Genomic DNA, 85254 nt, shown 5'->3' with positions numbered 1-85254 from the left:
CCTGCTCGCTCAGCTGTCGGTAGGTCTTGCTCATGAAGTGTCTTCAGTCCGGTTGGATTCAGGTGTTGCACTTCACTATAGAAACCGCCGTGACTTTCTTTCGGCGAGACGAAAGAAAGTTACTCGCCAGCCGGGGCGAAATCCCGGCCCCGGGAAGCAAAGGCCCAGCACCCGCCAGCACCGCCCCAGCAACACGCCAACAGCGCCAACAGCACGCCCAGGCTTCGACCAGGCCTCGACCAGCTCACCCCGATCAGCCAAAGATCAACAAGAAACCCTACCCAAGCCAGCCAGCAGCTCTACCCCACCCCACCCAACCGATCAATCAACACCGCACTCGCCGCCCCCAACCCCACCACCTCCACCCCACACCCATGCCCCTTGAGCCGCTGCACCACCTCTTCCAGCGCCCCCACCGCCGTCACATCCCAAAAATGCGCCGCTGACACATCGATCCGCACCGGCTGCCCCTCGACCGACAGTACATCGAAGGCCTCGATGAACGCATCGGCCGACGCGAAGAACACCTGCCCGCGCACCCGCCAGGTGTGCAGCCCCGTGGCGGCGTCCACCCCGGCCTGCACGTCCAGCATGCGCGAGACCTTGAAGGCGAAGAACACGCCGCTCAGCAGCACGCCCACCGCCACGCCGGCGGCCAGGTTGTGCGTGGCAATGGTGACCGCCACCGTCGCCAGCATCACCGTGCTGGACAGGCGCGGGTGCCGCACCAGCTGGCCGAGCGACTTCCAGTCGAAGGTGGAGGCCGACACCATCACCATGATGGCCACCAGCGCGATCACCGGCACGCGCGAGACCCAGTCCTTGAGCGCCACCATCAGCACCAGCAGGAACACGCCCGCGAACAGCGTGGACAGGCGCCCGCGCCCGCCGTACTTCACGTTGCTGACCGCCTGGCCGATCATTCCGCAGCCGGCGATGCCGCCAAAGCAGCTGGCCGCGATGTTGGCCAGCCCCAGGCCCGTGCATTCGCGGTTCTTGTCGCTGGGCGTGCCGGTCATCTCGTCTACCACGGCCGCCGTCAGCACCGACTCCAGCAGGCCGACCATGGCGATGGCCAGCGCCGGCAGCACGATGATGCGCAGCGTGTCCAGCGACGCCGGCACGGCCGGCAGGCCGAAGAAGGGCAGGCTCTCGGGCAGGCGGCCCAGGTCGGCCACGGTGGGCACCGGCAGTCCCAGGGCCGAGGCGACCAGCGTGAGCGCCACCACGCAGATCAGCGGCGACGGAATGGCCGTGAGCGCGCGCAGCCCCAGCCGGCGGCCCAGCCCGGGCAGGCCGTAGATGATGGCCAGGCCCAGCGCCAGCAGCGCCCAGGTGGCGGGGCCCGCCCCCTTCAGGTGGGGCAGCTGGGCCGCGAAGATCAGCACCGCCAGCGCGTTGACGAAACCGGTGCGCACCGAACTGGAGACGAAGCGCATCAGCACGCCCAGCTTCAGCAGCCCGAACACCACCTGCACGGCCCCCGCCAGCAGGCCCGCCGCCAGCAGATAGCCCACGCCGTGCGACGCCACCAGCGGCGCGGCCACCAGCGCCACCGAGCCCGCCGCCGCCGACACCATGGCCGGCCGCCCGCCCGCGAAGGCGATGACGATGCTGATGACAAAAGAAGCGAACAGCCCCACCGACGGATCGACCCCAGCCACGAAGCTGAAGGCGATCACTTCGGGAATCAGCGCGAAGGTGGCCACGGCGCCGGCCAGCAGCTCACGCGGAACGCTGGGCGCCCATTCGGCGCGCAGGCGCGAAAGGAAAGAAGCGGCGGTCATACGTCGAGGGAGTGGATGCGGGCGGCGGCACTGGGCGACCACAGGAACAGCCGAGGGGGCCGATACCCGCAGGTGATTCTTGAAAGAAAGTGGCTCCAGCGCCCGACCTACCAGCGCATGCAGCTATCAATTCAGGAGCAGCACGGTCGAACCGGCTTCCGACCGGCCCGGGGCGGCAGCTCCGGGGCGCGCAGCGCCTCAGGCAGTGGCCATCAGGCCCCGTGGCACTTCTTGAACTTCTTGCCGCTGCCGCAGTGGCAGGGGTCGTTGCGGCCCGGCGTGTCGGCGCGGCGCACGGCTTCGACGCGCGGGCCCATGCTCTTCCAGAGGCGGCGCAGGTCGTACACGGCCCAGATGGCTTCGCCGAAGGCTTCCACGCGCGCCTGGCTGGTGCTGGGCGGGCCGTCTTCCGAGTACATGCAGACCTCGGGCTTGCCGGTGTCGTCTTCGGTCAGCGCGACGATGCCGTCCAGCGCCTCGTTGAGCCACTCGGCCGCTTCGCGGTCGCGCGGCGCCGCCCATTCCTCGGGCCAGTTCTCCACCGCGAACATGAAGCCCAGCGCCCACACCTGGCCGAAGGACGGGATCTCCTGTCCTTCCATGTCGGCGCGTTCTTCCTCGGGCAGGCTGGCGATGGCGCCGCGCATGTCCATGGCCTCGGGCTGGAAGGCGTCGTCTTCGTCCAGCGACTGCACGTCGGCATCCAGCTGCGCCACCACCTCGTTCCAGCGCAGGCTCCACAGCTCCAGGAAGCGGGCCTGCTGCGCGGCGTCGGTGAAGGCGGGCAGCACGGGCAGCGTGCCGTCCTCGGCCGGTTCCAGCTCGGCGCCGTCGCCCAGCAGCATCGACAGCCATTCGGCGGTGGGCACCTCGCGGCGGGTGCAGGCCAGCGCGGTCAGAAAGCCGTCGCAGAACTCCCACTGCGGGATTTCCTCGGCGCGGGTGCGCAGGTCATCCAGCAGGGTGTCGAGTTCGTCGAGCTGGTCCGCGCCCAGGGCGGCGGAAGGTTCTTGGGAAGGCGTGTCGGCGGCGTTGGACATGGCAGGTGGTTGCGGTTTCAGGAGCAGGTGAAGGGCTTTTATGATGCGCGGGCCGGCGGGGCCGTCTGCGATGGCAGCGCGATGTGGATGCGAAGCGCCGCGGGCGCTTCCACGCGGCCCGTGAAAAGCCGGCCAGTTTATCCGCCCCCTGCGAAAGCCGCTCGCCAGCCCGCCCGCCTCCCGCACTACCCTCCCGCCCCGTCCGTCCGCCCGCCCCGCCATGCTCCAGCCACCCGCCGCCGCCGCGACCGCACCCGAAGCCGCATCCGCACCGGCGCCTGACTACGCCGCCTTTCTCAACCAGCAGCTGCCGCTGCAGGCGCCGCCCATCGCCAGCTACCAGCTGGGCGGCGAGCAGGTCTGGATCAAGCGGGCCGGCCCCGGCATCGGCCCCTGGCGCTACCGCGGCTTGGCCCTGCTGGCCGGGCTGCTGCGGCTGCCGGCCCTGCGCCCCGTGCCCAACCGGGGCGGCGCCCAGGCCGTGGCCACCGAAGTGCGCCGGCTGCGCGACTTCGAGGCGCGCGGCCTGCGCGCACCGGAGGTGCTGGCGGCACGCGGCGAGGGCTTCCTGATGCGCCATCTGGGCCAGCCAGGGCAGGACATGCCTTCGCTCGGCAACGAGATCCACCGCGCCGTGCCGCAGGGCGCCGCACCCGTGCTGGCGCTGTGGCGCCTGGGGCTGGACGCCATCGCCCGCGTGCATGCCCAGGGCACGTGCCTCAGCCAGGCCTTCGCCCGCAACCTGGTGCGCGACGACCGGGGGGTGGTGGCGTATGTCGATTTCGAGGACGACCCGGCCGCCGCGCTGCCGCTGGCGACCTGCCAGGTGCGCGACGCGCTCTGCTATGCGCATTCCACCGCCATCTACCTGGCCGAATCCGGCGCGCTGGCAGAGGCGCGTGCGCTGTGGACCGACTGGCTGCAGCAGCCGGGCCGCGCCGAGGGTTTCAGCGCCGAGCTGGCCACCACGGTGCGGCGGCTGGACTGGCTGCGCCGCCTGCCGCAGGACCGCCGCTGGGGCCGGGACGCGCAGCGCCTGCGCGCGGCCTACGACCTGATGGCGCCGCAGCCGCCGTCGGGCAGCGGGGCCGCAGGGCCGAGGGGCTGAGGAGCTGAGGAGAAGCCGCAGGGCGGGCGGCGGCGCTCAGTCTTCGCTGGTCCATTCCACCTGCACGCCCAGGCTGCGCAGGTTTTCCACGAAGCGCGGATGCGCGCGGCGGATGGGCGCCGCATGGCGGATCTCCGAGCGGCCCGGAATGCTGGCCGCCACCATGAAGAGCGCGATCGCCACGCGGATGATGTAGGGGCTCTCCACCACGGCCGGCGTGAGCGGCCCGCCGCCGAAGGTGACGATGCGGTGCGGGTCGGACGAGAACACGTGGGCGCCGAACTTCGACAGCTCGCCCGTCCAGCCCAGGGCGCCGTCGTACACCTTGTTCCAGAAGAGCGCGTTGCCCTCGGCCCGCACGCCCAGGGCGATGAAGATCGGCAGCAGATCGACCGGGAAGTACGGCCAGGGCGCCGCCTCCACCTTGGTCAGCACGTTGCTGGTGAAGGGCGTCTGCACCTTCAGCGGGCCGCCCGGCACCGCGCGCGACCAGCCGCCCTCGTGCACGATGCGCACGCCGAACTTGGCGAAGGTGCGGTCGATGAGCGGGAAGTTCTCCGGCGCGCTGTTCTTGACGATCACCTCGCCGCCGGTGATGGCGCCGAGCGCCAGGAAGGTGGTGATCTCGTGGAAGTCTTCGTCGAACCGGAACTCGCCACCGCCCAGCGCCGCGCCGCCATGCACCGTCAGGCGCGAGGTGCCGATGCCGTCGATGCGCACGCCCAGCAGGGCCATGAAGCGGCAGAACTCCTGCACGTGCGGTTCGCAGGCCGCGTTGGTGAGGGTGGACACCCCCTGGGCGCCCGCCGCGCACAGCACGAAGTTTTCGGTGGTGGTGACGGAGGCGTAGTCCAGCCAGTGGTTGGTGGGCCGCAGCGCCGCAGGTGCGGCAGCCGGGCCGCGCACCAGCAGCGAGCCTTCGGCCCGCTCCACGCTGGCGCCGAAGCTGCGGAACACCTCCACGTGCGGGTCGATCTCGCGCACACCCAGCGTGCAGCCCTTGACGTTGTCTTCCAGCCGCGCCACGCCGAAGCGCGCCAGGAGCGGCGGCACTAGCATGATCGACGAGCGCATCTCTTCCGGCAGGCGGTGCGCGGCGGCGTCGAAGCAGGTGGCGTCGTGGTGCAGCTCCAGCGTGCCTTCCGCGTGGTCCCACTGCACATGGCTGCCCAGGGTGCGGAAGATGTCCAGGATCTTGCGCACGTCGGTGATGTCGGGCACGCCCAGCAGGCGCAGCGGTTCGCGGGTGAGCAGTGTGGCGCAGAGCACCGGCAGCACGGCGTTCTTGTTGGCGGACGGGGTGATGCGGCCGCGAAGCGGCGTGCCGCCGTGCACGATGAGGTTGGACATGGGTGGCGAAAGGTGCGAGAGGGGTGCGGAACGGGAGCGGAACGGGAGCAAAAAGGACGAAGCGCCAGGACCGCGCGGAACGGTCCTGGCGCCGGAACGCCGCCCAGGCGGGCGCACGTCACGAACCGCGCACTTTACCCCTGCCGGACCACGCCCGCCGGCGCAGTGGCTTCGGACTGCGCCAGCGCCTCGCTGCGCAGGCGGTGGTATTCCTGGGCCGGCACGGGCACGGCGTTCGGGTCACCCAGATCCCGCATCGGCACCCGGAAGGTCTCGCGCGCCGAGAACGCGGCCACGGCCGAGATCACCGTGATGCCGAAGGCGATCGCGCCCACCGTGAACCAGATGTTGGTGGCACCGGGAGGCGCCACCGCCGTGAACAGCGCGGGCAGCATGGCGGTGATGGCGGTGCCCACGTTCTGCGAGATGGCCATGGCCGACACCCGGGTGCGGGTGGGGAACAGCTCGGGGTAGAACGAGGGGAACACGGCGTTGTAGCCCTGGTAGACCACGCCCCACATCAAGAGCGACATGCAGATGGCCAGCGGCACGTTCTTGATGCTGATGGCGTAGAGGTAGCCGAACGCCAGCAGACCCGAGAGCAGTGCGCCGACGATGATGGGCGGGCGGCGGCCGATCTTGTCGGACAGGTTGCCGACGAACGGGATCACCAGCACGGCCAGGATGTTGCCCAGCACCGGGATCCACAGGTAGATGTCCTTGGCGAAGCCGATGCCGTAGGCCGGCTGCACCGCGTAGGCGGCGCCGAAGATGGTGGCGACCACCGGGATCACGTTCATCAGCGCCATGCACACCACGCGCAGCATGTCGGGCAGGCTGTACTTGAAAGCGTCGACGATGGGCGAGCGCGCGCGCTGCTTCTGCTCGGCCTTGTCGGTGAAGGCGGGCGTCTCGGCCACCTCGCGGCGGATGATCCAGCCGGCGATGATGACGATGAAGCTCAGCAGGAACGGGATGCGCCAGCCCCAGCTGTTGAACTGCTCGGTGGGCATGTAGTGCGCCAGCGGCAGGAACACCGCGGCCGCCAGGATCTGGCCCGCCTGCACGCCCTGCAGCGTGAAGCTGGCGAAGAAGCCGCGCCGCCCGAAGGGCGCGTGTTCCAGGATCATCGAACTGGCGCCGGAGATCTCCCCGGCCACGGCGAAGCCCTGGATCAGGCGCATCAGCACCAGCAGCGCGGGCGCCCACAGGCCGATCTGGTCATAGGTGGGCAGCAGGCCCACGGCGATGGTCGAGAACCCCATCAGGAACATGCACCACACCAGCACCTGCTTGCGGCCGTGCGTGTCGCCGATATGGCCGAGCACGAAGGCGCCGATGGGGCGCGCCACGTAGCCGACGCCGTAGGTCGCGAGCGACGCGATGATGGCGATCGCCGGATCGCCCTTGGGAAAGAAGATCTGCGGAAAGATCAGCGCCGCCGCAGTGGCGTAGATGAAGAAGTCGTAGTACTCCAGTGCCGAGCCGATCCAGCCGCTGGCTGCGGCTTTCTTCGACTGGTGCCTGCCTTGCGGCTCGGCGGCGGTGGGATGGGCCATGGTGCTTGTCTCCATTGTTGGACGAAAGAATCTTGAAATGAACGGCGGCGTCAATGCGCAGCCGGCCGGGCGTTCTGCGCCTCGGACACGAACCGGGCCGCCGCATTCGCGGCACCCCAGCCGTCGTAGCGGCCCGTGCGCTGGGCGACCTCGAAGAACAGGCCGCCGGCCACGCTCTCGGTGTAGGCATGCAGGTAGTCGCCAGCGGCGGAGCGGTCGAGCAGCACGCCGGCGGAGCGCAGGCGGTCCAGCAGGTCGGGCGCCAGGTCGAGCCGGCTGGCCAGATCGTCGTAGTAGTTGCCCGACACCGGCACGAAGCGCACGCCCTGCGCACGCAGGGCGGCGACCGAGCCGAAGATGTCGTCGCTCTCGAAGGTGATGTGGTGCACCGCGCCGCCGCCCGTGCGGCCCAGCTGCCGCGCCGTGGCGGTGCGCTGGCTGAGGGGCACGTTGAGCACCAGGCGCAGGCTGCGGTCGGCATTGGCCGCGCCCTGGCTGCGCACCAGGCCGAACGGGTCGGTCAGGTTCTGGCCCTCCAGCACGTCCAGCCCCAGCACGGCCCGGGTGAACAGCGCCCAGGTGTCGCGTTGGTCCTGCGCCAGCCCGAGGGTGACATGGTCGATGCGGCGCAGGCCGGCGCCGGCGGCTTCGCCCGGCTCGCCGCTTTCTCCGTCCAGGATGAAGTCCGCCTGGAACAGCCCCTGCGCGCCCAGCGAGGCCGGCACGAAGTGCAGCAGGTTGCCGCCCGGCGCCACGATGGCGGGCACGCGCTGCTCGTTGGGGCCGAGCGGGCTGTCGTAGGGCTGCGAGCGCATCGCCTTGGCGCGGCCCAGGGCAGCGACCGGGTCGGCGCAGCACAGGCCCAGCGCGCAGACCGACAAACCGTGCGCCTCGAAACGGCGGCGCGCGAAGGAGTCGGGCTGGGCATTGACGATGAGGTGGATGTCGCCCTGCCGGTAGAGCGTGACGGCCTTGGAGCGGTGGCGGCCGGCGCGGGTGAAGCCCAGCTGCCGCAGCACGGCGTCCAGCGCCGCGGCGCCGGGCTCGTCCGCCGCCCATTCGATGAACGACACGCCGGACCACTGCGGCACGGCAGGCGGATCGAACAGATCCACCCGCAGCGGCTGCGCAGCGGGGGGCGCCGCAGGGGCGGCGGAGGCGCCGGGGGCCGCGGGCGGCACCAGCCGCTGGCGGGCCTCGCTTTCCAGGTACAGCAGCGAGCGCATGGCGTCCACCGCCGTGCGGCGGTTGGGTGTCTCGCGGAACAGGTCGTTGAAGATCTCCAGCGACAGCGCCCCCGTGTAGCCGGCGCGCAGCACCTGCTCGAAGAAGCCGATCACGTCGAGGTCGCCCTGGCCCGGAAACACCCGGTGATGGCGCGCCCAGTGCAGCACGTCCAGCGACATCAGCGGCGCGTCGGCCATCTGCACGAAGAAGATGCGGTCGCCCGGAATGCCGGCGAGGGCAGCGGGGTCGTCCTGCAGCGACAGCGTGTGGAAGCTGTCGAGGATCAGGCCCAGGTGCGGATGGTCGGCGCGGCGCACGATGTCCCACGCCTGGCCGAAGCGCGAGGTGTGGCGGCCCCAGGCCAGCGCCTCGTAGCCCACGCGCAGATTGCGCCGCGCTGCGCGCTCGGCCACGGTGTGCAGCTGGGCCGCCGCCAGCTCCGGGTCGTCGATGGCCTGCGGCAGCGCGTTGGAGCAGCACAGCACCAGCGGCGCGCCCAGCTCCTGCATCAGGTCGAACTTGGCCTCGGCGCGCTCCAGCGCCCGGGCGAAGGCGGCATCGGTCAGGCCCTCCATGTCGCGCAGCGGCTGGTAGAGATCGATGGAGAGGCCCAGGTCGGCGGCCATGCGGCGCAGGTCGGCCGCCGAGCCGTTGAAATGCAGGAAGTCGGCCTCGAACAGCTCCACGCCATCGAATCCGGCGGCGGCGATGGCTTCGAGCTTCTGGCGCAGGGTGCCGCTGAGCGAGACGGTGGCGATGGAGCGGTGCATGGGCAAGGAAGGCGGACAGTGCCGCTCAGACGGCAAGGCAGACGGCGCCGCCTGCGGGGTGCATGCAACAGGCGCGGCAGGCGCGGGAGGCGCAATGGGTGCGGTGAGTGCCAGGCCGGGCGCACCAGCGGTCGGCGGGGCGGGTGGAAACGGTGCCGGCAGGGGCCGGGAGCGGGCGGGCGGAAACCATGGCTGCAATGTAGGAGCCAGGCCGGGCCCCAGCAATCCACGCGCCGCTGGGCGCGTTCGATGATCGGTCAAGGACGTTCGACATTCGCACGTATTGCGGGATTGACCTAGGTCAGGCGGCTTCCAGCAGCGCACGCAGCGACTGCACCTGCGTGCGCGCCAGCACCCCGGCCGCTTCGGCCAGCGCCGGGTCGAACCATTCGTCGGCAGCGGCCCGCTCCAGCGTGTCGCGCACCCGGTCGATGTTCTGCCGCATGCGGGGGGCGTCGACGCGCAGCCCCGGCAGCGCCGTGGCCAGCGCCCGGGCGCTGCCGTGCGTGCTCATCAGCAGCTGCGGCCATTCGGCGATCTCGGCCTGCAGCGGCCCCAGGGCCCGTTCCTGCTGCTGCACCATCGCCGCCAGCAGCGCCGCGACCCGCTGCGGCGCACGCTGCGCCGCCGCCAGCGCCACCATCGACGCGACCGGGTTGCGCTTGTGCGGCATGGTGGTCGCCTCGCCACGGCCCGGCTCGTCGGGTTCGCGGACCTCGCCCACCTCCGCCTGCCCCAGCAGCGCCAGGTCGCCCGCGAGCTTGCCCAGGCTGCCGGTGACCACGCCCAGCTCGCAGCCCAGCGCCACCCATTCGTCGCGCTGCGTGTGCCAGCTGCCGCCGGGGTCCGCCAGGCCCAGCTCCTGCGCCATGCGGCGGCGCACGGCGGCGCCCTGGCCGCGCATGTGCGCCAGCGTGCCCACCGGGCCGCCCAGCTGCAGCTGCAGCGCGCGGCCCGCCGCGGCGTGCAGGCGCAGGCGCCCGCGCACCAGCGGGGCGGCCCAGTCCACGCACTTCAGGCCCAGGCTGGTGACCGAGGCCGGCTGCATCAGCGTGCGGGCCAGCATGGGCCGGGCGGCATGCGCCTCGGCCAGCGCCAGCAGGGCCCGGATGGCCCGCACCAGGTCGCCGTCGATCCAGGCCAGGGCGTCGCGGGTGGCCAGCACCAGCGCCGTGTCCACCACGTCCTGGCTGCTGCTGCCGCAATGCACATGGCGGGCCGCATCCGGATTGAAGAGGCCCACGGCCTCGGTCAGCGCGCGCACCAGCGGAATGGCGATGCTGCCGGCACGGGCGCTGTCGCGCACGATCTTGGCGACGTCGAACAGATCGACCTTGCAGCTGGCGGCGATGGACTGCGCCGCATCCGCCGGAATCAGCCCTTCGGCCGCCTGGGCCCGGGCCAGCGCGGCCTCGAACCGGAGCATGCCCGCCACGATGCCGCGCCCGCCGAAGGCGTCCAGCGTCTCGGGGGTCGAGAGAAAGCCTTCGAAGATGCTCACGGCGGGCGTTGCGGCGTTGCGGACGGAACGGCTCAGTACTGCAGGCGTGCCACCGCGCGCAGCTCCTCGGGGGAAGCCGATCCGAAGCCGAAGAATTCCAGGTAGGCGGGAATCATCTCGAACAGCATGTCGGTGCCCACCTGCACGGCGCAGCCCTTGGCCCGCGCGGCCTGCAGCAGCGGGGTGTATTCGGCCTTCATCACCACTTCGCCCACGAAGGTGGAGGGAGCGATGCGGTCGATGTCGAAGGGCAGCGGGTCGCCCTCGCGCATGCCGAGCGGCGTGGCGTTGACCACCACGTCGAAGCCCGCCGGATCGTTGGAGCCGGTGCGCACGACGAGCCGCGGGTAGTGCGTTTGCAGCCGCGTGGCCAGCGCCTCGGCCGAGGGGGCGTGCATGTCGAACAGCATCAGCTCGGCCGCGCCCGCTGCCGCGGCCGACGCCGCGATGGCCGAGCCGACGCCGCCCGAGCCCGACACCAGCACCCGCGCCCCGGCGAACGGCCGGCCCTTGCGCTCCACGCCGCGCACGAAGCCGGCGCCGTCGAACTGGTCGCCCAGCAGCGTGCCGTCAGGGCGCAGCAGCACGGCGTTGCAGGCCCCGGCGATGCGCGCCGTGGGCGTCGCTTCGTCCACCAGCGACAGGGTCACCACCTTGTGCGGCATGGTGATGAGCGCGCCGCGCAGGTTGGTGAAGCGGAAGATCTGGCGCAGCGAGGCGGCGAAGTCCTCGGGCTTGACGCCCATGGGAATGACCGCTGCATCGATGCCCCGGCTGTCGAACCAGGGGTTGTAGATCATCGGCGCCTTGAAGGTTTCAGTGGGAAAGCCGATGTGGGCGATGAGCGTGGTTTTGCCGGAGATCATGGACGTTGCGCGGAAATTGAAGAGTAGCGGGAGGACGCCGGCCACGGCACGGCGCGGGCGGGCAGCGGATGGGGGTGGACGAGGCGGCGATCAGCAGGTGGGACTGTTGCATCCGGCGCGCCCGAGCGGGTCGCGCCCAGGCGCCCCATCACGGCGCGAGGCGCAGCCAGGGCGCGGGCCTTGGCCAGCATGGGCGACGCAGCGGCGGTGTGGTTTTGCGGTGCGGTGCGGGCGGGCATGGCGGTTTCGTTCATGCCTTCTCAGGCCACGTTGGCCGAGCGGTAGCGGATCGGCTGCGCGATCTCGGCCTGCATGGCGGGCGGGTAGATGGCCTCGCGCAGGAAGCTGAGGTCGGCGGCGAGGGCGTCGGCCACTGCCGGATGACCGAAGTAGCGCAGGTAGTGCGGCATCTGCTGGATCAGCATCTCGAAGCCGGCCTGGGCATGCAGGCCGCGCGCCCGCGCGGCGCGCACCAGCGGCGTGGGCTGGTTGCGCAGCAGGATGTCGAAGAGCGCGGCATGGCTGTCCATGCGCTGCACGTCCACCGGGCTGGCGTCGCCGTCCGCCAGGCCCAGCGGCGTGGCGTTGATGACCAGATCGAAGCCTTCGGGCGCATTGCTGTCCACCGCCACGGTGGTGGCGTCGAAAAAGGCGTCCAGCTGCGCGGCCACGCCAGCCGCCTTGCCCGACACCGTGTCGTGGAAGGCGATGTATTCGGCGCCGTTGACGGTGCCGCCTTCGGCCAGCGCCAGGCCGATGGCGGCAGCGCTCACGCCCGCGCCCAGGATCAGCACCCGCTTGCCCCGGAACGGAATGCCGTAGTGGTCCAGCGCGTCCAGCAGGCCGTCGCCGTCGAACAGGTCGCCTTCCAGCTGGTCGTCCTCGGTGCGGCGCACCACGTTCACCGACTCGGCCACGCGCGCGCAGAGGCCGCAGCTGTCCAGCAGGTCGACCACGCGGGGCTTTGTGCGGCGGCGCGATGACCATGCCGCGCACGTTGCGGGCCAGGAAGGCGGCGCGGAAATGCACGGCGAAGTCGCGCACCGGCACCTGCACCGGCACCATGACCGCATTGATGCCGAAGCGCTCGAACACCGCGTTGAACATGCGCGGCAGGCGCACGTTGCGCACCGGGTCGCCTGGCAGCAGGTAGAGGTCGGTGTCTCCAGCAATGGGTTGGCTCATGGGCTTGGCACTCCGGTGTCCGTGGACGGCAAGCCCACCCGGGCGACCGCTGATGGGCCGGTTTATAGCCGTGCCGGCAGGCCCTGCAGCGCCCCCGCCCTGCCGAACGAACGCTGATCGATCAACAATGTGCGTTCATCGAACGAACTACGGGTTTCTACGTAAACCGACGGGACGGTTCCGCCTGGCGGCAAGCGGCAAACTCGCCGCATGCAAGAAGAAGAGGAAACGACCGCGCCAGGGGGGCTGGACAAGCGCGACTGGATCGCCGGGCTGGAGCGCGGTGTGAGCATCATCGAAGCCTTCGACGATGCCCACCCGCGCATGACCGCCAGCCAGGCGGGCCAGCGCACCGGCATGACGCGCACGGCGGCCCGGCGCTACCTGCTGACGCTGCAGCACATGGGCTACGTGGCCAGCGACGGCAAGCTGTTCTGGCTCACGCCGCGCGTGCTGCGCCTCGGGCGTTCCTACCTCGAATCGGCCCGGCTGCCGCGCATCGTGCAGCCCTTCCTGCAGCGCGTGGCGGCCGGCACCAGCGAGATCGCCTATCTGAGCGTGATGGACGGCGACGAGGTGGTGTACGTGGCCCGCAACGGACCGAACCGCAGCATGAGCACCGGCTACGTGCTGGGCGCGCGCGTGCCGGCCCAGGTCACTGCCGCCGGCCTGCTGATGCTGGCGCTGCGCAGCGACGAGGCGCTGGCGCAGTGGCTGGCGAGCCGGCCGCTGCAGGTGTTCACGCCGCACACCATCGCCAGCACGGAACGCATGCAGCTGGAGATCGCCCGCATCCGCGCGCAGGGATGGTCGCTGTCGGAGCAGCAGCTGGACCTCAACTCGCGCGGCATCGCGGTGCCGCTGCGCGACCGCCATGGCGTGCTGGTCGGTGCGCTCAACATCACCATGCCGATGGGCCACGAAAGCTCGGAAGACGCGGTCGCCCGCGTGCTGCCGGTGCTGCGCGAGACGGCCCAGGCGATGCGCAACCTGATCTGACGCCGCCTGGCTGGCGACGCGGTAGGCCACCCCTCCGGGCGCCGGTCGTGCGGAGGGCATGCCGAAAACGCGAGTGCGTCCTTAGCGGCGCGTGGGCGGCGTCCGACAGGGCGGCCCGGGGCCGCCGAATATCGTCCGACCCAAGCGCTCCAGCTTGTTCCGATTGCTTCGCATGCCTTCCACTGCTACCGCCGCGGCCCCCATGCCCGTGGCCGCCGACAACACCTCCGGCTCCCCCGATACGTCCCGGCATGCCCCGTCGCTTTCCATGGCCGCCTGGCGCCAGTTCATGAACGTGGCCAAGCCGTACTGGCAGGGCGACAAGAAGTTCGCCGCGTGGTCCCTAATGGGCCTGCTGGTGCTGCTGATGCTGCTGGAGACGCACCTGGCGGTGCTGCTCATCGACCGCAGCGGGGAGATGACCTCCGCCCTCGCCGCGCAGGACCGGGACCGCTTCTGGGATGCCGTGCGCACCTGCCTGATCGTGCTGGCCTTCGCGGTGCCGGTCTACGCCTTCTACTACTACATGCGCGACGCCTTCGCCAACCACTGGCGGCGCTGGCTCACCCACCGGTTCCTCGACGGCTACCTGGGCAGCCGCCGCTACTACGACCTGACCGCGCAGGGCACCATCGACAACCCCGACCAGCGCATCAGCGAAGACATCAACAGCTTCACCGGGCGCTCCACGCACTTCCTGCTGATCTTCATCGGCGCGGGCATGCAGCTGGTGGCCTTCAGCGCCGTGCTGTGGTCGATCTCGCAGGTGCTGGTGGCGTTTCTCGCGGTGTACGCGCTGCTGGGCACGGTAGTGGCCCTCTACGTGTTCGGCGCGCCGCTGATCCGGCTCAACTTCTGGCAGCTGCGGCGCGAGGCCGACTTCCGCTTCGGCCTGATGCGGCTGCGCGAGAACGCCGAGTCCATCGCCTTCTACCGCGGCGAGGCGCAGGAGCGTGCGCAGCTGGACCACAGCTTCCAGGCCGTGTTCAACAACTATGCGCGGCTGATCAAGCGCCAACGCTCGCTCAACCTGTTCCAGCGCGCCTTCAGCCAGCTGACGGTGGTGATTCCCAGCATCATCCTGGCCGACGCCGTGCTGTCGGGCGACATGGAAGTGGGCCGGGCGATCCAGGCTGCGGGCGCCTTCGCGGCGGTCCTGGCCTCGGTGTCGCTGATCGTGGACAACTTCGAGAGCCTGAGCCGTTTCGTTGCCGGCATCGGCCGGCTGGACACCCTGCGCCAGGCGCTGATGGGCGAGACCGACCAGCCCGAGCCACCGGACCAGGAGGCCATCATCGCCGCCCGCCGCGCGCACCGCCAGGAGCGCCGCGAGCAGCGGCGTGCACGCCGGCAGGATGGCGGCGCGGACACCCCCGATGCCGCGGACACGGCCACCGCGGCGAAGACGGCGGCTGGCGTGGCCGCTGCGGCCAGCGGCGCGGTCGCGCACCGCACGGCGGCCGAGCCTGCGGTTCCCGCCGCACCGCAGCCCTTTCCTACCACCACCGGCCCCGCAGCAGCGGGCCCTGGCGTCGATCCCGATCCCCATCCCGTGCCCGCCCCCGCGCCTGTCGCTTCGCTGTCGGCGCCCTCGGCCGCCGTGCGCCGCAGCGAGATCGAAGCCCGCCCCGGCGAGCGCTTCGCCATCGAAGGCATGACGCTCTACACCCCCGGCTATGCCCGCCTGCTGGTGCGCAACCTGACGCTGGAGCTGCAGTCGGGCGACGCACTGCTGATCACCGGCGCCAGCGGCTGCGGCAAGAGCTCGCTGCTGCGGGCCATCGCAGGGCTCTGGCGCACCGGCGAAGGCGTGGTGCACCACCCGCCGCTGGAGGACGTGTTCTTCCTGCCGCAGCGGCCCTACATGCAGCCCGGCACGCTGCGCAGCCAGATGATCTATCCGGCGCAGAGCACGGACCTGAGCGACGCCGAGCTGCTGCAGCTGCTGCGCGACGTGCAGCTGCCCGACCTGGCAGAGCGCGTGGGCGGCCTGGAAGCGCGGCGCGACTGGGAAAAGCAGCTGTCGATGGGCGAGCAGCAGCGCCTGGCCTTCGCCCGGGTGCTGGTGCGCCAGCCGCGCGTGGTCATCCTGGACGAGGCCACCAGCGCCCTGGACGGCGCCAACGAAGCGCTGCTCTACTCCCGCCTGCGGGACAGCGGCGCCTCGCTCATCAGCATCGCCCACCGGGCGGCCGTGCTGGCGCACCACACGCACGTGCTGCAGCTGACGGGCGACGGCAACTGGTCGCTCCACCCGGCCGAGGGATTCCAGTTCGAGAGGGAATGAACGCAACGCAGTGCGCGCTGGCAGGCGGTTCGCAGGAGCCGACTGCCGGCGCGCCTGCAGCCGCGCCTACAGCCGCGCTCGCGGCCACACGGCTTCGCTTCGGTCAGGCCGCCGCCGCGGGCTCCGTCCCCCGCACCGGCTGGGGCATGCGGTCCAGCACCGGTTCCAGCACCGGTTCCAGCACCAGGGCAGTAGCCACCTGCGTGTCCAGCGTCATCAGCCGCTTGCGCATGCAGAGCACGGCCTTGTCCTTGCTGAGCAGGATGGCGCGGTGCTGCGCGGCCAGGTCGATGAACTTCTGGTCATCGGCGTCCTTGCACACGTAGGCCACCTTGGGCGCGACGGGCACCAGCCGTGCCCCGGCGTCGAACGCGGCCAGCACCCGGGGCGCGTCCACCCGGTAGAAATCCATGCGTTCGGCGATGTGCGGATAGGCCAGCACGCGCTCCAGCTCGTCGCGCATGACCTGCGTGGCGATCCAGGCGAGGCGCCCCTCGGCCAGCAGCTGGCGCAGCGGCGCAGTGCGCGGGTCGCCGAAGATCAGCAGGTCGAGCGCGACGTTGGTGTCCACCACCACCGGCCGCACGGGCTCGCCCGGGGCTGCCACCGCGGGCAGCGCCAGCTCAACCGGCATGGGCGCCGCCGTCCGGCGGGTCGGCCTGCGCGGCCCGGGGCGCACGGTCGCGGGCCGTGCCCTTGATCATGTCGAAGCGGAACAGGCGGCATTCGATGGGGCCGTTCCACATCGGCACGCGGCGCGATTCCTTCAGCCGCATCTGGCTGGGCAGCTTCAGGTCGGGCGTCAGCATCCAGGCGGTCCAGCCGCTGTAGTGCTTCTTCCAGTGCGAGGCGAGCTGGCTGAAGAACTCACCGCCGTCCTCGGTCTGCGCGGTCTCTCGGCCGGCGCGGTCCAGATGGGCCATGCGCTCGGCGGCGTTGCGCCCGGCCGAGCCGGCGGCGGCGATGCGCTCGCCATACGGCGGGTTCAGCAGCAGCACGCCGGGCTGCTCGGTCGGCGGCATGCGCTGCAGGGCGTCGCCGCCGCGCAGCTGCACGGCCCGGGCCACGCCGGCGCGCTCGGCATTGCGCTGGGCGAAGTCCACCATGCGGTGCGACACGTCACTGCCGAAAATCGGCGCGGCGCTGGTCGTCACGGCGGCCTCCGCTTCGTTCCGGATCGCCGACCAGACATGGGCCTGGAACGGCAGCAGCTTCTCGAAAGCGAAGCGCCGCTGCAGGCCGGCCGGAATGTTGCAGGCCATCTGCGCGGCTTCGATGGCGATGGTGCCGCTGCCGCAGCAGGGGTCGTAGAGCGGCAGGGGCGTGTCGCCCAGCGGGTCCCAGCCGCTGGCGGCGATCATCGCGGCGGCCAGCGTTTCCTTCAGCGGCGCGTCGCCCTTGTCCTCGCGCCAGCCGCGCTTGAAGAGCGCTTCGCCCGAGGTGTCGATGTAGATCGTCGCCTCGTCGGTGGTCAGGTGCAGGTGGATGCGCACGTCGGGCCACTGGGTGTTCACGTCCGGGCGCGCACCGCTCTTGTGGCGGAAGCGGTCGGCCACGGCGTCCTTCACCTTCAGCGCCGCGAAGTTCAGGCTGGTTAGCGGGCTGTGCTGGGCGGTGACGTCGATCTTGAAGCTCTGGCGCGTGGTGAACCATATCTCCCAGGCCACGTCGCTGGCCAGGCCGTAGAGGTCGTTCTCGTTGCGGTAGTTGCGGTGGGCCAGTTGCACCAGCACGCGCTGCGCGAGGCGGCTGTGCAGGTTCAGGCGCATGGCGTCGCGCCAGGCGGCGCGCACCAGCACGCCGCCGCGGCCCACCAGCAGATCCTGGCCGGTCAGGCCGGTGATGGCGTGGACCTCGTCGGCCAGGTAGCCCTCGACGCCGGCGGCGCAGGGCAGGAAAAGTTGCAGTTGATTCATAAGGAAGGTGCCAAGGATAAGCGCTGGCTGCTTCTGCCTGGCTGGCGATGGTTTTCCCTAGCCCCGATCCGGGCCGCGAGCGGCCCTGCAGGCTGGCGCGATACCTGCTTGCCCGCTTTCTGGCCGAGCGGTCTTGCCCTGGATCAAGCAACGGTCAGAATGCGTCTCCATTTGTATCTTTCCGCAAGGCCTCCCCATGTTCCAAAGCCTGCGCGCACGCTTGATCGGTATCTGCGTCGCCATTACCGTGTTTTCGCTGCTGGCCCTGGCGCTGGCGACCTTCTTCGTGGTGCGCCGGGACACCATGGCCGACCTGGACAGCCGGATCGGCCAGCTGACCCGCGACCGCGCCGGCGAGGTGGCCGAATGGGTCAAGGACAAGCAGCGCATCACCGGCTCGCTGAAAGTGGCGGTGGGCCAGGCCGACCCGATGCCCTTCCTGAAAGCGGCCGAGCAGGCCGGCGCCTTCGACGCGGCCTACTTCACCTATGCGGACAAGCGCAGCATCTCGCTGACGCCCCTGCCGGACGGCTACGACGGCACGGCGCGCCCGTGGTACCGGCAGGCCGTGCAGGTGGGCGGCCCGGCGGTGACGCCCGCGTATGTGGACGTCTCCGGCAAGCTCACCATCAGCTTCGTGGAGCCCGTCACCGCAGCCGGCCAGGTCACGGCGGTGGTGGCCAGCGACATGTTCCTCGACTCGGTGAACCGCATCGTCAGCGCGATCAAGCCCTTTCCCAAGAGCTTCGCGGTGCTGCTGGACGGTGAAGGCAAGATCCTCGCCTACGCCAGGCCGGAACTGGCGCTCAAGCCCGTCTCGGCCATCGCGACCACGCTGGACGCCCCGGTGATCCAGCGCTTGGCCGAGTCGGGCGGCCGCGCCGACGTGCAGGTGGACGGCGCCGACCAGATGCTCTATGCCGCCAAGGTGCAGGGCACGCCGTGGACGCTGGCCATCTCGATCGACCGCGCCGAGGCCACGCAGTCGGTGACCGCGCTGCTGAAGGTGGCCGTCCTCATCACGCTGCTGAGCGTGCTGGCCGCCGTGGTGCTGGTCACGGCTGCCGTCAGCCACCAGCTGCGGCGCCTGGGGCTGGTGCGCGACGCCCTGGAAGACATCGCCTCGGGCGACGGTGACCTGACGCGCCGCCTGTCCACCCACGGCAGCGACGAACTGACGCAGATCGCCAGCGCCTTCAACCGCTTCGTGGACAAGATCGCGGCGGTGCTGGTGCAGATCCGCGCCTCGTCCGAATCGGTGCGCCTGTCGACCAGCGAGATCGCCAGCGGCAACCAGGACCTGTCGGCACGCACCGAGCAGCAGGCCAGCTCGCTGGAAGAGACGGCGGCGGCGATGGAGCAGCTCACCGCCACCGTGCAGCAGAACGCCGAGAACGCGCGCCAGGCGAACCAGCTGGCGACGGGCGCCTCCGACGTGGCCACGCACGGCGGCGCCGTGGTGGGCCAGGTGGTGCAGACCATGGGCGGCATCGAGGCGTCCTCGCGCAAGATCGCCGACATCATCGGCGTGATCGACGGCAGAGCAGGGCCGGGGCTTCGCCGTGGTGGCGTCGGAAGTGCGCACGCTGGCCCAGCGCAGCGCCACCGCCGCCAAGGAGATCAAGTCGCTGATCGACGATTCGGTGTCGCAGGTCGCCGCCGGCAGCCGCCTGGTGCAGGATGCGGGCGCCACCATGGACAAGGTGGTGGACAGCGTGCGCCGCGTCACGGCCATCGTGGCGGAGATCAGCAACGCCAGCCAGGAGCAGAGCACCGGCATCGCCGAGATCGGCGGCGCCGTGAGCCAGATGGACCAGGCCACGCAGCAGAACGCCGCGCTGGTGGAAGAGGCCACTGCCGCCGCCCAGTCGCTGCAGCAGCAGGCGGCCCAGCTGGCCGATGCGGTGGCGGGCTTCAAGCTGGAAGCCGCCGCCCTGGCGGGGACGGCCGCGCTGCCGGCGGCGAGCCGACAGGGCGCAACGGCACAGCGTGCGCTGCCTGGGCGGTGACGGGCCGCTGAGCGGCCGGCGGCGACACCCTCCGCTGCGGCCGACCAGGGACCAGGGACCTGGGACCTGGGACCTGGGACCAGGGACCTGGGACCTGGGACCAGGGACCTGGGACCTGCGGCCAGCGGCCGTGCCTCGAAACGGCAGATTAAGGGTCTTTTAGGCCTTCCGCGCCCATTCCACAAGGATATATTGCTACGATTTTAATAGCATAGTCCTGAGCAGCCCTCGCAGAGTGCCGCGCACTCGGGGCGCTGTCTGACAGCCGCCACCGCGTGCGTCAGCCCCGCCAGGCAAGCCCTTGCGAGATCATCGCGGGATGACCGAGCACACCCACCCTGCCACCCACTCCCCGCGTGCGACCCATCCCCTGCGCGATGGGTCGGCGCCCACCGCCTCCACCGCCTTCGCCCCCGCTCCCGCGCGTTCCCCGGCGCGCCTGTGGCTCGGGCTGGTCGGCTGGCTGGCCCTGGCGTTTCTCACCGCCGGCATCGGCAGCATCGCCTCGGTGCAGGCGCCGCAGTTCTACGGCCAGCTGACGCAGCCCGGCTGGGCGCCGCCGCCATCCGTATTCGGGCCGGTGTGGACGACGCTCTTCGCCATGATGGGCGTGGCCGCCTGGCTGGCCTGGCGCCAGCCGCCCAGCCCGCTGCGCGGCCAGGCGCTGGCGCTGTTCGCCCTCCAGCTGGTGCTGAACGCGCTGTGGAGCTGGCTGTTCTTCCAGTGGCATCTGGGCGGCTGGGCGTTGCTCGACATCGCCGCGCTGTGGCTCGCCGTGGCCGCGACGCTGGTGGCCTTCTGGCGGCTGCGGCCGCTGGCCGGCGCGCTGCTGCTGCCCTATCTGGCGTGGATCAGCTTCGCGGCGGCGTTGAACTTCACGCTGTGGCGCATGAACCCGCAGCTGCTGGGCGGCTGACGCAACGGGCGGCGGGCGGACAGGCTGGCCACGGCGGCGCCCGCAGGCACTCGCCGCCCACCGTCACAAGGCCTTGCGCAGGTTGGCCGGCGCGATCTTGAGCGCCTCGCGGTACTTGGCGACCGTGCGGCGGGCGCATTCGATGCCCTGCTCCTTCAGCATCGCGGCGATCTGGCTGTCCGACAGCGGCTTGGCCGGGTTCTCGGCCGACACGAACTGCTTGATGAGCGCGCGCACCGCGGTGCTGGAGGCGTTGCCGCCGGTCTCGGTCCCCAGGCCGGAGCCGAAGAAGTACTTCAGCTCGTAAGTGCCCTGCGGGGTGGCCATGTACTTGGCCGTGGTCACGCGGCTGATGGTGGATTCGTGCAGGCCGAGTTCGTCGGCGATGTCGCGCAGCACCAGCGGGCGCATGGCCAGCTCGCCATGCACGAAGAAGTTGCGCTGCCGGTCCACGATGGCCCGCGACACGCGCAGGATGGTGTCGAAGCGCTGCTGGATGTTCTTGATGAACCAGCGCGCCTCCTGCAGCCGCTGCTGCAGGGCCTGGTGGCCCTCGCCGCCCCGGTTGCCGCGCAGGGCGCCGGCATAGACGTCGTGCACCCGCAGGCGCGGCATCACGTCGGGGTTGAGCTGCACGCTGAAGTTCTGCTGCGCGCCGCGCCCGGTCTTCTTCACGATGACGTCGGGCACGATGATGTTGCGCTCCACGTTGGCAAAGCGCCGGCCGGGGCGCGGCTCCAGCCGTGCGATGAGTGCCATTGCCGCGCGCGTGCATTCCTCGTTGCCGCTGCCGCAGGTCTGCGTCAGGCGGCGCACGTCGCGCTTGGCCAGCATCTCCAGCGGCTGCTTGCAGATGCGCAATGCCGTCTGCAGCACGTCGGCGTCGGCTTCCTTGTCGGCAGCCAGGGCACGCAGTTGCAGCGTCAGGCATTCGGCCAGGCCGCGCGCGCCCACCCCGGTGGGCTCCAGGCTCTGCAGCAGGCGCAGCGCCACGGTGAAGCGGTGCACCAGCTCTTCGATCTGTTCGGCGTCGTCCGGGCCGGCCAGGCCAACCGCCAGCGATTCGAGCGGATCTTCCAGGTAGCCGTCGTCGTTGAGCGACTCGATCAGGAAGCGCAGCGCCGCGGTGTCCACCGCAGAAAGCCGCAGCGACAGCGCCTGGCGGTGCAGGAAGTCGGTCAGCGACTGGTGGCTGCGCGCCAGCTCGGTGGCATCGGTCTCGCCGTCGCCTTCGCCCATGCGGTTGCGCGCCGGCGCATCGCCGCCCCATTCGCTGTCGTCCGCAGAAAAGTCCACCGTGCCGTCGCCTTCCCAGTCGGGCGTGTCGGCCGCTGGAGCGGTGTCGGAGGCCGCGTCGGGCGCGGCGGGGGAATCGCCGTCGCTGCCGCTGCCGCTGTCAGCGCTGGAGCTGGTGGTGCCCGGCGCCGCGCTGTAGAGCGACTCGTCGGCGTGGCGGTCGTCCTCGGCCACCGGCGTGTCGGCCTGCGCCAGCCCGAACTCCTCACGCGGTGCTTCTTCCAGCGTGCGCTCCAGGAACGGGTTCTCGTCGAGCATCTGCTCGACCTCCTGCGACAGCTCCAGCGTGGACAGCTGCAGCAGCCGGATCGACTGCTGCAGCTGGGGCGTGAGCGCCAGGTGCTGCGAGACGCGGAGGGAAAGGCCGGGCTTCATCAAACACGCACCGCCGGGCCGCCCCAAGGTGCAAGGGCCCCCTTGGGGGGCAGCGAACCACGCGCAGCGGGGAGCGTGGGGGCCACTCCCAGCACCACCGGGCCGCCCCAAGGTGCAAGGGCCCCCTTGGGGGGCAGCGGACCACGAGAATCGGGGAGCGTGGGGGCCATGCTCACATCCTGAAGTGCTCGCCCAGGTACACCCGGCGTACTTCGGCGTTGTCCACGATGTCGGAAGGCGTTCCCTGCGCCAGCACGTTGCCGTCGCTGATGATGAAGGCGTGGTCGCAGATACCCAGCGTCTCGCGCACGTTGTGGTCGGTGATGAGCACGCCGATGCCGCGCTCTTTCAGAAAGCCGATGATGCGCTGGATCTCGATCACGGCGATGGGATCGATGCCGGCGAAAGGCTCGTCGAGCAGGATGAACCGCGGCTGCGTGGCGAGCGCCCGGGCGATCTCCACGCGGCGGCGCTCGCCTCCGGAAAGCGCCAGCGCGGGGGAGGCCCGCAGGTGCTCCACGCGCAGTTCCTGCAGCAGGGCCGTCAGGCGGTCTTCGATCTCGGCGCGGGGCAGCGGCTTGCCGTCGTCGCCCTTTTGCAGCTCCAGCACGGCGCGCACGTTTTCTTCGACGTTCAGCTTGCGGAAGATGGACGCTTCCTGCGGCAGGTACGACAGCCCCAGCCGCGATCGGCGGTGGATGGGCATGTTGGCCACCGACTGGCCATCGATCAGGATGTCGCCGCCGTCGCTGCGCACCAGCCCGACGATCATGTAGAACGAGGTGGTCTTGCCGGCACCGTTGGGCCCCAGCAGGCCGACGACTTCGCCCTTTTGCACCGTCAGCGACACGTCCTTGACGACCTTGCGGCTGCCGTAGGACTTCTGCAGGTGCAGGGCCTGCAGCCGGCTGCCCTCGCCCGAAGGTGCCGCCGTGGAAGCGGACGCGGAGGCGGGGGCGGCGGCAGTGGGGGTGTGGAGGGGCTCGCTCACTTGCTGGCGCCGCCGTTGCTCAGGTCGGTGCTGGGCCGCAGGGCGGGCGCGGGGCCGGTCGCCGGGGCGGCGGGCCGTGCGGCACCGGCCGCCGGCTCCTTGGGCGCCAGCACGGCGCGCACGCGGCCGCCCGGCGTGCCCGACGCCGTGCCGTTCGGCGCGGTGCGCTGGCCGTCCACGGTCAGCACGTCGCTCACGCTGTTGTAGAAGATCACGGCGCCGGCCATTTCGTCGGTCAGCGTGGCTTCGCGGTAGCGGCGCAGCTCGGCCCGGCCGATGAGCTTCACGGTTTCGGCACGGCCGTCGTATTCGATGGTCTGGGCCTCGCCTTCGACGAATTCGTCGGGCGCACCGGCCACCGTGTCGCGCTTCTGGCGGAAGAAGGCGCGCTTGCCGGGCTCGGCGGTCACCACGCCGTACTGGAAGCCATTGGGGTCTTGCCGCACGTCGAGCCGGGCGCCGCGCAGCACCATGGTGCCCTTGGTCAGCACCACGCGGCCGGTGAAGACGCTGGTCTGCTGCAGTTCATCGTGGCGCAGTGCGTCGGCCTCGATGTTCATCGGTTTGTTGCGGTCGGCCTTTTCGGCGCGGGCGCCCCACGAGGCCAGGGCCAGCGCGGAGAGCAAAATCAGCGGGAGGAGTCTGTTTCTCATAGGGCACGAATCTTGCAGACATTGTACCGACCGTCAGCGGGGGGCAGCGCTGGCGGCAGCAGGAAGGGCCCATCGGCCGACCCGCATCATGCACGCGCCGTGGACAGGGCGCGCGGCATCTGGCCATCACGCCCGACAGGATGCGCCCGGCGATCCCACCAGAATGGACCATCGAAACGACCCTGGGCGCTTATCCAACCAGCCTCTCATGCTACTTTTTTAGCAGCGCTCTGACGGGTGGCGGCGAGCCCCCCACCGCCGGCGAATGCCCATGAAAAAACGCGCCCGAGGGCGCGCCGGATGCCTGGGTGACCAGGGAGAAAGCGGTACCGGAAGCGCGCGCCCCGAGGCCCGCCCCCCGCCCCGCACGGCCTCAGCCCTTGCGGGCCACGCCTGCCAGGTAGTCCACCACCTGCAGCACGCTCTGCATGTTGCCGGCCATGGTGCCGTCGGTGTAGTAGCGGCCGGCCACGCCCATGGAGGGAACGCCCTCCACGCCGTAGGCTTCCTGCAGCTGCGATGCCTTGCGCACCTGGCTGGCGACGCCGAAGGAGTTGTAGGTTTCCTTGAACTTGGCGACGTCCACGCCCTGCTTGCCGATCCATTCGAAGATCAGCTCGTCCTTGTTGAGCGGCAGGCGCTCGACATGCACGGCGCGGAACACCTTGGCGTGGACTTCGGGCAGCTTGCCCATGTTCTCGAGCGCGAAGTACAGCTTCTGCTGCGGCACGAAGCTGGCGTTGAAGGCCACCGGCATGCGGCGGATCTGCAGGTCCTTGGGCGCGGATTTGATCCAGGCTTCCAGCGCCGGCTCGAACGCATTGCAGTGCGGGCAGCTGTACCAGAAGAACTCGATCACCTCGACCTTGCCGGCGGGTGCATCGACGGGTGCGGGCTTGGCGAGCTTGGTGTAGTCCTTGCCTTCCTTGAACTGGCGGGCCTGCGCGAAGGCGGGCGTGGCCAGCGGGAGCGTGGCGGCGGAAGCGGCCAGGGCCGTGGCGGCGGACAGGGAAAACTCGCGGCGTTTCATGAAGATTTCACTCCTTGGTCGATCAGAAGGTTGTGAGCGGCCCGGGGCCGCAAAGTTTCGTCGGCAGGTGCCGCCAGCTGTGCGCCCGCGCACACTTTTTTGCCGTCAGCGCTGCACCCGCACCAGGGCGGACTCCACACCCGCGCCGTCGAGCTTGTCTTTCAGCGACTCGGCATCGTCGCGCTTGGCGAACGGGCCCACGCGCACGCGGTACACGGTGCGGCCGTTCTGTTCGCGCTCGCTGACGCGGGCCTCCCAGCCCAGCATGGCCATCTTGGCGCGCTGGGCGTCGGCATCGCCCTGCGTGCGGAAAGCGCCGGCCTGCACGAAGTAGTCGAACGGGTCGGCGCCGCCGGTGGACGGCGTGGCCACGGCGGCGGGGCTGGCCGCCGAACGTGCCTTGGCCAGGTCGCCCAGGGGGTCGGCACTGGTGGCGGGCTTGGCTGCGGCCGGCTTGCTGGCGGCGCCGCGCGGCGTGGGCGCCGTGGCGGCAGCGGTCACCGGCGGTGCGGTGACGGTGCCGGTGGCGGGCGTGGCCGCCGCAGGGTCGGTGCCCGCGGCGCTGGGCGCGGCGGACGCTGCCGGCCGGGCCGGGTTCTTGCCGTACAAGGGGGAATTGGGGTCCCAGTTCTTGTTGCGCTGGGCCTCGTCCTGGTCGGAATTACGCGAACTGCCCTTGTTCAGGAAGGGCACCGGCACCTTGGTGACGTACACGGCCACGCCCAGCGCGGCGCCCAGCCCGACGATCATCCCGACGATGAGCCCGACGGCCGTGCCTCCGCGCTGCTGTTTCTTCATTTGGCTAGCCATGGTTGTTTCACATTCTGGCGGGCGCGCTCACGCCCAGCACCTTCAACCCATTGTGCAGCACCTGTGCGGTCGCGGCGACCAGCGCAAGCCGCGCCTGCTTGACGGCCTCGTCCTCCACCAGGATGCGCTCGGCGTCGTAGTAGCTGTGGTAGCTGGCGGCCAGGTCGCGCAGGTAGAAGGTCACGTCGTGCGGGGCCTCGCCCTCGGCAGCGGCCGTGAGCATCTCGGGGTACTTGGCCAGCTGCAGCATCAGCGCCTGGGCCTGCGGGCCTTCCAGCGCCGACAGATCCACGTCCTTGAGCGAGGCGACGTCGCCGCCGCCGGCCTCTTGCCAGGCCCGCAGCACCGACTGGATGCGCGCATGGGCGTACTGCACGTAATAGACCGGGTTGTCGTTGTTCTGCGCCACGGCCAGGTCGATGTCGAAGGTGTATTCGGTATCGGGCTTGCGGCTCAAGAGGAAGAAGCGCACCGCGTCCTTGCTGGTCCATTCGATCAGGTCGCGCAGCGTGACGTAGCTGCCCGCACGCTTGCTGATCTTGACCTCCTCGCCGCCCTTGACCACGCGCACCATGGTGTGCAGCACGTAGTCGGGGTAGCCCTGCGGGATGCCGGCATCGGCCGCCTGCAGGCCGGCGCGCACGCGGGCGATGGTGCCGTGATGGTCGGTGCCCTGGATGTTCACGACCTTGGTGAAGCCGCGCTCCCACTTGGCGATGTGGTAGGCCACGTCGGGCACGAAGTACGTGTACGTGCCGTCCTTCTTGCGCATCACGCGGTCCTTGTCGTCACCGTAGTCGGTGGTCTTCAGCCACAGCGCGCCGTCCTGCTCGTAGGTGTGGCCCTTGTCGATCAGGCGCTTCACCGTGGCGTCGACACGGCCCGAGGTGTAGAGGCTCGACTCCAGGTAGTACTCGTCGAAATGCAGGTTGAAGGCCTGCAGGTCCTTGTCCTGCTCGTTGCGCAGGTAGGCCACGGCGAACTGGCGGATGTTGTCGTAATCATCGACGTCGCCGTTGGCGGTGAACTCGCGGTCGTCCGCCTTCACCGTCTTCTTTGCCAGGAAGTCGTTCGCGATGTCCTGGATGTAGTCGCCGTTGTAGAACGCCTTGGAGGCCGGGTTCTCTGGGTCGGTGGGCCAGCAGTCGTCGCCCGGCTTGAAGCCCTTGGCGCGCAGCTGCGTGCTCTTGGTCAGGGTGTCGATCTGCACGCCCGCGTCGTTGTAGTAGAACTCGCGATGCACGCTCCAGCCCTGGCTGGCGAAGATGTTGCAGATCGCGTCGCCCAGCGCCGCCTGGCGGCCGTGGCCCACGTGCAGCGGGCCGGTGGGGTTGGCGGACACGAACTCGACCAGCATGCGCTGGCCGTTCGATGGCTGCTGGCCGAAGGCGTCGCCCGCGGCCAGCACCTCGCGCACCACTTCCTGCTTGGCGGCGGGCTTGAGGCGGATGTTCAGAAAGCCCGGGCCGGCGATCTCGATGGCATCGACCCAGCGCGTGAAGGCCGGCGTGGCCTCCAGCGCGGTCTTGAGCTGCTCGCCCAGCGCGCGGGGGTTGAGCTTGAGCGGCTTGGCCAGCTGCATGGCGGCGGTGCAGGCGAAATCGCCATGCGCGGCCACCTTGGGCGATTCAAAAGCAGCGCGCCCGGCGGCGCCGGGCGACAATTTTTCCAGCTCGCCGGCCAGGGCCGCGAGCAATTCCTGTTTGACGGAGAGCATGGGCCGATTCTACGGGGCGCGGTCATCCGCCAGGCGGGCGGCGGCGTTATGCTGGCTGGGCCCCGCTCCGGCTGGCGATGCACGCACCGGGCGAGGCTTTTCACCCCCATCCATTGCAGGAGCATTACATGAAGAATCTGCTTTCCCTGGTGACTGCCGCCTCCCTCGCCCTGACCCTGGGCGTCGCTGCCCATGCTGCCGACGCCCCTGCGGCGGCGGCCTCCGCGCCTGCCAAGGCGCCCACGGCCCAGCAGAGCAAGATGGCGACCTGCAACGCCGACGCCAAGACCAAGGCGCTCAAGGGCGACGAGCGCAAGGCGTTCATGAAGGACTGCCTCTCGGCCAACAAGCAGGCCAAGCAGCAGGACAAGATGAAGAGCTGCAACGCCGACGCCAAGACCAAGGCGCTCAAGGGCGATGAGCGCAAGGCCTTCATGAAGAGCTGCCTGAGCGCACAGCCCGCAGCCTGATCGTTTCAGACCCTCCGCACCACCCCGCCCGCCGCACCCCGGCGCGCGGGGTTTGCTTTTGTTTGCAGAGGGCTGGTGGACCTCAGCGCGTTCCCACGCCGCGCGCCAGGAACACCGCCAGCAGCGGAATCAGCGCCAGCAGGTGGGCCTCGATCATCACCAGACGGCGGGTGGCCTTCACCTCGGCGGGCGCCGGCAGCGTGCCGGTGGCGCGCACGGCCTGGAGCCAGCAGCGCAGGCGCAGCGTGGGCACGAGGGACAGCCCGCCGATGACGACGAAGAGCGTGACCTTGGCATGCAGCAGCGGCTGCGACCAGTACCAGCCAAAACCCTTCACCCCCCACCAGGTGCGCGCCAGCCCGGTGGCCAGCACCAGCAGCGCCGACACGCCATAGAGCAGGTCGATGCGCGCCAGCCGCTGCACCGCGGCGGCGTTCAGCCATTCGCTGCGGCACAGCGCCGCCTGGCTGGCCAGGAAGGTGGCCGTGGCGAGGATGGCCAGAAAATGGGCGTAGGCGAGCAGGGCTTCGGTGGTCATGGGAAGACGGGTCCTGGAAGGTGGCGGCGAGGACGCGGAGAGGCCCGCATCCTATCCCGCACGCCGGCCTGAAAGCCACCCCCGCGCCCGTCAGCGCCTGCGGCGGTCAGTTCCCCGGCACCGCATACGCGCGCACGGCGTCGCCGGCCTTGGTGCCGGTGGAGCCGTGGCCGCCGGCCACCACCACCACGTACTGCCGGCCGTCCGCGCCGGTGTAGCTCATCGGCGTGGCCTGGCCGCCCGCCGGCAGGCGGTCTTCCCACAGCCGGTTGCCGCTGTTCACGTCGTAGGCCCGCACGTAGTTGTCGAGCGCGCCGGAATAGAACGCCACGCCGCCGGCGGTGACCATCGGCCCGCCGATGCCCGGCACGCCCATGCGGAAGGGCAGCGGCAGCGGCGACAAATCGCGCACGGTGCCGTTGCGGTGCTTCCAGGCGACTTCGCCGGTGCGCAGATCGACACCTGCCACGTAGCCCCAGGGCGGTGCCTGGCACGGCAGGCCCACGGGCGACATGAAGGGCTTCATCGATGCCGCGAAGGGCGCGCCGAAGTTCTCGTTCAGCGCCGGCAGGCTGCCCTTGGGCGGGCCGCCGCTTTGCACCAGCAGGCTGGTGTCGTCCTTGCGCGGCACGAGCTTGGAGACGAAGGCCAGATAGGTCGGCGTGGTGAAGACGATCTGCCGCTGCGGATCGACCGCGATGCCGCCCCAGTTGAAGACGCCGAAGTTGCCCGGATAGATGATGCTGCCCTGCTCGGACGGCGGCGTGAACCGGCCTTCGTAGCGCAGTCGGTGGAAGGCGATGCGGCAGGCCAGCTGGTCGAACAGGGTGGCGCCCCACATGTTGCGCTCGCGCAGCGGAGGCGGGTCGAACGACAGGGCCGACTTGGGCTGCGTGGGCGCGGTGCGGTCGCCGGCCGCTGCGCCCTGTGGCGCGGGGTGCTCGGTCACGGGCAGCACGGGCGTGCCGGTGCGCCGGTCGAGCACGAACAGCTCGCCCTGCTTGGTGGGCTGCACCAGCGCGGGCACGGTCTGGCCGCGCACCTGCAGGTCGACCAGCGTGGGCTGGGCCGGCACGTCGTAGTCCCAGAGGTCGTGGTGCACGGTCTGGAACACCCAGCGCACCCGGCCGGTGGCCACATCCAGCGCCACCACGGAAGAGGAGTATTTCTCCACCGCCGGGCTGCGGTTGCCGCCCCACTGGTCGGGCGGCTGGTTGCCCATGGGCACATAGACCATGCCGAGCGCCTCGTCCACGCTGGAGATCGACCAGCTGTTGGGCGAATTGGGCGTGTAGGTACGGCCGGGCGGCAAGGGCGCGGTGTCGTCGGGGTTGCCCGAGTCCCAGTTCCACACCAGCGCGCCGGTGTCGATGTCGAAGGCGCGGATTACGCCCGACTGCTCCTTGACCGAGGCGTTGTCCAGCACCGTGCCCCCGACGATCACATAGCGCTGCGTGACCACCACCGGGGATGTCGAGTAGTACGCCCCCGGCCGCAGGTTGGGCATGCGCTGCCAGAGGTCGATCTGTCCCGTGCCGCCGCCGAAGTTGGTGCAGACAGCGCCGCTTTCCGGGTTCAGGGCGATGACGCGGCCGTCGGCCGTGGGCATGAACAGCTTGGCGCGGCAGGCCGGGTCGGTGGGCCCGCTGCGCGCCGCGATGGGCGGCTGGCGCTGGTCGGCCGCCTGGGTGGCGGGTGCCTCGGGCTGGGTGGTGGTGGGCGATGCGTGCGACGCAGGCTCGGCCCGCGCGGCGCCGGCGGAAACGGCGGCCACCGGACTGGAGGCGGCGATGGCGGGCGCCGATGCGGGCGCAGATGCGGGAGCCGTTGCGGCCGTCGCTGCCGGTGCAGCCCCGCTCTGCGGTGGCTGGTAGGACAGCCCCCGGCAGGTCAGATGCTGCAGTGCCAGCTTGTTCTCGATCTTCGGGTCATAGCGCCAGAGCTGTTGGCCGGTGGTGGCGTCCAGCGCGATCACCGACTGGTGCGGGGTGCAGAGGAAGAGCCGGTTGTCGATCTTCAGCGGCGTGACTTCGTAGGTCGTCTCCTCCGGGTCGCCGTCCTTGCCGCGCACGTCGCCGGTGCGGTATTCCCAGGCCATCTTCAGCTGCGAGGCGTTGGCGGGCGTGATCTGCGTCAGCGGAGAAAAGCGCTGGCCGTAGCCGGTGCGGCCGTAGGCATGCCATTCGCCATCAGGGACGGCCCCGGCTGCGCCCGGCGGCGTGGCCGAAGGTGCGGCGCCCGGCGCCTGGGCGGCTCCAGTCAGCTGGCCCGCCATGTCGTGCGGCTGGCGGAACATTGCGACGACGGCGATGGCGACGGTGGCCGCCAGCGTGATCGTCAGTGCCGTGACGGGCGTGGCGATGGGTCCGTCCGTGCCCTGGGGCACGCGGCTTCGCGGCGCAGACGGCGAGCGCACCACCAGCGCGCGGCGCACCCACGGCATCAGCAGCCAGAGGCCGATGACGGCCAGAACGTCGAGCCGGGCGGCCAGCGGCCACCAGTCCAGGCCGACTTCCCACAGCGCCCACACCACCGACGCAGCCAGCAGCACGGCATACAGCCACAGGGCCTCGACGCGGCGCCGGGCCAGCAGCACGCCGCAGCCCACCAGCACGACGCCGGCGATCAGGTAATAGAAACTGCCGCCCAGCGCGACGAGCCAGACGCCCCCCGCCGCCAGGAGCGCGCCGATGACGCCGACGGCGATCCCGGTGGTGCGTGCGATGCCTGCCATGACTGCCTTGTTGTGTGTGAACCCTCCCGCAGCCGCGCGGCGACGCAGGAATGAGCGGCCACTCTAGGCGCGGGACACGCGGCCGCCGCGTGGGGCACGCACCTGCGGAACTGTGGGCACAGTCCTACGGGCCGCCCCGGCGCATCAATCCGGACGGCGGCCCAGCTCGGTCGTCAGCCAGTCGTCGATCAGCCCCTTTTCGTATCGCAGCGGGTCCTGGGCGGAAGGGGTGCCGCGCGCCATGAACATCGCGTCGCGCAACTGCCGCCGGCCCTGCCTGAGCACACGGCCCTGGTCGGTCCGGAGCGTGAATTCCAGGTCGATGCGGGGCGGGTACATGTCGCGCACGATGCGCACGTCGGCCGCGTTCCCGCCGCGGCCGGGCTCGAAGGCGCCGGCCCGCTGGATGTCGGTGAGGCGCACATCCAGCCGCTGGTCGGGCGCCAGCAGGGGCGCGGCGCGGTCGGCCAGGTAGAGGCTCAGCGCGTCCAGCCAGGCACGGCGGGCGCGTTCGGACTCGCGCGGCGACTGGCGGGCGTCGCTCATGCGCTGCGGGTCGGCGTAGGTGACGCTGACGATGCCGGGCGGCACGCCCTCCTGCTTCGTGCGGGTGGGCGACGGGGCGACGCCCGGGCCGCCCGCGGACGGCGTGGGCAGGGCGGAGGTGGCAGGCCCGCCCGGCGGCGTGTGCGTGCAGGCCCCGAGCAGCACGGCGGCGGCCAGCAGCGCGGCACGCACGGGCCACGCAGGGGAAGCGCTCGCGGCGACGGCGAGGGGGCGAAGGCGGCGGGCGGGCTGGCTCATGGCGCGGGTTTCCTGTGGAGAGCGGTTGTGTCGGGACATGGGGCTGCGGCAGGCGGACGGGCAATCGGGGCGATGGGAGGGATCGGGCCCGTCTAGGCGCTGGCGCGCCGCCAGAAGTCGGGCTGGGCGTACTGGTGCTTCAGGTAGTCGATCCAGAGCCGCACGCGCAGCGGCAGGTGCTTGGCGTGGGGGAACACCACATAGATGCCGTTGGGCGGGGCCGCGAATTCCTCCAGCACGGCCACCAGGCGGCCGGCGGCGATCTCGGCCTCCACCTCCCAGGTGCTGCGCCAGGCGATGCCCCAGCCGCCCAGGCACCAGTCGTGCAGCACCTGGCCGTCGGAGCAGTCCAGCGGGCCACCGGGCTTGAAGTGCACGACCTCCTGCGGGCCGTTGCCGCCCTCCTCGCGTGGCAGGCGGAAAGCCCAGCCGCGGGTTTGCGAGGCATCGCTGGAGAGGGTGAGGCAGTCGTGCTGTGCCAGCTGATGGGGGTGCAGCGGCACGCCGCGCCGCGCCAGGTAGGCCGGTGTGGCGACGCAGAGGCGCCGGTTGTCGGCGATGCGCACGCTGACCAGGGACGAATCGGGCAGGTCGCCCACGCGCACGGCGCAGTCGAAGCCCTCGCCGGCCATGTCCACCACCCGGTCGCTCAGATTGAGGGAGATGGTGACCTCGGGGTGCAGGTCGCGAAAGCGCGGCACCAGCGGCGCGACGTGGCGGCGGCCGAAGCCGGCCGGCGCGGTGATGCGCAGGTGCCCTGTGGCCTTGACGCCGCCGGCCGACACGCTGGCCTCGGCATTGGCCACGTCGGCCATCAGGCGCTGGCAGTCCTCCAGGAAGGCGCTGCCTTCGTGCGTGAGGCTGATGCGCCGCGTGGTGCGCACCAGCAGCTTGACGCCGAGGTGCTCCTCCAGCGCATCGAGCCGCCGGCCCATGATTGCCGGCGCCACGCCCTCGGCACGGGCAGCGGCGGTCAGGCTGCCGCGCGTGGCCACCGAGACGAAGGATTCGAACGCCTTGAGCTTGTCCATGGCGGGCGATTATGGGCACGGGTGTCACCACTGGACACAGTTGTTTGCGGAATTACACAGCTGCAGATCCAAGCCAAATCAGCCTCCAGCGCTTGCTGCACGGACCTCTACAGCTATTATTTTAATAGCATTGGCGCAACGGGCGGTGGAGTTCCGGCCGGGAAGCGGCCGCCCCGACCCTCCACTTGTGCGCAAAAGTCACTGGTTTTGCGCTTTCCGCGCCGTTTATGCGTGTTCAGAATTCCAATACAGTGGATTCGATGGCGGGGCGGCGGCCTGCCCGCTGCGCCCCACTCCCTTGTGTTCACCCACCGACCGAGACCTTCCATGACTGACCGCACCACTGTCAACGGCCTGCAAGTGGCCTCTTCCCTGCACCGCTTCATCGAAGACCGCGTGCTGCCGGGCACCGGCCTCCAGGCCGACGCCTTCTGGCAGGGCTTCGGCGAGCTGGTCCGCGAGCTGGCGCCCAAGAACATCGCCCTGCTGGCCGAGCGCGACCGCCTGCAGACCGAACTGGACACCTGGCACCGCGCCAATCCCGGCCCGATCCAGAACATGGTGGCCTACCGCGCCTTCCTGGAAAAGATCGGCTATCTGGTGCCGCAGCCCGAAGGCGTGCAGGCCACCACCGCCAACGTGGACGATGAGCTCGCCACCCAGGCCGGCCCGCAGCTGGTGGTGCCCATCCTGAACGCGCGCTATGCACTCAACGCGGCCAATGCGCGCTGGGGCAGCCTGTACGACGCGCTCTACGGCACCGACGCCATCCCGGAAGACGACGGCGCCGACAAGGGCCGTGGCTACAACCCGGTGCGCGGCGCCAAGGTGATCGCGTTCGCCCGCGAGGTGCTGGACCAGGCCGCGCCGCTGGCCAGCGGTTCGCACAAGGACGCCGCCGCCTACCGCGTGGAAGGCGGCCAGCTGGTGGTGGAACGCCAGAACGGCGAGACGACCGGCCTGCAGGACGCCGCCCAGTTCGTGGGCTACCAGGGCGATGCGGCCCAGCCCTCGTCGGTGCTGCTGCGCCACAACGGCCTGCACCTGGACATCCGGATCGACCGCAGCACGCCCATCGGCAAGACCGACCCGGCCGGCGTGAGCGACCTGGTGCTGGAAGCGGCCCTCTCCACCATCCTGGACCTGGAAGACTCCGTCGCCGCCGTCGATGCCGAAGACAAGGTGGCCGGCTATGCCAACTGGCTGGGCATCCTGCAGGGCACGCTGACCGAATCCTTCGCCAAGGGCGGCCAGACCGTCACGCGCGGGCTGAACGCCGACCGCGTGTACACCGCGCCCTCCGGCAGCGGCGAGGTGCGCCTGCATGGCCGCTCGCTGATGTTCCTGCGCAACGTGGGCCACCTGATGACCAACCCGGCCGTGCTGTGGACCGACGCGCAGGGCCAGGAACGCGAGATTCCCGAAGGCATCCTGGATGCGGTCGTCACCACCACCATCGCCCTCTACGACCTGCAGGGCAAGGGCCAGAACGGCGTGCGCAACTCGCGCAAGGGCAGCGTCTACATCGTCAAGCCCAAGATGCACGGCCCGGCCGAAGTGGCCTTCGCCAGCGAACTCTTCGCCCGCGTGGAGCGCCTGCTGGGCCTGCCCGAGAACACCGTGAAGCTGGGCATCATGGACGAGGAGCGCCGCACCAGCGTGAACCTGAAGGCCTGCATCGCCGCCGCATCGGCGCGCGTGGCGTTCATCAACACCGGCTTCCTGGACCGCACGGGCGACGAGATGCACACCGCCATGCAGGCCGGCCCCATGGTGCGCAAGGGCGACATGAAGGCCAGCGCCTGGATCCAGGCCTACGAGAAGAACAACGTGCTGGTGGGCCTGTCGTGCGGCCTGCGCGGCAAGGCGCAGATCGGCAAGGGCATGTGGGCCATGCCCGACCTGATGGCCGACATGCTGAAACAGAAGATCGCCCACCCCCAGGCCGGCGCCAACACCGCCTGGGTGCCCAGCCCCACCGGCGCCACGCTGCACGCGCTGCACTACCACCAGGTCAACGTGGCCGAGGTGCAGAAGGAACTGGAAAAGACCAGTGCCGATGCCGAACGCGACAACCTGCTGACCGGCCTGCTGACCATTCCCGTGTCGCCCAAGCCGCAGTGGAGCGATGCCGAGAAGCAGCAGGAGCTGGACAACAACGCCCAGGGCATCCTGGGCTACGTGGTGCGCTGGATCGACCAGGGCGTGGGCTGCTCCAAGGTGCCCGACATCCACAACGTGGGCTTGATGGAAGACCGTGCCACGCTGCGCATCAGCAGCCAGCACATGGCCAACTGGCTGCTGCACGGCGTGGTGACCGAAGCGCAGGTGCGCGAAACCTTCGAGCGCATGGCCGCCGTGGTGGACCAGCAGAACGCCAGCGATCCGCTCTACCAGAAGATGGCCGGCCGCTTCGGGCAGTCCGCCGCCTACCAGGCCGCCTGCGACCTGGTGTTCAAGGGCCAGGAGCAGCCCAGCGGCTACACCGAGCCGCTGCTGCACGCCTGGCGCCTGAAGGTCAAGGCCGGCCAGGGCTGATGCAGGGCGCCGGCGGGCGCCCAGGCCCCTGGCGAAACACCCTGTTCCGACCCCGTCGGCGCGGGGTGTTTTTCTTTTGGCGAGCCCGGTTGCGCCCGTGAGCGGGCGGGCCCGGCCCTGCAGCTAGTCCCTATGGGCTAAACGATCAGGCTTCAGAAAAAGGCTATTGCGCCGATAGTCAAGTGCTACTGACCAAAGGAGCGCTGCATGCGGCTTGACCATCTTTCCATCGGGCGCCGGCTGGCGCTGGCCTTCATCGCGCTCATCGTTCTCACTGCCGCGATCCTTGCGATCGGCATCTGGCGGCTGCAGACGGTGGCCGCCGCCACCGACACCATGATGGCCCAGCCCCTGACCAAGGAGCGGCTGGTGTCGGACTGGTACCGCACCATCCACACCAGCGTGCGCCGGACCACCGCCGTGGTGAAGAGCGCAGACCCGGCGCTGGCGACCTTCTTCGCCGACGAGAACGCCGAGGCATCGCGCATGTCTACCGAGCAGCAAAAACAGCTCGAGGCGCTGCTGGAATCGCCCGCAGAAAAGGCGCTGTTCGCCCAGCTGTCCCAGGCCCGCCAGCAGTACGTCGCCGCGCGTGATGCGGTCACCCGCGCCAAGGCCAACGGCCAGGCAGAGGAAGCGGAGCGCCTGTTCAACAGCGACTTCCGGCCCGCCGGCGCCCGCTATCTGGACAACCTGCAGGCGCTGCTGGACCAGCAACGTGCCGGCATCAACGCCACCGCGACCGGCATCCGCACGGGCTTCGAGCAGGGCCGCACGCAAATGCTGGCGCTGGGCGCCATCGCGCTGCTGGCCGCTGCGGCGCTGGCCTTCTTCATCACCCGCAGCATCACCACGCCGCTCACCCGCGCGGTGGACGTGGCCGAAACCGTCGCCCGGGGCGACCTGACGGCCCGCGCCGAAAGCAGCGCGCGCGACGAAACCGGCCAGCTGCTGCGCGCGCTGGACACGATGGGCACACAGTTGCGCACCGCCGTCGGCCAGGTGCGCCACGGCGCGGACGGCATCGCGCTGGCGTCCAGCGAGATCGCCACCGGCAACCTGGACCTCTCCAGCCGCACCGAGGAGCAGGCCAGCGCGCTGCAGCAGACCGCCGCGTCGATGGAGCAGATGACTTCCACCGTGCGCCAGAACGCCGACAACGCCTCCCAGGCGGACCGGCTGGCCCGCTCGGCCAGCGACATGGCCGTGCGCGGCGGCGAGGTGGTGGGCCAGGTGGTCACCACCATGGGCGGCATCCATGCGGCTTCGCGCAAGATCGTGGACATCATCGGCGTGATCGACGGCATCGCCTGAGCAGGGCCGGGGCTTCGCCGTGGTGGCGTCGGAAGTGCGCACGCTGGCCCAGCGCAGCGCCACCGCCGCCAAGGAGATCAAGTCGCTGATCGACGACTCCGTCACCCAGGTAGACGCCGGCAACCGGCTGGTGGAGGAAGCGGGCACGGTGATCCGCGACGTGGTGGCCGGAATGCGCCGCGTGACCGACATCGTGGGCGAGATCAGCGCCGCCAGCCAGGAGCAGACCTCCGGGCTGGAACAGGTGAACCAGGCCATCTCGCAGATGGACCAGGTCACCCAGCAGAACGCCGCCCTGGTGGAAGAGGCCGCGGCCGCCACCGGCTCGCTGGAGGCGCAGGCCGCGCAGCTGGTGCAGGCGGTGGCGGTGTTCCGGATCGCGGACACGGCCGGGCGCCTGAACGGCTGACCAGGCGCGCCACGGCTGGGCGGAACAACTCGGGTCAATGCTATGTTTTTGATAGCATTGGACCCAGTTTTTACCAACGCAGAGCCTTGTTTTGGCTTCGAACCACGGGCTGTTCCGGCCTACACTGGGGCTCTTCGCCCCCAGCTTCGCCCCTGACCCCCTCCCCCGCCGTGTCCGACCGCTGCCCGCCACCCGATCCATCGCGCTGCCCCCCACCCGATCCATCGCGCTGCCCGCTCTGCGGCCAAGCCAATCGCTGCGCGATCGAGGCCGGGCAGCCCGCCGCGGACTGCTGGTGCATGGCGGTTTCGGTGGCGCCCGCAACGCTGGCCCGCATCCCGGCGGACCAGATCGACCGCGTCTGCCTGTGCCCCGCCTGCGCGGCGGCGGCAGCGGGGACGGGAGCGGGAACGGGAACGGCCCCGGCCGACAGGGCGGCCCCCCACCCGCCGATATGATGGCCGGCTGCAATGTCGCCCTGGCGGGCTGCCCTTCGCGCCCGCGCATTTTTCTCCAAGGAAACACAACCATGCCTACGTACCACGTCGAGATGATGGAAGGCCGCACGGTCGAGCAAAAGAGGAAGCTGGTCGAAGAGATCACGCGCGTTTCGGTCGAGGTACTGGGCGGCTCGCCCGAGTCGGTGGACATCCTGATCACCGACGTGAAGCGCGAGAACTGGGCCACCGGCGGAAAGCTCTGGTCCGAGAAGCAGTGAGCCTCTTGCTGGGCGACGGCGCCGCACCCGCGCGGCGTCCGCTCGCGGGGCCGCGCAGCCCCGGGCCCCAGCCCCACCCCCAGCCCCATCACGCCGGCATGACATGACCACCTCCGCCGCCCTGCTGCGCGAACGCTACGGCGAGCGCTACCGCTGGCTGCTGCTGCTGTCCGTGATGGTGGGCACGATGGCTTCCATCATGTCGTCCACCATCGTGAACGTGGCCATTCCCGACATGAGCCACCATTTCGCGCTGGGGCAGGAACGCGCGCAGTGGGTCACCTCCGGCTTCATGGTGGCGACCACCGTGGCCATGCTGACCACGCCCTGGCTGCTGTCGCGCTACGGCTACCGGGCCACCTACGTGGGCGCAATGCTGCTGCTGCTGGCCGGGGGCATCGGCGGCGGCGTGGCGGGCAACTTCGGGCTGGTGCTGGTCGCCCGCGTGCTGGAGGGCTTGGCCGCCGGCGTGGTGCAGCCGATCCCGGCGGTGATCATCCTCTACGCCTTCCAGCCGCATGAACAGGGCCGCGCCAGCGGCATCTTCGGCATGGGCGTGGTGCTGGCGCCGGCCATCGGCCCCAGCGTCGGCGGGCTGCTGGTGGACTGGTTCGGCTGGCGCTCCATCTTCTTCATGGTGGTGCCCTTCTGCCTGGCGTCCATCGCGCTGGCCTTCAAGTTCGTGCCGGCCAGCGGCCCGGGCGGGCGCGCCGCCGACCGCGCGGGCGACAGCCTGGACTGGCGCGGCCTGGTGCTGGGCGGCGTGGGCACGCTGTGCCTGCTCAACGGCTTGGTCGCCCTGCACAGCGGCCCGGCGCTGGAGGCCGGCGCGCTGCTGCTGGCCGCGCTGGGCGCGCTGGTGGGCTTCATCGCCTGGCAGCGCCACCTGCAGCGGCAGGGTCGCCGCCCGCTGATGGACCTGCGCATCTTCCAGTACCGCCCGTTCGCCATGGGCAGCATCGTGGCCTTCATCTACGGCACGGCGCTGTTCGGCTCCACCTACCTGCTGCCGGTGTTCATGCAGCTGGGCCTGCAGCTGTCGGCATCGCATGTGGGCACCATCATGCTGCCGGCCGGCATCGTGCTGGCGCTCACCATTCCGCTGGTGGGCCGCATGGCCGACACGCAGCCCACGCACCTGCTGGTCAGCATCGGCCTCGCGCTGCTGGCGCTGTCGTTCGGGCTGATGGTGCTGGTCGACCTGCACAGCGGCCTCTGGATGCTGGTGGGTTTCGCGGTGCTGGGGCGCATCGGCCTGGGCTTCATCCTGCCGTCGCTCAACCTGGGCGCGATGCGGCCGCTGGACAAGCCGCTCATCGCGCAAGGCTCCAGCGCCATCAGCTTCGTGCGCATGCTGGGCGGCGCGGCGGGCGTGAGCCTGTGCGGCATCGTGCTGGAATGGCGCATCGCCGCGCATGGCGACTCGCTGCAGACAGTGGCCAGCAGCGCCGCGCGCATCCAGGCCTTCGGCGAAACCTTCCTGCTGCTGACGGCGCTGTGCCTGGCCGCGCTGGTCGCCGCCTGGCAGCTGCGCGAACCGCGCCGGCCCGCAGCGCCGGCCGCCCGACCCGAATAGCCACCCGACGACGAGAGAAGAAAGACCACGACCGCCATGTGCCAGCTGCTGGGAATGAACGCCAATACGCCGACCGACGTGACCTTCAGCTTCACGGGCTTCGCGCAGCGCGCGGGCAACACGGCTGACCACTCCGACGGCTGGGGCATCGCGTTCTTCGAGGACCGGGGCCTGCGGCACTTCGTCGACCACCAGCGGGCCGTCGATTCACCCGTGGCGGAGCTGATCCGCCGCTACCCCATCCGCAGCCAGAACGTGATCGCGCACATCCGCAAGGCCACGCAGGGCAGCGTGGTGCTGCAGAACTGCCACCCCTTCGTGCGCGAGCTGTGGGGCCGCTACTGGGTGTTCGCGCACAACGGCGACCTGAAGGACTTCCGCCCGCGCCTGCATTCGCACTTCCAGCCGGTGGGCTCGACCGACAGCGAACACGCCTTCTGCTGGATCATGCAGGAGATCGCCAAGTCGCACGCCGGGGTGCCCAGCATCGCCGAACTCACGCTCACCCTGCAGGAGCTGGCCGCGCGCATCGCGCCGCACGGCACCTTCAACTTCTTGCTGTCCAACGGGCAGGCGCTCTGGGCGCATGCCTCCACCTCGCTCTACTACATCATCCGCAAGCACCCGTTCTCGCAGGCGCACCTGTGCGACGAAGACCTGCACATCGACTTCACCGCCCACACCACGCCGCACGACCGGGTGGCGATGGTGGTGACGGCGCCGCTCACCACCAACGAGACCTGGACCGCCTTCGAAAGCGGCGAGCTGCGCGTGTTCGTGGACGGGGAGTGCCTGCCGCGCCTGGGCTGACGCAGCAGGTCGTTGCCCGGTCTAGCCCAGCGGCTTCCAGACCGGCGGCTCTGGGTCGGGCAGGAGCACCGCCGTGCGCGCGCTGGAGCGCATCACCATGGCCTCGCGCTGCCGGCGGCGCTTGAGTTCGCGGGGCTTGGGCTTGTCGGGATGCTGGCGGTAGGTCTTGGACATGGCGGTCTCCCTGTGCGACATGGCTTCATTAAAGGGACGCCTTGAGACATGGGCATGTCAGACGGCGCCGCAGGCCGCCATCGGCGGTGCACGGCGACGGGGCGGAGCCAATCCAAATCGCTGCGGGACACGTAGAGGGCACGGACGGGGCTGCCGCCCTGCGCTCTCCAACACCCACCCAAGAAGCACCCCATGCCCACTGCCGCCGTTGCCACCGCCATCCGCTGGGTCGAACGAGGCCGCGTGCCGGACCCCGCCGTGCGGCTGGGCATGCGGCAGCTGCTGCGCGACCGGCTGGCGGAACTGCACAGCGGCGATACGGCCTTCACTGCCGAAGCGACGCGGGCGTTCCTGCGCGGCATGCGGCAGGCCGACCTGGCGCTGGTGCCCGAAAAGGCCAATGAACAGCACTACGAGCTGCCCGAGGCGTTCTTCGGCACGGTGCTGGGGCCGCATCGCAAGTACAGCAGCGGCTGGTGGCCGGCGGACAGCGACAGCCTGGAAGCGTCGGAAGCCTGCGCGCTGCAGCAGACCTGCGAGCATGCCGACCTGCAGGACGGCCAGGCAGTGCTGGAGCTGGGCTGCGGCTGGGGTTCACTCACGCTCTGGATGGCCGAGCGCTACCCCGCGAGCCGCATCACGGCCGTATCCAATTCGCACTCGCAGCGCCACTACATCGAGTCGCAGGCCCAGGCCCGCGGCCTGACCAACCTGCGGGTGGTCACCTGCGACTTCAACGTCTTCGACACCAGCGAACGCTTCGACCGCATCGTGTCGGTGGAGATGTTCGAGCATCTGCGCAACTGGCCGCGCGCGTTCTCGCACGTGGCCCGCTGGCTGGCGCCGGGTGGCCGGTTCTTCCTGCACGTGTTCACGCACCGCGAGGCGCCCTACGCTTTCGAGGTGCGCGACGAGAGCGACTGGATGAGCCGCTATTTCTTCTCCGGCGGCATGATGCCCAGCGACGACCTGGCGCTGCACTGCCAGGACGATCTGCGGCTGCTGGACCGCTGGCGCTGGGACGGCACGCATTACCAGCGCACGGCCGAGGCCTGGCTGGCGCGCATGGATGCGCACCGGGCCGCGCTGCGGCCGCTGTTCGTGGCCACCTACGGCGAAGCGGCCGATGCCTGGTGGGTGCGCTGGCGGCTCTTCTTCATGGCGGTGGCCGAGCTGTTCGGCTACCAGGGCGGCCAGCAGTGGTGGGTGAGCCACTACCTGTTCGCCGGGCGCGACTGAGGCGCACCGCACGGAGGCCGCACCATGGACGCGATGCCGCTGACCGTGACCGCCCTGGCAGGCCTGGCCTGGATCGGGCTGCTGGCGCTGGGCACCTGGTGCGCCAGCCTGCAACGCCACGACGCCAGCCTGGCGGACCGGGTCTGGGGGCTGTGCATCGCCGGGGCCGGCTGCGCCTACCTGGCGCTGCAGCCGGACAGCCACACCGGCATCCGCGGCCCGCTCATGGTGGCGCTGGCCACGGCGTGGGCCGTGCGCCTGTCGGCCTTCATCACCCTGCGCAACTGGGGCCACGGCGAGGACCGGCGCTACCAGGCGATCCGCGCGCGCAACCAGCCCCACTTCGGCTGGCGCAGCCTCTATCTGGTGTTCGGGTTGCAGGCGCTGCTGGCCTGGGTGGTGTCGGCCCCGCTGCTGGCCGGGGTGTGGGGCGACCGGCCCCTGGGCGCACTCGATGTGGCGGGACTGTCGCTGGCGTGCTTCGGCATTGCGTTCGAGGCCGTGGCCGACGCGCAGATGGCCCGCTTCAGGGCCGGGCGCGGGAACCAGGGCGCCGTGATGGATATGGGCCTGTGGCGCTACAGCCGCCATCCCAACTACTTCGGCGAGGCCTGCCTGTGGTGGGGCCTCTGGTGCGCGGCGCTTGGCGGCGCGGGCTGGGCCGCTGCGTGGACGGTGGTCTCTCCGGCGCTGATGACCGTGCTGCTGCTGCGCGTATCGGGCGTCACGCTGCAGGAAAAGGACATGAGCGACCGCCGCCCGGGCTACCGCGACTACGTCGCCCGCACCAATGCCTTCGTGCCCGGCCCCGTGCGACGGCGCTGAATGCGCGCCGGACCCCGTTTTCCCATCGCCCCCTCCACCCGCTCCGTCCACTCCGTCCACCCCCTCCCATCCACCCCACTCGACACAGGATGACCTCACCATGATCCGCCAGCTTGCCATCGCCTACGGTGTCTTCGCCGTTGTCTTCCTCGCGCTCGATGCGGTGTGGCTCAGCGCCATGGCCGACCGCCTGTACCGCCCGGCCATCGGGCACCTGATGCGCGAGGGCTTCGCCCTGGCGCCGGCGGCGATCTTCTATGTGCTGTATGTGGCCGGTGCCGTCATCTTCGCCGTGCGGCCGGGCCTTGCCAGCGGCAGCTGGGCGGCGGCGATGGGTTGCGGCGCGCTGCTGGGCCTGCTGGCCTATGCGACCTACGACCTGACCAACCAGGCCACCTTGCGCGACTGGCCCTGGACGGTGACGCTGGCCGACCTGTGCTGGGGCACCTTCGTCACCGCGATGTCGGCAGGCGCAGCGTGCGCCGTGGCACTGCGCTTCGGCTCGGACTGACCCGGCGGCGTAAACGAGGCCTGCCCACCCCGCCGCCGGTGCGCCGCGCGGCCCCGCAGGTCAAAGCCCGACGAGCCGGCCGATGACGCGAGCGATGCGGCCCGCCGGCAGCAGGCTGCCCTGCACGCTGGCCAGGCAGATGCAGACGCCGTCGCCCGACACCACGGGCTGGTGGTGCACGGTGTCGTCGGCGCCGTCGAAGTCGCCTGCCCCGTAGTGCTGGCGCCCATCGTGGAAGGAGCCGTACAGAACCTGCGTCATCTCCAGGTCGCTGTGGCTGTGCACCGGCAGCTTCTTGCCGGCCGCCATGCGCAGCAGGAAGAGGTTGCTGTCCGGCGCGTGCGGCACCGTCACCCGGCTCCAGTGCATGCCCGGGCCCACCCAGCGCCAGGGCGCCACGGTGCAGCCACGCAGTGCCTGCGGCCAGCGCACGCCGGGCGGCAGGGCCGGCCGGGGTGCCCGGGCGGGGGAGGCAACGCGCGGGGGGCGGGGCGAGGCGTCTTGCGCTTCGATGGCGGCCAGGGTGCGCGCCAGTGCCTCCGGCTGCAGTACAGCGGGCTCGGCGGTTTCCAGCAGCGCGCCGCCCCAGGCCTCGAACGCCTGCAGGCGCTGGCAGCAGTGAGGGCAGCGTTCGATGTGGCTGGCGACCACGATGGCGGGCCCGGCCGGCAACTGGCCTGCCGCATAGGCGAGCATCAACGCGTCTTCAGGATGGTGGCGGATCATGGCTCGAGCGCGCCCAGCAGCCGGCGCAGATGTTGGATGGCAAGCCGAACGCGCGACTTCACGGTGCCGAGGGGAATGCCCAGTTCCTGGGCAATGCGGGCATGCGGATGCTCTTCGAAGAACGACAGCCGCAGGATGTGCGCCTGCTCCTGCGACAGCTGGCGCAACGCGTCGCGCAACCGCGCTTCGCGTTCGTGGATGCTGAGCTGCTCGTCGGGTTGCGGTGCGCTGTCTTCCAGCGTGTCGGCATCGCAGTCGTCCCCGTCGACCGTCAGCATCTGGCCCTTGCGGCGCAGCTGGTCCACGCGCAGGTTGCGGGCGATGGTGAAGATCCAGGTGGAAACGCCCGCATGGCCCGCGTCGTACAGCGCGGCCTTGCGCCAGACGCTCACCATCGTTTCCTGCATCAGCTCTTCGGCTAGCGCCTCGGAACTGCCCAGCCGCATCAGGTAGGCTTTCACCCGGGGCGCGAAATGCTTGAACACGGCGGCAAAAGCCTGCCGGTCTTGGTGAGCCGCGACGGCGTGGAGCCAGGCGCTCAACTCGTCGCCGCTCGGCATCGCGCCGCTGGGAGGGTTCGTGGTCACGATCGACAGGTAGGACGGCCGCGACCTCGCCGCCGGGGCTGGCCAGTCTGACGGCGAAAAGGCGGTGGTCATGCTGCTGTTACGCAGCGCTCGCGGCATTAGATCACAGCGCCTGCGGGCCTTCGCGCGTGCGGAAATCCAAATGCCGCAGGTTGCCGTACAAGTCACATGTCGTATTTGCAAGTAGAAGAAAACCCCGCTACGGGGAGCCCTCGGGAGCGGGCAGTCAATCAGGAGTCGGGCAAGGCGCTGGATGTCGCCGTGATCGGCAGTGGCATCTCCGGCCTGTCGGCCGCATGGCTGCTGTCCGGATGCCACCGGGTGACGCTGTTCGAAGCCGAGCAGCGCCCGGGAGGGCACGCCCACACGGTGGACGTCGCCAGCGCCCAGGGGCGGGTGCCGGTGGATACGGGCTTCATCGTCTTCAACGAGGCGGCCTACCCCAACCTGACGGCCTTGTTCCGCCACCTGGACGTGGAGACCGTCGCCACCGACATGTCGTTTGCCGTGAGCCTGGACCGCGGCGCGCTGGAATACAGCGGCTCCGGCCTGGGCGGACTCTTCGCCCAGCGCCGCAACCTGCTGCGGCCCCGGTTCTTCGCGATGCTGCGCGACCTGGTCCGCTTCTATCGGCAGGCCCCGCAGCTGGCTGCGCAGTACGGGCTGGTGCCGCTGGACGACTTCCTGGACCGCCAGGGCTACGGCCGGGCCTTTCGTGAAGACCACCTCTATCCGATGGCGGCCGCCATCTGGTCCACGCCGGCCGATCAGGTCGGCCAGTATCCGGTGGAGGCCTTCGTACGCTTCTGCGAGAACCACCATCTGCTGCGCCTGGGCGACCGCCCCGCCTGGCGCACCGTGCGCGGCGGCAGCCGCAACTACGTGCAGCGGATGACGGCCGCCCTGGGGTCGCGCTTGCGGCTGGGCAAGGCTGCGGTGGAGGTCCGTCGCACGCCGGGCGGGGCGTTCGTGCGCACGGCGGATGCCCGCGAGTCCGGCCGGTTCGACCAAGTGGTCATCGCCACCCATGCGGACCAGGCCCTGCGCCTGCTGCCCCGTCCCAGCGACGACGAACAGGCCCTGCTGGGCGCGTTCGCGTACACCCGCAACCGGGCGGTGCTGCACACCGATCCGGCCCTCATGCCGCGCCGCCGGGCGGTGTGGTCCAGCTGGAACTACCTGGCAGACCGGTCGCAGTCGGATGGCCTGTGCGTGAGCTACTGGATGAACCGGCTGCAGCCGCTGCCGGCGGGCACGGACTGGTTCCTGACGCTGAACCCGCTGCAGGAGCCGGCTGCGCAGCACCACGTGTTCACGCAGACCTATGAGCACCCGCGCTTCGACGCTGCGGCGCTGCGGGCGCAGCGGGCGCTCTGGTCGCTGCAGGGCCGGCAACGCACCTGGTTCTGCGGCGCCTACTTCGGCTCGGGTTTCCACGAGGACGGCCTGCAGGCCGGGCTGGCCGTCGCGGAAGCCCTGGGCGGGGTGCGCAGGCCCTGGAGCGTGCCGGGCGAGTCGGACCGCATCCACCTGCCCGCGCCCGAGGTGCGCGCGGCATGAAAGCCGGCGCCGGCGCATCGGCCCTGTACGTGGGCTCGGTCGCGCACCAGCGGCTGCAGCCCCGCCGGCACCGGCTGCGCTACGGCGTGTACTACCTCTTGATCGACCTGGACGAGCTGCCCCGGCTGCACCAGCGGCTGCGCTGGTTTTCGGCCAACGCGTTCAACCTGTGCAGCTGGCACGAGCGCGACCATGGAGACGGCACGCCGGGCGGCCTGCGCGCCTATGTGGAGCGGCAACTGCAGGCGGCCGGTCTTCCCGCCGGCGGCGCGATCCAGCTGCTGACCATGCCGCGCATCCTGGGCTACGCCTTCAATCCGCTCACGGTGTATTTCTGCCGCGACGCGGCGGGCCGGCTGCAGGCCATCCTCTACGAGGTGAACAACACCTTCGGCGAACGGCACAGCTACCTGCTGCCGGTGTCACCTTCGGCCCGCGCGTCACCCGACGGTGCGGTCAGGCAGACATGCGCCAAGAACTTCCACGTCTCGCCCTTCCTGGGGCTGGACATGCACTACGACTTCACCGTGTCGCCACCGGGGCCGGACAGCCCCGATCTCGCCCTGCACATCGCCGCCCGCGCTGCGCAAGGCGCGCTGCTGACCGCCGATCTGCGGGCCGAACGCCGGCCGCTGACCGATGCCACCCTGCTGCGGGCGTTCTGGTCGCACCCGCTGCTCACGGTGAAGGTCGTTGCAGCGATCCACTGGGAAGCGCTGCAGCTGCTGGCCAAGCGCGTCGGCTTCCACCCCAAGCCGGCGCCTCCTGCGCAGGCGGTCAGCATGCCCGCGCGGGTGCCGACCCCACCCGCATCCACCGCCTCTCCTCCCCCCGGTCATTGACGACGCCGTCCGCTGCTGACTGACATGCACATTCCATCACCCCCTCCCTCAGAGCTGAACACCCGGCACTCGCGCGGCAGGTCCTGGCCGCTGCGCGGCGTGCTGCAGCGGCTGCTGCGCCACTTGCAGGTGGGCTCGCTGTCGATCACCCTGCCCGGCGGGTCGACCCTCGACGGCCAGGGCCCCCAACCCGGCCCGCGCGCGCGGCTGACGCTGCATCGCTGGCGCCCGGTATGGCGCCTGTTGACCAGCGGGGACATCGGGCTGGCGCGCTCGTACCGGGATGGCGACTGGTCCACGCCCGATCTCACCGCCTTGCTGGAGGTGGGCCTTCGCAACGAGGCGGCCTGGGGGTCCACCCTGCACGCCAGCCTGCCCGTGCGCTGGCTGCACCGGCTGGCGCATGGCCTGCGACGCAACACGCGGCGCGGCAGCCGCGACAACATCGCCTTCCATTACGACCTGGGCAACGAGTTCTACGCCGAGTGGCTGGACGCCAGCATGCTCTACTCCAGCGCGATGCACGTCACCGGCGCCGAGTCGCTGGAAGAAGCCCAAGCCATCAAGCTGCAGCGCATCCTGGATGAGCTGGACCTGCGCGAAGACTCGCAGGTGCTGGAAATCGGCTGCGGCTGGGGAGCGCTCGCAGAGCGCCTGGCACTGGCCGCGCCGCGCGGCCACGTCACCGCGCTCACCCTGTCCCAGGAACAGCTGCGCCACACCACCGGGCGCGTGCGCGCAGCCGGCGTGGGCCGGCGGGTGGATGCGAAGCTGCAGGACTACCGCGACGAGCAGGGCCGGTACGACCGCATCGTCTCCATCGAGATGCTGGAGGCCGTGGGCGAAGCGTACTGGCCCGCGTATTTCGCCGCCCTGCACGGCTGCCTGCGGCCCGGCGGGGTGGCGGTGGTGCAGGCCATCACCATCGCGCAGGACCAGTTCGCACGCTACCGCGCCGAGCCGGACTTCATCCAGCGCTTCATCTTTCCGGGCGGCATGCTGCCCACGGCCGGGATCGTGCAGGCCGAGGCCGAACGCGCCGGGCTGCGGCTGGTGAGCCGCGAGGCCTTCGGCCCGAGCTATGCGCTCACGCTGGCGGAATGGCGGCACCGCTTCCTGCGCGCCTGGCCGCGCATCGAAGCGCTCGGCTTCAACGAGGCGTTTCGCCGCCTGTGGGTGTATTACCTGTGCTACTGCGAGGCCGGCTTCCGGACCGGGCGGGTGGACGTGGCGCTCTACACGCTGGAGCGCGCGGATTCGGATGCGGACGCGGGTTCTCACGGGCGCGCAGCCGCCGAAAGCAGCTGAGCCAGGGAAGGTGCGAGGTGGAAGCCGGGTTCGCCCCGGCGCCCGGCGGAAGGCTGTCGCCCGCCGGGCTGGCGAGCCCACGCCCGGAAAGCAGACCGGGCTGGGCGCAAGGCCGCACGGACGCTGGCGAAAGGCGGGGGAAGAAAATGGTGCGGCTGGCGGGGATCGAACCCACGACCCTTGGCTTCGGAGGCCAATACTCTATCCACTGAGCTACAGCCGCATCGGATGAGCGCGCATGGTGCGCGGTCAAGCGGCGGATTATCGCACGCCCTCAGAGCCTGAAACCCAAGCCCTTGAGATAAGCGTCCACCACCGTGCGGCTGACGGCCACCAGATCGAAGTCGGCAGGGTTGAGCAACCAGATCTGCATCAACCCTTCGAAGACGGAGCGCAGCCCGATGGCCGCGCACTGTGCGCCCTGCGGCAGCGTGATGCCCTGCGCCGCGGCGGCGTCCTGCAGGTCGTCCTTCAGCTTCTGCTGAAAGCTGCCGCACTCCGACATGTGCCGGTCGCGCGCACTCGCCAGTTCGTCCACGTATTCGACACGGAACAGCGCGATCTCGAACACGCGGCAGGTCCGCGCATCGGTCGATATGCTGCGCAGCACGTAGTCGATGCGGTCACGCAGCCGCTGGAGCGGCTCTTCCTTCGCGCGGGAGAACGCTTCGTCGTCGTGCACCGCTTTCTGCAGCGGCGAGGTCGCGCGGTCCATCATCGCGTTGAACAGGTCGCCCTTGTCCTTGAAGTGCCAGTAGATGGCGCCCCGGGTCGCACCCGCCGCGCAGGCGATGTCGTTCAACGACGCGCGGGAGACCCCCTTGTCGTAGAAAACTTGCTCCGCTGCGTCGAGCAGACGCGAACGCGTAGCATCTGCATCCTGTTTGGTTCTTCTAGCCATGGGTGGGGATTGCCTCCTGCCCGGCGTCGTGAAAAGCGCCGTCGCAGTAATTATACATTCATGTTTGTATGTACAATCTGCGGTTTTTCCGAAACCCCTTCCCCGTGCCGGCGTGTGCCGACTGGGAAGCCGGCCGATCGGAATTCCCTTCTTTCCGCTTGTTGCCTTGCCTTGACTCAAAGGACTTCCATGCAGCGCCTGCCCGACGACTCCGCCCTCCACCCCGCCTCCCTGTCCCGCTTCGGCACCACCTCCTCGACCGTGGCCGCTGCCCTGGTGGCAGCACTCGTGCTGAGCGGTTGCGGCAAGAAGCCCGAAGAGGGCGCGGCCCCCGCACAGCAGCAGCAACAGCCGCCCGCCCAGGTGGGCGTGGTGACCGTGACTCCCGGTGACGTGGGCCTGGTCACCGAACTGCCGGGCCGGCTGGAAGCGTCCAGGGTCGCGGAAGTGCGCGCACGGGCTGCCGGCATCCTGCAAAAGCGCCTCTTCACCGAAGGCAGCGACGTCAAGGCCGGCCAGCGGCTCTTCACCATCGACAGCGCGCCCTACCAGGCCACGCTGGAAAGCGCACAGGCCAGCGTGGCGCAGGCCGAGGCCAACGTGGCGCAGACCAAGTCGCTGGCGGACCGCTATCGGCCGCTCGTGGCGGTGAACGCCATCAGCAAGCAGGAATACGACAACGCGGTCGCCTCGCAGAAAACGGCTGAAGCCAACCTGGCGGCCGCCCGCGCGGGCGTGACCTCGGCGCGCATCAATCTGGGCTACGCCGCGGTGACGGCGCCCATCTCCGGCCGCATCGGCCGTGCGCTGGTGACCGAAGGCGCGCTGGTGGGCCAGGGCACGGCCACCGAGCTGGCGGTCATCCAGCAGATCAATCCGCTCTACGTGAACTTCACCCAGTCGGCGGCGGACGCGCTCAAGCTGCGCACGGCGATCGCCAGCGGCAAGTACAAGCAGTCGGCCAGCGGCTCGGCCAACGTGCGCGTGGTGCTGGAAGACGGCAGCGTGTACGGCCAGACGGGCCGGCTGCTGTTCACCGACCTCACGGTGGACGCCACCAGCGGCCAGGTGACGCTGCGCGCCGAGATCCCGAACCCCGACCGCCTGCTGCTGCCCGGCCTGTACGTGCGCGTGCGGCTGGAACAGGCCCAGGTGGACAACGGCGTGCTGCTGCCGCAGCAGGCCGTGACGCGCTCGGCCAAGGGCGACACCGTGATGGTGGTGGGCCCGGACAACCACCTCACGCCCCGCACTGTGAAGCTGGGCCCGGCGCAAGGCACCAACTGGGTGGTGACCGATGGCCTCAAGGCCGGTGAAAAGGTGATGGTGGACGGCTTCCAGAAGCTGCCGCGCGGCAAGCCCGGCGACCCGATCGTCGTGAACCCCGTGCCCTGGCAGGCCCCCGGCGCCAACCCGGCCGCCGCCCCCGCATCGGCCCCTGCCGCGGCCCCCGCCAAGTCGTAAGAACAAAAACAAGGAGCGCGGCACATGGCCAAGTTCTTCATCGAACGGCCCATCTTTGCATGGGTCATCACGATCTTCATCATGGTGATGGGGGGTATCTCCATCACCAAGCTGCCGATTGCGCAGTACCCCGCCGTGGCGCCGCCGACCATCCAGGTGTCGGTGGCCTACCCCGGCGCCAACGCCCAGACGCTGGAAGACAGCGTGCTCGCGGTGATCGAGCGCGAGATGAACGGCGCTTCGGGCCTGGCGTATGTCGAGACGACCAGCCAGGCCAACGGCACCGGCTCCATCACGCTGAGCTTCGAGCCCGGCACCAACGCCGACCTGGCGCAGGTGGACGTGCAGAACCGCCTGTCGCGCGCCACGCCGCGGTTGCCGAGCGCGGTGACGCAGCAGGGCGTGCGCGTGGAGCAGTCGCGCTCGAACTTCCTGATGTTCGCGATGCTGACGACGGAAAACCCCGACGTGAGCATCGAGGCGCTGAACGACTACGCCGCCCGCAACGTGGTGCCCGAGCTGCAGCGCGTGGCCGGCGTCGGCACGCTGACGCAGTTCGGCTCGGAACGTGCCATGCGCGTCTGGGTGGACCCGGCCAAGCTCAAGGGCTTCAACCTGTCGCTGGACCAGGTGAATGCGGCGATCCGCGCACAGAACGTGCAGGTGTCCGCCGGCAACCTGGGTGACCTGCCCGCCGAGAACGGCCAGCCCGTGGCGGCCACCATCGTGGTCAAGGGCCAGCTCTCGACGGCCGAGCAGTTCGGCAACGTGGTGCTGCGCGCCAACACCGACGGCTCGTCGGTGCGCCTGCGCGACGTCGCCCGCATCGAGCTGGGTTCGCAGAGCTACAGCACCAGCGCGCGCCTCAACGGCAAGCAGGCCGTGGGCCTGGGCGTGCAGCCCACCCCGTCGGCCAATGCGCTGGCCACCGCCAAGGCCGTCAAGGCCAAGCTGGAAGAGCTCAAGAAATTCTTCCCGCAGGGCGTGAACTACGTGGTGCCGTACGACACCTCCAAGTTCGTGTCGGTCTCCATCGAGAAGGTGGTGCACACGCTGATCGAAGCCGTGGTGCTGGTGTTCATCGTGATGTTCCTGTTCCTGCAGAACTTCCGCTACACCATCATCCCGACCATCGTGGTGCCGGTGGCGCTGCTGGGCACGTTCGGGGCGCTGCTGGCGATGGGTTTCTCGATCAACGTGCTGACCATGTTCGGCATGGTGCTGGTGATCGGCATCGTGGTGGACGACGCCATCGTGGTGGTGGAGAACGTCGAGCGGATCATGGCCGAGGAAGGCCTGCCGCCGCTGCAGGCGACGCGCAAGGCCATGGGCCAGATCTCCGGCGCCGTGATCGGCGTGACGGTGGTGCTGATCTCGGTGTTCGTGCCGCTGGCCTTCTTCGCCGGCTCCACCGGCAACATCTACCGACAGTTCGCGGCGACGATGGCCACCTCCATCGCCTTCTCGGCCTTCCTGGCGCTGTCGCTCACGCCGGCGCTCTGCGCCACACTGCTCAAGCCCGTCGATCCGGACCACCATGCAGAGAAGAAGGGCTTCTTCGGCTGGTTCAACCGGTCGTTCAAGCGCACCACGCACCGCTACGAAAGCTGGATGGGCAAGCTGCTGCGCCGCGGCGGCCGCATGATGATCATCTACGCTGTGCTGCTGGGCGCGGTGGCGCTGGTGTACACCCGCCTGCCCACGTCGTTCCTGCCCAACGAAGACCAGGGCTACATCATCACCAACGTGCAGCTGCCCCCGGGTGCGGCGCAGTCGCGCACGTCGGCGGTGCTGTCGCAGGTGGAAGACTTCATGCTCAAGCAGCCGGAGGTCGAGAACATCGTCACCGTGGCGGGCTTCTCGTTCTCGGGCCAGGGGCAGAACGCGGGCCTGGCCTTCGTGATCCTGAAGGACTGGAGCGAGCGCGAGGGCGCAGACCACTCGGCCTCGGCCGTGGCTGGCCGCGCCTTCGGAGCGCTTTCCGGCATCCGCGACGCGTTCATCTTCGCGCTGAGCCCGCCGCCCATCCCTGAGCTGGGCACCGGCACGGGCTTCAACTTCCGCCTGCAGGACCGCGCGGCCCAGGGCCATGACGCCCTGCTGGGCGCGCGCAACCAGCTGCTGGGCATGGCGGCGCAGAGCAAGGTGCTGGCGGGCGTGCGCCCGGACGGCATGGAAGACGCGCCGCAGATGCAGATCGACATCGACCGCGACAAGGCCAACGCCCTGGGCATCACGTTCGACAGCATCAGCAGCGCGCTGTCCACGGCGCTGGGCTCGGCCTACATCAACGACTTCCCGAACCAGGGCCGCCTGCAGCGCGTGGTGGTGCAGGCCGACTCCGCGGCACGTATGCAGCCCGAGTCGGTGCTGGACCTGCCGGTGCTGAACAACAAGGGCCAGACCGTGCCGCTTTCGACCTTCGCGACCACGCGCTGGATCACCGGCGCCATGCAGACGGTGCGCTACAACGGCTATCCCTCGATCAAGATCGCGGGCGATGCCGGCCCAGGTTATTCCACCGGCGATGCGATGACCGAGATGGAGCGCCTGGCCGCCCAGCTGCCTCCGGGCTTCGGCTTCGAATGGACCGGCCAGTCGCGTGAGGAAAAGCTCGCCGGCTCCCAGGCCACCATCCTCTACGCGTTCTCGCTGCTGGCGGTGTTCCTGTGCCTGGCCGCGCTGTACGAGAGCTGGACCATTCCGGTGTCGGTGATGCTGGTGGTGCCCCTGGGCGTGCTGGGCGTGCTGCTGGCGACGCTGCTGCGCGGCATGTCGAACGACGTCTACTTCCAGATCGGGCTGGTGACCATCATCGGGCTCTCGGCGAAGAACGCCATCCTGATCGTGGAGTTCGCCAAGGACCTGCAGGCCGAGGGCAAGAGCGTGCTGGAGGCGGCGCTGGAAGCCGCCCACCTCCGGTTCCGCCCGATCATCATGACCTCGCTGGCGTTCACGCTGGGCGTGGTGCCCCTGTTCATCGCCTCGGGCGCCAGCTCGGCCAGCCAGCGCGCCATCGGCACCGGCGTGATCGGCGGGATGATCACCGGCACCGTGCTGGCGGTGGTGTTCGTTCCCGTGTTCTTCGTGCTGGTGCGCTCCTTCTTCAAGGGCAGCAAGCGCCAGCAGGAACACGACGCGCACCAGGCGCAGATGCACCGCCATGCGGAGGACGCGCAATGACGCCCTGCCGCGCCTTTCTGGAGAAACGATCCATGACGCACACCACTCCGTTCGCGCGCCCGGCCGCGCTGACCGCCGTGGCCCTGGCCGCGCTGCTGGCGGGCTGCAGCTTCATTCCGACCTATGAGCGGCCCGCCGCGCCGGTGCCGGCCACCTACGGCACGACGGCCGCCGCCGCGGCGGCATCGCCCGGCACGAACGTGGCTGCCAGCGCCGATGCGCGGGCGGCCGCCGACATCGACTGGAAGGACTATTTCTCCGACCCCCGGCTGCAGACGCTGATCGGCACGGCGCTGGCCAACAACCGCGACCTGCGCGTGGCGGCGCTCAACATCGAGCAGGCGCGCGCGCAGTTCCAGATCCAGCGGGCCGCGCAGTTCCCCGCGGTCAACGGCGTGGCCAATGCCGCCCGCCAGCCGAGCGCCACGACCGGGCAGTACGCGAACCAGTACCAGGTCGGCCTGGCATTGTCGGCCTGGGAAATCGACTTCTTCGGCCGCATCGCCGCGCTGAAGGAGCAGGCGCTGGCGCAGTACCTGGCGACCCAGGAGGCGCGCAAGGCGGCGCAGATCAGCCTAGTGGCGTCGGTGGCGACGGCCTGGTTCAACCTGCAGGCCGACGAGGAACTGCTCGACATCTCGCGCCGCACCCTCAGCACGCGCGACGAGTCGGTGAAGCTGACCCGGCTGCGGCTGGAGAACGGCGTCAGCTCCGAGCTGGACAACAGCCAGGCCATCAGCCTGGCCGAAACCGCCCGCGCCACCTACGCCCAGCAGCGCCGCCAACGGCTGCAGGACGAGAACACCCTTGCGCTGCTGCTCGGCCAGCCGGTGCCGGCCGACATCCTGGCCAGCCTGTCCTCCGCGCGGCTGGCCAATGCACAGCCCATGCCGCCGCTGCCGGCCGGCCTGCCCTCCGATCTGCTGACGCGCCGGCCGGACATCCGCCAGGCCGAGCAGCAACTGATCGCCGCCAACGCCAACATCGGCGCGGCGCGGGCCAACTTCTTCCCGCGCATCGCACTCACGGCCAGCGTGGGCACGGTCAGCAACGAACTGTCGGGCCTGTTCAAGGGAGGCAGCTGGGCGTTCTCGATCGCGCCGCAACTGGCGCTGCCGCTGTTCGACGCCGGCCGCAACCAGGCCACGCTGGAATCGGCCCGGGCCGGCCGCGAGATCGCGGTGGCGCAGTACGAGCGCTCCATCCAGTCGGCCTTCCGCGAAGTGGCGGATGCGCTGGCGGGAGAAGCCACGCTGCAGGACCAGCTCAACGCCCAGCGCACCCAGGCGCAGGCCGACAGCAAGCGCTTCGAGCTGTCGGACCTGCGCTACCGCAATGGCGTGGCCAGCTATCTGGACCTGCTGGACGCGCAGCGCTCGCTGTTCGCTTCGGAACAGAGCCTCGTGCAGACGCGCCTGCTGCGCCTGCAGAACCAGGTCGCGCTGTACCGCGTTCTGGGCGGCGGATGGAGCGAGGCGCCGCAAACCGCACCACGTTCTTGACATAGCGCAAGGGGGCGCGGGGGGCCGTTTTCCCCAACGGCCGCCCCGCAGGGCGACTCCTATAATGAAAATTCAAGGATAGCGAGCCCCCAAGCCCCACAGAGGACGTCATGAGCGACACCCACGAAGAAGCGCACACCGGACCGATCAAGAACCCCAAGCAGCTGCTGGTCACGGTCCTTTTTTCTTTCGTGCTTCCGATCTTCGCCATCATCGGTCTGGTGATGTTCGTGACTTCCGGCAACAAGCCAGCCGAGGGCAGCGCCAACCCCGAGAAGGCCGTAGCGGAACGCATCCAGAAGGTCGGCATGGTGGAAGTGCGCGACGCGAACCGGCCGCTGCGCCCGGGCGAGGAAGTCTTCAAGGGTCAATGCGCCGCCTGCCATGCCACGGGTGCCGCCGGCGCGCCCAAGCTGGGCGACGTGGCTGCCTGGGCACCGCGCATCCAGCAAGGCTTCGAGACGCTGGTGCAGTCGGCACTCAAGGGCAAGGGCGCCATGGCTCCGCAAGGTGGCGGCGAATTCGATGACACGGAAATCGCCCGCGGCGTGGCCTACCTCGCCAACGCGGCCGGTGCGAAGTTCGCCGAGCCTGACCGCCCCGGCGCGGCCCCCGCAGCGGGCGGGGCTTCTGCCGCTGGCGCTGGCGCTTCTGCCGCTGGCGCTGCGGCCCCGGCGGCTGCCGCATCCGGCGGCTGAAACCCTTGCGCCCAGGCGCCTGGCAGCAGCCAGCGCCCTTCTCCCTCCGAAGCCGGCTTGCAGCCGGCTTTTTTACGCCTTGGGAGGTGCGCCGTTGGGAGTGCCCGCCGCCTGTTGAGCGGGACTGCGCACGAAGCCGTAGCGCCCGGGCAGGTCGCTCGACTGCACAGACTCGGGCGTCCAGCGACCTTGCTCCAGGGCGTCTGCCACCTGCGGCACATCGAGCGTGTGCACCAGACCCAGGCCTGCACTGCACGCCAGATAGACATAGCCGTTTTCATCCACCAGGCACTGGCCCTGCCCGGTCAGACGGGTGCCGTTCTGGGCCACGGGGACGCCATCCGCGCCGAAGCGCCAGACGAGCGGCGTCGATTCCAGCTCCACATAGACGCGCTGGGGGCCGTTCTGGAAGAACCAGCGGCCCTCGGCGTCGGCCTCGTAGTTGCGCTGGATGAATTCGATCAGCTTGTCGTGCTGCAGCCGCGAGCCGCGCGACTGCGGAAAGGGGCCTTGTGCCTGCGTGGCGTCGTCGCGCATGTACCAGTGGCCGCGCGCGTCCAAACCCAGCCAGCCGTAGCAGTCGGGAACGTGGGGCCACTTGGCGATGGCCTGCCTGACGATGTCATCCATGGGCCGATTCTGCCTGGGCGGGCGGCAGGGGCGCGTAGGTGGCGGCGCCCTGCGCGGCCAGCCAGTCGGCCACCGCGTCCGGCATGGCCCGCACGTGCCCCGGGAAGGCTCCGGCCGGGAAGCCGACATGCCCGCCGCCAGCCGGCTGCCAGAGCGTGACGTGCCGGCCGACCTGCTGCGGCGTGGGCAGGCTGGCGGCCGGCACGAACGGATCGTTCAGCGCGTTGAGCACCAGCGCCGGCACGCGGATGGCGGGCAGCAGCGGCTTGGCGGAGGCTCGCTGCCAGTAGTCGTCGGTATCGCGGAAGCCGTGCAGCGGCGCCGTGAAGACGTTGTCGAAGGCATGGAGGTCGCGCGCCGCAAGCAGCGCATCGCGATCGAACAGGCCCGGGTGCTGCTGCAGCTTGGCCAGCGCCTTGGGCACCATGCTGCGCAGGAACATGCGGTTGTAGACCTGCCGGTTGAAGCCCCGCCCGATGGCGGCACCGCCCGCAGCCAGGTCGATGGGCGCGCTGACGGCGGCAACGGCAGCCACCAGATCGGCCGCCCGGCTCCCGGCCTCGGCCGCCCAGCGCAGCAGCGCGTTGCCGCCGAGCGAGACGCCCACGGCCCACACCGGCGCGGCTGGCGTCCCGGGCGGCGCATCGGCCGCCCCGCCCGCCCGCGCCAGCCGCTGCACCAGCCAGCCGATCTCTTCGTGGTCGCCGGAATGGTAGGCGCGGGGGCCAAGGTTGAGCTCGCCGCTGCAGCCGCGGAAGTGCGGCACGGCGAAGCGCCAGCCACGCGCGCGGGCCACGTCGGCAAAGGCTTCGGCATAGTGGCTGCGCGACGAGCCCTCCAGCCCGTGGAACAACACCAGCAGGGGCCGAGGCGAGGAGCCCCGGGGCGGCTCGGTCGCCATGTCCTGCGCAAGGAAGTCCACGTCCACGAAATCGCCGTCGGGCGTGGTCCAGCGCTCGCGGCGGTAGGCCGGTCCGGGCCCCACGGTGCGGCGGGCCATGAGCGCCGGCCAGATGGTTTGCGCATTGCCGCCCGGCAACCAGGCAGGCGCTCTGTATTTCATGGCATCAGGCGCAGAAAGGGCGGGCGCCCGTGGGCCAAAACCTCATCGATCCAGGACGGAACCGAAATCAGTGCAGCCTGCCTGCGGGTGGGGTGGACCCGGGCGCGGTGGCGGCCTGTACCGTGCCGGGGCTGGCATGGTGGGCCACCAGCCGCCAGCCCTGCGCGGTCTTGTGATAGACGTTGGTGGCCTGCACCACCGCCTCGCGCGGGCCGTCGGGCAGCATCACCTCCACCCGCTCGATCACGCTGTGCACGGCGCTGGCCAGCGCCTGCACGCGGTGCACCTGGGTCGGCCGGGCCCGCAGCGTGCCGTGCTCGAACATGGCCGCGAAGGCCGAGCGAATGGCGCCGGGGCCGAGCAGCCGCGGTCCGCCAGGGTGCACGCAGACGATCTCGTCGTCGTCCGCCCAGCAGGCCATCAGCCGGTCGATGTCGCCGGCCTGCAGTGCGTCGTAGAAGGCGGATTCGGTGTCGTCGGGGGAGCCGCCGAGCGTGGCGGCGCGCAGGGAAGATCGGGTCATGGCCGGGCGCGGGGGGTGGATGGCGATGCGCCATTGTCCGAGGCGCGGCCCGCCTTGTCACGGACAAAGGCCGCCGCAGCCAGCAGGCACAATGCGCCTTGCCCCGGTGGCCATTGGCAGTGTCGCCGGCTTCGCGGCGCCGGGGCGGCATCACCATGAAACGTCTTTTCGCCCTGCTTGCCGCCGTGCTCTCCCTCTCGGGCTGCGGCTACAACGACTTCCAGCGCCTGGACGAGCAATCCAAGGCGGCCTGGAGCGAGGTTCTCAACCAGTACCAGCGGCGCGCCGACCTGGTGCCCAATATCGTCGCCACGGTCAAGGGCGAGGCGGCCTTCGAGCAGGACACGCTGACCCGCGTGGTCGAAGCGCGCGCCAAGGCCACGTCGATCCAGGTGACGCCCGAGACGCTGAACAACCCGGAGGCTTTCAACAAGTTCCAGCAGGCGCAGGGTGAGCTGTCGGGCGCACTGTCGCGGCTGATGGTCGTCGCCGAGCGGTACCCGCAGCTGCAGGCCAACCAGGCGTTCCGCGATCTGCGCGTGACGCTGGAGGGCACCGAGAACCGCATCACCGTGGCGCGCAACCGCTACATCCAGACCGTGCAGGAATACAACGTGCTGGCCCGCAGCTTTCCCACCAACCTGACCGCCAAGGTCTTCAGCTACGACCCCAAGCCCAGCTTCACCGTGCAGAACGAGGCGCAGATCAGCACGCCGCCGACGGTGGACTTCTCGCGCCCGGCGGCCTCGCGCCCCTGACGCACTCGGTTCAGGGCCAAACATGCCATTCGCGCCGGTACTGCAAGCACTTCTAGCTATACTTTTGATAGCTACAGGCTGGCTGGCCCCGCCCTCGGCCGCGGCGCAGGCGCTGCTGCCGGTGCCGCCGCTGTCGGCGCGCGTAATCGACCCCACCGGCATCCTGTCGGCCACCGACCGCCAGGCGCTGGACACGCGGCTGGCCGGCATCGAGCAGCGGCATGGCTCGCAGGTGGTGGTGCTGATGGTGCAGACCACCCGCCCCGAAGACATCGCGGCCTATGCCAACCGCGTGGCCAACCAGTGGAAGATCGGCCGGCGCGACGTGGGCGACGGCGTCATCGTGCTGGTGGCCCAGCAAGACCGCAAGATGCGCATCGAGGTCGCCAAGGCGCTGGAAGGCGCGCTGCCCGACATCGCTGCCGCCCGCATCATCGACAGCGCCATGAAGCCCCGCTTCCAGCAGAACGACTTCGCGGGCGGGCTCACGGCGGCGGTCAATCAGATCGAGGCCCGCATCGCCGGGGAAGGGCTGCCGGTGCCTGGCGACACGCACCAGCGCTCCGGCAAGGCGCAGCCGGGAGACGGCTTCGATTGGACGGACCTGGCGGTGTTCCTGTTCTTCGGCGTGATGGTAGGCGGCCCGCTCGCCCGCCGCATCTTCGGCAAGGGGCTGGGCGGTCTGCTGGTGGGCGGCGGTGCCGGCGGGCTGGCCCTGCTGGTCACCTCCAGCCTGCTCATCGCGGGCGGCGTCACCGTGCTGGCGCTGCTCTATACCTGGCTCTTCGGTGGCCGCACGGGCACCGTCTGGCATGGCGGGGGCGGCGGCGGTGCTGCCGGCGGCCTGGGCGGCTGGGCCGGAGGCGCCGGCATGGGGGGCTGGGGCGGCGGCTTCGGCTCCGGGGGTAGCGGTGGCGGCGGCGGCGGTTTCAGCTCCGGCGGCGGCGGCGACTTCGGGGGCGGTGGCGCCTCCGGCGATTGGTAGGGGCAGGCCATGGCGAAGACACCCGACGGTTCATCCTCTTCCTCTTCCTCTTCCGCAGCCAAGCCCGGCGGCGCCGACCTGCGCCGGCCGGCGGCTCCTGCTGCTCCGTCCATCTGGCAACGGCTGGCGCGCATGTGCCGCCATCGCTGGTCCGAAGGCGCCGTGCGCCGAGCGCTACCCGACGACGCGCTGGAGCGGCTGACACGCCGCGTGGCCGCCAGCGAGCGGCGGCACACCGGTCAGATCCGCATCTGCATCGAGGGCGGCCTACCGTGGTCGTACCTGCTGCGCGGCGCCTGCGCGCGCGAGCGGGCCGTGACCCAGTTCGGCAAGCTGCGCGTCTGGGACACGGAGCACAACAACGGCGTGCTGATCTACCTGCTGCATGCCGACCATGCCATCGAGATCGTGGCCGACCGCGCCCTGGCCCGGGTCATCCCCCCGCAAGCGTGGCGCGACCTGGTGGCTGACATGGGAGCGGCCTTCCGCGCACGTCGCCACGAAGAAGGGCTGACGGAGGCGCTGGCAGAGGTGTCGGCGCTGCTGGTTGAGCACTTCCCCGCTGTGCAAGCAGAAGCTGCAACGGGGGGATCGGGCGCGGTCGTGGGCGGAGGCGCCGATGAGGGACTGCCAGATGCCCCGGTGATGTCGCGCCGGGCGGGCCGCGCGGACTGAGGCAGGCGGGGCCTCCCGCCCCACATCCCGCCAGCGCGAGGGCTGGGGACCCGGCCGCCCATTACGCCGTGACCTTGCCAGGCCGGCAGTGGCGGCGCCCCCGGGTAGCGGCCTCGATAGCGATGGGCGATGGGCGATGGGCCACCTGCAGTCACCGGTCGTCGAACGGCCGAACCCCCTCCCCATGAAAAAAGCCGCCCGGAGGGGCGGCTTTGTTTGCGTTGCTGCCTGCCAGAGCGCAAAGCCCGGGTTGCAGGCCTGCGGTGGCGGGTGCAGCCCAGCCAGGCTCAGCGCTTCTGACGGAAGCGGCGCAGCGCGGCGATCTGGGCGGCCATGACGGCCAGCTCGGACTGGGCCTTGGCCAGGTCGAGATCGCTCTTGGCGTTCTTGAGCGCTTCTTCGGCGGCGGCCTTGGCGGCGCTGGCCTTTTCGTCGTCCAGGTCCTTGCCGCGGATGGCGGTGTCGGACAGCACGGTCACGCGGTCGGGTTGCACTTCCAGGATGCCGCCGGCGACGAAGACGAACTCTTCATTGCCGTCGGCCAGTTCGATGCGCACGGAACCGGGCTTGATGCGCGTGATCAGGGGCGTGTGCTTGGGCAGGATGCCCAGCTCACCCGCTTCGCCCGGCAGCGCCACGAAGCGCGCCTCGCCCGAGAAGATGGACTCCTCGGCGCTGACGACATCGACGTGAAAGGTGTTGGCCATGGGTCGTTCCTTCAATGTTCAAAAAGTGGGAGCAAGCGGTCGTTGCGGCACTCGGCACTCGGGCCACCCGGCGCAGTGAAAGGCTCGAAGACCGTCCACACGCCGAGGGCAGGCGCCCGGCCGCCCCGGCAGGCTTACGCCAGCTTCTTGGCCTTTTCGAAGGCTTCGTCGATGGTGCCGACCATGTAGAACGCCTGCTCCGGCAGGTGGTCGCACTCGCCAGCCACGATCATCTTGAAACCACGGATGGTTTCTGCCAGGGGCACGTACTTGCCTGGCGAGCCCGTGAACACTTCGGCCACGTGGAATGGCTGCGACAGGAAACGCTGGATCTTCCGGGCGCGAGCCACGGCCAGCTTGTCTTCGGGAGCCAGTTCGTCCATGCCCAGAATGGCGATGATGTCGCGCAGTTCCTTGTAGCGCTGCAGCGTGCCCTGCACACCGCGGGCGACCGCGTAGTGCTCCTCGCCCACGACTTGCGGGTCGAGCTGGCGGCTGGTGGAGTCCAGCGGGTCCACGGCGGGGTAGATACCCAGCGAAGCGATGTCACGCGACAGCACCACGGTGGAGTCCAAGTGGGCGAAGGTCGTCGCAGGGGATGGGTCGGTCAAGTCATCGGCAGGCACGTACACGGCCTGGATGGAGGTGATCGAGCCGACCTTGGTGGAGGTGATGCGCTCTTGCAGGCGGCCCATTTCCTCGGCCAGCGTGGGCTGGTAGCCCACGGCGGAAGGCATGCGGCCCAGCAGTGCCGACACTTCGGTACCGGCCAGCGTGTAGCGGTAGATGTTGTCCACGAAGAACAGCACGTCACGGCCTTCGTCGCGGAACGACTCGGCGATGGTCAGGCCGGTCAGCGCCACGCGCAGACGGTTGCCTGGTGGCTCGTTCATCTGGCCGTAGACCATGGCGACCTTCGACTCCTCGAGCTTCTCGAGGTTCACGACGCCGGAATCGGCCATTTCGTGATAGAAGTCGTTGCCTTCACGGGTCCGCTCGCCCACACCAGCGAACACCGACAGACCGCTGTGGGCCTTGGCGATGTTGTTGATGAGTTCCATCATGTTCACGGTCTTGCCCACGCCGGCACCGCCGAACAGGCCCACCTTGCCGCCCTTGGCGAACGGGCACACCAGGTCGATCACCTTGATGCCGGTTTCCAGCAGCTCTTGCGATGGCGACAGTTCGTCGTACGCAGGCGCCTTGCGGTGGATCGAGGCCGTCAGGGCCTGGTCAACCGGGCCGCGCTCGTCGATGGGCGCGCCCAGCACGTCCATGATGCGGCCCAGGGTGGCTTTGCCGACGGGCACGCTGATGGGGTTGCCGGTGTTGGACACCACGATGCCGCGGCGCAGGCCGTCGGACGAACCCAGGGCGATGGTACGCACCACGCCGTCACCCAGCTGCTGCTGCACTTCCAGCGTCAGGGTGGAGCCTTCGAGCTTCAGGGCGTCGTAGACCTTGGGCATCTGGTCGCGTGGGAACTCCACGTCCACCACGGCGCCGATACATTGAACAATCTTGCCCTGAACGCCAGTGTTCATTAGGGAATTCTCTTGAGCCATTTTTCTCGCTCCAAATAAATTTGTCTGTCGAGCTGTTTACACAGCGGCGGCACCGGACACGATCTCGGACAGTTCCTTCGTGATCGCCGCCTGACGCGTCTTGTTGTAGACCAGCTTCAACTCGCCGATGACGCTGCCAGCGTTGTCGGTGGCAGCCTTCATGGCCACCATCCGCGCCGACTGCTCGGACGCCATGTTTTCAGCCACGGCCTGATAGATCAGCGATTCGACATAGCGAACCAGCAGCTCGTCGATGACGCTCTGTGCATCGGGCTCGTAGATGTAATCCCAGCCGTGCTCGGTGGCATCGGCCTGCATCTGCTCGGAGGACAGGGGGAGCAGACGCTCCACCACCGATTCCTGCTTCATGGTGTTGATGAACTTGGTGTAGCTGAGGTACACCGCGTTGATCTTGCCTTCGGCATAAGCGTCGAGCAGCACCTTCACGGGGCCGATGAGCTTGTCGAGATGCGGCGTGTCGCCCAGGCCCGTGACGTGCGAAACCACCTTGGCGCCGACACGGTTCAGGAAGCCCAGACCCTTGTTGCCAATGGCCACGGCTTCGGTGGACACGCCAGCGGACTGCAGGTCGCGCAACTGGGTCGTCACGGCACGCAACACGTTGGTGTTCATGCCGCCGCACAGGCCCTTGTCGGTCGTCACCACGATCATGCCGGCCACCTTGGCGTCCGTGTTTTCCTTCATGAAAGGATGCACGTATTCCGGATTGGCCTGACCGAGGTTGGCCGCGATGTTGCGGATCTTGTCGCTGTAGGGACGGGCAGCGCGCATCCGGTCCTGCGCCTTGCGCATCTTGGATGCGGCCACCATTTCCATGGCCTTGGTGATCTTCTTGGTGTTCTCCACCGATTTGATCTTGCCGCGTATTTCCTTGCCTGCTGCCATGAGGTTTCCTCGTTCGGTTTAGGCGAACGACTTCTTGAACGCGGTGATCGCAGCCGTCAGCTCGGCTTCTGCGTCCTTGTCCATGGCCTTGGCCTGCTCCAGCTTGGCGAGCAAAGCGCCATGGCTGGTCTTCAGGAACTGGTGCAGGCCGTGTTCGAAGTCGAGCACCTTCTTCACTTCGATGTCGTCCATGAAGCCCTTGTTCACCGCGAACAGCGTGGCACCCATCAGCGAGATGGGCAGCGGGCTGTACTGGGCCTGCTTCAGCAGCTCGGTCACGCGGGCACCGCGGTCCAGCTGCTTGCGGGTGGCTTCGTCCAGGTCGGATGCGAACTGCGCGAAGGCAGCCAGCTCACGGTACTGGGCCAGATCGGTACGGATACCGCCGGACAGGCTCTTGATGATCTTGGTCTGGGCTGCACCACCGACGCGCGACACCGAGATACCGGCGTTGATGGCGGGGCGGATACCTGCGTTGAACAGGCTGGTTTCCAGGAAGATCTGGCCGTCCGTGATCGAGATCACGTTCGTCGGAACGAAGGCGGACACGTCGCCGGCTTGCGTTTCGATGATCGGCAGCGCCGTCAGCGAACCCGTCTTGCCCTTGACTTCACCCTTGGTGAAGGCTTCGACGTAGTCGGCGTTCACGCGGGCTGCACGCTCCAGCAGACGGCTGTGGAGATAGAACACGTCGCCAGGATAGGCTTCGCGGCCTGGTGGGCGGCGCAGCAGCAGCGAGACCTGGCGGTAGGCCACGGCTTGCTTGGACAGGTCGTCATAGACGATCAGGGCGTCTTCGCCGCGATCGCGGAAATATTCGCCCATCGTGCAGCCGGAATAGGCCGACACGTACTGCATGGCCGCCGATTCGGAGGCCGATGCCGCCACCACGATGGTGTATTCCATGGCGCCGGCCTGCTCGAGGGCACGCACGACGTTCTTGATGGAGGAAGCCTTCTGGCCGATGGCGACGTAGATACACGTCACGCCCTGGCCCTTCTGGGCAATGATGGCGTCGATGGCGACGGCCGTCTTGCCGGTCTGGCGGTCACCGATGATCAGCTCGCGCTGGCCACGGCCCACGGGCACCATCGAGTCGATGGACTTCAGACCGGTCTGCAGCGGCTGGTCCACGGACTTCCGGGCGATCACGCCGGGAGCGACCTTTTCGATCACGTCCGTCAGCTTGGCGTTGATGGGACCCTTGCCGTCGATCGGCTGGCCCAGCGCGTTGACCACGCGGCCCACCAGTTCGGGACCCACGGGCACTTCCAGAATGCGGCCCGTGCACTTGACGGTGTCGCCTTCGGAGATGTGTTCGTACTCGCCCAGGATCACGGCGCCGACGGAGTCGCGCTCGAGGTTCAGCGCCAGGCCGTAGGAAGGCTGGCCGTCCTGCGTGGCGGGGAACTCGAGCATTTCGCCCTGCATCACGTCCGACAGGCCATGCACGCGCACGATACCGTCCGACACCGACACCACGGTGCCCTGGTTGCGGATGTCGCTGCTCGCTGCCAGACCTTCGATGCGGCTCTTGATCAGTTCAGAAATTTCTGCGGGATTGAGTTGCATGACTCTTTCCTTCTTTCTTTGGTTAGCCCAGACCTCAAGCCGCTTACGCAGTGAGGGCCGCTTTCATTTGTTCCAGACGGGCTTTGACCGAGGTGTCCAGCACCTCGTCACCCACCACTACGCGAATGCCGCCGATCAGGGATTCGTCCACCTGGACCGAAGAGACACTCAGCTTGCGGCCGAAGCGCTTTTCCAGCGCTGCATCCAGGCCCGCCAGAGCGGTGGCATCCAGCGGGAAGGCGCTGTACACCACGGCATCGGAAGAGCCGTTGCGCTGGTTGACCAGCGCGCGAAACTGCGTCGCCACTTCAGGCAGTGCGTCCACCCGGCCGTTGTCGATGATCACGCGCAGGAAGTTGCGCGCCGCATCGGGCAGCAGGTTGCGCACCACACCCGCGATCACGTCGAACACCTGGTCCGACGTCACCTTGGGGTTCTCTGCGAGCTGGCGCAACTGCGGGTTGGCGGCAATCGCCGCCATCTCTTCCACCCAGGCGACGGTGCCGTTCAGGTCAGTGCCCGGCGTGGCGGTGCTGGCCTTGAAGAGCGCTTCCGCGTAAGGGCGGGCAATGGTGGCGAGTTCTGCCATGGTTGCGCGCTCCTTACAGCTCGGTCTTCAGGCGGTTCAGCAGATCCGCGTGGACGCCGGCATTGACTTCCTTGCGGAGGATCTGCTCGGCACCCTTCACCGCCAGGGCCGCGACCTGCTCACGCAGGGCTTCGCGGGCCTGGATGGTTTGCTGCTCGGCATCTGCACGGGCGGCGGCAACGATCTTGTTGCCCTCTTCCGTGGCTCGCGCCTTGGCTTCTTCGATGATGGCCTGAGCGCGGCGGTCGGCGTCCGCGATCCGCGATGCCGTCTCGTTGCGCGTCTGGGCCAGTTCCTTTTCCACGCGCTGGTTCACAGCGGTGAGTTCGGACTTGGCGCGGTCGGCGGCAGCGAGGCCATCGGCGATTTTCTGGGCTCGCTCATCCAGCGCCTTCGCGATCGGGGGCCACACGAACTTCATCGTGAACAGCACCAGGATCAGAAAGACGATGGCCTGAACGAACAGGGTCGCGTTGATACTCACGGCAACACCTTTCTATTTGGGCGTTGAACGGAGCTTAGGCCAGGACGAAGGGGTTGGCGAAAGCGAACAGCAGGGCGATGGCAACGCCGATCAGGAAGGCGGCGTCGATCAGACCGGCCAAGATGAACATCTTGGTTTGCAGTTCGTTGATCAGTTCAGGCTGGCGAGCGGAAGCTTCGAGGTACTTGCCACCCATCAGAGCGATACCGATCGAAGCGCCGATAGCGCCCAGACCCACGATCAGACCACAAGCCAGAGCGACGAGACCGAGAATGTTTTCCATGATGACTCCTAGGATGAAAGAAAGAAAGAAAAGTTAAAGGGAAACGAGAGAGACAAAAGACTCAGTGAGCGTCATGCGCCTGGCCGAGGTAGATCAGCGCAAGCATCATGAAGATGAAGGCCTGCAGGGTGATCACCAGAATGTGGAAGATCGCCCAGATAGAGCCCGCAATGATGTGCCCCAGGGGGAGCAACACACCGGAAAGCGACATGGCTGCCGCGCCGCCCATCAGGGCGATCAGCATGAACACCAACTCACCAGCGTACATGTTGCCGAACAGCCGCATACCGTGCGACACCGTCTTGGCAACGTATTCAATGATCTGCATGAGCAGATTCACCACGCCCAGGATCAGGGCGAAGATGGGATTCTTGCTGGTGCCGAAAGGCGCGGTAACCAGTTCGTGCGCCCAGCCGCCCAGGCCCTTGATCTTCACGCTGTAATACAGGCACAGCACCAGCACGGCGAAGGACAGGCCCAGCGTGGTGGACAGGTCGGCGGTCGGCACGACACGCAGGTAGGCATGGTGCGGATCATGGCCGGCGGCGCCGTAGATCTGCGCCCAGATGGCGGGCAGCAGGTCGACCGGCAGCATGTCCATGGCGTTCATCAGAAAGATCCAGACGAACACGGTCAGCGCCAGCGGCGCGATGAACTTGCGGCTCTCGGCATTGTGGATGTTGGCCTTGGCCTGGTTGTCCACCATTTCGACCAGGATCTCCACCGCAGCCTGGAAACGGCCCGGCACGCCGGAGGTGGCCTTGCGGGCGCACATCCAGAACGTGAACAGAGCGATCACACCGAGAACCAAACCCACGATGACGGAGTCGTAGTTCACCACGGAGAAATCGACGATGGACTTCTGCTTGATGTTCTGGAGATGCTGCAAGTGGTGAACGATGTATTCACTGGCAGTCGGGGCGTGCGCTTCTGCGGCCATCGGACAACTCTTCTCTCAAATATCAACCGGTTTGCGAACACCGGGCCGCACTATGAGCGCGATCCAGTACGTTTTCATCGTCACTACCATGCCGACCAGCAGCGCCAGCCAGCTCAGCTCCGGCACCAGCCGGGACGCCGCCGCCAGCATGGCGACGGTCATTGCAATCTTCACCAACTCCCACCCCATCAGCCCCACCAGCACGGCACCCGCGGAAGCCCGCTGACGCGCCATACCCCTGGCGAACAGGGCAGCAGGAATAACGACGGCCAGCGCGCCGTAAGCGGCAGACCAGGCGACGTGGGGCTTGCCGGACACCAGCCAAGCCAGCAAGGCTACGGCGATACCGACCAGGGCCTGACAGCCAACGATCCGCCAGACAGAAATCGGTGGATTGCGTTGCCGCCACTGGTGCGCTTCTTGCGCAGTCAGGGGCTTGAAGTCGGCATCCTGAGCCTCAGTTTCCGTTACGGGAGCGGTTGATTTCGTCATGGAATGCCGCTCGCCTTGAAGACCGAAACTTTCACAAAGCCCCTGATTATAAGTAAAAACCCATGCGAATCCGCAATGCCTTGTGACAGAGGGGCACTCCGGTGCCCCTCTGCGGGGCGATCCACGCACATTCCGGGGCTGTCCGCGCACCGGCGTGGTGCCTGCGGCAGGCGGGTGGACAGGCGGGGCGCCCTGGCCGTAGGCAACCGGCGAACACTGGCCCCGTGTCACCCCGTGCTGCAGGGTGGCAGCACACTGTGACAGCCCCGCGACTGAAAGAGCCCTCAGACTTTGCAGGGCATGTCGCACAATGCCAACGTCGGCACACTTGGCGCACCCGTCCATTGCCGCAATTTCTTTTCGAGCCATGACCCAGCCTCCCACCCCTTTCGATGCCGCAAACCCTGAAACCGACGCCGTTGCCGGCGACGCGCGCAAGGATTCGCTGATCGAGTATCCGTCGCAGTTTCCCATCAAGGTGATGGGACAGAAGGTGGACGGCTTCGTCGGCGCCATCACGGAAACGGCACGGCGCTTCGACCCGGACTTCGATGCTTCGACCATCGAACTGCGCGACAGCCGGGCGGGCAAGTACCTAGGCGTGACGATCACCGTCACCGCCACCAGCCGCGAACAACTGGACGACCTGTACCGCGCCCTCTCCTCGCACCCGCTGGTCAAGGTCGTCCTCTGACGCCGGCACGCCCCGGTCAGACCCGGCCATGATGGAGCCGCGCTTTCTCGGCCGCGCCGACTACGCCGAGACGGTGGACGCCATGCAGCGCTTCACGCAGGAGCGTGGCGACGGCACGCCCGACGAACTCTGGATCTGCGAGCACCCGCCCCTCTACACCCAGGGTGTGGCGGGCCAGGCCAGCCACTTGCTGGCCCCGGCCGACATTCCGGTCTTCGCCAGCAACCGGGGCGGCCAGGTGACCTATCACGGACCGGGCCAGGTGGTCGCCTATCCGTTGGTCGATCTGCGCCGCGCGGGCTACTTCGTCAAGGAATACGTCTATCGCATCGAAGAGGCGGTGATCCACACGCTCGGCCATTTCGGCGTGACGGGCCACCGCGTGACCGGAGCGCCGGGCATCTACGTGCGGCTGGACGACCCCGGCAGCCACGCGCTCCTGCCCCAACGCCCCCAGCATGCGGGCGCTGCGGGTCATGTTGCAGCGCCCGATTTCACCGGCCTCGGCAAGATCGCCGCACTGGGCATCAAGGTGACCCGGCACTGCACCTACCACGGCGTGGCGTTGAACGTGGACATGGACCTGGAGCCCTACTCGCGGATCAACCCTTGCGGCTATGCAGGGCTGGCCACGGTGGACCTTTCTACAATCGGGGTCCACACCACCTGGGACGAGGCCGCCACCGTACTGGCGGGGCAACTCGCCACGCGCCTCGCTCCCTGATCTGCAAGACCTGCCATGAGCACTCCCGAAGTCGTCCGCGAAGCGCAATCCTCCGCCACCTACAACCCGCTGGCCAAGCAGAAGGCTGCGGCCAAGCTGTCGCGCATTCCGATCAAGGTCGAGCAGGGCGAGGTGCTGAAGAAGCCCGAGTGGATTCGCGTCAAGGCGGGCTCGCCCACCACGCGCTTCTACGAGATCAAGGAGATCCTGCGCGAGCACAAGCTGCACACGGTCTGCGAAGAAGCCTCATGCCCGAACATCGGCGAATGCTTCGGCAAGGGCACGGCTACGTTCATGATCATGGGCGACAAGTGCACCCGCCGCTGCCCCTTCTGCGACGTGGGCCACGGCCGCCCCGACCCGCTGGACAAGGACGAGCCGCTCAACCTGGCGCGCACCATCGCCGCCCTGAAGCTCAAGTACGTGGTGATCACCAGCGTCGATCGCGACGACCTGCGCGACGGCGGCAGCGGCCACTTCGTCGAGTGCATCCGCAACATCCGCGAGCTCTCGCCCGCCACGCAGATCGAGATCCTGGTGCCCGACTTCCGCGGCCGCGACGACCGAGCGCTGGAGATCCTGAAGGCAGCGCCACCGGACGTGATGAACCACAACCTGGAAACGGCGCCGCGCCTCTACAAGGAAGCGCGCCCCGGCTCCGACTACCAGTTCAGCCTGAACCTGCTCAAGAAGTTCAAGGCGCTGCACCCCGGCGTGCCGACCAAGAGCGGCATCATGGTGGGCCTGGGCGAGACGGACGAAGAGATCCTGCAGGTGATGCGCGACATGCGCGCGCACGACATCGACATGCTGACCATCGGCCAGTACCTCGCGCCCTCCAACAGCCATCTGCCGGTGCGTCGCTACGTGCACCCCGACACCTTCAAGATGTACGAGCAAGAGGCCTACAAGATGGGCTTCACCCACGCTGCCGTAGGTGCGATGGTGCGCTCCAGCTACCACGCGGATCAGCAGGCTCACGCAGCCGGCGTGGTCGCGGCCTGAGCGGAGCACTGCGGTCCGGCACGGGCGGCAAATTGGCCGTGAATGGGCCGTGAATAGGCGGTGAATGGGCGGCACATCCGCCTGCCGCCCCCACCGGTCTCAGCCCCTGCCTCGATCCGGTGAGGCCCTTGCGGACGCAGCGCGACGCGGCGTCAACTGCCCGCCCTCATGCGCATGCCGCCAGGGGCGCCAGCGTCACGCCCTCTGCGATGCACACCCGATTGCGGCCGCCCCGCTTGGCTGCGTAGAGCGCCTCGTCGGCCCGTCCATAGGCGCAGTCGAAATCGCTGCCCGCCTCGGCCACGCAGAGGCCGAAGCTCGCGGTGATGCGGCTGGCATCAGGCAGTGCGAACGGATGGGCCTCGATGGCGCAGCGCAGGGCGTCGGCCACTGGGAGCGCATCCGCCAGCCCCAGGCCCGGCAGCACCACGGTGAATTCTTCTCCGCCCACACGGCCGACTTGCGCGCAGCGGGGCACCACCGCTTTCAGGCAGTCCACCACCCCCAGGATGACCCGGTCTCCTACCGGATGGCCGAAGCTGTCGTTGACGCGCTTGAAGAAATCGATGTCCAGCACGATCAGCGCCAGGCCACCGCCGCGCAGTCGCCGGTTCACCTGCTCGATGATGGCCGCCCGGTTGAGCACGCCGGTCAGCGGGTCGTGGTTCGCGCGGAATTCCAGCTGCGCCGCCAGGTCCTGCAAGCGCATGTTCAGCTGGTTCATCTCCAGCTCTGCCCGGTCGCTGCGGCGCACCAGCCGGCGGGTTTCCCGCAGCAGGCGTTCGTAGGCCGACAGCAGTTCCCCCAGGGCCTGGTGGCAGGGTGCACGATCGTCGGCCCCGCCGTGGGCGCGGTGCACCTCGCGTGCTGCCTGCAGCGCCTGGTGTTCGGCATCGAACAGATCGGGCGGCGCAGCCTCGGGCGCATGCTGGGGCATCAGGCGGCACTCACGGGATGGGTGGTGAAGCGGAGTGCGGGGAAGTCTTCGCTGAGCTCCTGGCCGAATTCGAGGATGGTGTCGTCCTCTTCGTCGTGGTACCAGCGCACGGCCACGTCATTGCCTTGTGCAGCCGCCTCGCTCAAGGCCTCGATGAGGTTGAACAGCATCTTGGTGCTGGAGCTGTTGAAGTAGGCGAGCGCAATGCTCACCTCGATCCTGCGTCCCGACTGTTCGGCCAGATAGGCCCTGAGCTGCGTGAGGATGCCGCCATAGAACGCGGCGGCATTCTCGGGATAGGACTCGCCGCGCAGGCTGAGTGCGTGGTTGTCGAATTGGAAGTCCACCTCGGGGGAGCTGGGGGTCGGGGCGATATAGAGGTTGTCCATCTGTGTTCTCGATTCGTGTCCGGCAGGCGCACTCAGATCGCGGCCTTCAGGTAGAACACGGGGGGTTTGCCGGCCTCCTGGGCGGGGTCGAAGTCGAACTCCAGCGGCTCCCGGGCGTCGCGCGCCATGGTGAGAAAGCCCATGCCCGCGCCCTTGCTGCCTTCGGGGCTTTCTTCGCGCAGGGTCTGGCGATACGCCTGCTTGACTTCGTCCAGCGTCATGCTGCGCAGCGTGTCCAGCTTGCCCCGCAGCTCATCGGCGATGCGGGGCTCGACCGGATTGGCGCACACCACCGTGAAGCTGCCGTCCGCCTCGCGGCGAATGCATACCGACCCGTGCCGCAGCTCGCCGTTGTCCTGGCTGGCGGGCGTCAGGGCATCCGCCGAGTAATGCACGATGTTCTGCGCCATCTCCACGAAAGCCGAAAACAGCTTGCGCCGCGTGGGCCCGGCCACGCCGGCCACCTCCAGCTGCAGCTTCACCGCATCGGCCATGGCGGCGATGATGGTCTGCGAGAAGTAGCCCACGTAGTAGAAGATGACCTGGTGCTGGCGGGCCAGCTGGAAGAAGGAGCCGTATTTTTCGGCGATCTGGTGGGAGGGCATATCCGGTGTCCGTCTCAGGTACGAAAGCAAAAGAAAGTCAGGTCGTCGCGGCGGTGCTGCTCGCCCTGCCAGTCGCGCAGCGCGTCCAAAACGCGCTGGTTGATCTCCGCAGGCGTGCCGTGCCGGTGTTCGTACAGCAGCTCGCGCAGCCGGCGCTTGCCCAGGGCGATGGCGCGCGGGCCGCCGACCTGGTCGATCAGCCCGTCGGTGGTGATGAAGACGAGCGTCCCGGGCGGCAGCAGCACTTCCTGGTTGGTCCAGCGGTGGTCGAAAGCGCTGTCCACATAGCCGACGCCCGTGCGCTGGCCTTCCACGACGTCCACTTCGCCCGCGCCAGGGCGCACGAGCATGAGCGCGAGACGTGCGCCGGCGAAGACCAGCCGTCCCTGCGCTGGCTCGAACCAGAAGCAGGCGGCGTCCATGCCGTCGTCCGACCCCGGCGTGGCGTCCTGCCCATCCAGCTGGCCGAGCATCTGCTTGATGCTGCGGTTCACGCTGCCCAGCAGCAGGGCAGGATCCCGCGGGCCGTGCTGCTTGATGGCCTGGCCCAGGTTGGTGGAGGCGATCAGGGTCATGAACGCGCCCGGCACGCCGTGTCCGGTGCAGTCGGCCACGGTGGCAAACCAGCCCTCGCCCTCGGTGCTGAACTGGTAGAAATCGCCCCCGACGACGTCGCGCGGCTCCCACACCAGGTGCGCACCGGGGCAGACCCGCGCCAGCGCGTCGAGCGAGCTGCGCAGCGTGGAGCGCTGAATCACGCTCGCGTAGTCGATGCTGTGCATGATCTGCTGGTTGCGCGCCGCCTGCATGTCGGCCACCACGCGCATCAGCTGCAAACCGTGGCCCACGCCGGCATAGGCGCCCCGCTCGGTGATGATGAAGCCGTCCGACATGGCTTTTTCGCCGCACTCCACCGTCCGGAAGGTGAGCGCCTCGATGTCGAGCGTCGACTCCACGACCAGCGGCTCCTTGTCCATGAAGGCGATGCAGCTCTTGCGGCCGTACAGCTCCATGCGGAACGGCTTGCTCATCTGCGACAGGAAGATGTTGCGGTTGATGAGACCGATGGGCTGCGCGCCTTCGACCACCGGCAGGCTGACCAGGTCGCGGTGCTGGCCGAACACCTCCATGACCTGCTCGTTGGTCTGGTCGGCGGTCATGCAAGGCACGGCGTTGCACAGGTCCGCGGCGCTGGGCTGACGGAAACGGGGCCGGAAGCCGCTCAGATACTCGGGAGTTGCGGACATGGGGGCTGCCAATCTAGGTCGGCCGATGCTAGCCAGGGAACATGTCGGTTCAGTGACTGCTTCGTGAAGGGCCGGCCCCGTGGCGGGGCGCCTCGAAACAACGCCTGGTCGCGCCCGCCGCATGGGGCCGACCGCCCATCGCCCGGACAGGGCGCGGCGGGAACCTGCCTGAGCGGTCCCGCCCCACCCCCTCCTGCGCCCGCTACCCGGTGGTCAGCTCATCTGCTGCCGGCTACCCGGACGCCAGCAGCGCCGCGGGATCGTCCGACTCCAGCACCTGCCGGGCCCATGCCGCGAGCTTGCGGGTGTCGGCACGCAGCACCTCCTGCTTCACGGCAAGGATCTGCGCCGGATGCATCGAGAAGCTGCGCAGCCCCAGGCCCAGCAGCAGCCGGGTCATGGTCACGTCACCCGCCGTTTCACCGCACACGCACACGCTCTTGCCGAGCGCGTTGCCGGCAGCGATCACATCCGCCACCAGGCGCAGCACCGCCGGGTGCAGCGGGTCGTACAGGTGCGCGACCGCTTCGTCCACGCGGTCGATGGCCAGGGTGTACTGGATCAGGTCGTTGGTGCCGATCGAGAGGAAGTCGAAATGGCGCAGGAAGCTGCGCACGATGAGCGCAGCCGCCGGGACTTCGATCATCGCGCCCAGCTGGACGGCGCCGTACGTGGCGCCGCGTGCATCGAGTTCGGCGCGGGCGAGGTCGACCTGCGCCAGGGTCTGGCGGATCTCGGTGACGTGCGCGAGCATCGGAAACAGCAGGTTCACCGGCCCGTGCGCGGCAGCCCGCAGCACGGCGCGCAGCTGCGTGCGGAACATCGCCGGATCGGCGAGGCTCCAGCGGATGGCGCGCAGGCCCAGCGCGGGGTTCAGGTGCGTGTCCTTGTGGGACTTGTCGAGCGGCTTGTCGGCGCCTACGTCGATGGTGCGCAGCGTGACCGGCAGGCCCTGCATGCCCTCGACCGCCTCGCGGTAGGCCTGGTATTGCGCCTCTTCGTCGGGCAGGTGGCCGGCCCGGTCCATGAACAGGAATTCGCTGCGAAAGAGCCCCACGCCGACCGCGCCCGCACGCACCGCCACGGCGGCGTCGGCCGGCTGTTCGATGTTGGCGAGCAGCTCGATGGGCTGGCCGTCGAGCGTGACAGCGGGGGTGTGGCGCAGGCGCGAGAGGCGCTCGCGCTCGAGCGAGCCCTGCCGCTGCCGGAAGCCGTATTCCGCCAGGATGATGGCGGACGGATCGACGATCACCACGCCGGCGTCGCCGTCGATGATGACCCAGTCGTCCTGCCGCACCAGCTGGCTGGCGGCGCGCGCACCCACCACGGCCGGTATGTCCATGCTGCGCGCGACGATGGCGGTGTGCGAGGTCTTGCCCCCCACATCGGTCACGAAACCGGCGAAGACGCTGCGCTTGAACTGCAGCATGTCGGCCGGCGACAGATCGTGCGCCACCAGCACCAGCGGGACGTCCACCGTGTCGTCGAGCAGCAGTTCCTGCCCCAGCTTGCGGCGCGCGCCGCCGCCGGGGGGCGCCACCGGGCTGGCCACGCCCTTCATGTGCCGCAGGATCCGCTCGACCACCTGTTCCAGGTCGGCCTTGCGCTCGCGCAGGTATTCGTCCTCCATCTCGTCGAACTGGCGCGCGATGATCTCCAGCTGCGTGGTGAGCGCCCATTCGGCGTTGTAGAGCCGGTCGGTGATCCAGTGCTTGACGCCGCTCACCAGCGCTTCGTCCTGCAAGAGCATCAGGTGCACGTCCAGCAGCGCGGCCAGTTCGGGCGGCGCGTCGGGCGGCATGTCGGCCTGCAGGCGCTGCAGCTCGTCGATCACCGCATTGCGGCCGTTGCGCACGCGCACGATCTCGGCGGCGACCTGATCGGCTTCGATGAAGTAGTGCGCCACGTCGATACGGCTGGAGGCGACCAGCACCGCCCGGCCGATGGCGATGCCGCGCGACACCGGCAGGCCGTGGATGGAGAACGTCATGCGCGGGCTCCTGCGCCCCGTGGCCGGCCCGCCGCCCCTCCCGCCCACCGGCGAGCGTGCCGAGCCACGGCGCCCCCCAGCATCATTCGCCTTCGCCGAACTTGCCGTCGATCAGTGCCACGAGTGCGTCCATGGCCTCTTGCTCGCGCGCGCCGTCGGTTTCGAGTTCCACGGCCGACCCCAGCCCGGCCGCCAGCATCATCACGCCCATGATGCTCTTGGCGTTGATGCGGCGCTCACCGCGCGACAGCCACACGTCGCACGGGAAGCTGCCGGCCAGCTTGGTGAGCTTGGCGGACGCCCGGGCGTGCAGGCCGAGCTTATTGCTGATGGTGATAGTTTTCTTGATCATGGTGAGACCGTCGGATCTGATTCTGGGGCGCCGAGATGGCCACCTGCATCACCCCCTGCGTGCCGCCGACCACGGCGCGCGCGACCAGGGCTTCCAGCGATTCGGCCCGGTAGCTCACGGCGCGCAGCAGCATGGGCAGGTTGGCGCCGCAGACCAGGCGCGAGGTGTGGCCGTCCACCAGCCGCTGGGCAACATTGCAGGGTGTGGCGCCGAACACGTCGGTCAGCACCAGCGTGGGCCGGTCGTCCTGCTGCTCCATGAGGATGCGGGCCGCTGCCAGCGATTCCTCCGGGGACGCAGCCGGGTGGACGTCCAGCGCCACCACGTCGTCGGCACAGTCGGCGAACACATGCAGCGCGCATTCGCGCAGGGCATGGGCCAGGGGAGCATGGGCGATGAGGAAGATGCGCGTCGTGGTCATGGCAGGCAGGTGTGGCCCGCATTATGGCGCCGGGCCCGCCGCCAGCCCGTCGCACGGGCGCGCGGGCGTGCGGGCGCGTGGCCGGGCATCCGCACACGGACGGACCCCGCCCCTCATTGCAGTGCCAGTCCGGCGAAGAACGTGTCGGCCACCGCCGGGCGGGCGGCGGGCGCATAGACCACGGCGTGATAGAGATGCATCTCGCTGCCCTGCAGTCGGCCGAACCACGCGGCGTGCGCCGTGATGGGGGTGCCGCCCGGCGTGCGACCTTGCGCCGTGACGCGGACCGCAGACGGCAACGCGAGCGCTTTCGGCGGTGCGAAGGCTTCCGCGGCGGTGGCGGCGTCAGCGGCGGGGACGGGCTGCGCCTGCATGCGGGACAGCACGGCCCCGCGCCATCGCACCAGCGCCGCATCCGCCTCGGCCGGGCCAGGGCCGCGCAGATGCGACACGGCGAAGGTCGCCCCGTCCGCATCGCATCCCCAGAGGGACAGGTCGGCCTTGTGGCCGCCCAGGTCCACCGGCCGCACCGCATGGTCGGGCTTGCAGGGCAGGAGCGCGACCAGGCCTGCGTCTTCCAGCGTCACCGTGCGCCAGTTCAGTGCGGGGCTGCAGCCGCTCAACGCGACCAGGCAGGCAAGTGCTGCGGGCCCTGCCGCGCTGTGAACTTTCATGCAGGCGATTATCGGCACGCGGCGGGGCGGCGTGCGGACACAGCCGCGCATGCCTGACGCAGGTCAATGCAGTGCGCCGGAGTGCGCCGGCGAGCGCCGGCCGCGCGAACTTCCGGCTCCGGCGGCGATCCGACCGAGACACCTGATTTACCGCTGCTGCACAATGCGGCGAGCTTCCCCTCCGGTGTCCCCTCCTCCTGTGGCGGGCGGAGGCCCGCACCGCATCACCCCTTGAGAGAGACGACCTATGCGCATCACCCATGGACTGGCCGCCGCCGCGATCGCGGCCTGCGCCGCCGTCGCGGGCTGGATCTTCCTGTCCACCGGCAAGGCCGCTGCGCCGCCCTCCACTTTCGTGCTGCTGGACGGCACACGCCAGACCACCGACGACCTGCGCGGCAAGGTGACGCTCGTCAACTTCTGGGCCACGAGCTGCGTCACCTGTGTGGCCGAGATGCCCGAGATCGTCGCCACGCACCAGAAGTATCAGAGCCAGGGCTACGACACGCTGGCCGTGGCGATGAGCTACGACCCGCCCAGCTACGTCGTCAATTTTGCCGAGACGCGCAAGCTGCCGTTCAAGGTCGCCATCGACAACACCGGCGCCGTCGCCCAGGCCTGGGGCGACGTCAAGCTGACGCCCTCGACCTTCATCGTCAACAAGCACGGCGAGATCGTGAAGACCTATGTCGGCGCTCCGGACTTTCCCGAACTGCACAAGCTCATCGAGCGCTTGCTGGCGGAGACCTGATTCCTTGTCCCCAGGGCAGCGCCCTCGGGCTGGAGTTTCAATCATTTGGGCCTCCAGCGCCCTTGCAGCCTCGGTACACTGCTATTAATAGCATAGCATCCTGGAGGTGAGTACCGGTGCCCCTCGCCTGGGCGCCGGTGGTTGGCCCGGAGCACGCCTGCGGCCCCAGCACGTACCCCTCACGGAATCGCGCCCGCTACACTGGCCGCTTGTTTCGTTCTCCCTGGGTCGGCCCGCCTGCGCTCGGCCGACGCATCCTGCCCCGTGGACCACACGCCCGCCGTCACCCTGCTGACCCCCACCCGCGCCGACGAGATGGCTGCCGTGCAGGCCATCTTCCGCGAGTACGCCGACTCGCTGGGCGTCGACCTGGCCTTCCAGAATTTCGAGGCCGAGCTCGCCGGCCTGCCCGGTGACTACGCGCCGCCCCGCGGGCACTTGCTGCTGGCGCAAGTGGACGGCAGCATCGCCGGCTGCTGTGCGCTGCGGCCGATGGACGCCGCCGACTACCCCAATGCAAGCGAGATGAAGCGGCTGTACGTGCGCAAGCCGTTCCGCGGCTTCGGCCTGGGCCGACAGCTCGCCGAAGCCACGCTGGATGCAGCCCGGCAGGCGGGCTATGCCTGCGTGCTGCTCGACACGCTGGACGGCATGGAATCGGCCCGGGCTCTGTACGCTGACCTGGGCTTCGAAGAGATTCCACCCTACTACCACAGCCCGCTGGAGGGCTCGCACTACCTAAAGGCGGACATCGACTGAGACGCAGCTGCGCCGGGGCGGGTGGCGCTTCACTGGTACGAATAGCCCACCCGACGCTGCGCGCTCTCCGCCGTCACCCGCCGATGCAATGGCGGGGAGCGACGGCGCCGAACGCCTCTAGTCACACTTTCCGCCGCGAGCGCCTACGCTCGCTATGCGGCGTGCTATTGAATGAATAGCAAAGTATCTCCCGGCCTCGCCGCGGGTCGACGCCGGCCCGACAGAGTCGCGAACCGGCTCCCATCCTGCCGCCCGGAATGCAGCGCGCCGGGCAAGCCATGAGCAGCCCGGCGCGGTGGAATCGTCTGGCCGGCGCGGCCTGGGCCGATCAGGCCTGGGCCTGGCCCAGCAGCGTGGCTGCGTCGCTCACCTCGAACTTGCCCGGTGCCTCGACGTTCAGCGAGACGACCTTGCCGTCCTTGACCAGCATGGAGTAGCGGTTGCTGCGCAGCCCCAGGCCCTTGCCGTTCAGGTCCAGCGTCAGGCCGGTGGCCTTGGCGAAGGCCGCATCGCCGTCGGCCAGCATGCGGACCTTGCCGTTCGTCTTCTGGTCGCGCGCCCAGGCGCCCATCACGAAGGCGTCGTTCACGCTCAGGCACCAGATTTCATCGACACCGGCGGCCTTGAAGGCGTCGGCCTGCTCCACGTAACCCGGCACATGCTTGGCCGAGCAGGTGGGCGTGAAGGCACCAGGCACCGCGAAGACGGCAATGGTCTTGCCAGCAGTGGCTTGGGACACGTCCACGGCGTTGGGGCCGAGGCTGCAGCCGTTGCCTTCGACTTCGGAATACTCCATCAGGGTGGTGGCTGGCAGTGCGTCGCCGACTTTGATCATGTCTATCTCCTCAGGGTGATGAATGGTTGATTGAGAGAGCGAGGAACGGAGGGAAGACCGCAACCCGCCCGAAGCCATTCGGGAATAAAAAAAACGACCCACATTGTGGGTCGTTTTTCAGGGATGTGCAGTCTGGCGGCCTTGCGGGCCCGCCAGTGCAGCGATCAGAGCAGGCCGGCCTTCTGGACCAGACGGGTCGCAACCCAGTTCTTGGTCTTGGACAGGGGACGGCTCTCGGTGATCTCGATCGTGTCGCCCAGCTTGTACTCGCCATTTTCATCATGGGCGTGGTACTTGCTCGACTTCGCGACGATCTTGCCGTAGAGCTCATGCTTCACACGGCGCTCGACCAGCACGGTCACGGTCTTTTGACGCTTGTCGCTGACCACCTTGCCAATCAAGGTGCGCTTGAGGGATCTTTTAGCTTCCGTCATGTGGGCTCCTCTTTACTTGGCGGCTTGCTTTTCAGCAAGGATGGTCTTGGCGCGGGCGATATCACGACGGGTGATACGCAGCGTGTTCGTGTTGGCCAGTTGTTGCGTGGCCTTCTGCATGCGCAGACCGAAATGCGCCTTTTGCAAGGACTTGATTTCGGCTTCGATGCCAGCGACGTCTTTTTGGCGCAGTTCAGCAGCTTTGGTCATTTCAATTCTCCTGATCAAGCGCCGATTTGACGAGCCACGAACGTGGTGCGCAGCGGCAGCTTGGCAGCAGCCAGGCGGAACGCTTCACGGGCCAGTTCTTCCGGAACGCCAACGATCTCGAACACCACCTTGCCGGGCTGGATTTCAGCCACGTAGTACTCGGGGTTGCCCTTACCGTTACCCATACGCACTTCTGCGGGCTTGGTGGAGATCGGCTTGTCGGGGAAGACGCGGATCCAGATACGGCCACCACGCTTCACGTGGCGGGAGATCGCACGGCGTGCGGCCTCGATCTGGCGGGCCGTCAGACGGCCACGGTCCGTGCACTTCAGGCCGAAGTCGCCGAAGGCCACCGAGTTGCCACGGGTGGCAACGCCGGTGTTACGGCCCTTCTGCTCTTTGCGGTACTTGCGGCGAGCGGGTTGCAGCATCTTTATTCTCCTTTGCCGTCCGCTGCTGTAGCGGGCGCGTCAACCTTGCGAACGCGCTTAACGGCGGTGTTATCGGCGCCACCGGCACCGGCGGGCTTGTCGCTGCCGTCTGCGGGAGCCGCATTGGCACCCACGGGACGGCGTGGACCACCACGGCCAGCGCCTGGACGGTCGCCACCTGGGCGGCCATCGCGGCGTGGACCACGGGGACGGCGCTCTTCTTCAGGACGCGGCGTCTCTGCGGCTGGCAGATCGTTGCGGCCCAGCGTGTCGCCCTTGTAGACCCAGACCTTCACGCCGATCACACCATAGGTGGTCTTGGCTTCGGAGGTGCCGTAGTCGATGTCGGCGCGCAGGGTGTGCAGTGGCACACGGCCTTCGCGGTACCACTCGGTACGTGCGATTTCGATACCGTTCAGACGGCCAGCCGACATGATCTTGATGCCTTGGGCACCCAGACGCATGGCGTTTTGCATGGCGCGCTTCATGGCGCGGCGGAACATGATCCGCTTTTCCAGCTGCTGGGTGATGCTGTCGGCGATCAGCTTGGCATCGATTTCAGGCTTGCGCACTTCTTCGATGTTCACTGCGACAGGCACGCCCAGGCGGGTAGCCAGTTCACGCTTGAGGTTCTCGATGTCCTCGCCCTTCTTGCCGATCACCACGCCCGGACGTGCCGAGTAGATGGTGATGCGTGCGTTCTTGGCAGGACGCTCGATCAGGATGCGCGAGACGGCGGCGTTCTTCAGCTTGGCCTTCAGGTATTCGCGCACCTTGATGTCTTCGGCCAGCATGCCGGCGAAATCACGGTTGCTTGCGTACCAGCGGCTGGCCCAGTTGCGGCTGACCGCCAGGCGGAAGCCGGTAGGATGGATTTTCTGTCCCATAGTCTTCCGAGCCTTTAGTTGCCGACCGTCACGTACACATGGCACGTGGGCTTGCTGATGCGGTTGCCGCGGCCCTTGGCGCGCGCGGTGAAGCGCTTGAGCGTCGTGCCTTGTTCGACGTAGATGGTCTTGACCTTCAGTTCGTCGATGTCGGCGCCGTCGTTGTGCTCAGCGTTGGCGATGGCGGACTCCAGAACCTTCTTGACGATGCCGGCAGCTTTTTTCTGCGTGAATGTCAGGATGTTCAGGGCTTGATCGACCTTCTTGCCGCGGATCAGATCTGCGACCAGACGGCCCTTGTCGACCGACAGACGGACGCCCCGGAGGACTGCACGTGTTTCAGACATGGTCGTTCCTTACTTCTTGACTTTTTTGTCAGCGGGGTGACCCTTGAAGGTGCGCGTCAGGGCGAATTCGCCCAGCTTGTGGCCCACCATCTGGTCGGTGACATAGACCGGCACGTGTTGCTTGCCGTTGTGAACGGCGATGGTCAGACCGATGAAATCGGGCAGAACCATGGAGCGACGCGACCAGGTCTTGACTGGTTTCTTGTCCTTGGTGGCCACGGCCTTTTCGACCTTCGCCAGCAAGTGGTGGTCAACAAACGGACCCTTTTTGAGAGAGCGAGTCATTTGTTATCCCTTACTTCTTGCGACGCGACACAATCATCACTTGTGTGCGCTTGTTGTTGCGGGTGCGATAACCCTTGGTCAGATTGCCCCAAGGATCGACAGCATGGCGGCCTTCGCCGGTACGGCCTTCGCCACCACCGTGCGGGTGATCCACCGGGTTCATGGCCACGCCGCGAACCGTCGGACGAATACCCATCCAACGCTTCACACCGGCCTTGCCCAGTTGGCGCAGGCTGTGTTCTTCGTTGGCCACTTCGCCAATGGTGGCGCGGCATTCGATGTGGATCTTGCGCACTTCACCCGAGCGCATACGCACCTGGGCATAGACGCCTTCACGGGCCAGCAGCGTTGCCGAAGCACCCGCCGAGCGGGCGATCTGCGCACCGGCACCGGGCTTGAGCTCGATGCAGTGGATGGTCGAACCCACGGGGATGTTGCGGATGGGCAGCGTGTTGCCTGCACGGATCGGGGCTTCCGAACCGGACATCAGCGTTGCGCCGGCTTCCAGGCCACGCGGAGCGATGATGTAGCGACGCTCACCGTCGGCATAGCACACCAGAGCGATGTGGGCCGTACGGTTCGGGTCGTACTCAACGCGTTCGACCTTCGCAGGAATGCCGTCCTTGTTGCGCTTGAAGTCCACCACGCGGTAGTGGTGCTTGTGGCCACCGCCCTTGTGACGGGTGGTGATGTGACCGTTGTTGTTACGGCCGGCCTTCTGGAACTGAGGCTCCAGCAGGGGGGCGTAAGCGTCACCCTTGTACAGGTGGTCACGCGTGACCTTCACCACGGCACGTTGGCCAGGCGAGGTCGGTTTCATTTTGATGACTGCCATTTACGCGGCCTCCCCGGACAGGTTCAGCTCTTGGCCTTCCTTCAGCGTCACGTAGGCCTTGCGCACGTTGTCGCGGCGACCCATCGTCTTGCCAAAGCGCTTGGCCTTGCCTTTGGTGTTCACCACAGAAACGCCCTTGACCTCGACCTTGAACATCAATTCCACAGCGGCCTTGATTTCGGGCTTGGTAGCGTTCTGCAGCACCTTGAACGTCACAGCATTGGACTTCTCGGCAACCATGGTGGCCTTTTCGGACACGATGGGAGCGACCAGCACCTGCATCAGACGGCCTTCGTCAAACTGGATCGTGCTCATGCGAACATCTCCTTGAGTTTGTCGATAGCGCCCTTGGTGACGAGCACTTTCTTGTAGTGCACCAGCGACACGGGATCTGCGTAACGTGGTTCGACGATGAACACGTTCTTCAGATTGCGCGAGGCGAGGTACAGGTTTTCGTCCACTTCTTCAGCGATCACCATCACCGATTGCAGATTCATCGCCTTGAACTTGTCGGCCAGGACCTTGGTCTTCGGCGAGTCGATCGTCAGCGAGTCCACCACGGCCAGGCGGCCTTCGCGGGCCAGCTGGGACAGGATGGCGGCCATGCCGGCGCGGTACATCTTCTTGTTGATCTTCTGCGTGAAGTTTTCTTCAGGCAGGTTCGGGAAGATGCGACCGCCCCCACGCCACAGAGGCGAGGAGGTCATACCGGCGCGAGCGCGGCCGGTGCCCTTTTGCTTGAAAGGCTTCTTGGTCGAGTGGCGAACCTGCTCGCGGTCCTTCTGGGCGCGCGTGCCTTGGCGGCCGTTGGCCTGGTAAGCGACGACGATCTGGTGCACCAGGTCTTCGTTGAATTCACGACCGAACACGGTCTCAGGGGCATCGAACTTGGATGCGGCCTGGCCTTGGTCATTCAGGAGTTCGAGCTGCATTAGTTCGCTCCTTCAGCGGCTTTGGCCTTGACTGCGGGACGCACCGTCACGAAGCCACCCTTGGAGCCCGGAACAGCGCCCTTGATCAAGAGCAGTTGGCGTGCTTCGTCGATACGAATCACGTCGAGGTTTTGCGTGGTGACCGTCACGTCGCCCAGATGGCCCGTCATGCGCTTGCCCGGAAACACGCGACCTGGGTCTTGTGCCATACCGATCGAGCCGGGGACATTGTGCGAACGGCTGTTACCGTGGGAGGCGCGCTGCGACGACATGTTGTGGCGCTTGATCGTGCCGGCGTAGCCCTTACCGATCGAGGTGCCTTGCACATCGACCTTCTGGCCCACTGCGAACACGTCAGCCACGGGCACGGCGGCACCGGCGGCGTACTTGCCGGCGGTTTCAGCGGTCACGCGGAATTCGCGGATGATTTCACCGGCTTCGACACCCGCCTTGGCGAGGTGACCGGCTTCTGGCTTGGTCACGCGCGATGCTTTGCGCGAACCGAACGTGACCTGCAGGGACACGTAGCCATCGTTCTCTTCGGTTTTGATCTGGGTCACGCGGTTGTTGGACACATCCACCACCGTGACAGGCACTGCGTCCCCGTCATCGGTGAACAGACGCATCATGCCCACCTTGCGACCCAGCAACCCCAGGGAGTTGCTCAGACTCATTGGTTTTCTCCAAAACTTTCACCGCCTCGACTTCAATTGGCCAAGGCGTTTGCACGGTCGGCCGCACTGAAAGTGCATTACCTGCGTGCGCGAAAGAAGGTTGATAAAACTTCGCCGCGCTGCGCACCTCTAAAAGATGCGCAAAAAAGGCGAAGCCGCAAAGTATAACGCGGACTGCCTTTTCAGGCAAGTCCGCGTTATAGGAAGGGCGCAGCGTGAACGCCGCGCCACGGTTCAGCGCAATTACTGCAGCTTGATCTCGACGTCCACGCCAGCCGGCAGGTCGAGCTTCATCAGGGCGTCGACCGTCTTGTCGGTCGGGTCCACGATGTCCATCAGACGCTGGTGGGTGCGGATTTCCAGCTGGTCGCGCGACGTCTTGTTGACGTGCGGCGAACGCAGGATGTCGAAGCGCTTCATGCGCGTCGGCAGGGGCACGGGGCCCTTGACGATGGCGCCGGTGCGCTTGGCGGTGTCGACGATTTCAGCGGCGGACTGGTCGATCAGCTTGTAATCGAAAGCCTTCAGGCGGATGCGGATCTTTTGCTTGGACATGGCAGTTCCTTTATTGCTTAAATATTAAGCAATGACCTTGGCCACGACGCCGGCGCCGACGGTACGACCGCCTTCACGGATAGCGAAGCGCAGACCTTCTTCCATGGCGATGGGGTTGATCAGCTTGACGGTGATCGACACGTTGTCGCCAGGCATGACCATTTCCTTGCCTTCTGGCAGCTCGATGGCGCCAGTGACGTCGGTCGTGCGGAAGTAGAACTGTGGCCAGCAGCACGAACTCGCCAAACTTGCCCT

87 protein-coding genes, 1 tRNA gene and 3 pseudogenes are annotated in these 85254 nt (G+C 68.8%); 31 read left to right on the top strand and 60 right to left on the bottom strand.

What is annotated here, in order from left to right; all coding sequences use genetic code 11:
• Positions 1-299: 299 nt before the first annotated feature.
• On the bottom strand, positions 300-1787 hold the full coding sequence (locus tag ASF94_RS05295) for a SulP family inorganic anion transporter (protein WP_056662650.1): 1488 nt from the start codon (positions 1785-1787) through the stop codon (positions 300-302).
• Positions 1788-1999: 212 nt separating this feature from the next.
• Positions 2000-2827: a YecA family protein gene (locus ASF94_RS05290; protein WP_056662646.1), complete on the bottom strand. Its 828-nt coding sequence runs from the start codon at positions 2825-2827 to the stop codon at positions 2000-2002.
• A 220-nt stretch (positions 2828-3047) separates the two neighbouring features.
• Between ASF94_RS05290 and ASF94_RS05285 the strand changes: the two genes are divergently transcribed.
• Positions 3048-3935, top strand: coding sequence for a hypothetical protein (locus ASF94_RS05285; RefSeq protein ID WP_056662643.1), 888 nt, complete (start codon positions 3048-3050; stop codon positions 3933-3935).
• A gap of 36 nt (positions 3936-3971) precedes the next feature.
• Here the strand turns inward: ASF94_RS05285 and ASF94_RS05280 are convergent, their stop codons facing one another.
• From ASF94_RS05280 to ASF94_RS21725, 8 genes and pseudogenes are all read right to left on the bottom strand, one after another.
• Positions 3972-5285, bottom strand: coding sequence for a UDP-N-acetylglucosamine 1-carboxyvinyltransferase (locus tag ASF94_RS05280; RefSeq protein WP_056662640.1), 1314 nt, complete (start codon positions 5283-5285; stop codon positions 3972-3974).
• Positions 5286-5419: 134 nt separating this feature from the next.
• Positions 5420-6844 (bottom strand): MFS transporter, encoded by a 1425-nt coding sequence (locus ASF94_RS05275; RefSeq protein WP_056662637.1) that lies wholly within the window; start codon positions 6842-6844, stop codon positions 5420-5422.
• 50 nt (positions 6845-6894) lie between these two features.
• The gene (locus ASF94_RS05270; protein ID WP_056662635.1) at positions 6895-8841 is read right to left on the bottom strand and encodes a bifunctional sugar phosphate isomerase/epimerase/4-hydroxyphenylpyruvate dioxygenase family protein; all 1947 of its coding nucleotides are present in this window, start codon (positions 8839-8841) and stop codon (positions 6895-6897) included.
• A gap of 301 nt (positions 8842-9142) precedes the next feature.
• Positions 9143-10342: a lyase family protein gene (locus ASF94_RS05265; RefSeq protein WP_056662631.1), complete on the bottom strand. Its 1200-nt coding sequence runs from the start codon at positions 10340-10342 to the stop codon at positions 9143-9145.
• 32 nt (positions 10343-10374) lie between these two features.
• Complete coding sequence (locus tag ASF94_RS05260; protein ID WP_056662629.1) at positions 10375-11208, bottom strand: shikimate dehydrogenase; 834 nt, start codon at positions 11206-11208, stop codon at positions 10375-10377.
• Positions 11205-11462 (bottom strand): hypothetical protein, encoded by a 258-nt coding sequence (locus ASF94_RS21115; protein WP_156382428.1) that lies wholly within the window; start codon positions 11460-11462, stop codon positions 11205-11207. Before ASF94_RS21115 ends, ASF94_RS05260 begins: the two co-directional genes overlap by 4 nt.
• Positions 11463-11468: 6 nt before the next feature.
• Positions 11469-12164, bottom strand: a complete 696-nt coding sequence (locus tag ASF94_RS05255; RefSeq protein ID WP_235505269.1) for a shikimate dehydrogenase — start codon at positions 12162-12164, stop codon at positions 11469-11471.
• 67 nt (positions 12165-12231) lie between these two features.
• Positions 12232-12315 (bottom strand): annotated as a pseudogene (locus ASF94_RS21725) (hypothetical protein); the annotation flags it as partial.
• Between the two features lie 288 nt (positions 12316-12603).
• Between ASF94_RS21725 and ASF94_RS05250 the strand changes: the two are divergent.
• Both ASF94_RS05250 and ASF94_RS21720 read left to right on the top strand, forming a co-directional pair.
• Positions 12604-13392 carry an IclR family transcriptional regulator C-terminal domain-containing protein gene (locus tag ASF94_RS05250; protein ID WP_056662624.1) on the top strand — a complete coding sequence of 263 codons (789 nt, stop codon included), beginning with the start codon at positions 12604-12606 and terminating at the stop codon, positions 13390-13392.
• A 289-nt stretch (positions 13393-13681) separates the two neighbouring features.
• Entirely contained in the window at positions 13682-15679 is a 1998-nt protein-coding gene (locus ASF94_RS21720; RefSeq protein ID WP_056662666.1) for an ABC transporter ATP-binding protein/permease, read from the top strand.
• Between the two features lie 103 nt (positions 15680-15782).
• Here the strand turns inward: ASF94_RS21720 and ASF94_RS05240 are convergent, their stop codons facing one another.
• Together ASF94_RS05240 and ASF94_RS05235 are read right to left on the bottom strand one after the other, a co-directional pair.
• Positions 15783-16313, bottom strand: coding sequence for a putative toxin-antitoxin system toxin component, PIN family (locus ASF94_RS05240; protein ID WP_056662663.1), 531 nt, complete (start codon positions 16311-16313; stop codon positions 15783-15785).
• Positions 16303-17595, bottom strand: coding sequence for a class I SAM-dependent RNA methyltransferase (locus ASF94_RS05235; RefSeq protein ID WP_056662621.1), 1293 nt, complete (start codon positions 17593-17595; stop codon positions 16303-16305). Before ASF94_RS05235 ends, ASF94_RS05240 begins: the two co-directional genes overlap by 11 nt.
• 196 nt (positions 17596-17791) lie before the next feature.
• Here ASF94_RS05235 and ASF94_RS05230 point away from each other — a divergent pair.
• Together ASF94_RS05230 and ASF94_RS05225 are read left to right on the top strand one after the other, a co-directional pair.
• Positions 17792-19604, top strand: a pseudogene (locus ASF94_RS05230) (methyl-accepting chemotaxis protein).
• Positions 19605-19923: 319 nt separating this feature from the next.
• Positions 19924-20520: a TspO/MBR family protein gene (locus ASF94_RS05225; protein ID WP_082492999.1), complete on the top strand. Its 597-nt coding sequence runs from the start codon at positions 19924-19926 to the stop codon at positions 20518-20520.
• Between the two features lie 63 nt (positions 20521-20583).
• On the opposite strand, the gene ASF94_RS05220 is transcribed toward ASF94_RS05225, so the two are convergent.
• The 6 genes from ASF94_RS05220 to argS form a co-directional block, all read right to left on the bottom strand.
• The gene (locus ASF94_RS05220) at positions 20584-22191 is read right to left on the bottom strand and encodes an RNA polymerase factor sigma-54 (protein WP_056662618.1); all 1608 of its coding nucleotides are present in this window, start codon (positions 22189-22191) and stop codon (positions 20584-20586) included.
• A 172-nt stretch (positions 22192-22363) separates the two neighbouring features.
• Complete coding sequence (gene lptB, locus ASF94_RS05215) at positions 22364-23182, bottom strand: LPS export ABC transporter ATP-binding protein (protein WP_056662615.1); 819 nt, start codon at positions 23180-23182, stop codon at positions 22364-22366.
• Entirely contained in the window at positions 23179-23835 is a 657-nt protein-coding gene (gene lptA / locus ASF94_RS05210) for a lipopolysaccharide transport periplasmic protein LptA (protein WP_056662613.1), read from the bottom strand. Before lptA ends, lptB begins: the two co-directional genes overlap by 4 nt.
• 373 nt (positions 23836-24208) lie before the next feature.
• Positions 24209-24865 carry a thiol:disulfide interchange protein DsbA/DsbL gene (locus ASF94_RS05205; protein ID WP_056662610.1) on the bottom strand — a complete coding sequence of 219 codons (657 nt, stop codon included), beginning with the start codon at positions 24863-24865 and terminating at the stop codon, positions 24209-24211.
• Positions 24866-24970: 105 nt separating this feature from the next.
• Positions 24971-25663 carry an SPOR domain-containing protein gene (locus tag ASF94_RS05200; RefSeq protein WP_056662608.1) on the bottom strand — a complete coding sequence of 231 codons (693 nt, stop codon included), beginning with the start codon at positions 25661-25663 and terminating at the stop codon, positions 24971-24973.
• A 19-nt stretch (positions 25664-25682) separates the two neighbouring features.
• Positions 25683-27392 carry an arginine--tRNA ligase gene (argS, locus tag ASF94_RS05195; RefSeq protein ID WP_056662606.1) on the bottom strand — a complete coding sequence of 570 codons (1710 nt, stop codon included), beginning with the start codon at positions 27390-27392 and terminating at the stop codon, positions 25683-25685.
• Between the two features lie 128 nt (positions 27393-27520).
• Between argS and ASF94_RS05190 the strand changes: the two genes are divergently transcribed.
• Positions 27521-27862 (top strand): PsiF family protein, encoded by a 342-nt coding sequence (locus ASF94_RS05190; RefSeq protein ID WP_056662603.1) that lies wholly within the window; start codon positions 27521-27523, stop codon positions 27860-27862.
• 82 nt (positions 27863-27944) lie between these two features.
• On the opposite strand, the gene ASF94_RS05185 is transcribed toward ASF94_RS05190, so the two are convergent.
• From ASF94_RS05185 to ASF94_RS05170, 4 genes are all read right to left on the bottom strand, one after another.
• Positions 27945-28400 (bottom strand): DUF2214 family protein, encoded by a 456-nt coding sequence (locus tag ASF94_RS05185; protein ID WP_056662599.1) that lies wholly within the window; start codon positions 28398-28400, stop codon positions 27945-27947.
• 106 nt (positions 28401-28506) lie between these two features.
• The gene (locus tag ASF94_RS05180) at positions 28507-31134 is read right to left on the bottom strand and encodes a glucose/quinate/shikimate family membrane-bound PQQ-dependent dehydrogenase (RefSeq protein WP_056662596.1); all 2628 of its coding nucleotides are present in this window, start codon (positions 31132-31134) and stop codon (positions 28507-28509) included.
• A gap of 144 nt (positions 31135-31278) precedes the next feature.
• Positions 31279-31938 (bottom strand): DUF3016 domain-containing protein, encoded by a 660-nt coding sequence (locus ASF94_RS05175; protein WP_082493001.1) that lies wholly within the window; start codon positions 31936-31938, stop codon positions 31279-31281.
• 92 nt (positions 31939-32030) lie between these two features.
• On the bottom strand, positions 32031-32969 hold the full coding sequence (locus ASF94_RS05170) for a LysR family transcriptional regulator (protein ID WP_056662592.1): 939 nt from the start codon (positions 32967-32969) through the stop codon (positions 32031-32033).
• A gap of 327 nt (positions 32970-33296) precedes the next feature.
• On the opposite strand from ASF94_RS05170, the gene ASF94_RS05165 reads away from it, so the two are divergent.
• From ASF94_RS05165 to ASF94_RS05145, 7 genes are all read left to right on the top strand, one after another.
• Positions 33297-35507: a malate synthase G gene (locus tag ASF94_RS05165; RefSeq protein ID WP_056662590.1), complete on the top strand. Its 2211-nt coding sequence runs from the start codon at positions 33297-33299 to the stop codon at positions 35505-35507.
• A gap of 207 nt (positions 35508-35714) precedes the next feature.
• A complete protein-coding gene (locus tag ASF94_RS05160; RefSeq protein WP_304439500.1) occupies positions 35715-36821 on the top strand; it encodes an MCP four helix bundle domain-containing protein in 1107 nt (368 codons plus the stop codon).
• Between the two features lie 19 nt (positions 36822-36840).
• On the top strand, positions 36841-37230 hold the full coding sequence (locus ASF94_RS21920; RefSeq protein WP_304439499.1) for a methyl-accepting chemotaxis protein: 390 nt from the start codon (positions 36841-36843) through the stop codon (positions 37228-37230).
• Between the two features lie 170 nt (positions 37231-37400).
• Positions 37401-37688, top strand: coding sequence for a cysteine-rich CWC family protein (locus ASF94_RS20675; RefSeq protein ID WP_082492998.1), 288 nt, complete (start codon positions 37401-37403; stop codon positions 37686-37688).
• 71 nt (positions 37689-37759) lie between these two features.
• Positions 37760-37948: a 4-oxalocrotonate tautomerase gene (locus tag ASF94_RS05155; protein WP_056662588.1), complete on the top strand. Its 189-nt coding sequence runs from the start codon at positions 37760-37762 to the stop codon at positions 37946-37948.
• Between the two features lie 103 nt (positions 37949-38051).
• The gene (locus tag ASF94_RS05150; RefSeq protein ID WP_056662585.1) at positions 38052-39524 is read left to right on the top strand and encodes a DHA2 family efflux MFS transporter permease subunit; all 1473 of its coding nucleotides are present in this window, start codon (positions 38052-38054) and stop codon (positions 39522-39524) included.
• Positions 39525-39560: 36 nt separating this feature from the next.
• On the top strand, positions 39561-40334 hold the full coding sequence (locus ASF94_RS05145) for a class II glutamine amidotransferase (RefSeq protein WP_056662582.1): 774 nt from the start codon (positions 39561-39563) through the stop codon (positions 40332-40334).
• A 21-nt stretch (positions 40335-40355) separates the two neighbouring features.
• On the opposite strand, the gene ASF94_RS21545 is transcribed toward ASF94_RS05145, so the two are convergent.
• Positions 40356-40508, bottom strand: a complete 153-nt coding sequence (locus tag ASF94_RS21545; RefSeq protein WP_200933023.1) for a hypothetical protein — start codon at positions 40506-40508, stop codon at positions 40356-40358.
• Positions 40509-40700: 192 nt separating this feature from the next.
• Here ASF94_RS21545 and ASF94_RS05140 point away from each other — a divergent pair, with 192 nt between their 5' ends.
• The 3 genes from ASF94_RS05140 to ASF94_RS05130 all read left to right on the top strand — a co-directional run bounded on the left by ASF94_RS05140 (position 40701) and on the right by ASF94_RS05130 (position 43083).
• Positions 40701-41747, top strand: a complete 1047-nt coding sequence (locus tag ASF94_RS05140; protein WP_056662579.1) for a cyclopropane-fatty-acyl-phospholipid synthase family protein — start codon at positions 40701-40703, stop codon at positions 41745-41747.
• 24 nt (positions 41748-41771) lie between these two features.
• Positions 41772-42572, top strand: a complete 801-nt coding sequence (locus ASF94_RS05135; RefSeq protein WP_056662576.1) for a DUF1295 domain-containing protein — start codon at positions 41772-41774, stop codon at positions 42570-42572.
• A gap of 100 nt (positions 42573-42672) precedes the next feature.
• Complete coding sequence (locus ASF94_RS05130) at positions 42673-43083, top strand: DUF2177 family protein (RefSeq protein WP_056662573.1); 411 nt, start codon at positions 42673-42675, stop codon at positions 43081-43083.
• Positions 43084-43143: 60 nt separating this feature from the next.
• Here the strand turns inward: ASF94_RS05130 and ASF94_RS05125 are convergent, their stop codons facing one another.
• Positions 43144-43809, bottom strand: coding sequence for a ChrR family anti-sigma-E factor (locus ASF94_RS05125; protein WP_056662570.1), 666 nt, complete (start codon positions 43807-43809; stop codon positions 43144-43146).
• Positions 43806-44396 (bottom strand): sigma-70 family RNA polymerase sigma factor, encoded by a 591-nt coding sequence (locus tag ASF94_RS05120; RefSeq protein WP_235505268.1) that lies wholly within the window; start codon positions 44394-44396, stop codon positions 43806-43808. Before ASF94_RS05120 ends, ASF94_RS05125 begins: the two co-directional genes overlap by 4 nt.
• 249 nt (positions 44397-44645) lie before the next feature.
• On the opposite strand from ASF94_RS05120, the gene ASF94_RS05115 reads away from it, so the two are divergent.
• Genes ASF94_RS05115 through ASF94_RS05105 form a run of 3 tightly spaced genes read left to right on the top strand, consistent with a single transcriptional unit; the run spans position 44646 to position 48106 of the window.
• A complete protein-coding gene (locus ASF94_RS05115) occupies positions 44646-45956 on the top strand; it encodes an NAD(P)/FAD-dependent oxidoreductase (protein WP_235505271.1) in 1311 nt (436 codons plus the stop codon).
• Positions 45953-46798 carry a DUF1365 domain-containing protein gene (locus tag ASF94_RS05110; protein ID WP_056662564.1) on the top strand — a complete coding sequence of 282 codons (846 nt, stop codon included), beginning with the start codon at positions 45953-45955 and terminating at the stop codon, positions 46796-46798. The genes ASF94_RS05115 and ASF94_RS05110 overlap by 4 nt, the downstream gene beginning before the upstream one ends.
• A gap of 24 nt (positions 46799-46822) precedes the next feature.
• The gene (locus ASF94_RS05105) at positions 46823-48106 is read left to right on the top strand and encodes a cyclopropane-fatty-acyl-phospholipid synthase family protein (protein WP_056662562.1); all 1284 of its coding nucleotides are present in this window, start codon (positions 46823-46825) and stop codon (positions 48104-48106) included.
• Between the two features lie 147 nt (positions 48107-48253).
• Here the strand turns inward: ASF94_RS05105 and ASF94_RS05100 are convergent.
• A tRNA-Arg gene (locus ASF94_RS05100) sits at positions 48254-48329 on the bottom strand.
• 51 nt (positions 48330-48380) lie between these two features.
• Positions 48381-49007 carry a TetR family transcriptional regulator gene (locus ASF94_RS05095; protein ID WP_056662559.1) on the bottom strand — a complete coding sequence of 209 codons (627 nt, stop codon included), beginning with the start codon at positions 49005-49007 and terminating at the stop codon, positions 48381-48383.
• 189 nt (positions 49008-49196) lie between these two features.
• Between ASF94_RS05095 and ASF94_RS05090 the strand changes: the two genes are divergently transcribed.
• The 4 genes from ASF94_RS05090 (at position 49197) to ASF94_RS05075 (ending at position 55854) form a co-directional block, all read left to right on the top strand.
• Positions 49197-50471 (top strand): efflux RND transporter periplasmic adaptor subunit, encoded by a 1275-nt coding sequence (locus ASF94_RS05090; RefSeq protein WP_056662556.1) that lies wholly within the window; start codon positions 49197-49199, stop codon positions 50469-50471.
• A gap of 24 nt (positions 50472-50495) precedes the next feature.
• Positions 50496-53654, top strand: a complete 3159-nt coding sequence (locus tag ASF94_RS05085) for an efflux RND transporter permease subunit (RefSeq protein WP_056662553.1) — start codon at positions 50496-50498, stop codon at positions 53652-53654.
• 32 nt (positions 53655-53686) lie between these two features.
• Positions 53687-55156, top strand: a complete 1470-nt coding sequence (locus ASF94_RS05080; protein WP_056662551.1) for an efflux transporter outer membrane subunit — start codon at positions 53687-53689, stop codon at positions 55154-55156.
• Positions 55157-55266: 110 nt separating this feature from the next.
• A complete protein-coding gene (locus ASF94_RS05075) occupies positions 55267-55854 on the top strand; it encodes a c-type cytochrome (RefSeq protein ID WP_056662548.1) in 588 nt (195 codons plus the stop codon).
• Positions 55855-55926: 72 nt separating this feature from the next.
• On the opposite strand, the gene ASF94_RS05070 is transcribed toward ASF94_RS05075, so the two are convergent.
• From ASF94_RS05070 to ASF94_RS05060, 3 genes are all read right to left on the bottom strand, one after another.
• Positions 55927-56484 carry a DUF2946 family protein gene (locus ASF94_RS05070; protein WP_056662543.1) on the bottom strand — a complete coding sequence of 186 codons (558 nt, stop codon included), beginning with the start codon at positions 56482-56484 and terminating at the stop codon, positions 55927-55929.
• Entirely contained in the window at positions 56477-57547 is a 1071-nt protein-coding gene (locus ASF94_RS05065) for a YheT family hydrolase (protein WP_056662541.1), read from the bottom strand. Before ASF94_RS05065 ends, ASF94_RS05070 begins: the two co-directional genes overlap by 8 nt.
• Positions 57548-57614: 67 nt before the next feature.
• Positions 57615-58070 (bottom strand): nuclear transport factor 2 family protein, encoded by a 456-nt coding sequence (locus tag ASF94_RS05060; RefSeq protein WP_056662538.1) that lies wholly within the window; start codon positions 58068-58070, stop codon positions 57615-57617.
• A gap of 155 nt (positions 58071-58225) precedes the next feature.
• Here ASF94_RS05060 and ASF94_RS05055 point away from each other — a divergent pair, with 155 nt between their 5' ends.
• The 3 genes from ASF94_RS05055 (at position 58226) to ASF94_RS05045 (ending at position 60488) form a co-directional block, all read left to right on the top strand.
• Entirely contained in the window at positions 58226-58828 is a 603-nt protein-coding gene (locus tag ASF94_RS05055; RefSeq protein WP_056662655.1) for a LemA family protein, read from the top strand.
• A gap of 22 nt (positions 58829-58850) precedes the next feature.
• Positions 58851-59813, top strand: coding sequence for a YgcG family protein (locus tag ASF94_RS05050; protein ID WP_056662534.1), 963 nt, complete (start codon positions 58851-58853; stop codon positions 59811-59813).
• Between the two features lie 132 nt (positions 59814-59945).
• On the top strand, positions 59946-60488 hold the full coding sequence (locus ASF94_RS05045) for a TPM domain-containing protein (protein ID WP_235505270.1): 543 nt from the start codon (positions 59946-59948) through the stop codon (positions 60486-60488).
• A gap of 287 nt (positions 60489-60775) precedes the next feature.
• Here ASF94_RS05045 and ASF94_RS05040 read toward each other — a convergent pair whose 3' ends face one another.
• From ASF94_RS05040 to ASF94_RS05000, 9 genes are all read right to left on the bottom strand, one after another.
• Complete coding sequence (locus ASF94_RS05040) at positions 60776-61195, bottom strand: F0F1 ATP synthase subunit epsilon (protein WP_056662531.1); 420 nt, start codon at positions 61193-61195, stop codon at positions 60776-60778.
• Between the two features lie 134 nt (positions 61196-61329).
• Positions 61330-62760: a F0F1 ATP synthase subunit beta gene (atpD, locus tag ASF94_RS05035; protein WP_056662527.1), complete on the bottom strand. Its 1431-nt coding sequence runs from the start codon at positions 62758-62760 to the stop codon at positions 61330-61332.
• A gap of 36 nt (positions 62761-62796) precedes the next feature.
• Positions 62797-63666 (bottom strand): F0F1 ATP synthase subunit gamma, encoded by an 870-nt coding sequence (gene atpG, locus ASF94_RS05030; RefSeq protein ID WP_056662525.1) that lies wholly within the window; start codon positions 63664-63666, stop codon positions 62797-62799.
• Between the two features lie 18 nt (positions 63667-63684).
• Positions 63685-65238, bottom strand: coding sequence for a F0F1 ATP synthase subunit alpha (gene atpA / locus ASF94_RS05025; protein ID WP_056662523.1), 1554 nt, complete (start codon positions 65236-65238; stop codon positions 63685-63687).
• 43 nt (positions 65239-65281) lie between these two features.
• Entirely contained in the window at positions 65282-65827 is a 546-nt protein-coding gene (locus tag ASF94_RS05020) for a F0F1 ATP synthase subunit delta (protein WP_056662519.1), read from the bottom strand.
• 13 nt (positions 65828-65840) lie between these two features.
• Positions 65841-66311, bottom strand: a complete 471-nt coding sequence (locus ASF94_RS05015) for a F0F1 ATP synthase subunit B (protein WP_056662516.1) — start codon at positions 66309-66311, stop codon at positions 65841-65843.
• 34 nt (positions 66312-66345) lie between these two features.
• Positions 66346-66594 carry a F0F1 ATP synthase subunit C gene (atpE, locus tag ASF94_RS05010; RefSeq protein ID WP_011793551.1) on the bottom strand — a complete coding sequence of 83 codons (249 nt, stop codon included), beginning with the start codon at positions 66592-66594 and terminating at the stop codon, positions 66346-66348.
• A gap of 61 nt (positions 66595-66655) precedes the next feature.
• A complete protein-coding gene (gene atpB, locus ASF94_RS05005; RefSeq protein ID WP_056662513.1) occupies positions 66656-67534 on the bottom strand; it encodes a F0F1 ATP synthase subunit A in 879 nt (292 codons plus the stop codon).
• A 15-nt stretch (positions 67535-67549) separates the two neighbouring features.
• Positions 67550-68026, bottom strand: coding sequence for an ATP synthase subunit I (locus ASF94_RS05000; protein WP_056662511.1), 477 nt, complete (start codon positions 68024-68026; stop codon positions 67550-67552).
• 367 nt (positions 68027-68393) lie between these two features.
• Here ASF94_RS05000 and ASF94_RS04995 point away from each other — a divergent pair, with 367 nt between their 5' ends.
• The 3 genes from ASF94_RS04995 to lipA are packed head-to-tail and all read left to right on the top strand — an operon-like array spanning position 68394 to position 70449.
• Entirely contained in the window at positions 68394-68720 is a 327-nt protein-coding gene (locus ASF94_RS04995; protein ID WP_056662508.1) for a YbeD family protein, read from the top strand.
• 31 nt (positions 68721-68751) lie between these two features.
• Complete coding sequence (gene lipB, locus ASF94_RS04990; RefSeq protein ID WP_056662507.1) at positions 68752-69444, top strand: lipoyl(octanoyl) transferase LipB; 693 nt, start codon at positions 68752-68754, stop codon at positions 69442-69444.
• 15 nt (positions 69445-69459) lie between these two features.
• A complete protein-coding gene (gene lipA, locus ASF94_RS04985) occupies positions 69460-70449 on the top strand; it encodes a lipoyl synthase (RefSeq protein ID WP_056662504.1) in 990 nt (329 codons plus the stop codon).
• Between the two features lie 166 nt (positions 70450-70615).
• Here the strand turns inward: lipA and ASF94_RS04980 are convergent, their stop codons facing one another.
• The 8 genes from ASF94_RS04980 to ASF94_RS04945 all read right to left on the bottom strand — a co-directional run bounded on the left by ASF94_RS04980 (position 70616) and on the right by ASF94_RS04945 (position 77064).
• Complete coding sequence (locus ASF94_RS04980) at positions 70616-71386, bottom strand: GGDEF domain-containing protein (protein ID WP_056662501.1); 771 nt, start codon at positions 71384-71386, stop codon at positions 70616-70618.
• Positions 71386-71775, bottom strand: a complete 390-nt coding sequence (locus tag ASF94_RS04975) for a DUF1987 domain-containing protein (RefSeq protein WP_056662497.1) — start codon at positions 71773-71775, stop codon at positions 71386-71388. Before ASF94_RS04975 ends, ASF94_RS04980 begins: the two co-directional genes overlap by 1 nt.
• Before the next feature lie 32 nt (positions 71776-71807).
• Positions 71808-72380 carry a SiaB family protein kinase gene (locus ASF94_RS04970; RefSeq protein ID WP_056662493.1) on the bottom strand — a complete coding sequence of 191 codons (573 nt, stop codon included), beginning with the start codon at positions 72378-72380 and terminating at the stop codon, positions 71808-71810.
• 14 nt (positions 72381-72394) lie between these two features.
• Positions 72395-73627, bottom strand: a complete 1233-nt coding sequence (locus ASF94_RS04965) for a SpoIIE family protein phosphatase (RefSeq protein ID WP_056662490.1) — start codon at positions 73625-73627, stop codon at positions 72395-72397.
• Positions 73628-73859: 232 nt separating this feature from the next.
• On the bottom strand, positions 73860-75617 hold the full coding sequence (gene ptsP / locus ASF94_RS04960) for a phosphoenolpyruvate--protein phosphotransferase (RefSeq protein ID WP_056662487.1): 1758 nt from the start codon (positions 75615-75617) through the stop codon (positions 73860-73862).
• Positions 75618-75699: 82 nt separating this feature from the next.
• Positions 75700-75969: an HPr family phosphocarrier protein gene (locus ASF94_RS04955; protein WP_056662483.1), complete on the bottom strand. Its 270-nt coding sequence runs from the start codon at positions 75967-75969 to the stop codon at positions 75700-75702.
• Positions 75938-76390: a PTS sugar transporter subunit IIA gene (locus ASF94_RS04950; RefSeq protein ID WP_056662480.1), complete on the bottom strand. Its 453-nt coding sequence runs from the start codon at positions 76388-76390 to the stop codon at positions 75938-75940. Before ASF94_RS04950 ends, ASF94_RS04955 begins: the two co-directional genes overlap by 32 nt.
• A gap of 113 nt (positions 76391-76503) precedes the next feature.
• Positions 76504-77064, bottom strand: a complete 561-nt coding sequence (locus tag ASF94_RS04945; protein WP_056662477.1) for a hypothetical protein — start codon at positions 77062-77064, stop codon at positions 76504-76506.
• 247 nt (positions 77065-77311) lie between these two features.
• On the opposite strand from ASF94_RS04945, the gene ASF94_RS04940 reads away from it, so the two are divergent.
• Positions 77312-77815 carry a TlpA disulfide reductase family protein gene (locus tag ASF94_RS04940; RefSeq protein ID WP_056662474.1) on the top strand — a complete coding sequence of 168 codons (504 nt, stop codon included), beginning with the start codon at positions 77312-77314 and terminating at the stop codon, positions 77813-77815.
• A 315-nt stretch (positions 77816-78130) separates the two neighbouring features.
• Positions 78131-78574: a GNAT family N-acetyltransferase gene (locus ASF94_RS04935; RefSeq protein ID WP_369818634.1), complete on the top strand. Its 444-nt coding sequence runs from the start codon at positions 78131-78133 to the stop codon at positions 78572-78574.
• A 328-nt stretch (positions 78575-78902) separates the two neighbouring features.
• Here ASF94_RS04935 and ASF94_RS04930 read toward each other — a convergent pair whose 3' ends face one another.
• From ASF94_RS04930 to ASF94_RS04870, 13 genes and pseudogenes are all read right to left on the bottom strand, one after another.
• A complete protein-coding gene (locus ASF94_RS04930; protein WP_056662467.1) occupies positions 78903-79409 on the bottom strand; it encodes a peroxiredoxin in 507 nt (168 codons plus the stop codon).
• A 164-nt stretch (positions 79410-79573) separates the two neighbouring features.
• The gene (gene rpsQ, locus ASF94_RS04925; RefSeq protein ID WP_056662464.1) at positions 79574-79843 is read right to left on the bottom strand and encodes a 30S ribosomal protein S17; all 270 of its coding nucleotides are present in this window, start codon (positions 79841-79843) and stop codon (positions 79574-79576) included.
• 12 nt (positions 79844-79855) lie between these two features.
• The gene (rpmC, locus tag ASF94_RS04920) at positions 79856-80053 is read right to left on the bottom strand and encodes a 50S ribosomal protein L29 (RefSeq protein ID WP_056662461.1); all 198 of its coding nucleotides are present in this window, start codon (positions 80051-80053) and stop codon (positions 79856-79858) included.
• 14 nt (positions 80054-80067) lie between these two features.
• Positions 80068-80484 carry a 50S ribosomal protein L16 gene (gene rplP / locus ASF94_RS04915; protein WP_056662458.1) on the bottom strand — a complete coding sequence of 139 codons (417 nt, stop codon included), beginning with the start codon at positions 80482-80484 and terminating at the stop codon, positions 80068-80070.
• Between the two features lie 2 nt (positions 80485-80486).
• Positions 80487-81371 (bottom strand): 30S ribosomal protein S3, encoded by an 885-nt coding sequence (rpsC, locus tag ASF94_RS04910; RefSeq protein WP_056662455.1) that lies wholly within the window; start codon positions 81369-81371, stop codon positions 80487-80489.
• Positions 81372-81385: 14 nt separating this feature from the next.
• Positions 81386-81718, bottom strand: a complete 333-nt coding sequence (rplV, locus tag ASF94_RS04905) for a 50S ribosomal protein L22 (protein ID WP_005796970.1) — start codon at positions 81716-81718, stop codon at positions 81386-81388.
• Between the two features lie 9 nt (positions 81719-81727).
• Positions 81728-82003, bottom strand: a complete 276-nt coding sequence (rpsS, locus tag ASF94_RS04900) for a 30S ribosomal protein S19 (protein ID WP_027997031.1) — start codon at positions 82001-82003, stop codon at positions 81728-81730.
• A gap of 10 nt (positions 82004-82013) precedes the next feature.
• A complete protein-coding gene (gene rplB, locus ASF94_RS04895) occupies positions 82014-82838 on the bottom strand; it encodes a 50S ribosomal protein L2 (protein ID WP_056662452.1) in 825 nt (274 codons plus the stop codon).
• Positions 82839-83153, bottom strand: a complete 315-nt coding sequence (rplW, locus tag ASF94_RS04890; RefSeq protein ID WP_056662449.1) for a 50S ribosomal protein L23 — start codon at positions 83151-83153, stop codon at positions 82839-82841.
• The gene (gene rplD / locus ASF94_RS04885) at positions 83150-83770 is read right to left on the bottom strand and encodes a 50S ribosomal protein L4 (protein ID WP_056662448.1); all 621 of its coding nucleotides are present in this window, start codon (positions 83768-83770) and stop codon (positions 83150-83152) included. The genes rplW and rplD overlap by 4 nt, the downstream gene beginning before the upstream one ends.
• Positions 83770-84444: a 50S ribosomal protein L3 gene (gene rplC / locus ASF94_RS04880; RefSeq protein WP_056662445.1), complete on the bottom strand. Its 675-nt coding sequence runs from the start codon at positions 84442-84444 to the stop codon at positions 83770-83772. Before rplC ends, rplD begins: the two co-directional genes overlap by 1 nt.
• A 243-nt stretch (positions 84445-84687) precedes the next feature.
• Complete coding sequence (gene rpsJ, locus ASF94_RS04875) at positions 84688-84999, bottom strand: 30S ribosomal protein S10 (RefSeq protein WP_005796953.1); 312 nt, start codon at positions 84997-84999, stop codon at positions 84688-84690.
• Positions 85000-85023: 24 nt separating this feature from the next.
• Positions 85024-85254: pseudogene (locus tag ASF94_RS04870) on the bottom strand (hypothetical protein); the annotation flags it as partial.

This window comes from Acidovorax sp. Leaf160 (genome assembly GCF_001424265.1).
Classification (GTDB): domain Bacteria; phylum Pseudomonadota; class Gammaproteobacteria; order Burkholderiales; family Burkholderiaceae_C; genus Paracidovorax.
This window is presented reverse-complemented; position numbering and strand designations above follow the sequence as displayed.

What these genes read in the sequence shown, in the direction of transcription:
- ASF94_RS05295 (WP_056662650.1), bottom strand. Translation starts at nt 1,787, where the DNA reads ATGACCGCCGCTTCTTTCCTTTCGCGCCTGCGCGCCGAATGGGCGCCC.
- ASF94_RS05290 (WP_056662646.1), bottom strand. Translation starts at nt 2,827, where the DNA reads ATGTCCAACGCCGCCGACACGCCTTCCCAAGAACCTTCCGCCGCCCTG.
- ASF94_RS05285 (WP_056662643.1), top strand. Translation starts at nt 3,048, where the DNA reads ATGCTCCAGCCACCCGCCGCCGCCGCGACCGCACCCGAAGCCGCATCC.
- ASF94_RS05280 (WP_056662640.1), bottom strand. Translation starts at nt 5,285, where the DNA reads ATGTCCAACCTCATCGTGCACGGCGGCACGCCGCTTCGCGGCCGCATC.
- ASF94_RS05275 (WP_056662637.1), bottom strand. Translation starts at nt 6,844, where the DNA reads ATGGCCCATCCCACCGCCGCCGAGCCGCAAGGCAGGCACCAGTCGAAG.
- ASF94_RS05270 (WP_056662635.1), bottom strand. Translation starts at nt 8,841, where the DNA reads ATGCACCGCTCCATCGCCACCGTCTCGCTCAGCGGCACCCTGCGCCAG.
- ASF94_RS05260 (WP_056662629.1), bottom strand. Translation starts at nt 11,208, where the DNA reads ATGATCTCCGGCAAAACCACGCTCATCGCCCACATCGGCTTTCCCACT.
- ASF94_RS21115 (WP_156382428.1), bottom strand. Translation starts at nt 11,462, where the DNA reads ATGAACGAAACCGCCATGCCCGCCCGCACCGCACCGCAAAACCACACC.
- ASF94_RS05250 (WP_056662624.1), top strand. Translation starts at nt 12,604, where the DNA reads ATGCAAGAAGAAGAGGAAACGACCGCGCCAGGGGGGCTGGACAAGCGC.
- ASF94_RS21720 (WP_056662666.1), top strand. Translation starts at nt 13,682, where the DNA reads ATGAACGTGGCCAAGCCGTACTGGCAGGGCGACAAGAAGTTCGCCGCG.
- ASF94_RS05240 (WP_056662663.1), bottom strand. Translation starts at nt 16,313, where the DNA reads ATGCCGGTTGAGCTGGCGCTGCCCGCGGTGGCAGCCCCGGGCGAGCCC.
- ASF94_RS05235 (WP_056662621.1), bottom strand. Translation starts at nt 17,595, where the DNA reads ATGAATCAACTGCAACTTTTCCTGCCCTGCGCCGCCGGCGTCGAGGGC.
- ASF94_RS05225 (WP_082492999.1), top strand. Translation starts at nt 19,924, where the DNA reads ATGACCGAGCACACCCACCCTGCCACCCACTCCCCGCGTGCGACCCAT.
- ASF94_RS05220 (WP_056662618.1), bottom strand. Translation starts at nt 22,191, where the DNA reads ATGAAGCCCGGCCTTTCCCTCCGCGTCTCGCAGCACCTGGCGCTCACG.
- lptA (WP_056662613.1), bottom strand. Translation starts at nt 23,835, where the DNA reads ATGAGAAACAGACTCCTCCCGCTGATTTTGCTCTCCGCGCTGGCCCTG.
- ASF94_RS05205 (WP_056662610.1), bottom strand. Translation starts at nt 24,865, where the DNA reads ATGAAACGCCGCGAGTTTTCCCTGTCCGCCGCCACGGCCCTGGCCGCT.
- ASF94_RS05200 (WP_056662608.1), bottom strand. Translation starts at nt 25,663, where the DNA reads ATGAAGAAACAGCAGCGCGGAGGCACGGCCGTCGGGCTCATCGTCGGG.
- argS (WP_056662606.1), bottom strand. Translation starts at nt 27,392, where the DNA reads ATGCTCTCCGTCAAACAGGAATTGCTCGCGGCCCTGGCCGGCGAGCTG.
- ASF94_RS05190 (WP_056662603.1), top strand. Translation starts at nt 27,521, where the DNA reads ATGAAGAATCTGCTTTCCCTGGTGACTGCCGCCTCCCTCGCCCTGACC.
- ASF94_RS05185 (WP_056662599.1), bottom strand. Translation starts at nt 28,400, where the DNA reads ATGACCACCGAAGCCCTGCTCGCCTACGCCCATTTTCTGGCCATCCTC.
- ASF94_RS05180 (WP_056662596.1), bottom strand. Translation starts at nt 31,134, where the DNA reads ATGGCAGGCATCGCACGCACCACCGGGATCGCCGTCGGCGTCATCGGC.
- ASF94_RS05175 (WP_082493001.1), bottom strand. Translation starts at nt 31,938, where the DNA reads ATGAGCCAGCCCGCCCGCCGCCTTCGCCCCCTCGCCGTCGCCGCGAGC.
- ASF94_RS05170 (WP_056662592.1), bottom strand. Translation starts at nt 32,969, where the DNA reads ATGGACAAGCTCAAGGCGTTCGAATCCTTCGTCTCGGTGGCCACGCGC.
- ASF94_RS05165 (WP_056662590.1), top strand. Translation starts at nt 33,297, where the DNA reads ATGACTGACCGCACCACTGTCAACGGCCTGCAAGTGGCCTCTTCCCTG.
- ASF94_RS05160 (WP_304439500.1), top strand. Translation starts at nt 35,715, where the DNA reads ATGCGGCTTGACCATCTTTCCATCGGGCGCCGGCTGGCGCTGGCCTTC.
- ASF94_RS05155 (WP_056662588.1), top strand. Translation starts at nt 37,760, where the DNA reads ATGCCTACGTACCACGTCGAGATGATGGAAGGCCGCACGGTCGAGCAA.
- ASF94_RS05150 (WP_056662585.1), top strand. Translation starts at nt 38,052, where the DNA reads ATGACCACCTCCGCCGCCCTGCTGCGCGAACGCTACGGCGAGCGCTAC.
- ASF94_RS05145 (WP_056662582.1), top strand. Translation starts at nt 39,561, where the DNA reads ATGTGCCAGCTGCTGGGAATGAACGCCAATACGCCGACCGACGTGACC.
- ASF94_RS21545 (WP_200933023.1), bottom strand. Translation starts at nt 40,508, where the DNA reads ATGTCCAAGACCTACCGCCAGCATCCCGACAAGCCCAAGCCCCGCGAA.
- ASF94_RS05140 (WP_056662579.1), top strand. Translation starts at nt 40,701, where the DNA reads ATGCCCACTGCCGCCGTTGCCACCGCCATCCGCTGGGTCGAACGAGGC.
- ASF94_RS05135 (WP_056662576.1), top strand. Translation starts at nt 41,772, where the DNA reads ATGGACGCGATGCCGCTGACCGTGACCGCCCTGGCAGGCCTGGCCTGG.
- ASF94_RS05130 (WP_056662573.1), top strand. Translation starts at nt 42,673, where the DNA reads ATGATCCGCCAGCTTGCCATCGCCTACGGTGTCTTCGCCGTTGTCTTC.
- ASF94_RS05125 (WP_056662570.1), bottom strand. Translation starts at nt 43,809, where the DNA reads ATGATCCGCCACCATCCTGAAGACGCGTTGATGCTCGCCTATGCGGCA.
- ASF94_RS05110 (WP_056662564.1), top strand. Translation starts at nt 45,953, where the DNA reads ATGAAAGCCGGCGCCGGCGCATCGGCCCTGTACGTGGGCTCGGTCGCG.
- ASF94_RS05105 (WP_056662562.1), top strand. Translation starts at nt 46,823, where the DNA reads ATGCACATTCCATCACCCCCTCCCTCAGAGCTGAACACCCGGCACTCG.
- ASF94_RS05095 (WP_056662559.1), bottom strand. Translation starts at nt 49,007, where the DNA reads ATGGCTAGAAGAACCAAACAGGATGCAGATGCTACGCGTTCGCGTCTG.
- ASF94_RS05090 (WP_056662556.1), top strand. Translation starts at nt 49,197, where the DNA reads ATGCAGCGCCTGCCCGACGACTCCGCCCTCCACCCCGCCTCCCTGTCC.
- ASF94_RS05085 (WP_056662553.1), top strand. Translation starts at nt 50,496, where the DNA reads ATGGCCAAGTTCTTCATCGAACGGCCCATCTTTGCATGGGTCATCACG.
- ASF94_RS05080 (WP_056662551.1), top strand. Translation starts at nt 53,687, where the DNA reads ATGACGCACACCACTCCGTTCGCGCGCCCGGCCGCGCTGACCGCCGTG.
- ASF94_RS05075 (WP_056662548.1), top strand. Translation starts at nt 55,267, where the DNA reads ATGAGCGACACCCACGAAGAAGCGCACACCGGACCGATCAAGAACCCC.
- ASF94_RS05070 (WP_056662543.1), bottom strand. Translation starts at nt 56,484, where the DNA reads ATGGATGACATCGTCAGGCAGGCCATCGCCAAGTGGCCCCACGTTCCC.
- ASF94_RS05065 (WP_056662541.1), bottom strand. Translation starts at nt 57,547, where the DNA reads ATGAAATACAGAGCGCCTGCCTGGTTGCCGGGCGGCAATGCGCAAACC.
- ASF94_RS05060 (WP_056662538.1), bottom strand. Translation starts at nt 58,070, where the DNA reads ATGACCCGATCTTCCCTGCGCGCCGCCACGCTCGGCGGCTCCCCCGAC.
- ASF94_RS05055 (WP_056662655.1), top strand. Translation starts at nt 58,226, where the DNA reads ATGAAACGTCTTTTCGCCCTGCTTGCCGCCGTGCTCTCCCTCTCGGGC.
- ASF94_RS05050 (WP_056662534.1), top strand. Translation starts at nt 58,851, where the DNA reads ATGCCATTCGCGCCGGTACTGCAAGCACTTCTAGCTATACTTTTGATA.
- ASF94_RS05045 (WP_235505270.1), top strand. Translation starts at nt 59,946, where the DNA reads ATGTGCCGCCATCGCTGGTCCGAAGGCGCCGTGCGCCGAGCGCTACCC.
- ASF94_RS05040 (WP_056662531.1), bottom strand. Translation starts at nt 61,195, where the DNA reads ATGGCCAACACCTTTCACGTCGATGTCGTCAGCGCCGAGGAGTCCATC.
- atpD (WP_056662527.1), bottom strand. Translation starts at nt 62,760, where the DNA reads ATGGCTCAAGAGAATTCCCTAATGAACACTGGCGTTCAGGGCAAGATT.
- atpG (WP_056662525.1), bottom strand. Translation starts at nt 63,666, where the DNA reads ATGGCAGCAGGCAAGGAAATACGCGGCAAGATCAAATCGGTGGAGAAC.
- atpA (WP_056662523.1), bottom strand. Translation starts at nt 65,238, where the DNA reads ATGCAACTCAATCCCGCAGAAATTTCTGAACTGATCAAGAGCCGCATC.
- ASF94_RS05020 (WP_056662519.1), bottom strand. Translation starts at nt 65,827, where the DNA reads ATGGCAGAACTCGCCACCATTGCCCGCCCTTACGCGGAAGCGCTCTTC.
- atpE (WP_011793551.1), bottom strand. Translation starts at nt 66,594, where the DNA reads ATGGAAAACATTCTCGGTCTCGTCGCTCTGGCTTGTGGTCTGATCGTG.
- atpB (WP_056662513.1), bottom strand. Translation starts at nt 67,534, where the DNA reads ATGGCCGCAGAAGCGCACGCCCCGACTGCCAGTGAATACATCGTTCAC.
- ASF94_RS05000 (WP_056662511.1), bottom strand. Translation starts at nt 68,026, where the DNA reads ATGACGAAATCAACCGCTCCCGTAACGGAAACTGAGGCTCAGGATGCC.
- ASF94_RS04995 (WP_056662508.1), top strand. Translation starts at nt 68,394, where the DNA reads ATGACCCAGCCTCCCACCCCTTTCGATGCCGCAAACCCTGAAACCGAC.
- lipB (WP_056662507.1), top strand. Translation starts at nt 68,752, where the DNA reads ATGGAGCCGCGCTTTCTCGGCCGCGCCGACTACGCCGAGACGGTGGAC.
- lipA (WP_056662504.1), top strand. Translation starts at nt 69,460, where the DNA reads ATGAGCACTCCCGAAGTCGTCCGCGAAGCGCAATCCTCCGCCACCTAC.
- ASF94_RS04980 (WP_056662501.1), bottom strand. Translation starts at nt 71,386, where the DNA reads ATGCCCCAGCATGCGCCCGAGGCTGCGCCGCCCGATCTGTTCGATGCC.
- ASF94_RS04975 (WP_056662497.1), bottom strand. Translation starts at nt 71,775, where the DNA reads ATGGACAACCTCTATATCGCCCCGACCCCCAGCTCCCCCGAGGTGGAC.
- ASF94_RS04970 (WP_056662493.1), bottom strand. Translation starts at nt 72,380, where the DNA reads ATGCCCTCCCACCAGATCGCCGAAAAATACGGCTCCTTCTTCCAGCTG.
- ASF94_RS04965 (WP_056662490.1), bottom strand. Translation starts at nt 73,627, where the DNA reads ATGTCCGCAACTCCCGAGTATCTGAGCGGCTTCCGGCCCCGTTTCCGT.
- ptsP (WP_056662487.1), bottom strand. Translation starts at nt 75,617, where the DNA reads ATGACGTTCTCCATCCACGGCCTGCCGGTGTCGCGCGGCATCGCCATC.
- ASF94_RS04955 (WP_056662483.1), bottom strand. Translation starts at nt 75,969, where the DNA reads ATGATCAAGAAAACTATCACCATCAGCAATAAGCTCGGCCTGCACGCC.
- ASF94_RS04950 (WP_056662480.1), bottom strand. Translation starts at nt 76,390, where the DNA reads ATGACCACGACGCGCATCTTCCTCATCGCCCATGCTCCCCTGGCCCAT.
- ASF94_RS04945 (WP_056662477.1), bottom strand. Translation starts at nt 77,064, where the DNA reads ATGAAAGTTCACAGCGCGGCAGGGCCCGCAGCACTTGCCTGCCTGGTC.
- ASF94_RS04940 (WP_056662474.1), top strand. Translation starts at nt 77,312, where the DNA reads ATGCGCATCACCCATGGACTGGCCGCCGCCGCGATCGCGGCCTGCGCC.
- ASF94_RS04935 (WP_369818634.1), top strand. Translation starts at nt 78,131, where the DNA reads ATGGCTGCCGTGCAGGCCATCTTCCGCGAGTACGCCGACTCGCTGGGC.
- ASF94_RS04930 (WP_056662467.1), bottom strand. Translation starts at nt 79,409, where the DNA reads ATGATCAAAGTCGGCGACGCACTGCCAGCCACCACCCTGATGGAGTAT.
- rpsQ (WP_056662464.1), bottom strand. Translation starts at nt 79,843, where the DNA reads ATGACGGAAGCTAAAAGATCCCTCAAGCGCACCTTGATTGGCAAGGTG.
- rpmC (WP_056662461.1), bottom strand. Translation starts at nt 80,053, where the DNA reads ATGACCAAAGCTGCTGAACTGCGCCAAAAAGACGTCGCTGGCATCGAA.
- rplP (WP_056662458.1), bottom strand. Translation starts at nt 80,484, where the DNA reads ATGCTGCAACCCGCTCGCCGCAAGTACCGCAAAGAGCAGAAGGGCCGT.
- rpsC (WP_056662455.1), bottom strand. Translation starts at nt 81,371, where the DNA reads ATGGGACAGAAAATCCATCCTACCGGCTTCCGCCTGGCGGTCAGCCGC.
- rplV (WP_005796970.1), bottom strand. Translation starts at nt 81,718, where the DNA reads ATGTCTGAAACACGTGCAGTCCTCCGGGGCGTCCGTCTGTCGGTCGAC.
- rpsS (WP_027997031.1), bottom strand. Translation starts at nt 82,003, where the DNA reads ATGACTCGCTCTCTCAAAAAGGGTCCGTTTGTTGACCACCACTTGCTG.
- rplB (WP_056662452.1), bottom strand. Translation starts at nt 82,838, where the DNA reads ATGGCAGTCATCAAAATGAAACCGACCTCGCCTGGCCAACGTGCCGTG.
- rplW (WP_056662449.1), bottom strand. Translation starts at nt 83,153, where the DNA reads ATGAGCACGATCCAGTTTGACGAAGGCCGTCTGATGCAGGTGCTGGTC.
- rplD (WP_056662448.1), bottom strand. Translation starts at nt 83,770, where the DNA reads ATGCAGCTCGAACTCCTGAATGACCAAGGCCAGGCCGCATCCAAGTTC.
- rplC (WP_056662445.1), bottom strand. Translation starts at nt 84,444, where the DNA reads ATGAGTCTGAGCAACTCCCTGGGGTTGCTGGGTCGCAAGGTGGGCATG.
- rpsJ (WP_005796953.1), bottom strand. Translation starts at nt 84,999, where the DNA reads ATGTCCAAGCAAAAGATCCGCATCCGCCTGAAGGCTTTCGATTACAAG.